The sequence below is a fragment of the Virgibacillus profundi genome (genome assembly GCF_002287375.1).
Classification (GTDB): domain Bacteria; phylum Bacillota; class Bacilli; order Bacillales; family Amphibacillaceae; genus Virgibacillus_K; species Virgibacillus_K profundi.
The window spans coordinates 115,344-205,772 of record NZ_NPOA01000008.1 but is presented as its reverse complement, the minus strand read 5'-3'; the positions used below and the strand labels follow the sequence as shown (position 1 = coordinate 205,772).

At 37.0% G+C, this 90,429-nt stretch carries 90 protein-coding genes and 1 pseudogene (1 of these 91 cut by a window edge); 64 read left to right on the top strand and 27 right to left on the bottom strand.

Translation table 11 applies throughout. The annotated features are described in order from the left end of the window. The first annotated feature begins 377 nt into the window (after window positions 1-377). The 3 genes and pseudogenes from CIL05_RS13170 to CIL05_RS22650 all read left to right on the top strand — a co-directional run. Window positions 378-1,136 carry a (S)-benzoin forming benzil reductase gene (locus CIL05_RS13170; protein WP_095656007.1) on the top strand — a complete coding sequence of 253 codons (759 nt, stop codon included), beginning with the start codon at window positions 378-380 and terminating at the stop codon, window positions 1,134-1,136. A gap of 429 nt (window positions 1,137-1,565) precedes the next feature. Next, window positions 1,566-3,044 carry an alkaline phosphatase family protein gene (locus CIL05_RS13165; protein WP_095656006.1) on the top strand — a complete coding sequence of 493 codons (1,479 nt, stop codon included), beginning with the start codon at window positions 1,566-1,568 and terminating at the stop codon, window positions 3,042-3,044. 170 nt (window positions 3,045-3,214) lie between these two features. Further along, window positions 3,215-3,301: pseudogene (locus CIL05_RS22650) on the top strand (YjcZ family sporulation protein); the annotation flags it as partial. Between the two features lie 99 nt (window positions 3,302-3,400). On the opposite strand, the gene CIL05_RS13155 reads toward CIL05_RS22650, so the two are convergent. Continuing rightward, window positions 3,401-5,038, bottom strand: a complete 1,638-nt coding sequence (locus CIL05_RS13155) for a putative ABC transporter permease subunit (RefSeq protein ID WP_095656004.1) — start codon at window positions 5,036-5,038, stop codon at window positions 3,401-3,403. Then, window positions 5,031-5,756 carry an ABC transporter ATP-binding protein gene (locus tag CIL05_RS13150; protein ID WP_095656003.1) on the bottom strand — a complete coding sequence of 242 codons (726 nt, stop codon included), beginning with the start codon at window positions 5,754-5,756 and terminating at the stop codon, window positions 5,031-5,033. The genes CIL05_RS13155 and CIL05_RS13150 overlap by 8 nt, the downstream gene beginning before the upstream one ends. 129 nt (window positions 5,757-5,885) lie before the next feature. Between CIL05_RS13150 and map the strand changes: the two genes are divergently transcribed. Both map and CIL05_RS13140 read left to right on the top strand, forming a co-directional pair. Continuing rightward, the gene (gene map / locus CIL05_RS13145; protein ID WP_095656002.1) at window positions 5,886-6,638 is read left to right on the top strand and encodes a type I methionyl aminopeptidase; all 753 of its coding nucleotides are present in this window, start codon (window positions 5,886-5,888) and stop codon (window positions 6,636-6,638) included. Between the two features lie 27 nt (window positions 6,639-6,665). After that, window positions 6,666-7,430 (top strand): cobalamin-binding protein, encoded by a 765-nt coding sequence (locus CIL05_RS13140; RefSeq protein ID WP_095656001.1) that lies wholly within the window; start codon window positions 6,666-6,668, stop codon window positions 7,428-7,430. 556 nt (window positions 7,431-7,986) lie between these two features. Here CIL05_RS13140 and nhaC read toward each other — a convergent pair. Then, window positions 7,987-9,357 (bottom strand): Na+/H+ antiporter NhaC, encoded by a 1,371-nt coding sequence (gene nhaC, locus CIL05_RS13135; RefSeq protein ID WP_095656000.1) that lies wholly within the window; start codon window positions 9,355-9,357, stop codon window positions 7,987-7,989. Between the two features lie 363 nt (window positions 9,358-9,720). Between nhaC and CIL05_RS13130 the strand changes: the two genes are divergently transcribed. Genes CIL05_RS13130 through CIL05_RS13120 form a run of 3 tightly spaced genes read left to right on the top strand, consistent with a single transcriptional unit; the run spans window position 9,721 to window position 11,311 of the window. Then, entirely contained in the window at window positions 9,721-10,452 is a 732-nt protein-coding gene (locus CIL05_RS13130) for an AzlC family ABC transporter permease (protein WP_095655999.1), read from the top strand. After that, window positions 10,449-10,742: an AzlD domain-containing protein gene (locus tag CIL05_RS13125; protein WP_095655998.1), complete on the top strand. Its 294-nt coding sequence runs from the start codon at window positions 10,449-10,451 to the stop codon at window positions 10,740-10,742. Before CIL05_RS13130 ends, CIL05_RS13125 begins: the two co-directional genes overlap by 4 nt. Before the next feature lie 38 nt (window positions 10,743-10,780). Continuing rightward, a complete protein-coding gene (locus tag CIL05_RS13120; RefSeq protein ID WP_095655997.1) occupies window positions 10,781-11,311 on the top strand; it encodes a GNAT family N-acetyltransferase in 531 nt (176 codons plus the stop codon). A 36-nt stretch (window positions 11,312-11,347) separates the two neighbouring features. Here CIL05_RS13120 and CIL05_RS13115 read toward each other — a convergent pair whose 3' ends face one another. Further along, window positions 11,348-12,214: a cation diffusion facilitator family transporter gene (locus tag CIL05_RS13115; protein ID WP_095655996.1), complete on the bottom strand. Its 867-nt coding sequence runs from the start codon at window positions 12,212-12,214 to the stop codon at window positions 11,348-11,350. 242 nt (window positions 12,215-12,456) lie between these two features. On the opposite strand from CIL05_RS13115, the gene CIL05_RS13110 reads away from it, so the two are divergent. From CIL05_RS13110 to CIL05_RS13100, 3 genes are all read left to right on the top strand, one after another. Then, window positions 12,457-12,690 (top strand): IDEAL domain-containing protein, encoded by a 234-nt coding sequence (locus CIL05_RS13110; protein WP_095655995.1) that lies wholly within the window; start codon window positions 12,457-12,459, stop codon window positions 12,688-12,690. 101 nt (window positions 12,691-12,791) lie between these two features. After that, window positions 12,792-14,255, top strand: coding sequence for a methyl-accepting chemotaxis protein (locus CIL05_RS13105; RefSeq protein WP_095655994.1), 1,464 nt, complete (start codon window positions 12,792-12,794; stop codon window positions 14,253-14,255). A gap of 91 nt (window positions 14,256-14,346) precedes the next feature. Then, window positions 14,347-15,651, top strand: a complete 1,305-nt coding sequence (locus tag CIL05_RS13100; protein ID WP_095655993.1) for an MFS transporter — start codon at window positions 14,347-14,349, stop codon at window positions 15,649-15,651. 243 nt (window positions 15,652-15,894) lie between these two features. Here CIL05_RS13100 and CIL05_RS13095 read toward each other — a convergent pair whose 3' ends face one another. Continuing rightward, a complete protein-coding gene (locus tag CIL05_RS13095) occupies window positions 15,895-16,809 on the bottom strand; it encodes a zinc dependent phospholipase C family protein (protein ID WP_095655992.1) in 915 nt (304 codons plus the stop codon). A 297-nt stretch (window positions 16,810-17,106) separates the two neighbouring features. On the opposite strand from CIL05_RS13095, the gene fumC reads away from it, so the two are divergent. Both fumC and CIL05_RS13085 read left to right on the top strand, forming a co-directional pair. Then, the gene (fumC, locus tag CIL05_RS13090; protein WP_095655991.1) at window positions 17,107-18,492 is read left to right on the top strand and encodes a class II fumarate hydratase; all 1,386 of its coding nucleotides are present in this window, start codon (window positions 17,107-17,109) and stop codon (window positions 18,490-18,492) included. Between the two features lie 147 nt (window positions 18,493-18,639). Next, the gene (locus tag CIL05_RS13085) at window positions 18,640-18,846 is read left to right on the top strand and encodes an alpha/beta-type small acid-soluble spore protein (protein WP_095655990.1); all 207 of its coding nucleotides are present in this window, start codon (window positions 18,640-18,642) and stop codon (window positions 18,844-18,846) included. A 307-nt stretch (window positions 18,847-19,153) separates the two neighbouring features. Here the strand turns inward: CIL05_RS13085 and CIL05_RS13080 are convergent, their stop codons facing one another. Further along, a complete protein-coding gene (locus CIL05_RS13080) occupies window positions 19,154-20,251 on the bottom strand; it encodes an ABC transporter ATP-binding protein (protein WP_095655989.1) in 1,098 nt (365 codons plus the stop codon). 88 nt (window positions 20,252-20,339) lie between these two features. Further along, window positions 20,340-21,239, bottom strand: coding sequence for a PucR family transcriptional regulator (locus CIL05_RS13075; RefSeq protein ID WP_095655988.1), 900 nt, complete (start codon window positions 21,237-21,239; stop codon window positions 20,340-20,342). 157 nt (window positions 21,240-21,396) lie between these two features. On the opposite strand from CIL05_RS13075, the gene CIL05_RS13070 reads away from it, so the two are divergent. Further along, a complete protein-coding gene (locus CIL05_RS13070) occupies window positions 21,397-21,756 on the top strand; it encodes a YlbF/YmcA family competence regulator (RefSeq protein ID WP_095655987.1) in 360 nt (119 codons plus the stop codon). A gap of 228 nt (window positions 21,757-21,984) precedes the next feature. Continuing rightward, on the top strand, window positions 21,985-22,755 hold the full coding sequence (locus CIL05_RS13065; RefSeq protein WP_095655986.1) for an enoyl-CoA hydratase: 771 nt from the start codon (window positions 21,985-21,987) through the stop codon (window positions 22,753-22,755). A 50-nt stretch (window positions 22,756-22,805) separates the two neighbouring features. Here CIL05_RS13065 and CIL05_RS13060 read toward each other — a convergent pair whose 3' ends face one another. Continuing rightward, window positions 22,806-22,991, bottom strand: a complete 186-nt coding sequence (locus tag CIL05_RS13060; protein ID WP_095655985.1) for a YhzD family protein — start codon at window positions 22,989-22,991, stop codon at window positions 22,806-22,808. Window positions 22,992-23,158: 167 nt separating this feature from the next. Between CIL05_RS13060 and CIL05_RS13055 the strand changes: the two genes are divergently transcribed. The 4 genes from CIL05_RS13055 to CIL05_RS13040 are packed head-to-tail and all read left to right on the top strand — an operon-like array spanning window position 23,159 to window position 25,887. Next, entirely contained in the window at window positions 23,159-23,368 is a 210-nt protein-coding gene (locus tag CIL05_RS13055; protein WP_095655984.1) for a helix-turn-helix transcriptional regulator, read from the top strand. Beyond that, on the top strand, window positions 23,361-23,687 hold the full coding sequence (locus tag CIL05_RS13050) for a DUF2178 domain-containing protein (protein WP_095655983.1): 327 nt from the start codon (window positions 23,361-23,363) through the stop codon (window positions 23,685-23,687). Before CIL05_RS13055 ends, CIL05_RS13050 begins: the two co-directional genes overlap by 8 nt. Before the next feature lie 57 nt (window positions 23,688-23,744). After that, window positions 23,745-24,644, top strand: a complete 900-nt coding sequence (locus CIL05_RS13045) for an ABC transporter ATP-binding protein (protein WP_095655982.1) — start codon at window positions 23,745-23,747, stop codon at window positions 24,642-24,644. Continuing rightward, a complete protein-coding gene (locus CIL05_RS13040; protein WP_095655981.1) occupies window positions 24,637-25,887 on the top strand; it encodes an ABC transporter permease in 1,251 nt (416 codons plus the stop codon). Before CIL05_RS13045 ends, CIL05_RS13040 begins: the two co-directional genes overlap by 8 nt. An 89-nt stretch (window positions 25,888-25,976) precedes the next feature. Here CIL05_RS13040 and CIL05_RS13035 read toward each other — a convergent pair whose 3' ends face one another. Beyond that, window positions 25,977-26,852, bottom strand: coding sequence for an LCP family glycopolymer transferase (locus CIL05_RS13035; RefSeq protein ID WP_095655980.1), 876 nt, complete (start codon window positions 26,850-26,852; stop codon window positions 25,977-25,979). Continuing rightward, complete coding sequence (locus CIL05_RS13030; protein WP_095655979.1) at window positions 26,845-27,369, bottom strand: sigma-70 family RNA polymerase sigma factor; 525 nt, start codon at window positions 27,367-27,369, stop codon at window positions 26,845-26,847. Before CIL05_RS13030 ends, CIL05_RS13035 begins: the two co-directional genes overlap by 8 nt. A 266-nt stretch (window positions 27,370-27,635) precedes the next feature. On the opposite strand from CIL05_RS13030, the gene CIL05_RS13025 reads away from it, so the two are divergent. The 5 genes from CIL05_RS13025 (at window position 27,636) to CIL05_RS13005 (ending at window position 33,750) form a co-directional block, all read left to right on the top strand. Next, window positions 27,636-28,865 (top strand): metallophosphoesterase family protein, encoded by a 1,230-nt coding sequence (locus CIL05_RS13025; RefSeq protein WP_095655978.1) that lies wholly within the window; start codon window positions 27,636-27,638, stop codon window positions 28,863-28,865. A 10-nt stretch (window positions 28,866-28,875) separates the two neighbouring features. Then, entirely contained in the window at window positions 28,876-31,848 is a 2,973-nt protein-coding gene (locus tag CIL05_RS13020) for an ATP-binding protein (protein WP_095655977.1), read from the top strand. A gap of 50 nt (window positions 31,849-31,898) precedes the next feature. Continuing rightward, a complete protein-coding gene (locus CIL05_RS13015; protein ID WP_240510190.1) occupies window positions 31,899-32,447 on the top strand; it encodes a GbsR/MarR family transcriptional regulator in 549 nt (182 codons plus the stop codon). Between the two features lie 88 nt (window positions 32,448-32,535). Then, a complete protein-coding gene (gene yhaM, locus CIL05_RS13010) occupies window positions 32,536-33,483 on the top strand; it encodes a 3'-5' exoribonuclease YhaM (protein ID WP_095655975.1) in 948 nt (315 codons plus the stop codon). A 72-nt stretch (window positions 33,484-33,555) separates the two neighbouring features. Then, complete coding sequence (locus tag CIL05_RS13005; protein WP_095655974.1) at window positions 33,556-33,750, top strand: sporulation YhaL family protein; 195 nt, start codon at window positions 33,556-33,558, stop codon at window positions 33,748-33,750. 93 nt (window positions 33,751-33,843) lie between these two features. Here CIL05_RS13005 and CIL05_RS13000 read toward each other — a convergent pair whose 3' ends face one another. Together CIL05_RS13000 and CIL05_RS12990 are read right to left on the bottom strand one after the other, a co-directional pair. Then, entirely contained in the window at window positions 33,844-34,731 is an 888-nt protein-coding gene (locus tag CIL05_RS13000; protein ID WP_095655973.1) for a peptidylprolyl isomerase, read from the bottom strand. A 904-nt stretch (window positions 34,732-35,635) separates the two neighbouring features. After that, window positions 35,636-36,181 carry a DUF3267 domain-containing protein gene (locus CIL05_RS12990; protein ID WP_095655971.1) on the bottom strand — a complete coding sequence of 182 codons (546 nt, stop codon included), beginning with the start codon at window positions 36,179-36,181 and terminating at the stop codon, window positions 35,636-35,638. A 131-nt stretch (window positions 36,182-36,312) separates the two neighbouring features. Here CIL05_RS12990 and CIL05_RS12985 point away from each other — a divergent pair, with 131 nt between their 5' ends. Next, window positions 36,313-36,669, top strand: coding sequence for a DUF1878 family protein (locus CIL05_RS12985; protein ID WP_240510189.1), 357 nt, complete (start codon window positions 36,313-36,315; stop codon window positions 36,667-36,669). Window positions 36,670-36,686: 17 nt separating this feature from the next. Here the strand turns inward: CIL05_RS12985 and CIL05_RS12980 are convergent, their stop codons facing one another. Continuing rightward, entirely contained in the window at window positions 36,687-37,172 is a 486-nt protein-coding gene (locus CIL05_RS12980; protein ID WP_095655970.1) for a GbsR/MarR family transcriptional regulator, read from the bottom strand. 359 nt (window positions 37,173-37,531) lie between these two features. Here CIL05_RS12980 and CIL05_RS12975 point away from each other — a divergent pair, with 359 nt between their 5' ends. The 3 genes from CIL05_RS12975 (at window position 37,532) to CIL05_RS12965 (ending at window position 40,619) form a co-directional block, all read left to right on the top strand. Then, the gene (locus CIL05_RS12975; RefSeq protein ID WP_095655969.1) at window positions 37,532-38,731 is read left to right on the top strand and encodes a quaternary amine ABC transporter ATP-binding protein; all 1,200 of its coding nucleotides are present in this window, start codon (window positions 37,532-37,534) and stop codon (window positions 38,729-38,731) included. Next, a complete protein-coding gene (locus CIL05_RS12970) occupies window positions 38,724-39,581 on the top strand; it encodes an ABC transporter permease (protein ID WP_095655968.1) in 858 nt (285 codons plus the stop codon). The genes CIL05_RS12975 and CIL05_RS12970 overlap by 8 nt, the downstream gene beginning before the upstream one ends. Window positions 39,582-39,704: 123 nt before the next feature. Further along, complete coding sequence (locus tag CIL05_RS12965) at window positions 39,705-40,619, top strand: glycine betaine ABC transporter substrate-binding protein (RefSeq protein WP_095655967.1); 915 nt, start codon at window positions 39,705-39,707, stop codon at window positions 40,617-40,619. Window positions 40,620-40,887: 268 nt separating this feature from the next. On the opposite strand, the gene CIL05_RS12960 is transcribed toward CIL05_RS12965, so the two are convergent. From CIL05_RS12960 to CIL05_RS12950, 3 genes are all read right to left on the bottom strand, one after another. Continuing rightward, window positions 40,888-41,247 carry a YtxH domain-containing protein gene (locus tag CIL05_RS12960; protein WP_095655966.1) on the bottom strand — a complete coding sequence of 120 codons (360 nt, stop codon included), beginning with the start codon at window positions 41,245-41,247 and terminating at the stop codon, window positions 40,888-40,890. A 284-nt stretch (window positions 41,248-41,531) separates the two neighbouring features. Further along, window positions 41,532-42,050: a tryptophan transporter gene (locus tag CIL05_RS12955; protein ID WP_095655965.1), complete on the bottom strand. Its 519-nt coding sequence runs from the start codon at window positions 42,048-42,050 to the stop codon at window positions 41,532-41,534. Window positions 42,051-42,178: 128 nt separating this feature from the next. Further along, entirely contained in the window at window positions 42,179-42,607 is a 429-nt protein-coding gene (locus CIL05_RS12950; RefSeq protein ID WP_095655964.1) for an HIT family protein, read from the bottom strand. 792 nt (window positions 42,608-43,399) lie between these two features. Between CIL05_RS12950 and CIL05_RS12945 the strand changes: the two genes are divergently transcribed. Both CIL05_RS12945 and CIL05_RS12940 read left to right on the top strand, forming a co-directional pair. Further along, window positions 43,400-44,146 (top strand): ABC transporter ATP-binding protein, encoded by a 747-nt coding sequence (locus CIL05_RS12945; RefSeq protein WP_095655963.1) that lies wholly within the window; start codon window positions 43,400-43,402, stop codon window positions 44,144-44,146. Beyond that, window positions 44,139-45,350, top strand: a complete 1,212-nt coding sequence (locus tag CIL05_RS12940; RefSeq protein WP_095655962.1) for an ABC transporter permease — start codon at window positions 44,139-44,141, stop codon at window positions 45,348-45,350. The genes CIL05_RS12945 and CIL05_RS12940 overlap by 8 nt, the downstream gene beginning before the upstream one ends. 65 nt (window positions 45,351-45,415) lie before the next feature. On the opposite strand, the gene CIL05_RS12935 is transcribed toward CIL05_RS12940, so the two are convergent. Both CIL05_RS12935 and CIL05_RS12925 read right to left on the bottom strand, forming a co-directional pair. Then, window positions 45,416-46,582, bottom strand: coding sequence for a M20 family metallopeptidase (locus CIL05_RS12935; protein WP_095655961.1), 1,167 nt, complete (start codon window positions 46,580-46,582; stop codon window positions 45,416-45,418). Between the two features lie 672 nt (window positions 46,583-47,254). Next, window positions 47,255-47,689 carry a ferritin-like domain-containing protein gene (locus CIL05_RS12925; protein WP_095655959.1) on the bottom strand — a complete coding sequence of 145 codons (435 nt, stop codon included), beginning with the start codon at window positions 47,687-47,689 and terminating at the stop codon, window positions 47,255-47,257. 107 nt (window positions 47,690-47,796) lie between these two features. Between CIL05_RS12925 and CIL05_RS12920 the strand changes: the two genes are divergently transcribed. The 7 genes from CIL05_RS12920 to CIL05_RS12890 all read left to right on the top strand — a co-directional run bounded on the left by CIL05_RS12920 (window position 47,797) and on the right by CIL05_RS12890 (window position 53,256). Beyond that, a complete protein-coding gene (locus tag CIL05_RS12920; RefSeq protein WP_240510188.1) occupies window positions 47,797-48,435 on the top strand; it encodes a phosphatase PAP2 family protein in 639 nt (212 codons plus the stop codon). Between the two features lie 89 nt (window positions 48,436-48,524). Further along, on the top strand, window positions 48,525-49,757 hold the full coding sequence (locus CIL05_RS12915) for an MFS transporter (protein WP_095655957.1): 1,233 nt from the start codon (window positions 48,525-48,527) through the stop codon (window positions 49,755-49,757). A 15-nt stretch (window positions 49,758-49,772) separates the two neighbouring features. Next, window positions 49,773-50,522 (top strand): cell wall-active antibiotics response protein LiaF, encoded by a 750-nt coding sequence (gene liaF / locus CIL05_RS12910; protein ID WP_095655956.1) that lies wholly within the window; start codon window positions 49,773-49,775, stop codon window positions 50,520-50,522. A 14-nt stretch (window positions 50,523-50,536) separates the two neighbouring features. Continuing rightward, complete coding sequence (locus CIL05_RS12905; protein WP_095655955.1) at window positions 50,537-51,574, top strand: sensor histidine kinase; 1,038 nt, start codon at window positions 50,537-50,539, stop codon at window positions 51,572-51,574. A 17-nt stretch (window positions 51,575-51,591) separates the two neighbouring features. Further along, window positions 51,592-52,221 (top strand): response regulator transcription factor, encoded by a 630-nt coding sequence (locus tag CIL05_RS12900; RefSeq protein WP_095655954.1) that lies wholly within the window; start codon window positions 51,592-51,594, stop codon window positions 52,219-52,221. A 120-nt stretch (window positions 52,222-52,341) separates the two neighbouring features. Then, a complete protein-coding gene (locus tag CIL05_RS12895) occupies window positions 52,342-52,773 on the top strand; it encodes a disulfide oxidoreductase (RefSeq protein WP_095655953.1) in 432 nt (143 codons plus the stop codon). 3 nt (window positions 52,774-52,776) lie between these two features. After that, a complete protein-coding gene (locus CIL05_RS12890) occupies window positions 52,777-53,256 on the top strand; it encodes a thioredoxin family protein (RefSeq protein WP_095655952.1) in 480 nt (159 codons plus the stop codon). A gap of 43 nt (window positions 53,257-53,299) precedes the next feature. On the opposite strand, the gene CIL05_RS12885 is transcribed toward CIL05_RS12890, so the two are convergent. Continuing rightward, complete coding sequence (locus tag CIL05_RS12885; protein ID WP_095655951.1) at window positions 53,300-53,797, bottom strand: antibiotic biosynthesis monooxygenase family protein; 498 nt, start codon at window positions 53,795-53,797, stop codon at window positions 53,300-53,302. Between the two features lie 793 nt (window positions 53,798-54,590). Between CIL05_RS12885 and CIL05_RS12880 the strand changes: the two genes are divergently transcribed. The 4 genes from CIL05_RS12880 (at window position 54,591) to hemY (ending at window position 60,313) form a co-directional block, all read left to right on the top strand. Beyond that, window positions 54,591-56,759 (top strand): transglycosylase domain-containing protein, encoded by a 2,169-nt coding sequence (locus CIL05_RS12880; RefSeq protein WP_095655950.1) that lies wholly within the window; start codon window positions 54,591-54,593, stop codon window positions 56,757-56,759. Window positions 56,760-56,879: 120 nt separating this feature from the next. Further along, entirely contained in the window at window positions 56,880-57,914 is a 1,035-nt protein-coding gene (gene hemE / locus CIL05_RS12875; protein ID WP_095655949.1) for a uroporphyrinogen decarboxylase, read from the top strand. Window positions 57,915-57,974: 60 nt separating this feature from the next. Continuing rightward, entirely contained in the window at window positions 57,975-58,910 is a 936-nt protein-coding gene (gene hemH, locus CIL05_RS12870; protein WP_095655948.1) for a ferrochelatase, read from the top strand. Continuing rightward, window positions 58,910-60,313: a protoporphyrinogen oxidase gene (hemY, locus tag CIL05_RS12865; RefSeq protein WP_095655947.1), complete on the top strand. Its 1,404-nt coding sequence runs from the start codon at window positions 58,910-58,912 to the stop codon at window positions 60,311-60,313. The genes hemH and hemY overlap by 1 nt, the downstream gene beginning before the upstream one ends. 224 nt (window positions 60,314-60,537) lie before the next feature. On the opposite strand, the gene pepF is transcribed toward hemY, so the two are convergent. Together pepF and yhfH are read right to left on the bottom strand one after the other, a co-directional pair. Further along, on the bottom strand, window positions 60,538-62,352 hold the full coding sequence (gene pepF / locus CIL05_RS12860; RefSeq protein WP_095655946.1) for an oligoendopeptidase F: 1,815 nt from the start codon (window positions 62,350-62,352) through the stop codon (window positions 60,538-60,540). Between the two features lie 266 nt (window positions 62,353-62,618). After that, a complete protein-coding gene (yhfH, locus tag CIL05_RS12855) occupies window positions 62,619-62,747 on the bottom strand; it encodes a protein YhfH (protein WP_095655945.1) in 129 nt (42 codons plus the stop codon). A gap of 99 nt (window positions 62,748-62,846) precedes the next feature. Here yhfH and CIL05_RS12850 point away from each other — a divergent pair, with 99 nt between their 5' ends. Both CIL05_RS12850 and lplA read left to right on the top strand, forming a co-directional pair. Then, entirely contained in the window at window positions 62,847-63,584 is a 738-nt protein-coding gene (locus CIL05_RS12850; RefSeq protein WP_095655944.1) for an MBL fold metallo-hydrolase, read from the top strand. Between the two features lie 74 nt (window positions 63,585-63,658). Beyond that, window positions 63,659-64,654, top strand: a complete 996-nt coding sequence (gene lplA, locus CIL05_RS12845) for a lipoate--protein ligase (RefSeq protein WP_095655943.1) — start codon at window positions 63,659-63,661, stop codon at window positions 64,652-64,654. A gap of 54 nt (window positions 64,655-64,708) precedes the next feature. Here the strand turns inward: lplA and CIL05_RS12840 are convergent, their stop codons facing one another. Next, a complete protein-coding gene (locus CIL05_RS12840; protein WP_095655942.1) occupies window positions 64,709-65,752 on the bottom strand; it encodes a YeiH family protein in 1,044 nt (347 codons plus the stop codon). A gap of 116 nt (window positions 65,753-65,868) precedes the next feature. Between CIL05_RS12840 and CIL05_RS12835 the strand changes: the two genes are divergently transcribed. The 4 genes from CIL05_RS12835 (at window position 65,869) to CIL05_RS12825 (ending at window position 69,954) form a co-directional block, all read left to right on the top strand. Next, entirely contained in the window at window positions 65,869-66,744 is an 876-nt protein-coding gene (locus CIL05_RS12835) for a LysR family transcriptional regulator (RefSeq protein ID WP_095655941.1), read from the top strand. A 154-nt stretch (window positions 66,745-66,898) separates the two neighbouring features. Continuing rightward, window positions 66,899-68,437, top strand: coding sequence for a fatty acid--CoA ligase family protein (locus CIL05_RS12830; protein ID WP_095655940.1), 1,539 nt, complete (start codon window positions 66,899-66,901; stop codon window positions 68,435-68,437). Between the two features lie 693 nt (window positions 68,438-69,130). Beyond that, window positions 69,131-69,277 (top strand): hypothetical protein, encoded by a 147-nt coding sequence (locus tag CIL05_RS22270; RefSeq protein WP_165769122.1) that lies wholly within the window; start codon window positions 69,131-69,133, stop codon window positions 69,275-69,277. A 110-nt stretch (window positions 69,278-69,387) separates the two neighbouring features. Then, entirely contained in the window at window positions 69,388-69,954 is a 567-nt protein-coding gene (locus CIL05_RS12825; protein ID WP_095655939.1) for a competence protein ComK, read from the top strand. Here the strand turns inward: CIL05_RS12825 and CIL05_RS12820 are convergent. Then, window positions 69,857-70,246, bottom strand: coding sequence for a YhjD family protein (locus CIL05_RS12820; protein WP_095655938.1), 390 nt, complete (start codon window positions 70,244-70,246; stop codon window positions 69,857-69,859). The two genes, CIL05_RS12825 and CIL05_RS12820, sit on opposite strands and share 98 nt — an antisense overlap. Before the next feature lie 218 nt (window positions 70,247-70,464). Here CIL05_RS12820 and CIL05_RS12815 point away from each other — a divergent pair, with 218 nt between their 5' ends. Together CIL05_RS12815 and lepB are read left to right on the top strand one after the other, a co-directional pair. Then, complete coding sequence (locus CIL05_RS12815) at window positions 70,465-71,112, top strand: TVP38/TMEM64 family protein (RefSeq protein ID WP_095655937.1); 648 nt, start codon at window positions 70,465-70,467, stop codon at window positions 71,110-71,112. Between the two features lie 59 nt (window positions 71,113-71,171). Continuing rightward, entirely contained in the window at window positions 71,172-71,723 is a 552-nt protein-coding gene (gene lepB / locus CIL05_RS12810; protein ID WP_095655936.1) for a signal peptidase I, read from the top strand. A 110-nt stretch (window positions 71,724-71,833) separates the two neighbouring features. Here lepB and CIL05_RS12805 read toward each other — a convergent pair whose 3' ends face one another. From CIL05_RS12805 to CIL05_RS12800, 3 genes are all read right to left on the bottom strand, one after another. Further along, entirely contained in the window at window positions 71,834-72,997 is a 1,164-nt protein-coding gene (locus CIL05_RS12805) for a site-specific integrase (protein WP_095655935.1), read from the bottom strand. Window positions 72,998-73,099: 102 nt separating this feature from the next. Next, window positions 73,100-73,273, bottom strand: a complete 174-nt coding sequence (locus CIL05_RS22265; RefSeq protein ID WP_165769121.1) for a hypothetical protein — start codon at window positions 73,271-73,273, stop codon at window positions 73,100-73,102. Between the two features lie 113 nt (window positions 73,274-73,386). Then, the gene (locus CIL05_RS12800; protein WP_095655934.1) at window positions 73,387-73,806 is read right to left on the bottom strand and encodes a helix-turn-helix domain-containing protein; all 420 of its coding nucleotides are present in this window, start codon (window positions 73,804-73,806) and stop codon (window positions 73,387-73,389) included. A 143-nt stretch (window positions 73,807-73,949) separates the two neighbouring features. Here CIL05_RS12800 and CIL05_RS12795 point away from each other — a divergent pair, with 143 nt between their 5' ends. The 14 genes from CIL05_RS12795 to CIL05_RS12730 all read left to right on the top strand — a co-directional run bounded on the left by CIL05_RS12795 (window position 73,950) and on the right by CIL05_RS12730 (window position 87,207). Further along, entirely contained in the window at window positions 73,950-74,159 is a 210-nt protein-coding gene (locus CIL05_RS12795; protein WP_240510187.1) for a helix-turn-helix domain-containing protein, read from the top strand. 32 nt (window positions 74,160-74,191) lie between these two features. After that, window positions 74,192-74,464, top strand: coding sequence for a hypothetical protein (locus tag CIL05_RS12790; protein ID WP_095655933.1), 273 nt, complete (start codon window positions 74,192-74,194; stop codon window positions 74,462-74,464). A gap of 58 nt (window positions 74,465-74,522) precedes the next feature. Continuing rightward, entirely contained in the window at window positions 74,523-74,765 is a 243-nt protein-coding gene (locus tag CIL05_RS12785) for a hypothetical protein (protein WP_095655932.1), read from the top strand. A 21-nt stretch (window positions 74,766-74,786) separates the two neighbouring features. Further along, on the top strand, window positions 74,787-75,080 hold the full coding sequence (locus tag CIL05_RS12780) for a hypothetical protein (protein ID WP_095655931.1): 294 nt from the start codon (window positions 74,787-74,789) through the stop codon (window positions 75,078-75,080). A gap of 3 nt (window positions 75,081-75,083) precedes the next feature. Further along, a complete protein-coding gene (locus CIL05_RS12775; protein WP_095655930.1) occupies window positions 75,084-75,596 on the top strand; it encodes a hypothetical protein in 513 nt (170 codons plus the stop codon). A 561-nt stretch (window positions 75,597-76,157) separates the two neighbouring features. Then, window positions 76,158-79,214 carry a DEAD/DEAH box helicase family protein gene (locus CIL05_RS12770; RefSeq protein ID WP_095655929.1) on the top strand — a complete coding sequence of 1,019 codons (3,057 nt, stop codon included), beginning with the start codon at window positions 76,158-76,160 and terminating at the stop codon, window positions 79,212-79,214. 169 nt (window positions 79,215-79,383) lie between these two features. Beyond that, the gene (locus tag CIL05_RS12765) at window positions 79,384-79,773 is read left to right on the top strand and encodes a hypothetical protein (RefSeq protein WP_095655928.1); all 390 of its coding nucleotides are present in this window, start codon (window positions 79,384-79,386) and stop codon (window positions 79,771-79,773) included. A 164-nt stretch (window positions 79,774-79,937) separates the two neighbouring features. Continuing rightward, the gene (locus CIL05_RS12760; RefSeq protein WP_095655927.1) at window positions 79,938-80,345 is read left to right on the top strand and encodes a phBC6A51 family helix-turn-helix protein; all 408 of its coding nucleotides are present in this window, start codon (window positions 79,938-79,940) and stop codon (window positions 80,343-80,345) included. A gap of 648 nt (window positions 80,346-80,993) precedes the next feature. Next, the gene (locus tag CIL05_RS12755; protein ID WP_095655926.1) at window positions 80,994-81,710 is read left to right on the top strand and encodes a hypothetical protein; all 717 of its coding nucleotides are present in this window, start codon (window positions 80,994-80,996) and stop codon (window positions 81,708-81,710) included. A gap of 24 nt (window positions 81,711-81,734) precedes the next feature. Then, a complete protein-coding gene (locus CIL05_RS12750; RefSeq protein WP_095655925.1) occupies window positions 81,735-82,646 on the top strand; it encodes a major capsid protein in 912 nt (303 codons plus the stop codon). Window positions 82,647-82,704: 58 nt separating this feature from the next. Next, on the top strand, window positions 82,705-83,001 hold the full coding sequence (locus tag CIL05_RS12745) for a hypothetical protein (RefSeq protein ID WP_095655924.1): 297 nt from the start codon (window positions 82,705-82,707) through the stop codon (window positions 82,999-83,001). Then, entirely contained in the window at window positions 83,001-85,871 is a 2,871-nt protein-coding gene (locus CIL05_RS12740) for a phage tail tape measure protein (protein ID WP_095655923.1), read from the top strand. Before CIL05_RS12745 ends, CIL05_RS12740 begins: the two co-directional genes overlap by 1 nt. Before the next feature lie 17 nt (window positions 85,872-85,888). Beyond that, on the top strand, window positions 85,889-86,632 hold the full coding sequence (locus CIL05_RS12735; protein ID WP_095655922.1) for a hypothetical protein: 744 nt from the start codon (window positions 85,889-85,891) through the stop codon (window positions 86,630-86,632). After that, window positions 86,632-87,207 (top strand): Ntn hydrolase family protein, encoded by a 576-nt coding sequence (locus CIL05_RS12730; RefSeq protein ID WP_095655921.1) that lies wholly within the window; start codon window positions 86,632-86,634, stop codon window positions 87,205-87,207. The genes CIL05_RS12735 and CIL05_RS12730 overlap by 1 nt, the downstream gene beginning before the upstream one ends. Before the next feature lie 260 nt (window positions 87,208-87,467). Here CIL05_RS12730 and CIL05_RS12725 read toward each other — a convergent pair whose 3' ends face one another. Then, on the bottom strand, window positions 87,468-87,752 hold the full coding sequence (locus CIL05_RS12725; RefSeq protein WP_095655920.1) for a hypothetical protein: 285 nt from the start codon (window positions 87,750-87,752) through the stop codon (window positions 87,468-87,470). A gap of 270 nt (window positions 87,753-88,022) precedes the next feature. Between CIL05_RS12725 and addB the strand changes: the two genes are divergently transcribed. Next, on the top strand, window positions 88,023-90,429 hold the 5' portion of the coding sequence (gene addB, locus CIL05_RS12720) for a helicase-exonuclease AddAB subunit AddB (RefSeq protein WP_095655919.1). The gene runs 1,088 nt beyond the window's last position; only the first 2,407 of its 3,495 coding nucleotides appear in the window; it begins with the start codon at window positions 88,023-88,025; the stop codon falls past the right edge of the window.

Sequence of the window (90,429 nt, the reverse complement as noted above, 5' to 3'; positions counted from 1 at the left end):
GAATTTTGACGCGAAAATTTTATTTGGTAGGGAGGGGCCCCTCCCTACCAAATAAAATTCAATATAAAAGCCAAATAAATAGTTGAAAACTTGTATTAGGAAATTACACAGAATTAAGGACTTGACTTCTCTATACGACCGTTTCCACCTGTTACGGCTTCGTTCGGGCTCATAAAAGCGGTCTATGTGACCGTTTCTACTTGTTTCAGCATCAATTGGGCATATAGAAGCGTTCTATACGACCATTTCTATCAAAAATTGTTTCCATCGGTCGTATAGGCAAGCTCTATTGGACAATGTCGCATTTTATATATTTTGTGACCTTTTAGAAAACAGCTTTTTATAATATAAAATATCAGGAATGGGAGGTTTCTTGGATGAAATTTGCAGTTATAACTGGAGTTTCACGTGGGTTGGGCCAATCTGTTGCTGAATTATTTTTAGAACAGGGCATTCATGTTATTGGTATTTCCAGGAGTAATTCAGAAACATTAAATAAAGTTGCTGAACAAAACAATGTAAGCTTTCAGCAATTCAGTTGTGATTTAAGTGATTTAAAAGCTATCGAGGAAACATTTAATCAAATAACCAACGAAATATTTAATCAGGAATTATCCGGCGTATATTTAGTCAATAATGCAGCAGTTCTGGAACCAATGGATCAGGCGATGAATATCAATGGTGAGGATTTGGCATATCATGTTCAAGTGAATACCATTGCACCAATGGTGTTGACGAACCTTTTTTTGAAAAAGGCAAGTGACTATCAAGTCCCACTTATCGCTGCAGCCGTTACTTCAGGTGCGGCTGAGCGACCTGTTTACGGCTGGAGTGCTTATTGCAGTACGAAAGCGTCTTTAAATATGTATACAGAAACAGTTGCATTGGAACAGGATCAATTAAATACGGAACATAAATTGATCGCCTTCAGTCCTGGCATTATGGATACAGCTATGCAGGAAAAGATCCGATCGAGCTCAGAAGAAGAATTTGCAGATGTAGAAACTTTTAAAGACTACAAGAAAAATAAATTACTAAAAGATACGGATGCTGTAGGTGGTGTCCTCGTTGATATTTTGACAGATGAAGCCAGTATCATAAATGGCAAAGTGTACAATGTAAAGGAATATTTGTAGCCCGTTTTAGGAAGCTATTCAACTTTCCAAACTTTTTCTTAAAGTATTGGCATAAAACGTTGATTTAAACATTAATAGAAGTCGTATTGAAGCGGCTTCTTTTTTTGCTCATTACAGCAAAGCATTTGTATTAGATATCAAAAAAACATTAAGATAATTTTCCCTTCGTTGTTTTATAAACCAGCCTCTTTTATCAATGAGTTTTTAATCATCTCCTGATTTTACAAGAAGAACTCTTTTTCCGTTAGGTTAGTCTTTTTTTGTTTATATGTGTTTTTTTCGCCGGCACTGGCAATTATTTCATGTTTGGATATAAAAGAGAAAAAGTGGTTAGAATATAAAAAGTTAAATATCAAAATATAAGTGGTGTTAATCAGGATGTTTTTTTGGTTTCTATAATAACGTGGATAGTAGTGAGGATGAATCAATATGAATCAAAACCCACAATTAAAACCAGTAATATTGCTGAACATCGATTCATTGATGCCTAAACCGCTGGAAGTAGCTGTCCAAACCGGACGTGCTCCTGCCTTACAATTTTTAATGGAAAACGGGACTTATATTTCCAATATGGTCAGTTCGTTTCCAACAATGTCAGTAACGATTGACAGCAGTCTTTTGACAGGTACATATGCAGACAAACACCATATCCCAGGACTAAATTGGTTCGATAATTCCCAAAAAGAGATTATTAACTATGGTACTGGCTTCCGTGAAACCTTTAGGTTAGGTATGAGGCGGTCCACCCATAACATGCTCTACAAACTGAATAATGAACACATGAGTAGTGAGGTTTCAACTATCTATGAGGATTTAGCTGCCAAGGGAATTCCTTCCGCTTCCATTAATTCCTTTGTTTACCGCGGAAATATACCGAATCGTTTACATGTTCCTCGGTTATTCAGCACATTGACCAAGTTTGAAAAAGGTGAGTGGACTACTAATGCTACTTCGATTTTCTCTTTAGGTGTATTTTCCAAACTAAGACCGCAGGCGTTTACACCACAAATAGCTGCTGGGAATTATAAATATACAGCCAGAGAGCTTAGACATTTAATCCGCAAGAAAAAACTTCCGGGGTTTACTTTTTGTATATTTCAGGATTTGGATGCCCGTATTCATTTCAGAGGACCAATGGATATAAAAGGAATTGCCAAAATTGATAAGGAAATTCAAAAAACATTAAATTTATATTCAAGTTGGGAAGAAGCGCTCAATCGAAATACTTGGCTAGTTATGGGAGATAATGGGCATGCCCCACAAGGATATAAGTACCGCAACGTTATTATCGATTTACGTAAAATACTGAAAAAATATCGTATTGCCCGACTTCAGCGACCCGTCCATAAAAAGGACCAGCTAGTATTTTGTGTAAATCAGCGTATGGCTTATGTTTACCTATTGGATAAAAATATTCCATTCTCCGATATAATCGAACGACTTCAGGGGGATCATCGTATCGATATCATTGCCTGGAAAGACAAGGACTTCATTCGAGTTGCGTCTGGTATGAGTAAAGGTTTATTAAGCTTTCGTCCAAGCGGAGAATTTATGGATGTGTATGAACAGACATGGGATATTGAAGGAGAGCGTAAACTTCTGGATTTGCACATGACCCATGATAAAAAGTTGTCCTATGGGGATTATCCAGATGCATTAGCCAGGCTTTATAGCGCATTACACTCTCATTCGGGTCGTTTTATTGTGGTTAATGCTAAACCAGGTTGTGAATTTAAAGCCCAGTCTACACCATTCCATCTTGGAGGTGCTGCACACGGTTCATTACACAAACAAGAAACACTTGTACCGTTGGTGATTGCAGGAACCACTGAGAAACCAATATTTCCACGTTTTATCGATATGAAAGAGTTAATACTTCGGTTAATTAATCAACAATATAGGAATTAACAATTGGCCAATGATAAAAGTACAAAACTATTGCAAGAAGATTACCTAAAAATTTTATGAAAAATACGCTGTTTTACTTTTTATAATCAGCCCAAACTAAACAACCGCCCTTCCCATTTTGTTTCCCTAAGCATAATTTATATTAATCTGTAAAACAGGGAGGGAAAGAAATGAGCAAAGGCGGCGGAGGATACGGCTCTGGATTTGCATTGTTAGTCGTATTATTTATTTTGCTAATTATTATCGGTACCGCATATACTGGTGGCGGTGGCTACGGCGGCGGTTACGGTGGTGGCTATGGCGGCGGATACTGCTAAGTGAAACCTGAAAATGCAGAGGGCATCCCCTCTGCATTTTTAAATATGCTGATGTTCATTTTGTTTGATCTTTTTACTTAACAATTTGCTCATGACAAAGGTAGCAATGACAATGACAATGAATAATACAAACGAACTTGTGTATAAACCTTGAATGGCATCAATGTTCCACAAAATCAGTACAAGTACTCCAAATATACCAACCTGAATTATTAGGGCGATGAGGCCAATAAATCTTGTTTTAAATACCTCCTGTTCATCTGTCCAGTTTAATTTGGGCTGTAGTAAGTCCAAATAAGTTCCCAAGATACTTGATAACCAGCTGGTGATTAATATAAGGATGAGCCAAATCAGAATCATATCCATTGGTAATTGAAATAGAAACACACAAATAGCTAATACCAACGCAATAACAATCAAATTAAGTGACCAGGCAGCTGCAATCTTACTGAAAAAAATCTGCTTTGGATCAAGTGGTAGAAATAAATTTGCCGGCCAGCTTTTTCCTTCCCGCGAAATGGAGGAAATGGATGCAGCATTGGATCCAACAAGGACTGAAGTTGCAATAAACAAAATAAGCATACTTTCTTTTTTAGAAAACATGTTCATGAACCCTGTTAAATCACCTGAATCAAGCATCAAAATAATAAGCAAAAATACCGGTCCAAATAAACTTTGAACGACACATTGCATAAAAAAAGTAGGTGTACGAAAAATAATCCGTAATTCTTTAAGCATATAAGACAGCCATACCGGACGTGCGGCAATTTGTTTTTTAATCTTTTTTTGCGATGATTTTCTTTTATTGCCTGCACCGATTCCTAATACACCTTTTAAATATAAAAGCTGACCAAGCCAAATGAACAGGAAAAAAGCAGCTGCACTAATTACAATCACAGCTAAAAGAAAAAGGAATCCCGAAAATGAAGAAGCTTCTGTTAGTCCCATCGTACTGAAAAAAGCTGGAGGATAATAGGAGGTTATCATCCGCAATAACCCATCCTTTTCCTGGACAAATACTGCAAGATTGTTAATTAAATCACCTGAATTTGTATTTAATCGCACCAAAACATTGATTAATATTATAAAAGCCAATGAAAAAATCCCTGCGATCACTTTTGAGCGATCTTTGTTTTTTGCAATGTTGACGAAACGCATCACAAGCATCAAAAGGATAGCTGCAATCGTAAAAGGGATGATGGGCAGTAACACAAACATGATAATTCCATAAAGGTAATATAGTATGTTTGCTCCACTGATAGCCCCGTAAAAAAAGAATGCAGGCAGAAAAACAGCACTTGCCGTTAAATATAAATATAAAAAGGGATTTGCAGCTTTCCCTAATAGCACTTGATAGGAATGAAGAGGGAACGGTATAAATGATTCAATATCCTCAGCAAAATAAAACGCACTTAATACAGTTATAAAACTAATTAAGAATAATAGCATATGAATACCAAGAAACAATAATCCCAGGATGAGTGAATCCTGCCCCAATGGCTGAAGAACATTATATAAAGCTTCAACAAGATTATTAATTATCCCAATGTAGAAAAATAGTAAAGGAACAAAGAATAGCCCTGCGATCACATAAAGCCAGATTTGTGAATTGCTTTTGCCTGCTTTGGAATATTGCATTTTAAGCATTGTTTTCATGACAACCCATGTTTTACTCATCACTTGTCAGCTCCAGGAATAATTCTTCAAGTGATTGATCAGATTGGAATTGCTCCCTTATTTCCTGCTTATTTCCATGGAAAATCAATTCACCTTTATTAATAATAGCAACCTCATCACAAAGCTGTTCGACAACCTCAAGACCGTGGCTTGAGAAGAAGACGGTATTTCCTTTATCTGCATGTTCACGCATCATTTCCTTTAACATATATGCCGATTTTGGATCAAGCCCTGTCAAAGGTTCATCCAATATCCAAATATCGGGATCATGGATTAATACACCCGTAACAATGATTTTTTGCCGCATACCATGTGAATAGGTTTGAATGTAATCATCAAGTGCATTATAAATATTAAATTGCTTTGTTAATGTTTCAATTCGCTCCTGCCTGATTTCTTTAGGAATTTCAAATATGTCACCAATAAAATTTAAATACTCAATTCCTTTTAGTCGTAAAAACATATCGGGCTGATCCGGTACATAACCGAAAATCTTCTTAGCTTCAAGGGCATTTTTTTCGATATTATAGCCATTTAAAGTAATAGAACCTTTATCAATTGGCAGAATACCTGTCATCATTTTAATCGTCGTTGACTTGCCAGCACCATTCGGTCCAAGAAAGCCAACAATTTTTCCATCTGGTATGGTTAAGTTTAATTCATTTATTGCTTTGTTTTTACCGGGAAAGTTTTTACTCACATTTTTAATTTCTATCACACGATACCCTCATTTCTATTTGCTTTTATGAATAATATATGTATGGTACACTTTATATTGAAAATTTATATGGTCTTATAAATAGTTTAACATATAGTTTAATGTATTTTAATGAGAGGAAGAAAATAGATGATAACAAGAAAAAGTAAACGTGAAATTGAAAAAATGCAAGCAGCAGGTGATTTGCTTGTACAATGTCATAAAGAAATTGCGAAGTTGATCAAGCCAGGAATTACAACATTGGAAATTGATACATTTGTTGAAAAATTTCTTGCTAAGCATGGAGCAACACCTGAGCAGAAAGGATATAACGGTTACCCCTATGCAATTTGTGCTTCGATTAATGATGAAATATGTCATGGTTTCCCACGCGATGAGAAGTTAAAGGACGGAGATATGGTCACAGTTGATATGGTTGTAAACCTAAATGGCGGGCTGGCAGATTCTGCCTGGACATATGCCGTTGGGAATATGGATGAGAAAGGCAAGCGTTTAATGGAAGTAACGAAAACAGCATTGGATAACGGGATCGAACAGGCACAGGCTGGAAATCGTATTGGTGATATTGGCCATGCAATTCAAACATATGCTGAAGGAGAAAATTTTTCAGTTGTTCGTGATTTTACCGGTCATGGTATTGGACCAACGATTCATGAAGAACCGCATATCCCGCATTTTGGACTACCAAATAAAGGACTTCGGTTAAAAGAGGGAATGGTTATTACAATTGAACCAATGATTAATGAAGGTAGCTGGAAAAGTAAAATGGATGAAAATAATTGGACTGCAAGAACGATTGATAAGGGACGTTCTGCCCAATATGAACATACGATTGTGATTACAAAAGAAGGACCATTGCTGATTACAGATCAGGATAAATAAGTGCTTGAATAATAGGGAGGAGACGTCATGCGAATCGTATCTATTTGTCCGAGCAATACAGAAATAATGGACTATTTGGGGAAAACAGATCTACTTGTTGGAGTGGATGACTTTTCAGATTGGCCGAGGTCTGTTCTGGATTTGCCTAAAGTAGGGCCTGATCTTTCCATTGATATGGATAAAGTCGCTACACTGAAGCCTGACCTCGTACTGGCTTCACTAAGCGTCCCTGGAATGGAAAAGAATATTGTAGCACTGGATGAAAGGAAACTCTCTTATATTATTCTAAACCCCAATTCTCTTGATGAAATTGCAGAAGATATTAAAAAAGTTGGAGCTGCATTGAAGTGTGAGGAGTTGGGTGAAAAGAAGGCTAATGCGTTTTATGCAGAGATTGAATACTTTCGTGAAAAAGCCTTTGTGCAAACAGATAAACCAACGTTGTATTGGGAATGGTGGCCAAAACCAGTATTCACTCCGGGTTCAGTTAATTGGTTAACTGAAATCAGTGAACTGGCAGGTGCTGAGAACGTTTTTGCAAATGAAAATATAGCAAGTGTTCAAACTGACTGGGATGATGTGAAAGCACGGAATCCGGATCACATTTGTATGGTATGGGTTGGTGTGAAAGAAGATAAAATGAACCCACAATTGGTAATAAAACGCCCAGGTTGGGATAAGATGAAAGCAATTCAGACTGGAAACATCCATGTGCTGGAAGAATCACTTTTTTGCCGACCATCCCCAAGGCTACTTGAAGGCTTGCGTAAGTTGGTTGAAACCATTTGGTGATATAACAGTGCTTTTTTATAAAAGATTGGGTCTGCAGTTAACACTCCCACCAACAGATTTTTTTCAACAAAGATTTAAAAGACTACGTAAAATCAAAGATAGTAGGTCTTATTACCGCTACGGAAACACATTTCGCTTTCCGCGGGCGGCTGGTGAGGCCTCCTACGCACTGCGGGGTCTCACCGATGCCTTTGCTCCCGCAGGAGTCTTCATGTGTTTCCTCCGCTAGAATTCTGGTTACTGCCGAAAAACTGCCTTAGTAATCAATATTCAAAACATCGAACCACCTCACTAGTTCGGGTGAACGAAGGGCGGTGACTCCTGCGGGAATAGCACGTGTCCGAAGACCCCGCAGAGTGGTTTTCTCGAGGAGTCTGAGGCCGTGCCCGCGGAAAGCATCCGCCCGGAGCGATCCCGAACGGTGATTCTAGAAAATACTTATAGCAAACAGTAATTACGTCTTTTTTTTACATTAAGTCCGAGGAGTAAAAAGCAATAAAACATACGAATAGAGTTAAAAAAACAAGAGGGTGTGCCTACAGACTGGCACATCCTCTTATTTTTTAGTTCCCAGTGATCTGCCGCCAAACATCATTGTAATTAGCGGACTTAATAAGCAAAAGAAAGCAAATGGTAAATAGGTTAAGACAGGCACACCAAGTACGTCTGCAATAAATACACCACATACACTCCATGGAACAAGTGGATTGATTACCGTACCAGCATCCTCCAATGTCCTGGAAAGTGCCTTCTTAGAAAGACCAGCCTTATTATAAATACCCTTGTACGTTTCACCTGTCAGCATAATGGAGAGATATTGTTCCCCGATTAATACATTCACACCTATGGCTGTAGCAGCTGTTGATATGATTATTGACCGAACTTTTTGCAGTTTTTCCTTAAAGGCATTTAACATACCCGGAATAATTCCAGTTACAAACAATAATCCGCCAAATCCCAAGGCTAAAATAACAAGCGAAATGGTAAATAGCATGCTACTTATACCACCCTTAGTCAACAGCTCATTTACAGGCTTGAAATCAGTAGTGGCTTTATAGCCGTCAAACCAAATTGACCAGATATCAGACCATTGAAGACTACCTTTCATGCTTGCAAGCAATGTTGCTGTTAAGCTACTGATCCCCAGTGCTACAAATGCCGGCACTTTAAAAATGGTACATATTATTAGAATGCCTAAAGGAATCCATGAGGTCCAATGAATTAATCCCGTTGTTTCCAGAGCTGTTTGATAATCATTTGCACCTTGAAGTGTAGTGACCTTATCCGGTGATAAAATCACATAAATAATAAAGGCGATGATGAATGCCGGAATTGTTGTTAAACTTATATGTTTAATATGTTCAAATAAGTCTACACCTACAACAGTGGATGCAAGGTTTGTAGTATCGGATAATGGTGACATCTTATCACCGAAAAATGCTCCTGAGACAACTGCACCGGCAGCAATTGCCAGAGATGCATCCATAGCACTGGCCATCCCTATAAATGCCACCCCCACTGTTGCTGTTGTTGTTAGGGAACTCCCAAGGGAGACACCGATAATAGCAGTTACTGCAAATACAATAGCATAAAACCATGTACCACCAATTAGTGAAAATCCAGTATCTATTAAAGCAGGAATCGTACCACTGATCATCCAGCTGCTTATTAATATACCAATAAGCATGAATAGGAAGACTGCCCCCATTCCGGTTTTTGCACCTTCAATCATTCCATCCTGTATATCTTTAAATGAAATCTTTTTGATTAATCCATAGGTGGTTAATAAAAAGATTCCCAGTAGAATGGGGATGTGAGGAACAGTTTCCAGCCCGATGATAAAATAGCTTATAAGTCCTACAATGATAAGAAAGAATAAAATGGATTCAGTTAGTGACGGATTGTGTTTAGGGGTAATTGGAAACATATAAAATCCTCCTTTTTTTTAGAAATTAAAAAAGCCTCATCCCTATATAGGGACGAAGCTTTTCTCCGCGTTACCACCCTGATTGTTGAAAAAAATCATTCAACCTCTCATGTAATATTCCACTTGTTCGAATGTGTAATTCAATTATATTCTGCCAGAGCTCACACCTTATACTCTGTCTCTTCTTGCTGCTAAAAAATAATCTACTATGCATTCCGGAATTGTTGTATATAATTTTAAGATATTATTGAATATACATGGTATGAACTATATCTGTCAATATTGTTTTCGAAATCTAATTCTTTCTAATTTTTTTAATTTCGGTTATAATGGGTTAATTATTGTTGCTATGGGGGTGCTATCATGGCGGTTGATACAGCTGAAAATAAAGGGCGTTCAGAGTCCATACATATGGTTCGAAAAGGTATTGCTACCGGTTTTCCCATAATGCTTGGTTATTTGCCAATCGCGATAACTTATGGAGTTTTAGCAAAACAATCCGGAATGACATTAACAGAGTTAACCTTAATGAGTGTGATGGTTTTTGCTGGAGCAAGTCAGTTTATGGGGGCAAATATGATTGCAGTAGGAGCAGGAGCAATCGAAATAATTATTGCAACCTTTGTATTGAATTTCCGCCATTTTGTCATGAGTTTATCATTCATGAATCGTCTTCGGAGTATTGGGCTTAACTGGAAAGCACCTTTATCATTAGGATTGACCGATGAAACCTTTGCAGTATCTGCATTACATCCAAAAGAGGCTAAAATGGAAAAAGGTGCATTATTTTATACCGCATTAATATTAACTGCTTATTTTTCATGGATTTTCGGTTCATTTCTTGGTGGAATTCTTGGAGAGGTTATTCCTGAAAGGCTGAGCCAAAGTATGGGAATTGCCTTATATGCCATGTTTATTGGCTTATTGGTACCTTCAGTAAAAAAAGAGCTTAAGGTCGGTTTAATTGCAATTATTGCTATGCTTATTAACACATTATGCATACAGCTTGGCATGAGCACAGGCTGGGCAATTGTTCTTGGGACAATTTTAGGTGGTGCCAGCGGAATTTACTTACTGAAGGAGGAGCGCAGATGATCTTTGCTATTATTATTGGTATGTCACTAGTTACGATGATTCCAAGGATTATTCCAGCATTTATTGTGGATAAACTGCAATTTCGTGATTGGGTAAATCGCTGGTTAAATGCGATCCCATACGCTGCCCTTGGTGCATTGATTTTCCCGGGTGTTTTAATGGTAAAACCTGATGAGCCCCATATAGGTTTACTTGGGGGAGTTGTTGCAATTATCTTAGCCTATATAGGATTAAATGTTATTTTAGTTGTAGTAGGCGCTATTGCTACCGTTTTTCTTTTATCAACATAAATCTAAAGAGAAATAGGGAACTACAAGGGGGTTGTACAATGTTTTCAATTCGAAAAGCTACATTTGAAGATGCAGAAACAATTGCCCATATTCATGTGACAAGCTGGAAAAGTACTTACAGCGATTTATTGGATGAACGGGATTTATCGAATATTACATATGAAAATCGAAAAGCACTTTGGGAAACTGTTCTGCGAATCCGGAAAAAAGATCAATGCACATTCGTAATTCATAACGAAGATAAGGTGGTCGGTTTCATTTCCGGCGGGCCAGAAAGAACCAAGCGTTTTCATTATGATAGTGAGATTCATACGATTTACCTACTTGATGAATATCAAAAAATGGGTTTAGGTGCAATTCTGTTAAAAGCATTTGCTGAAGAAATGAAATCTTTGGGGAAAAAGTCGATTTTAGTATGGATTTTAAAACAAAATCCCTCAAGTCGATTTTATGAACGATACTACGCAAAGCCTGTTGGGGAAGAAGCAATATCCATTGGAGAAGGAAGCTATAAGGAAACGGCATATGGCTGGGAAAGCATTGATGAGTTATTACGGTTAATGAACTAATGAAGAGAGTCTGCCACCTGAAGGCAGACTCTCTTCTTAATAATAAGGTTCAATATGAATTTGTGCGTGTGTTATATTATATTTTTTTTCCAGATGTTTTTCAATCCGCACCGTAATATCATGACTTTCCTGAACATTTAAATTTGGATCAACGAGAATGGTAATATCAATTAAAGCCAAATTTCCATGGATCCGCCCTTTAACGTCAACGACCTCTTTTACCCCAGGATCCTTTGTAATGCTTTCACGGATCTTTTTAATTTGTTCCTCATCAAATCCATCTGTCAATGTATGTGTCGAATCCTTAAATATCTCCCACGCTGTTTTACAGATGATAATTCCGACAATTAATCCCGCAAAGGGGTCTAACCAAAATAAACCAAATTGTGCACCAATGATTGCAATAAATGCGCCCATACTAACCAATGCATCCGAACGATTGTCCTGTGCGGCAGCATATAAAGCATTACTTTGGATTCTTTTTGCCAGTTTTACATTATACATATAAACGAAAAACATGACGATAGCTGCACCTAATGCTACCCAGGCAGTCAAAAGGTCAGGCTGGACAGATACCCCAGCTATTACTTTTTGAATTGTATCGATGATCACCTGGATACCAACAAACATCATGATAAATGCAGCAAATAAAGAAGCAATTGTTTCTGCCCGGTAATGACCATAGTGATGATCTTCATCAGGTGGCTTTCTGGATATTTTTAAGCCGATCAATACAGCAATTGAGGCGATCACATCTGTGGAGTTGTTTAATCCATCTGCATGTAGCGCAGCTGAATTTCCAGTATGGGCAATCGTAAGCTTTGTAATAGCGAGGATAATATATGCAAAAATACTTATCCAAGCCCCTTTTTCACCTTGTTTTAAGTTATCAGAATGATTCATGTATTGGCGCCTCCAGTATACATCTTAACAATAATACTTAAACAGTTTACCAAAGTAGTATGTGGTGGGTCTAGAGAAACATTCAGGTATTAGGTTATCTATATTGCATTGTGCTAAGTAAGTTTAGCGAGGCAAAAATATCCGCTCTCAATTAATAAAATTAATTTATTTTAAGCCTTAGGTGTTGCAATTATTCTAAAAATTTAGGATAATAGGATTAAAGGAACAAGGGGGCGTGTTCCATGAAAAAGGAAAAAATAATTTATCGATATTACCGATATGATGGTAAAGTTCTACAGGCAAAACGGGAAATCTCATTTGAATTGAAATTATCATCGAGATTGATCCTGGATGAACTGTTTTTTAATTGGAATAAAGAAAAACTGGAAAATGCAATAAACAATTCCATTGACTCAGGAGATAAAGAAGCATTTTTGGAATTAAGTGAAGCATATAAACAATTTGTTTGGGAGTAAATGATATAAGTAAAAGTGGCCTTGCCTTTGTTTGGTGAGGCCATTTTATTTAATATAATTCTGGGACTATATTCGTAGATACAGCCAATGGGGGAAAAATTATGGGAAGAAATCAAACGGTAATGGATAGGCAGAATCTAATTTTATTTAATATTTTATTATTTTCGGTATTTTTAGGCGTAGGTATTGAAATTATAGTAGGTGCACCAATTGAAAATTTATTGGCTCTTGGAGTAGGTGGAACAGTTAGTGTAGGATTAATCGGTATTTTCCATTATAAAAGAATTTACACCAAATTAATTCCTTACATAGCCATTATAGCTTTATCCAGTGTTGCCATTGTTATTATTTTGAGCTCTGATTATGTTACAAATATGTTGTTTGCATTTTATATCCTTGCTGTAGCAGCAATAGCATTGTCTGTGGCAGTTTTATTCACTGGTGGTGTATTGGGACTTTCCGTACTAACCTTTATCGTGATTGAAAAAGGTGAAATAATTGGTTTTGATTCAAGAGCCACAGCAATTACCCTTGTATTTTTTATTTTGGTTTTTGTCGTTTTAATGATCCAAGTAAGGGTGGCTCGAATGCTGTTAACTAATGTACAGGATGCTTTGACAGAAAGTGAATTGCTTTCTGCTGAACAGAATAAACTGACTGAAATTGTTCAAAGTGAAGCAGTCAACGTTCGATCACAAATGAACAGTATGGAACAGGACAGTCAGTTGAATTCACAGTCCATGGAAGAGATGAGGGAAGCATTTCAGGAAATTACGAAAGCAAGTCAATCACAAGCCGAAACAGCCAGTAATATTTCTACCAAAACAGATAATACGAATCAGTTATTGGACAAAATGATGATTTCCTTTACGAAAAGTACTAAGGACGGGGAGGAATTAAAGGTACTATCAATAAAAGGGCAACGATCCATGGAAGGTTTATCGGAAACAATGATTAAATTTCAACAATCTTTTGAACAGCTGATCATGATGATGGAAAACCTTCTTCAAAAAATGCATGAAAATAATGGATTTACAACTAAAATTGAGGATATTGCAGAACAGACAAACCTGCTGGCGTTAAATGCGAGTATTGAGGCTGCCAGGGCTGGTGACGCTGGAAAAGGATTTGCAGTTGTAGCTGGAGAGGTACGGAAATTAGCTGAAGTGTCACAGCAAACTGCAAAAGATATAAGAAAAAATCTTGAGGAAATTGAATATGAGGCAATGGATGCCCAAAAAGAAGTAAATGAGAATAAGCTAAGACTGCAAAAAAGTGCTGCAAGCACTCAGGAAGCGGAAGGGGACTTTTTGAAAATTTCCGACCAGTTAGCTAATTTCACTAGTTACCTAAGCTATTTGGGAAAACAGGCTAATGAAATACAAAGCTCCTCAGAAGATATAGATAGTTCTGTTGACTATCTGGCTTCAACAATTGAAGAAAGCACTGCCACAATAGAAGAGCTGGAAGCAATGGTCGATGAACAGGTAAATCGTATGTCTAATTTAGCTCTGGTAATTGAGAGAACAAATCAAGCAGCTGCCACGCTGGAAGAGGCAAAATAATAAGCGAACGTAATTTTTATGTAACTTTCCTAAAACCAAGTGCTATATATTTAAAAAGTCTGATAAGCTAACAGTAGTGAGGAGTGAATTCATGAAAAATAAGAAAAAAATCACGCGTAGCTGGATGCTATATGACTTTGGAAATTCAGCATTTGCCACAACGATCATGGCTGCAGTGCTTCCTGTTTTTTACTATGATGTTGCTGCAGTGGGACTCGATGAAAACCTAGCATCAAGTTATTGGGGGTATTCGCAGTCCATTGCTGTCTTAATCGTTGCAGTCTTGGCACCAATTTTAGGAGCAATAAGTGATTTTACGGCAGCGAAAAAGAAATTTCTCCGTTTTTTTGCATTTATGGGCATAATCGCCAGTATTTTATTGGCATTTGTTGGAGAAGGGGATTACATACTTGCATCAGCCCTATTTATTATCGGTTCCATAGGGTTCTCCGGTGGTAATATATTTTACGATGGCTTCTTGCCGGAAGTAGCCGATGAGGACGAGATTGATAAAGTATCCTCAGGAGGTTTTGCGTTCGGTTATATTGGTGGTGGTCTTTTATTGACTATCAATATACTGATGATTCTAAATCCTTCCTGGTTTGGTTTGCCTAATGCAACGGCAGCAAGTCAAGTGTCATTTGCTACAGTTGGGGTTTGGTGGTTTATTTTTTCATTGCCACTACTGAAAAATATTAAAGAAGAAAAGAAAGTCGCTGTTAAAAGAGATAAATCCTATATTACAATCGGTTTTTCAAGAGTAGGCAGTACATTTAAGGAAATTAAACAATATAAGCACTTATTAATATTCTTATTAGCTTTCTGGCTTTATAATGACGGGATATCAACAATTATCAGAATGGCAACCATTTATGGAAGAGAAGTAGGGATTGATGCAAATTCCCTTATTGTAGCGTTGTTAATCACACAATTTGTTGGAATTCCATGTACTTTTTTCTTTGGGTGGCTGGCTAAAAAAATTACCGCTAAAAGAGCATTATATATAACACTTTTTGCCTACCTGGGAATAGTTATTCTGGGATATTTCATGACAACTGCAGCCCATTTTTATTTACTGGCAATCTGTGTAGGGGTTGTTCAAGGTGGAGCACAATCACTTAGCAGGTCGATTTACGGCAGAATGGTTCCTGAAGGCAAACATGCAGAGTTTTTCGGATTTTACGGAATATCATCAAAATTTGCCGCAATTTTTGGTCCATTCCTATTTGCTTTTATCGGACAGATTACCGGCTCTAGCAGGTTAGGAATTTTATCACTAGTTTTCTTCTTTATCGCCGGAATTATTTTATTAAGATTTGTTAATATCGAAAAAGGTATGGAAGAAGCAAAGAGACAATCAAATGCTCAAGGAAAAGTTGAAGTAAAACCTAAATAATGAGGTGATGAAAAATTGCGGATAAATAATGTGCGAAAAATATTATACATGCTTGCAAGAGTCCTAGGGGATGTTAATGCCACAAAAAAGGGGAGAATTGGCAAACGAGTTGCCAGAAGAGCCGCAGGAAGAAGTACTGGAAAGCTTTTAAGGAAGCTTTTTAAATAAGGGCTAAAGAGGCTGCAAAAGGATCCTAAATAATAAATAAAAACGGTCAGCTACATATGTAGCTGACCGTTTCATTTATACAATTGCCTTACTATATCTATTTTCCAAATCCAATTCCAAAGGTTTACCTGTATCATAGGATATATTACCGATCAGTTCGATTAATCTTTGCTTAGAGTCCTCATTATCGTTCTGCCAGTAATTTTGAACCTCTGTTAAAATCTCAATACCTTCAGATCTACTTTTATTATAAAGCTCAACAAAGCTTTTATCACATGGTTCGTTCGTGGCAGAGTGATACCATGTCGTCTTCTTTAAGTTTAAATAATCAACATCGTCCTTGATGGGCTGATGGGAATATGATGAAATTAAGGATTTAAAGAACAAGTTTTTCCAACCATATGGATCAGATAATATTTTGAATGCAAGCTTCATATCCTTGTATGCTTTTTGAATATAATCAGGCGATTCCCTTTTAAGTTCCGGATAATGTTTACAAATCATTTCATGTAAAAGAGAAATAATATCTTTATTTAATGATTTTCCAACATCAATTTCTTTATAAACAGGTGCTCGCCATGTTTTTAAGTTATGGTACTTTTCCATCATAAGTGTGTCAATTAATATTTCCAGTTTTTGGTGGTTACTGCCTTTATATCCTGCACGATAATGAATATAGGGATGTGTGTTACGGTCCAATACATGATGGGTAATAAAGCCAATCACATAGGCTTGTACCAGGCCGCTTTTTTCCTTTGCAGCAGTTATTAAATCCACAAGAAAATTACCACAATGTTTTGTATGCAGAGCCATTCCTACGTTATGAACGGGTTCTTCCTTTATCCAGGGCCAAAAATTAAAATAAAAAAAGGGATCAGGCCCTTGAGCCCCAAGTTTCATCACTGTTTCATGCTGTGAAAATGGATATGGCTTTTTTACAGCATCGACAACATCTTCGCAAAAAAGAATATGAGTCCAAATATTCGGCATAGCGAAATCCTCCTTCTTATATGTTATCTAAGTTAAATTTTATCCAGAAGACTTCTGTTGTTATAAAAGTATATGTTATGAGTTTAGTGTGCTATTTGTCTTCCTAAAAATGGTTCAAATTTATTGTCTCCATGTATTATAGAGGATTTACTGTAAAAAGGGGTGAAAAAACAAGTACAATTTTGTGTCGTATGTTGATATTTCTTAGTTTTGTAACTTCATTATTTTAATATCCGTAAAATTTGGTACAATAGAAGAGGGTTTATATATGTATTTAGACATAGGGAGGAATTATAGATGGAATACCGTGTAGAAAAAGATACGATAGGGGAAATAAATGTACCTGTAGATAAATATTGGGGTGCTCAGACACAACGCAGCAAGCAGAATTTCCCCATTGGAAATGAGAAAATGCCAACTGAAATTATAAAAGCGTTTGCAATTCTAAAAAAGAGTGCAGCGAAAGCAAATAGCGATCTTGGCTTATTAGATGAAAAAAAAGCTGAAGCTATTTCCTATGCAGCTGATCAAATTTTAGCAGGAAAATTAGATGAACATTTTCCTTTAGTTGTTTGGCAAACAGGAAGTGGTACACAATCAAATATGAATGTTAACGAAGTAATGGCATTTGTTGGGAATAAATGGTTGCATGAACAAAATAGTGATGTAAAGCTTCATCCGAATGATGATGTAAATAAATCGCAAAGCTCCAATGATACATATCCAACTGCCATGCATATTGCTTCTGTTTTAAAGCTTGATGACGCTGTTCTTCCTGCAGTTCGTACATTAAAGGATACGTTTAAAGTGAAAATGGATGATTTTCAGGATATTGTTAAAATTGGTCGAACACACCTACAGGATGCTACACCATTAACACTTGGTCAGGAAGTTAGTGGATGGCATCGCATGCTGGAAAAGTCGGAAAAGATGATTAATGAAAGCCTGCAGTATTTAAAAGAACTTGCAATTGGCGGGACGGCAGTTGGGACAGGCTTGAATGCACATCCTGAGTTTTCTAACCGTGTTTGTGAAGCAATCAATGGATTTACAGGGAAAAACTTCATTTCTGCACCAAATAAATTTCATGCCCTGACAAGTCATGATGAGACAGTGTATGCACACGGTGCTCTAAAAGCATTGGCAGCAGATTTGATGAAAATAGCAAATGATGTTCGCTGGCTGGCGAGTGGTCCTCGTTGCGGTATTGGTGAAATTACGATTCCTGCTAATGAACCGGGAAGTTCAATTATGCCAGGGAAAGTAAATCCAACACAAAGTGAAGCAGTTACAATGGTTGCAGCACAAGTTATGGGTAATGATGCAGCAATTGGATTTTCTGCCAGTCAGGGTAATTTTGAATTAAATGTATTTAAACCAGTGATTGCCTATAACTTCTTGCAATCATGTCAAATACTTGCTGATAGCATTTTGTCATTTAATGAGCGCTGTGCTGTAGGCATTGAACCGAACCATGAGCAAATTGAGAAATATTTAAATGATTCTTTGATGCTTGTAACAGCATTAAATCCACATATAGGCTATGAAAATGCTGCTAAAATTGCAAAAAAGGCATTTAATGACAATTCTACATTAAAAGAAACAGCAGTCGAATTAGGTTTATTGACAGAAGAAGAATTTGATAAATATGTGGTTCCTAAGGAAATGACGCATCCTAAATAATAATTTTTTATGAAATCCCACTGTATTTTAGTAACAGGATTTTAGAGAGTTTATATTTTTGGCAGTACATCTACAATTTACCAATGGTTATTTGTTATAAGATTTCCTGTAATGCGGACAATAGGTATTACAGGAGGTGAAAAACACATGGCTAACAACAATAATTCAAACCCATTAGTTGTTCCTGGAGCACAACAAGCTCTTGATCAAATGAAATATGAAATTGCTCAGGAGTTTGGTGTTAATTTAGGAGCGGATTCAACTTCTCGTGCTAACGGATCTGTTGGTGGAGAGATCACAAAACGTCTAGTTGCAACAGCTCAACAACAATTTAGCGGACAACAACCACAATAAATATGGCTGGAGGGAAAGTCTTAAATGACTTTCCCTCTATTATTTTTGTGGATAATTGGAAATCCAATGCGGGGAGTCGAGCTTGAAAGTTGAGAGAGGACGGGCTGAAGTTGAGAGATGAAAGCAAAAGTTGAGAGAGGACGCCCAGAAGATGAGAGACATCAATGAAAAACAGACTTATCTCTCAACTTTAATTAAGTATCTCTCAAGTTTGATACATTATGTCCCAACTTTACTAATATATCTCTCAACTTTTACTAACAACTATCCAAATACAAAAAAGCCTCCCAAAAGGAAGGCTAATATTTTATCTTACACGCAATTCTGATTCTGGATCGAAGAAATGAGAATTGTTCATATCGAATGCCAAATCCACGTTTTCTCCACCTTTAATATCTGATCTTGAGTCAACTCGTGCTACAAAGTCCTGTTCTACAACTTTTGAATAAAGGTAGGATTCTGCTCCCATTAATTCTGCAACTTCAATTGAAGCTGTAATTTTGGTATCAGGACTTGCGCTGATGAAAGCTGGCTCATCATGAATGTCTTCCGGACGAATTCCAAGAATAATATCTTTGCCAACATAATTTTGATCACGCAGCATTTTCATTTTTCCCTCTGGAATTTTAACTTTTACATCATCCATCTCAAAATGGCTTTCAGAAAGTTTCCCTGTAAAGAAGTTCATTGAAGGAGAACCAATAAATCCACCAACAAAAATATTTTCAGGATTATCATAAACATCTTTCGGTGCACCAACTTGTTGAATAAGACCATCTTTCATAACTACAAGGCGTGTTGCCATCGTCATTGCTTCAGTCTGGTCATGTGTTACATAAATAGTAGTTGTTTGCAGACGCTGGTGCAGCTTTTGAATTTCTGCACGCATTTGCACACGTAATTTCGCATCCAGGTTGGATAAAGGCTCGTCCATCAAGAATACTTTTGCATCCCGGACAATGGCACGTCCTAAAGCTACACGCTGACGTTGCCCACCTGAAAGTGCTTTCGGCTTACGATCCAGGTACGCTTCCAAACCTAAAATATTCGCAGCATTATTAACCCTTTGTTCAATTTCATCTTTTTTAAATTTTCGAAGCTTCAAGCCAAATGCCATGTTATCGTATACATTCATATGTGGATACAATGCGTAGTTCTGGAAAACCATCGCAATGTCACGGTCTTTGGGTGCAACATCATTCATTTTTCTGTCATCAATATAAAGTTCACCATCTGAAATTTCCTCAAGACCCGCAATCATTCGTAATGTTGTTGATTTACCGCAACCGGATGGACCAACAAATACGATGAATTCCTTATCCTTAATGTCTAAATTGAAATCATCAACTGCGATAACCTTTTTGTCATACGATTTTTGAATTTGTTCTAAACGTAATTCAGCCATAATATTACCTCCATGTATGTAAGCGTTTTACTAATTTTATTGTATCGGAAGTTCGTCCATAAAAAAATGGCAAACATGCACAAAGATTTTATTCGTCTTTGTGCATGTTTGCCAATAGTGCAATATATACCGTCATAGCTTCATTGAACTGCCTTACATCAATGCCTGTTTTTTCATGGAATTTATCTAAACGATATTGCAGACTATTTCGATGCATATACAATTCTTTTGCTGTTACGGATATATTTAAATTACAGTGAAGAAATGTTTTAATTGTATACAATAATTCATCATCCGATACAAACTCTCTTAGAATTACATTTGAAATCTCATGACGGAATTCGGTGTTGGTTTGATCAACGAGAATATAAGGGATCGCATCAACATAGGTAACAACAGATTTATCTGAATAGAAAAATGCTTGTTTAGCAGTTTCAATTAATGATGTATAGTGCTGCTTTATTTTTACAGGGTTTTCTAAAAAAGGCCCGACGAAAAAATTTAATTTAACATACAGGTCACTCATTAATACGTCAATTATCTGTTCATAGGAAATAGCTTCCTCTGTTTGAGGTGTTTTTTCTTCAATAATCACACCCACATGTTCACTTATCCATAATATCGGAACAGACTTTGAAAACAATTCATGAACTGCTTCACTAAATGAAGCTGGGTCTATTTGGTTTTTTTTGATCGAAAAATAAACGAACCTGAATGTTATGTCTGATTCCAATTCTTTTTCACCGGCGATGATTTTCCCCCATCTATGCTCCTTTTCTGTAAGTGTAGGGAGACTCACATTACGGGGTGAAAGAAAAGCAGATAATAGCAATAGATCTTTATCTGTTAATTCATTTTTATCAATTCCGATAATTTCATTGTCATCTGATATAAACCATTGGTAATTATTGGTTAATTTATTATTTTTATGTTGATTTTCATCATAAACAATAATTGAGGAAAAAACTTTTTGTAGGTGTTTTAGCATAGTAAAACCTTCTTTCTCCAGGGCCTTTTTTCATTATAACAATGAATTATGTAATGAAAAACCAATTTCACGTATTATAGCATTTTTTGAAATGGTATACAGACTGGATTTCGTTTGTTATAGTATTTTTAGTAAAGAAATTTGAGGAGGTTGCATCTTGGCAAATATTTATGATAGTGCGTATGATTTGGAAAAAGCAATTCGTGGAAGTGAAGAATTTCAAAATTTAAAAGTTGCATATGAAGCAGTAATGAATGATGAGTCTGCTAAGCAAATGTTTGAAAATTTCCGTGATACACAAATGGAATTACAGGAAAAACAAATGCAAGGATTGGAAATTACTGAAGAGGAAGTTGAAAAAGCCCGTCAGGTAGTAGAGCTGGTTCAACAGCATCAGGACATTTCCAAGTTAATGGAAGAGGAACAAAGATTAAATCTGGTAATCAATGATGTAAGCCAAATTATTACCAAACCTCTTGAAGAACTTTATGGTGTTCCGGAAGAACCAACTGAATAAAAACACGTAATAAAAATTCCCGCAGCATTTATGCTGTGGTTTTTTTTATTTAAAATGGTTATTCATGGTGGGAATTTCTTTAAATAGGCAGATGTTTTTATTTTCGGGCTGATGTTCTTACTTTCGAGCTGATATCTCCGCTTCCCATCCTAATATTTTCATTTATTTGCAGGGTTTTTCTATTAAATATCGAAATTATATATAGAATGATAAAAGGAGACTTATTAAATGAAAACAGTATTACTTGAGAGTAGAAATAATATATCCTATATTTATTTAAATCGGGCAGAGCGTTATAATGCGTTAAATAAAGAGATGCTGGAAGAGTTGCTGCAGACACTGGAAACTGTTGAAAATAATGATGACAGAATTGTTATTTTAGCTGGAAAAGGAAATGCGTTCTGTGCAGGTGGGGATATTGGTATGATGACTGACTTCGCAGACAAAGCTTATTTTGATGAAGTAATGACAACAATTGGAAAAATCGCTGTAAAACTATATATGATGCCTAAAATCGTAATTTCAGCAATTCAGGGATCTGCGGCAGGTTTGGGATTAAGCATAGCATTAACAGCAGACTTTGTAATTGCTCAGAACGAATCAAAATTAGGAATGCTATTCATCGGGATAGGCCTAGCTCCGGATGGAGGGGGACACTTCTTTTTAAAAGAGCGGCTTGGTATAAATAAAGCAAAACAATTTACATGGGGCTTGAAACAAGTCCAAGGGCCAGAGGCAAAGAAGATGGGATTAGTCGATATTCTTACCGAAAAACAAGTAGTGGAACAAGGCACTGAACTAGCACAGCAACTTTTAGCCACTCCGCTGATAGCGATGCTAAAAACGAAGATGATGTACCATTCAAAACAAAAGGAAACATTGGAATATTATTTAGCAGAAGAACAGAAAACACAGTGGGAATTGAGGAATACAGAAGATCATCAGGAGGGAGTACGGGCATTTTTAGAAAAAAGAAAACCCGAATTTAAAGGGAAATAAATCTAAAGTAGAAAAGCGACTTCATCTAAAATTAAATGAAGTCGCTTTTATTATCTATGGAATAAAATTAGTTTTGCATCAGCTGTTACACAGCGATGGGTATGTTCACTGTAACCCTCATCCTCCAAACGGGCTTTACCAATTTCTTTTGCCTCATCATCATTGTTTGCAGTAAATGATTCGTCTAATAATTTTTCGCCAGTTTGAGCGAATACAGTTAATGCATAAGTTTTCATCATTGTTCCTCCTTAATTCCTAAACTTGCCTACAGTATATATTCTCGATAAGTGAAAAAAATCCTGCAAAATAACTAAAAAAGTTGCGTACAGTCCACTTGACATTCAGGTTGATGTAAAGTAGACTGTACGTAAAGTCAACTTAACTATGAAGTGTAGGAGATAATATGAAAACGTTAATTCGGGAAAAGCGAACAGCAATGAATATTACGCAGGAAGAATTATCGCATCGATTAAAAGTTTCAAGGCAGACAATTATTTCACTTGAGAAAGGTAAATATAAGCCTTCATTGATTCTGGCACATAAACTTTCTCAGGTTTTTGAATGTGCAATAGAAGAATTATTTATTTTTGAAGGAGATGAGAATATTGAGTGAAGGGTTTTTAGAAAACTGGGCTGGGTTATTGGGTCCAATAGCTGCAGGAATTGTCTTGATCATTACATTTTTAATTAATCGTCGTATTGGGAAAAAGAAGAATTTGTTTGATGAGCGTTATCAGCAGAAAACCAACAGATTCAAGGCAAGATCATGGGACGTGATGCAGGTTGTATACTTTATCGCCTGGTTTCCAGTAATTATTTTTGATGGAATATCATTCAGTTTTTTCCTGCTTACAGCTCTTTTTGTATTTCATAATTTAACTGCAATCATTACAAGTTTTTATATTTCAGCAAAAGAAGAAGATTATAATTAAAAAAATGAAACACTCATCTATTTTGAACGTATTACATGGAGGAGAGGGGAATGAAAATTGACATTACTTTTAAAAGACGTTACGAAACGATTTGGACAGCACACTGCTGTTGATCATCTTTCACTTGAAATACCGACACAGGAAATGTTCGGATTTTTAGGTGGAAATGGGGCAGGAAAAACTACAACATTCCGGATGATTCTCGGTCTGCTGGATGTTACAGAAGGCGAAATATCCTGGAATGGGGACACCATCAATTATGATAAGAGCCATTTAATTGGATATTTACCTGAAGAAAGAGGGCTGTATCCGAAGCTTACGGTGAAAGATCAAATTGTTTATTTGGGAAAATTGCGTGGGATGAAAAAAAGTGAAGCCTTAGTAGAGCTTGAAGCATGGCTTAAACGACTTAAAGTACCTGAATATATGAATAAAAAAGTAGAAGAACTTTCGAAAGGGAATCAGCAAAAAATCCAATTTATTTCAGCTGTTATTCATAAACCGGAATTATTAATTTTGGATGAGCCCTTTTCCGGACTTGACCCGATTAATGTTGAGTTGCTGAAAGAGGCTGTTGTGGACTTGAAAGAGCAGGGTACTTCCATCGTATTTTCCTCACATCAGATGGATCATGTAGAGGAATTATGTAAGCATTTATGCATATTACATAAAGGGAACCCAGTTGTTCAAGGCCCATTACGTGATATTAAACAATCCTTTGGGAAGAAAAATCTTGTTATCCATGCAGATTTTCCATTGGAATTTTTAAAAGAATACCCTGGTGTTATACGCTATAAAAAGGTTATGGAAGGCTGTGAGCTTCAGATTGAAAATGAAGCAGTTTCTCAGGATATATTTACAGCATTGCCAGGAAAAGGGTTTATTCGTAAATTTGATCTGGAAGAGCCATCATTAAATGATATCTTTATCGAGAAAGTAGGTGCCTCCTATGAATAAGTTTTGGATTATGCTGTCACATACCTACATGACACGTCTTAAAACAAAATCATTTCTCATTAGTACGATCATCACCCTGGTATTTATTGTTGGGCTTGCAAATTTCCAGACAATTATTGAAGCATTTGATGATGGTGAAGATAAAATTGCTGTTATTGATGAATCAAATGAGTTGTTTGAAACCTATAAGCAAAGTGTTGAAGGTGTAAATGAAGAGATGGAAATAGTCGCTTATGATGGAACAGAGGAAGAGGGAAAAGCAGCAGTTCAGGAAGAAGACTATAAGGCGCTTATTGTATTATCGACGAATGAAAGTCAATTGCCGGAAGCTTCCTATTATGCCAATACAATCTCAGACAGCAGCAATCAGCAGCTGCTATCACAGCAGTTGCAGCAATTAAAGGTAGCAATAGCAACACAGCAGGCAGGGGTTGATGAAGCGGCTCTGGCCGATATTTATGCACCGGTTACTTTCGAGACCACTGCCTTGGATGAGGCAGCGAAATCTCAGGAAGAACTCAGCCAGGCGAGAGGCATTGTTTATGTCATGCTTTTTCTATTGTATATGACTGTTATGATGTATGGTCAGATGATAGCCATGGAAATAGCAAATGAGAAATCATCACGGGTAATGGAAATATTAGTGTCCAGTGCCTCACCGGTTACACATATGTTTGCAAAGATTTTTGGTATCGCATTACTAGGATTAACTCAGGTCACTTTATTTGTTGGGGTTGGCTACTATTTCATTACAACAAAACAGGATGAGTTAACCGGTGGATTCTTTGAAATCTTTGGAATCCAAGACACATCACCATCCATTTATATTTTTGCAATCATCTTTTTCATCCTGGGATATTTACTATATGCAACACTTGCTGCAATGCTTGGATCACTTGTAAGCAGAGTGGAAGACGCACAGCAGATGATTATGCCGATGATATTCTTAATACTTATTGCCTTTTTCATCGCAATGTTTGGTATTGGAATGCCGGACTCAACACTAGTTGTGGTAAGCTCCTATATTCCATTTTTCACACCAATGGTAATGTTCCTGCGTGTCGGAATGCTTGATGTTCCCATTTGGGAGATTGCGTTATCCATTGGTATCATGATCGCAACAATTATTCTTTTGGCCATTATTGGTGCAAGAGTATATAAAGGCGGCGTTCTGATGTATGGACGTTCAAGCTCCTTTAAGGATTTGAAAAAAGCAATGGCATTATCGAAAAAGGATAAATAGTATTATGTAAAAAAACGCTTGGGTCAGATCCAAGCGTTTTTTATTTACCCATAATGTTGTATATCTGCAATTTGTGGAGATTCATCTTACTATTCTCCATTCAAATGCTGCTTTAAAGTAGTTGAGGTCTTTTCTAATAGGTTTTGATTAACCTTCCAGTAATAGATACCGTTAATTGTTTCTGTTACCCCTTTTTCCATATCAATCACCTGAATGGATTCCGAGTTATTGTTCTTCATTTGATTCAACATATCACTTGGAATATTAGTATCACTTTCTTCTAGTAGTTTTTTAATTTGTGAAAAAGATAAACGTTCTTTTATAAAGTCTCCAATTTCGTTTATTGTATAACGATTATCCCTAGCTTCATCTTTACTAATTCCTAATTCTGTGTATATATCTTCTTCCGGAATTACTGAATAATAATCAATAGAAATATCAAAAAGATTTGATACTGTTGTCACTACTGGTTCAGGGGTTGAATTTAAAGCAGATGCATGTGTCAACTTATCCTCACGAATCCCTTCTCCGTCTGAATTAAATATTTTAACAAGCGTATCACGAGGAATCGGTACTAATTTCATACTGTTGTCACCACTGTTATAAGTCAATAAAATATTAATCGTGCTTCTGTTATTAATATCATAAGATTCTTCACCTAATAGTAAGGCTGAAAAAGATATACCTTCTTGTTGAGATGCTTGTTGTTTATCTGGATTATCCTGACTTATTTCACTGCCTGAATATAGGTTCGGTAAAAGTAAGCCAACTGCTAGAATTAACACCATTACAGTACCTAATATGGGAGCAACATAACGTTTGCCAATAAGGAAAAAAGTATTGTTTTGTTTTTTATTATTATTTTCTTGAATTTTTTTAAAGGTTTCTGTCCTGTCCTCTTTAGTAAAAGTTAAATCATCATCATCTAAAAACGAAGAATTTTGCTTATTAAACTTGTTATCCATAAATATCAGCCTCCTCAAGTAATATTTTCAGTCTTTGTTTTGCTCTCCTAAGCCTTGTTTTAACCGTATTTAGATTCAGATCTGTAACTTCTGCAATTTCAATGATCGTTAAGGACTTGTAATAATATAAATAAATAACTTCTCTGTAATTTTTGGGCAAGGAAAATATAATATCTTTCATTTCTTTAGATTCTGATTCATTTATTACTTTATCTTCTGTTAAAGGTAAAATGGATTTAACAGTACTAGCCAAAACATCTTTAGTCTGCACTTTCCTGTAATGCCAACTTTTTAAATAATCCTTGCACTGATTGATTGTAATTCTGTATAGCCACGTTTTTATCGTAGAATCATAGCGGAATTTATCTAAGTTTTCATAGCATTTGATAAAGGTGTTCTGAACCATATCTTTAGCAGTTTCTTTGTCCTTGACGTAATTGAATGCAAGTCTAACTAAATCACTTCCATGTTCTATCATAATTTCTTCTAATATATCTTCTTTCCTTTCTTTGTCCATAACTCCCCCTCTTTTCCAATTTGTTATTGTGATTTGCCAGTTTGACGATAGTCTAACTAAAATAGTTTCAAGTTTCTTTCGTATTATTTTTAACTCATAACTGCCAGATGTTTAAACCAACTGCTAAGTAAAAAAATAAGCATTATATACAAGATAACGGAACATCGGAAATAATGCTCAATTTCTATGTATTCTATTTTAAAAATCTATAGAACGTGCATTCTGTAAGTCTGTTTGCTAAAATAGGGTTGAGTGGGGTGATAGATATGGAAAATCAAATTTCATTTATTCATGCAGCTGATTTGCATTTGGATAGTCCATTTAAAGGATTGGCAAATCTTCCGGAACATATTTTTCAGGATATCCGTGAAAGTACATTCACTGCTCTTGACCGGCTGGTAAAAACAGCGATAGCCAAAAAAGTGGACTTTGTACTTATTTCAGGGGATTTATTTGATAATGAAAAGCAAAGTTTAAAGGCGCAGATTCGTTTACGTCACGCATTTGAATCATTAAAAGAATATCATATTAATGTTTATTTATCCTATGGGAATCACGATTATATTAAAGGAAATATCCACCCGGTTACCTATCCGGATAATGTATTTATTTTTCCTGACGAAAAGATAAGCCAATTTACATACATAACAGATGAAAAACAAATGGCGGCTATCTATGGTTTCAGTTATGAAAATCGGGCTGTTTTAGCAAATAAAGCTCTGGAATATCAAATTACAGAACATCATATTCCTTTTCATATTGCATTATTGCATGGGAGTATTGCGAGCAATACACAGCATGATGTATATGCACCGTTTCAACTTAGTGATTTAGTCAACAGAAATTTTGATTACTGGGCATTGGGACATATACATCAACGTGAAATTTTAAAAGAAGATCCGCCGGTTGTATATCCTGGAAATATTCAGGGGCGTAATCGAAAAGAAATTGGTGAAAAAGGCTGTTACCATGTCATATTATCGGAAATAAATACAGAAATGACCTTTATTCCACTTCAGGCAATCCAGTTTCAAACAATAACAATTGATGTATCGGCATGTTTGGAGGTACATCAAATTGAATTAAAAATAGAAGCAGTGTTAAAGGGGCAACAGTCGCAAATACAACCACAGTTAATTCAATTAACACTTGTAAGTGATAGCCCAACCTTAAAACAGTGGGATCGGGAAAGTTATTTGGAAGATATTATTGAACTGGTGAATGAATCCTTCATTCATCATGAAAATTGGAGCTATATATTTAAATATACGATACAGATGAAAAATTCCAGTCTCGATCAAAGCATATACAAAGGCGAACATTTTATCGGGGAGCTGGCACAGCATTTTGAACAAGCGTCAATCCAACCTTTTATTAAAGAATTATACCATCAAAAGCAGGTACGAAAATATATTGATCCACTGACTAAGGAAGAAGAACAGACAATTAAACAGGAAGCACAGCAAATGTTGCTAGCTGAGCTTTTAAAGGACTAGAGGTGATTATATGAAGCTCATACATGCAAGAATCCATGGCTTCGGAAAATGGGTGGATGATGAGATTGATTTATCAGGAGAGCGCGCCATATGTATTTACGGTGAAAACGAATCAGGGAAATCAACCTTACAGAAATTCATTTTATTTATGTTATTTGGACTGCCGCCAAAGCAGCGCAGTTTCTATCGTCCAAAAACAAGCGGAAAAATGGGTGGGAGGCTTCGTATTTATGATCCATCCGTAGGCAATTATACAATAGAGCGGTTTGATGAGGTACGAAATGGTGCAGCAATCTGCTATGGTCCAGGCGGACATGAATACGGTGAAGACTGGCTGAAGGAACGTTTAAAAGGGATGACAGATAAAACATATCAGGCAATTTTTTCTTTTTCAGCCTCTGATTTAAATTCGCTAAAGGATATGAAAGAGGATGATCTGGGAGAAGTGCTTCTGGGAATCGGTTTAACAGGATCAACTAATATTTATGCAATCGAGAAAAGACTGGATACCAGGATCGGCGAATTATTTAAACCATATGGAAAAAAACCTGCAATTAATCAACAGTTGCAAACCTTAAATGAATTATTTACATCATTACATAATTTTAAGGCAGACGAAGCAACTTACCGGAAAAAACAAGCAGAGAAAATTAGTTTAACAAAAGAAATCACTGAGCTAAAAGGAGAACTTCAGCAGGAAAAGGAAATTTTATTTTCAATAGAAAGACAGCAGCAGGCATTACCGATTATTCATGACTATCATGATTACACAAGTCAATTGGCCAAGTACCCTTCTGAAATCACTTTCCCTGAAAATGGCATAGACCGAATGGAAAAACTGAAAGATCAGCTTCTGCCCCTGGAAAGTGAGTTTTCTGTTCTGACGGATAATCAGGAAAAATATATGGAAAGAAAAGCAAACATCCAAACAGAAACAGATGATATATCCATTTATCATAAGACTGAAGAAATTACATTAAAAAAACAACACTATGAAGAAAGACAAAATGAATTGGAAAAAGTCCAAAGAACAGCGGATAAACTGGAAGCACAAATAAAATCAGAAATAAATCAGCTGAATATCGGTATAATGGCAGAGGAATTAAATAGAATATCCTTTCCTTTTCATCTTGAAAAAACGTGGAATCAGATAAAAGGAAATAATGATCAATTGGAATTGGAAAAGGATCAATTAGAGCAGGAGCAAAATCAGTTAAAGCAACAACGGAATTATTTATTAAATCAGATGGACCAATTGACGGATGGTTTATTAACTGATGAGCACAGAAGTAAACTGGAGGAAAGGATTAATGAACATAAAGAATATGACCTGTTAAGCAAATTACAATCAGAGTCACATCATAAACAAAAGGAATGGGAAAAAAACAAGGCAACAAAGATAAAAACGTCCACATTTACATTAGTTGGAAGTATTATTCTTGCTTTACTTGTTGGAACTATTTCAGTTGTTTCAGAAATAACCTGGATGCTCAGCTTAACGGCAATTTTATTAGCTATAGGAATAGGGCAGTGGATTTGGAGCAAAAGATCGGTAGCGGAAATGGAAACATTACTAACTCGTGAAAGCTTCATGCCTTCTGACGTTAGTCAACAAACCCCTGTTGAAAGAGAAGAAGCTGAAAGATTACTGGCATTACATCATAGGCGTTCAAATGAATTAGCCTCACTTGAAGAACAATCGAAATCAATTGATATTCAATTAATTAAATGGAAAGAGAAGCAAAAAGTACTGATAGATAAAGAAAGTCGTCTTCAAACACTAATAGAAGAACAACAGGAAATCTATCCTTTTCTGAGACAGATGGCTATTTTTTATTGGCCGGAACTCTTTCACAGTATGAAGCATCTTCTGCGTTTAGTTCAGGAGCAGAGAGAGAATCAGCAAATATATGAACAATTAAAAGAGCAGCAGGAGATATTCCATGTTGATGTAAACAGGTTTTTTCAAGAAAGAAGTTGGGAATTAGGTAATAAACAGTTGGAAATTCAGCTAAAAGAAATAGAAGATTATCAGGAAAACTATAAAAATAAGCTTGGACAATTAGACCAATATAAACATATACTTGCAGAAAACAGTGAACAACAGCAGGAAATAAAACAAAAAATGAAGACATATGAAATTGAACTTGCAGCATTACTTAAGCATGCGGATGTGGATACAGAGGATGAATTTTATAGGAAAGCAAATCAATTAACGACAAAATTGGAAGTAGAGGAAGCAAGGAAAAAAGTTTATCGTCAGCTCATGGCAATTTTCCCACCGGATATTTGGCAACAATTAGTTGATGATCAACCTGATGAAAGTACGCTTGAAATGAAACACCAGCAATCGCTGGGGAAGATTGAAACAATCGAAAAAGATATAGAACAAATAAGGCAAACCCATGCAGATCTCCATGCAGACCTCCTGAAGATGGAGTCATCAGAATCCCATTCGAGGACGATTCACCAATTTGAGATGGAGCAAGAGCAGCTGAATAAGCTTGCTAAAGATTGGGCTGTTCTAAAAACTGCGAAGGAAATGCTCGTAGAAACAAAGCGTAATTATAGAGAAAAATATTTATCCAAAGTTATTGAAAAGACCTCCTATTATTTTAGGGAATTAACTGGCAGTGCATATCAAGCAGTGTATGCACCTACTGAAAATAAACCTTTTCAGGTGGAAACAGAGGATAATTTACGATACACTGTTAATGAATTATCACAAGGGACAATGGATCAATTATATATTTCATTACGTTTTGCGATAAGTGAAATTATGAGTGAAAAATATCGATTGCCCTTTATCATTGATGATGGTTTTGTACACTTTGATGCTATTCGTACCAATCAAATGATGGGTATCGTTGAAGAAATCGCTAAAAAACAGCAGGTAATTTTATTTACTTGTAAAAAAGAAGTTGCAGAAGCTTCAAAAAATGTTGAAATCATCCATTTGCGAAGTTCCATTCGCATTAATTGATAAATAATGATAAACTATTTTCAGATTAAATGCAGTTGGAGGGACATCCATTGCCAGAAGAAAATGTATCAAAAGACTGGGAAAGTTACGATCGAACCATTGAAAAGTTTATACAGGTTATTGCAAAAAACATGAATTTATATGGTATTACATCCTCTGTGGGTCGTTTATATGGTGTATTGTATTTTTCGGATGATCCGATGACACTGGATGATATGCGGGACGCCTTGGAAATGAGTAAGACAAGTATGTCAACAGGTGTCAGAGCGCTATCTGACATGAAAATGGTTGAGTCAACATTTAAAAGAGGGATTCGCAAAGATTTGTATGAGTCAGAGGAAGACTGGTATAAATCCTTCACTTCATTATTTGGAAACCGTTGGCGACAGCAGACGGAAACGAATATTGAAGAAGCTGAGGAAACATTGGAAAAACTGGAAGCATTGCAGCAAAGCACCACAGATGAGGAACTGAAAACTAAGATTAATACAGATTTGGAACGTCTTTATTATGCAAAAAATTATTATGTATGGTTAATGAAATTCATCAGAGTTATGGAATCAGGGGAAATTTTTAATTATATTCCAAAAAACAAATAACAACAAGAGATTGACAGTAAAATATGGCTTGGATTTAAAGGCATGTTGTAGTCAGTCTCTTTTTTATTTTAGGTAGGGGGAGAAAATCATGAACAAAGGTATAGGTTATGCCAACGTAGGTGATGCAATTGATAGTTTCATGCTAATTAAAGATGCTGCTAAAGGTGTTGCCAGTAATGGAAAACCATTTTTAACATTAATTCTGCGTGATGCTACAGGAGAAATTGAAGCAAAGCTGTGGGATGCTTCAAAAGAAGATGAAACAGTATTCATCCCGGAACAAATTATTAAGCTGGCAGGTGAAGTGAATCAATTTCGAGGAAAATCGCAATTAAAAATACTTTCCGTTCGCCCGGCACAACCAACAGATGGCGTGCACATAACTGATTTTGTTGAAAAAGCTCCTGTTGAAAAGGAAGTTTTAACAGAAAAGCTGACAGAAGTTATTTTTGAAATGAAAAATCCTACACTTCAAAGAATTGTTAGGGCCTTTATTAAAAAATACCAGGAGGCACTATTAACATATCCTGCTGCCACAAGAAATCATCATGAATATGTTTCGGGATTGGCACATCATATTGTAAGCATGCTGCAGATAGCGAGGGAATTACATAAATTGTATCCTGAGCTTAATAAAGATTTATTGTACGCAGGCATCATTCTGCATGACCTTGGAAAGATAAGGGAATTGTCTGGTGTAATTACAACTTCGTATACGATAGAAGGTAAGCTGCTTGGTCATATACCAATGATGGTTGAAGAAATAGGTCTCATGGCAAAAGAACTGCAAATCGAAGGGGAAGAAGTATTGATATTGCAGCATTTAATATTAAGTCATCATGGAAAGGCGGAATGGGGAAGTCCGAAACCGCCGTTAGTCAGGGAAGCTGAATTATTACATTTGATAGATTTAATCGATGCAAAAATGAATATGCTGAACCGTGCGCTTGATAAAGTGAAGCCTGGTGAATTTACGGAGCGGTTATTTGCAATGGATAATCGTGCATTTTATAAGCCACTATTTGAAGAAAATTAAGCTTTAGTTATTTTTTAAACCCCTTGTACATATATATATGATAGAGATGATGGGACAAGGGAGGCTAAAAAAATGATAGCTGGAGTGCCTTGGTGGGTTTTCGTATTGATACTTTTTATCTTCCTAAGTGGTTACATGGCATTTAGAGCAATGCAGGCGGAAAGAAGGCTGGAGCAGCAGTTTATTGAACGGGAAGGCAGGGTATATATGGATCGAATAGAGGCTGATCGAGAACTGAAAGAGGGTAGTAAGGAGCGCATGTCATAATAGGTTAAACCACGTGGTTTGGTTGATACAATTAAATTCTCTTAAAAAAAGAGGCTGATGCATACAATGTATGTTTCAGCCTCTTTTAGTATTTTATCCTTGTGCTTCAGTTTCTTCTTTTTCTTCCTGTTCAAACATATTTTCCAAACCGTCAACATTTACATCAATGTCTGCATCTTTTATAAGCCCGTCCATTTTTTCCTGAACTTTTGCAACATCCATTCTTTCATTCAATAATTCACGGCGGATATCATCTTTTACTTCTTCATAGTCAGTAGGTTCTTCTACCTGGCGCTTATCATTCAATTTGATGATATGAAAGCCGAATTGTGATTGTACTGGGTCACTTACTTCATCCGGTTTCATACTGAAAGCAACTTCCTCAAATTCAGGTACCATTTTTCCTTTTTGGAAATAACCAAGATCTCCACCTTGTTCAGCTGATTCATCAGTGGAATATTCTTTTGCCAACTCTGCAAAATCTCCACCTTCATCCAATTTATTTTTAACTTCATTTGCTGTTTCTTCATCTTCCACTAAAATATGCTGTGCTTTGATTTCAGTATTGTTTTCTTCATGTCTTTCTTTAATATCTTCTTCTGGAATTTCGATATCCTCTGCAATTGCAGCTTCCTGGAGAAGACTTAAATGAACGATATTCCGATATGTTTCCTCATCTCCCAGACCTTGAGATTGCAGAGCCTGTTCAAATTGGTCACCTAATTGATCCTTCGTTTTTTGTACTTCAGCATCAACCTGCTCTTCAGTTACTTCATATTTGTCTGATAATACTTCTTTTGTTACTAATTCTTGAAGAACTGCCTCACCATGTCTATCTACTAACGTCTGATAAAATTCATCTTTTGAAATGTCTCCTGCTTTTGTTTCAACTACCGCTTCCGAATCGGCATCATCCGAGCTGCATGCAGCTAAACCAAGGACACTGGCTGTAAGCGTTACAGCAATTGCGAATTTTTTCATTTATGAACACTCCTAATCTGATGTAGCTTATATTTCACATTGATAAATATAACACATAATAGTAGTAAAAAAACAGTCAAATGTATAATTAAACCATTGCGTTTAATACTCGAAGATATGAGCACACCAATAGTATAACAATAATGATATTTATTACCCGGAAAAATTTATTCTGTTTTAATGCTTCCATCTCCATTTTTAAACAGAATTTATGTGTCATAAAGTTAAAAATCAATAAAATAACAAATGCGTAAACAATAAAGAATATATTCAAACCAACACCCTCCTTAGGTAAGGATCTCACAGTATTGATAATAAAATGTGATACTAATTACTGTATCAAAAGATTAGGACTCTGAACAGTGTTGTTTTAAAAAAATAAGGCTTTTTTAAAAAAGAGTGGGACTAGAACTGCTCATCCCACCGAAAATTTGTTGTTTTTTTCACAAAAGAATGAAAGGCGACGTATGCGCTTGGTTGTTTTCCGCTGCGGACCGTTGCGGACCTTAGGGCACGGCTTCAGCTTCCTCGAGAAACCCACTCTGCGGGGTCTTCAGACACGTGCTTTTCCCGCAGGAGTCAACGGTCCTCCGCTCCAAACAACCGCCAAAATGTGCAAGTACTATTTGTTTAAATTAACCAACAACTTTTTAAAAAGTCGATAATGCACTATCCCAGCGGAGGAAACACATGTAGACTCCAGCGGGAGGCTCACCAGCCACTCGCGGAAAGCGTAATGTGTTTCCGGAGCGCTGAATTAGCACCCATCTTCTAAAGACAGGGAAGAAAAGAAATCACACTAAAGTTACGTAGTACTTTACACCCTACGCGAAAATTAAATAACAATAAAACTTACAAAAGTAACCCAAAATAAAAGGATCTGGTTTTCCAGATCCTGATTATGCTATCCGCGAGCTTTCAGTAATATATCAATTCCATTATTTCTATTTTCAATAAAAGCTTTTTTAGGAGCTTTGATAATATGAATAGCATATAAAAAATCAATAAAAGAAATTCCAATATGAATGGATGTAAATAGTAATAGATAGAAATAAAAGTCTGCATATATATAGCTTGCTGCAATGCCTGGTATTGTGATTAAAAAGGTTGGGGCAAGCGCAACAATTAGAGAAACTTTTTTTGTTAGATGATTTTTCGTATAATAGTTAAAAACAGGTAAAAATTTAATTTTTGTCTGATAAAATACTTTTACTCGTTTATTCATGATGATTAGTGGTAAAATATGCATGAAAGAATGAAATGAAGGTAACAGCAATAAGGCTATCATCAATGGTAAAAAACCTGCTTCATTTACATTATTTGATTGTTGTGCAATAGAAATCGGTACATAGAGAAAAATAAATGCCAACAGACCGATCAAGAATGATACAAGCTTGATTCGATTATGCCCAAATTCCTTATTAAAATTGATTGATTTCCAGCAATTCATTTTGATCCCTCCAGGTACTATTTCTTGTGCTTCTTTAGAGCACCTCAAGAATAATAGTACGTTTAGGGAGAAAAATCAATAGTTTTCTAATAAAGATTATTTAACTTACTTACTAATGGAGGGGAATTGGATTGAAAGCTATAAATAATAACGATATTTCATCCTTTCACATACAATTACTTTCCAAAATTATGGATATGGAACAGTATCCGCTAATTAAGCTCATAATAGAAAATAACATTACTAAAGAAGAATACAATGAATTATTAAATATGCTGGAAATGCTGAATGAAAGCTATGAATCGCAAAAAGAAGAGGGTTTTATGGACTTCACCTCATTACTAATACATTTTGCAGGAATGTTGAATGAAAAGTTGAATCCTAATCAGATGATTTGTGCATTAAAAAAAGAAGGATACTATCCCTCTTTGATGGATGAATTTGCGAAAGTAATTAAACGTGACAGAGAAGATTCAAAACGAAGATGATAAAATATAGAGCTTAATTAATCTTGTTTCATATCTCTGAATAATGCTTCCATATCACTATGGAATTTTACGATATTTTTTAAACGATCTTCCAGGATCTTTTGATTTTCCGATGGTTTTTCTTTAGCCTGCTGTTTGATCAATTCGTCAATTTCCGTTAATGATTCTTTTTGTAGATTTGTACTTTCTATCCATTTATTAATATACCAATTCATAAAGGATTTAAATAATTGATTATTTGCTTGATATAAATCCTTTCTTACCCCTTTTTTCCACACTTTTGTTACGAGGTTAACGTCAGATAATGTTCGTACACTTGTACTCATGGATGTTTTACTCTTACCTAAAGCTTCACTCATCTCATCTAATGTCAAAGGTTTCTCTGATAAGTATAAATAAGCGAATAAACGCGATTCCAATGGACTTAAGTTAAACATTTCCAGTGTTTTAGAGAATTCGATAATTATTTTATTGGTTAGTTTCTCATTTTCTGCTTCGTGCATAAAATCCTCCTACCCCTTTATTATATCAAGGTTACACCAAAAATGTTTATTTTAAAAATAGGCAGTTTGACAGTATTTCAAAGTAAATGGAAGGAAATCAAAGTTAAATGTTTATTTAGTGTGTACAGTATAAACTGTATGTAAAATATAAACAAAATCAGCGAGATTTAATGTTTGAATTGTTCGTTCTAAAAGTTTATAGTATTAAAGTAGATGAATGCTGTGCGGATGAAATAATTGATTTATACTGCTTTAACAGATTCATGTATAACTGTACGTAATTAATCTGATTATAAAGTAGTAAGACTAAAATCATAATTCATTAGAATGGTTATAATTGAAAAAAAGAGGTGGAAGATGTGCCGGTAATTGAGGCTAAAAATTTATCAAAGGTATTTGGAAAAAACCCAAAACATGCTTTGAAGCTGTTAGATAAAGGGTTGTCCAAAGAAGCAATATTAAAAGAAGCTGGTAATACAGTTGGGGTTAATCGAGCTTCATTTTCAGTTGAAGCAGGAGAGATATTTGTCATTATGGGCTTATCCGGTAGTGGTAAGTCTACATTGGTGCGATTGATTAATAGATTAATTGAACCAACAGAAGGCAGCATTCTCATTGATGGAGAAGATCTTGCAAGGATGGATAAAAAGTCCTTGCGCAGGGTTCGAAGAGAAAAAATGAGTATGGTATTTCAGAAGTTTGCTTTATTTCCGCTTCGCACTATTTTAGAAAATGCAGAGTTTGGTTTGGAAGTTCAAAATGCACCAAAAGAAGAACGCAGGAAAAAAGCTGAAAAAGCTCTGGAAATGGTTGGGCTGGCGGGATATATTCATCAAAAACCAGGTCAGTTATCCGGTGGGATGCAGCAACGTGTTGGGCTTGCACGTGCATTAGCTAACGACCCGGAAGTTCTGTTAATGGATGAGGCATTCTCAGCATTAGATCCGCTTATCCGAAAAGAGATGCAGGATGAGCTTATTGATTTGCAATCGTCTATGAGAAAAACAATTATTTTCATTACACATGATTTGGACGAAGCATTGCGTCTTGGTGACCGGATTGCACTGATGAAAGATGGATCCATTGTGCAAATTGGAACACCGGAGGAAATCTTGGTAAATCCGGCAAATGATTATGTTGAGAGATTTGTGGAAGATGTTGACAGATCCAAGGTACTGACTGCACAGCATATTATGAAACGCCCTGAAACTGTTAATATTGAAAAACACGGTCCAAGGGTTGCGCTTGAACGGATGCGTGAGGAAGGTCTGTCGAGCATGTATGTTGTTGACAGCAAACGGAATTTAAAAGGATATATTACCGCAGACGATGCTTCTGCAGCGAGAAAAAATGAAATTGGAAATTTGGAAGAAATATTAAAAAATGATATTCCAAGAGTAGATAAAGAGACCTCTATGCATGAGATTTTCAATATTATTCATGACTCACCGATTCCGGTTGCAGTTATAGAGGATGGCAAGTTGCTTGGTATCATTGTACGTGGTTCTGTAATTGCAGCACTTGCAGGAGACGCGGAGGTGAATATAGAAAATGCTTAATAGTATGTTAGAATTTGTACCGCGAATACCAATTGCTGAAGGAACAGAATGGGTTACTGAATGGTTGAAAGAGAAATTTTCTGTTCTATTTGACCCAATTAAAGAACATCTTGGAAATTTCATGGAATTTATGTCTGAAGATGTACTGATGTTAATCCCTCCTATTATTTTTATCATTGCAGTTGCATTAATTGCATTTTTTATCAGTGGTAAGAAATTAGGTTTGGCTGCATTTTCAATAGTAGGTCTTTGGCTGATATACAATCAGGGCTATTGGGATCATCTGATGAATACAGTTACGTTAGTAATTATTGCGAGTTTACTATCTGTAATTATCGGCGTTCCTTTTGGGATATTAATGGCTAAAAGTAAAATTGCTGAGGCAATCATTACACCAATCCTCGATTTTATGCAGACAATGCCGGCATTTGTTTATTTAATTCCTGCCGTTGCATTCTTCGGTATTGGTATGGTACCAGGTGTATTTGCATCACTCATATTCGCAACACCGCCTACGGTTCGTTTTACGAATCTGGGTATTCGACAGGTTTCCAAGGAATTAGTTGAAGCCTCAGACGCATTTGGTAGTACAGGAGCACAAAAATTATTTAAAGTGCAGCTTCCAATGGCTAAAGCTACTATTATGGCTGGAATTAACCAAACAGTAATGCTTTCATTATCAATGGTAGTTATTGCATCCATGATTGGTGCGCCGGGACTTGGAAGAGAGGTTCTATCCTCACTACAGCGTTCAAATGTGGGAACAGGTTTCGTTGCAGGTGTAGGAATTGTAATATTAGCGATTATTATTGATCGTTTTACACAGAATATGAATAAGAAGAAGGCTTAATTAATTTGTTGGTACCTTTTCAAAATGAAAAGTTTTCCATATAGTGATGTTCGAAGGGGAAGTAAAAACAGACCTTTTGAATATCCACAATATAAAATTTAGAAAAAGGGGAGATTTTTAGTTATGTTAGAACTTAACTGGAAACGTCTGGGACTTGTAGCTGGACTTTCATTATCATTATTTGCAGCGGGTTGTGGATCAGATGATGAATCATCTTCTGATACCGGATCAGATGGTTCAGATGATGAAGCAACAACTGAAGAAGCAAAAGAAATTGAATTGGCATATGTAGAGTGGGATTCTGAAATTGCATCTACTAATGTAATTGGTAAGGTTTTAGAAGATCAAGGATTTGATGTTGAATTAACACCACTTGATAATGCTGTAATGTGGGAAGCAGTGGCTAGCGGTGAAGCAGATGGTATGGTAGCTGCATGGTTACCTGCGACGCATGGTTCCCAGTTTGAAGAATATGGCGATCAAATGGTTGATTTAGGTGAGAATCTAGCAGGTGCTAAAATTGGATTAGTAGTTCCATCTTATATGGATGTTAATTCAATTGCCGATTTGACTGATGAAGCTGATCAAACAATTACAGGTATTGAACCAGGTGCAGGTGTTGTAGCAGCATCTGAGCAGTCGGTTGAAGATTATGATAATATGGAAGGCTGGGAAGTACAAACATCTTCCAGTGGTGCGATGGCAACAGCATTGGGTGAAGCATATGACAATGAAGAACCAATCATTGTTACAGGCTGGACGCCACACTGGAAATTTGCTGAATATGACCTGAAGTATCTTGAAGATCCAGAAGGTTCATTTGGTGAAGAAGAAATCATCTCTACAATGGTTCGTGAAGGTTTAGAAGAAGATATGCCAAAAGCATATAAAATTTTAGACCAGTTCCACTGGACAACAGAAGATATGGAAACTGTTATGCTTGAAGTTTATAATGGTACATCACCAGAAGAAGCTGCAGCTGCATGGGTAGAAGATAATGCTGATAAAGTAGCTGAATGGACAGAAGGCGTAGAATAATTTATTAAATAAAAAACCGGACTATCGAATAGATAGCCCGGTTTTTTTGATGGAGTAATGATGTTGAATACTCTGTTCAGCTGAGGCGGGGCGTTTCGCTAATACAAGTTCGTTTTACGCTGATAGAATACGTGGAACCGCTGATACAAGTCCGTTTTACGCTGATACAGCGCATGAACCCGCTGGTATACAGCTCAAACAACAATAAAATCACCATTTAAGCTTCATATTAAAAAAGCCTTCTCTTAAACAAGAGAAGGCTTTAAAATTAATGTTTTTTTACTTTATCTTCGAGGTCTTTCAAACTGGATTCTATCTGCTCCAAATATTGATGGATATTCTCCTGATGGGGTTCGACTGTTTCTTTCCATTCTTCTACTGATTTTTTCATTTCCTGTGTAAGCTCTTTAATTAATGCGGCACCTTCTTTGGAGGTTTCTGTTATTTGTTGCTTTAGACGCAAACCATCCTGTTTCAGGTTAGCAATCATCTCTTTCCACTCCATGCCCTGATCTTTAACACGGCCCCGTAAATCCCTGCCGGATGCTGGAGTACTAAGTAAGGTTGCTGCAGCGCTCACAGCACCACCCACCATAATTCCAAGTAACAATGATTTTCCTTTTGACATAAATAATACGCTCCTTTCAAGCCCTTATTATATCATTTTCTCTATTTGAACGGCTATCAAACCTGTTTCAAACAATAATATGTATATTTTTTTACACTGATTGAAAAATATAAGCTTTTTAGGAAATCAGTGCGCATAATTAATACGTTGAAACATTTTATTTCACAGACGAAAAGTAACTTTAGTTCAATCTAGCCTTTTCCATTAAATCGGGGGATAAGCTAGGTTTTTTTAAAAAAATCCTCTGACAAGCTTGTGCCAGAGGATTTTGGAATCACTTTTTATTAAGCAGTAATGGGACGGGATCTTTTTAAAATCCGCTGAACGATCGGATAGACAACTACCATGATTACAGTATTTAATACTGCTGCAGGCAGTACTGCCAATGCGAACATGGAAATAAATGCACCTTCCATTAACCCGATAATAAATAATGCAACACTTAAAAAGATTGAACCACTGATGATTGTTCCAATAAATGTAAGTACTGGAACACTTATGGAATCTTTCACTTTGTTGCCGATTGTTAGAAACAGTGCAAGAAATACTAATGCTGTAATTGGTTTATCAATCAGGTTTGCAATTTGTCCCCCAGGAGCAGATGTCGTTAATGCTGAAATCACACCTGTTACAATGGCCAGAAGTGCTACATACTTTACTTTAGGAAATAAAAGTATACCTAAAAACATCATGGACAACAGCATATCAGGCTTAACTCCAAAAATTACCGGTGGAACAACAGCATGCAATACAGCACCAATCCCTACTAATAGTGACAAAATAACCAAAATTCTTGTATTCATTTGTAACTCTCCTCTTCTCAGCTAAACTATTTTTTCCCAACTGTACACTCGTTGTCAGCTGCGGAAACTTAAAGTTATTATAACAAACTTCCGGCTAAATAAAAAGTACTAATTTTCAGATTCCCGATTTATTTAATCGTTTCATTAATTTCTTTAGCGATGTGCTGTAAATCATCTGGTGTATAATCATTATTATGATCTGTCCAATTGGTTGAAAAACCATCCCCAGCACCATATCTCGGTATAATATGGATATGTAAATGAAATACAGATTGGTCTGCCGGTGCTTCGTTATTATTCAGTAGGTTCATGCCAATTGGCTTGTACGTATCCTTAATAGCGCTAGCAATGACTGGAACACGTGCAAATAATTCCTTTGCAATTTCCGGTGGTGTTTCGTAAATGTTTTTTGTGTGTTCTTTAGGGATGACGATGGTATGCCCTTTTGTGACCTGACTAATATCCAGAAATGCATAGACCTTGTCATCTTCAAATACCTTTGCAGACGGAATTTCTCCATCTATAATTTTACAAAAAATACAATCTTCATGACTCATTAATATCACTCCTCTGTCATTCATTTTATAAAGGAATCGGGCTAAATGTAAAGCATTCAGGGTTCGAAGCTGTTTTAGGCATAAAATAAAAAGCAGGCGTAGCCCGGATGGACTAGCCTGCTCCTAAGAAGAGCGAGGATGACGATAAGCTTCTAATGTGGGGACTTTGAATCAATTTGTCAAATAGTATTTAGCTACCCGACTCCTTGATTTTACAAAAACCTTTTTGTCAGCACCTCAAGTAAAATTGAGATGGATTCAGGCAAAAGGGTTTTATCATTAGATTACCGTTCACTAACACCTCATTTTGTGTTTTTTATACAAATTCATATTAGAATATCGATCACTAACACCTCATTTTGTGCGTAATACACGAAACTCCAGTAGTTACTCGATCACTAACACCTCATTTGTTATACACGAAATTACCCTGTAGTGGTACAACCTCGCCTCTTCAATAACTAGTTTGTGCGGGAAAGAAACTTTTATACATCAATTTTATAAAAACTTTTGATTGGTAAACAAAAGACTGCTCGCAGAAAAGTTGAGAAAAAATACTGGAAAGTTGAGAGGACACCGGAGAAAGTTGAGAGAAAATCCAGATAATATCAGTTATTTCTCAACATCGCAAGGACGCCTCTCAACAAATTACGCTTATCTCTCAACTATGATTCAGCAAAAGGGTAGTAAGCTTGATAAAAAATATACATTCTCTGCAATACACACTTTACTTTGGCATACGTTTAAATAAATGGTAAAATTTTAGATAAGTAATATTTAGGAGGAAACAATGTGGGTTCATTATTACATATAGATAATCTTCACGGAGGTTATACACATAAAAATGTATTGCATGGTATTTCGTTTGATGTTTATCCAAAAGAAATAGTGGGACTGATTGGTCTTAATGGAGCGGGGAAGAGTACAACGATTAAACATATTATTGGTTTAATGCATGCGAAAAAGGGATCAGTAGCTGTAAATGGAAAGACGTTTCAGGAAAATCCTGAGTCCTATCGAAACCAAATGGCATACATCCCGGAAATGCCCATTCTATACGATGAATTAACATTGTATGAACATTTGCGTTTAACTGCAATGGCATATGATATTCCCGAGGATGTTTTTGAAAAAAGACTGCAGCCATTGTTGAAGGAATTTCGTATGGAGAAAAAGCTTAAATGGTTTCCCGTGCATTTTTCAAAAGGGATGCGACAAAAAGTTATGATTATGTGTGCCTTTTTAATAGAGCCACCATTATATATCGTTGACGAGCCATTCGTTGGATTGGATCCTTTGGGAATTCAATCGTATTTACAATTAATGGATGAAATGAAAAATAACGGCTCGGGTGTATTAATGTCGACACATATTTTGGCAACGGCGGAGCGGTATTGTGATCGATTCGTTATATTACATGATGGGCTAATTCGGGCGATTGGAACACTAAATGAACTCCGTGAAAGCTTTCATATGCCTGAAGCAACATTGGATGATCTGTATGTGCGATTAACAAAGGAAGAAGATAGCCATGTTTAATTCACATGAATTTTTTAAAAAACGTTTTTCTGCTCATTTAAAGGAGACAGGCCGTTATTTAAAATATATTTTCAATGGGCATACTGCAATTGCAATGCTATTTTTCATATCTGCTTTAGCCTATTATTACCAGCAATGGCTAATAGAAATACCCGAAAACTTCCCCACATCCTTCATTATAGGGGCTGGATTTGGTTTATTAGTAAGCTACAGTCCGATCAGAACATTATTAAAAGAACCAGATCTGGTTTTTTTGATTGCTGCCGAAAACAAAATGAGTGCTTATTTTCGTAATGCGCTTATTTATAGTTTTGTCATCCAACTTTATTTAATATTGCTTGTTTCTGCAGCGTTTGGGCCTTTATATTTTGCAACATTCCCTGATCGTGCAGGAAATGTTTATTTGCTTACGATAGCTGTTGTATTTATTTTTAAAATATGGAACCTTGTTACAAATTGGTGGATGCTCAAAGTCAGGGAGCCTGGTGTCAGACGTGTAGATCTCGGTGTACGCACATTATTAAATATGGCTGTATTTTATTTTTTAATCAATGGAGATATGGTATATGCAGGAATTACAACAGCATTATTCATCATTATATTCTTATATGATTATAACGTGTCCAGGAAACAGGCGGGGATCGTTTGGGATGTATTGGTAGAAAAAGATCGGAACAGAATGCAGACATTTTACCGGATTGCGAATATGTTTGCAGATGTTCCACATTTAAAAAATCCAATTAAAAAACGTGGATGGCTTGTCTCATTGGTGAGTAAGCTGCCATTTACCAGGAAGCACACCTTTGATTATTTATACCGGATTACATTTGTACGAAGTGGCGACTATCTTGGAATGTATGTCCGTTTAATTATAATAGGGGGGTTAGCAATTTATTTCATCCCTAATTTATGGATGAAAATCATATTTGCTATTCTGTTTTTATATTTAAGCTGCTTCCAAATGATGACACTGTACCAGCATCATCGAACGATTATGTGGCTGGATCTATATCCGGTTGAGTCAAGCATACGGCAAAAAGCTGTGGTGAAATTATTATTTCAATTAACGTTCCTCCAAGCTGTTTTATTTTCACTTTTATTTTTGGTGATGCAGGCATATTTAGGATTCGTTATTGCCCTGGCGGCAGGTATAGCATTTAATTACCTGTTTATTAATGGCTATGTAAAACGTAAGTTAGTATGAAGAAACCCTTCAGGCAACTTTTTGCTTGAAGGGTTTACTTATTAGAGAATGTTTACAAATCATTATTAATCCTGATATGCGAAATATGCTTCGATTAATGTCTTTGCTGCAATAGGTAGTGCACGTTCATCGATATCGAACATTGGATGATGGTGTGGATAGGGATTACCTTCTTTTTCTGCTCCTGTGAAGAAATAGGCTCCCGGTTTTTTCAATGTATAATAAGCAAAATCTTCCCCACCCATAACCGGAATAACTTCTTCATGTTTATGAATTTCTTTTACATTTTTACTTGCTTCAAGAACAAGCTCTGCTTCTTTTTCATGATTCACTAGAGGTGGATATCCTTTAGTGTAGTTAAACGTATAGGATGCATCATTTGAGATACAAATTCCTTTTATAATTCTTTCCATTTCCATGATCACCTTTTCCTGAATATCCGGATTAAGGTATCGTACAGTGCCGGTTAGCTTTGCTTTATCTGCGATGATGTTAAAGGAATTACCTGCTTCAAACATACCGACAGTAACAACAGCTGTTTCCAGTGGATCAAGTCTTCTGCTGACAATATGCTGAAGCTGGGAAATTACTTCAGAGCCAATAACGATGGCATCTTTTGTTTCATGTGGATAAGCACCATGGCCGCCTTGTCCCTGAATTGTAATTTCAAAGCGGTCAGCACCTGCCATAAAGACATTTTTAGAGGTTTGCAGAACTCCTACCGGCGTTGTTGCCCATAGATGTGTTCCAAAAACAGCATCAACATGATCGATTGCTCCGGATTCAACAATTGGTTTAGCACCCCCAGGGGAGTATTCCTCTGCATGTTGGTGCAGAAATTCAATAGTTCCAGGTAACTCTTCCTGATATTCTTTCATTACCTTTGCAAGAGTGAGCAGTGTGGCTGTATGCCCGTCATGACCACATGCATGCATCACACCATCCACTTTTGATTTATACGGAACTTTCTTTTCATCCTGAATAGGCAATGCATCAAAATCAGCTCGGAGTGCAACTGTTTTTCCGGGTTTTCCACCTGTAAGAGTTGCAATTACACCATTGCCTCCAACCTTTGTTTTATATGGGATTCCTAACGTTTCATAAAAATCAGCGATGTATTTTGCAGTTTTGTATTCCTTGAAGGAAACCTCGGGATATTGATGCAAGTATCTGCGGATTTCAACCATTTCAGGATACAAGGAATCAATTGATTTATGTATGTTTTTTAGCAAAGAAAAGACCTCCCAGATGTTTTCTAACAATTATAACACTTCAAAGGTGAAGGTGGGGGCTCTAACTGAAAATGGTTAAATGTTTTTGCCGGAATTAAAGTATATTTGATCATGTTTAGGTTAATCCAGAATTTACAATAGATTGTATTATGCCTTAGTGGTTAGAAAAGACGACGTAAAATCAATGGTGATAATTTCACCGACCGCTCCGGAAATACACTTCGCTTTCCGCGGGCGGCTGGTGAGCCTCCTCGTGCTACGCACTGTGGGGTCTCACCAAGGCCTTTCCTCCCGCAGGAGTCTTCGCGTATTTCCTTCGCTAGGATTGTGTTTTCAACTTTAAAAATTGATTTACTTTTTGAAATGAACCAAACATTTGCTATCCATTTATGTGGCGGTTGTTTGGAGCGGAGGACCGTTGATTCCTGCGGTAAAAGCACGTGTCTGAAGACCCCACAGTGATTTTCCGCGAGGAGGCTGAAGCCGTGCCCTAAGGTCCGAAACGGTCTGCAGCGGAAAACATCCCTGTGCATACGTCGTCTTATATATTGTAGCAAAAGCAACAATGTTTTTTGTAGAACGGAAATAGGGTAACGGCCGAACCATTCTTTTTTAAAAAAGGGCGTATAATAAAACTAGAGCACCTGATCAGGTGCTCTAGGAACATATGGACTATGATAATCTTGGATCTGCCAAGAGTCGTTCTACTTCTTCTTTATGATGAGTTTCGTCTGTGATTAAATCTTCCAATTTTACAACAAGCTCTGTATAGCCTAGTTCTTCAGCCTGTTTTTTGCGTTTTTCATATCTTTCAACCGTAGCTGTTTCTGATTTCAGTGTTTCCTCGAGCAAATCTTTCACATCGGATGGTTGTGGTACTTCAGCAGCCTTAGTTGTAGGAGTACCGCCTAGTGACTTGATTTTTTCGGATAAATATAATGCGTGTCCCAGTTCATCCGTAATTTCTGCCTCGAAAAATGGCTTCAATGCTGAACGATATAGACCTGAAACAACAGACGCACTATACGTGTATTGGATTGCTGCACCGTATTCGTGTGATAAATCTTCATTAAGTCCATCAATTAAATTTTGTAAATCTTTATCCATATTAATTATCCCTGCCTTTTAATAATTTAAGTATAGTAATACATTACCCCCTACAGTTTTTTTAAAACCAAAATTAAGGTATTATGAACAGAAGGAGGTTGTTAGGCTTGAAAAAACAGTATTATATTATTCTTTTTTTACTTGCACTTGTTTTATTTATGATAGGAACATGGATTGTGAAAATTGTAAGCGGGGGAGTCCCTTTTGTCGATCAGTGGACACGTGACCTTGTTGAAAAGTTAGATGATACATACATATATACTGGATTCCGTTGGGTGACAAATTTGGGATCTGAACCTTTTATGGTGCCTTTCACAGTAATTGCAGCGCTTATATTGTGGTGGATGTTTCGGAGCTGGCTTCCCGCTTTAATTTTTGCTGGGGGAACTTTGGGGAGCCATTTGCTTAATAAGCTGATTAAGGCACTGGTGGATAGAGAGCGGCCAAGTATTTTAGTTTCCGCAAATGCGGAAGGACACAGCTTTCCTTCTGGACATGCAATGATTTCAATGGTTTGTTATGGCTTATTAGCTTATTTTATTGCCAAAAAGTTAACCTCTACTAAATCAAAATTATTGGTTCAATTTCTCCTTGCACTTCTGATTTTCCTAATTGGCATTAGCCGTTATGTTATCAATGTGCATTATTTAACAGATGTAGTCGCAGGATTTATTATCGGCTTTCTTTGTTTAGTTGGTTTGATTTATCTGTATGAATGGTTGCATAAACGAAGGACTCAGTCTTAGGGCGGAGAGAAAAGCAATCTGAAGATGGTTACCTCACTCTCGAATAAAAAGTAAACTAAATGTAAGTTATTCTGAGAGGAGCGGTTAACATGAATACAGCTGCAAATAATCAATCACAGGTGAAAATACCTGTTTTTAAAAATCGCAATTTTTTATTACTATTTATTGGTGCTTTATTTTCTTCACCAGGATATTTTGTTTATCTTATTGGGGCTGAGTGGCTGATGCTGTCATTAAGTGATAATCGATTTTATTTTGGAATGTTGTTCTTCGCAGCATCTATTCCCAGGTTATTGCTGCTTACAGTTGGGGGAATCGTCGCTGACCGCTTCAATAAACGAACTATTTTATTCTTATCTGATTTGACGCGTGCCTTTCTGATTTTGGCATTACTTTTCTTTTTAGTAAATGATTTGGTAACTGTTTGGCATTTAATAGTACTTGCCGCATTGTTTGGTATCTCGGATGCATTCAGTTACCCTGTAATTAACTCACTGACACCGATAATCCTTGAAGAAGATCAGCTGCAGCGAGGTAATTCACTCATTCAAATGACCGGTCAGATAAGTCCGATTTTAGGACCGGCATTAGGTGGTACATTGATTGCGGTTCTTGGATTTGAGGGTGTATTTACTGTAGCATTGCTGATGCTGCTAATTGCTTCTATTACTGTGTTGTTTATACGCATTAAGAAAGAAGAATCAGAACAGGTAAAAAAATCAGCCTGGTCAGATTTAAAAGAGGGTTTCATTTATGCGAGAAAAAATGAACTGGTTGTTTCAGTCGTTATAATGGCTTTTTTCTTAAACTTTTTCTTCTCGGGACCATTAGCGATTGGTTTGCCAATTCTGGTGAAGGATGTTTTCCATGGTGATGCCATAAGTCTGGCAACTGTTCAAATGGCAATGGGGATAGGGGCACTGCTTGGAGCGATCGTTTTAGCATCCATCACATTAAAGAAACCAGGCATTGCAATGGTTGGCGGATTGATTGGGCTGGGGATTCTTTATACTTCCGTTGGGTTTACCGCACATTTATATCTGACAGCAGGACTTGTTGCATTAATGGCATTTATGATGCAGTTAGTAAACATCCCTTTAATAACAATGCTTCAGAAGACGACAGAAAAGAAAATGCTTGGACGAATGATGAGCTTTCTAATGACTGTTTCTACCGGACTGGTACCTGTATCCTTTGTTGCTACATCTCTATTAATAGCTGCAGGTGTAAGCATGCAGACGATTATTATTGTATGTGGGGGCATTATTACATTAATAGCTTTATATAATTTGAAAAATAAAAAGATACTTACTTTTAAATAGAAGAGGGTGAACTAGATGAGTCGTATGCTTCGTTATTTTCTGGCTGTTTTCTTAATAGGATTTGGCGTTATGCTGGTATTCGCCAATCTTGGCATGGTTGATTTTGATTTTAATACATTATGGCATTATATATATCCTGTATTTTTCGTTGTAATAGGTTTTAAATGGCTGATAGACTTTTTCAGGAAAAAAGGAAGTGGCTGGTTCAGGGGTTCTTTCTTCCTTTTGCTTGGAACATTGCTGCTTTTAGACCGTTTTGAAATAATTACATTTTATTTTAGAGATGTATTGAAATTATGGCCATTATTAATTATTTATATTGGTTTCTTATTGATAGGCGGTAGAGGAAAAACAATAATCATTCATAGAGGAAAAAAAGACTATACGGGAAAATACTATGATAAGGGAAATCTCACAGTAGGAACCCAGGAATTTAATCAGCCAAACTGGAAAGTGGAAAAGATGAATTTAAACACGTTGGCTGGTGACTATTACTTTGATTTTTCCAAAGCTTTTATCCCGGAAAAGGAAATACCTATCCGGGTGAGCTTATTGGCTGGAAATGTGCATATGTTGATCCCGGAAAATGTGGAGTTTCGGATTGATGCAAAGGTAAAAGCAGGTGAGGTTAATGTTCTAGGTCAAAAAACAGATGGCGTTAACAGATCACTTTATTTTGAAACAGAAAACTATCATGGAGCTGTCCGGAAGCTGGACTTTACCGTAAAAATTAAAGCCGGGCATATTCGTGTGGACAGGGTATAGGGGAGGGAATACAGATGAAAAAAAGATTTTCAAGCATCCGCTATGTTTTTATTCATTCCCATCTTTCCGGATTATTTATAACAACGCTAACATTGCTATCGCTCTTACTATCCGTATATGTATTGGCGGAACCGGATTGGCTTACTGCTTCAGGTGTTTTTCTGTTCATCGCATTGTATTTGTTTTTAGGACTTATTATATCTTTTTACACTGGTTTTACATCCAGTGGAAATATGAAATCACGGCTGGATTCCATTTCTGTTCTAATCACCCAATTTGCAAACGGAAATTATAATTCTAGTGTTCACTTTGAAGAAGAAGATGAGATTACTAGAATTGGCAATGAGTTGAATGAATTGGGGAAAAAACTGTTGGATCAGGTGAAATCCCTACAGCGTATGGCAGATGAAAAAGCAGAGTTTGCAAAGTCAGCACATAAATCTGCAGTTATTGAGGAACGCCAGCGATTGGCACGTGACTTACATGATGCAGTTAGCCAGCAGCTGTTTGCATTAACGATGATGTCTGAAGCAGCAGTGAAGCAACTGGACAAAAAACCGGATTTGGCAAAAGTGCAAATGGAAGAGGTAGCAGCTTCTGCATTACAGGCACAAACCGAAATGCGGGCATTATTATTACATTTGCGGCCGGTGCATTTATCGGGTGAACCACTTACAAAAGGGATTCATAATTTAGTAAATGAGTTAAGACAGAAAAGTCAGCTCAGCTTTAAGGTTGAGATGGATGAAGAGCTAACTCTGTCCGAAACAACGGAAGAGCATGTTTTTCGGATTGTCCAGGAGTCCCTGTCAAATATCCTGCGCCACGCAAATGCTCAGGAAGTGAATTTAAATATTTTCCAGCGATCCAAGGAATTATTCATTCATATCCGTGATGATGGAAAAGGCTTTGATATAACGAATAATAGCGATAAAAAAACATCCTATGGCTTAAAGACAATGAGGGAACGAAGTGAAGAGCTTGGAGGCACATTCACAATCCGTTCAAATATAGAGGAAGGTACATATATTGATATACGTATTCCATGTTAGCAGGGGGAGGAAGTCAAATGATTCGTGTAATTGTGGTAGATGATCATGAAGTGGTAAGAAAGGGAATTATTGCGTATTTGCAGACAGATGACGAAATTGATGTAATTGGTCAGGCATCCAGTGGAAACGAAGGGGCAGAGCTGATTATTAAGGAAAAGCCGGATGTTGTGCTGATGGATTTAATGATGGAAAATGGAAACGGCATTGAGGCAACAAAGCAGGTAATGGAAAAGTATCCTTCCTGCAAAATCATTATTTTGACGAGCTTTTATGATGATGAACAGATTTTTCCTGCAATTGAAGCAGGTGCGTTCAGCTATATTTTAAAAACCTCTTCTGCTGATGAAATTGTTAGTGCGATTAAGAAAGCGGCAAAAGGGGAAAATGTTATTGAACCTAAAGTGGCTGGTAAAATGATGTCCAGCTTTCGTACAGAAGGGAAAAAGCTTCACGAAGACCTGACAGAACGGGAACTCGAGGTATTACTATGTATCGGTAATGGGATGACTAACTTGGAAATCAGCGAAAAGCTTTATATAGGTATTAAAACAGTCAAAACACATGTGAGTAATATATTATCAAAGCTGGAGGTACACGACCGCACCCAAGCGGCTGTATATGTACATCGAAATCAATTAATGAAGTAAGGTTGCCCAAAAAAGTCATTATATTGTCACAGCAAACTTACTTTTTGTAAGCAATACTATTGTATTATATTGTTGAAATTTATATAATACAATAGTATTTAATTAAGAAAGGATGCTTATATGGGAAAGTTAACCAAGAAGGCAGAAAATCTGTTAATGTTAATTTGGGCTCAGAGCTTTATTGCTTTGGCAGGCAGTCTATTTTATTCTGAAGTAATGGGCTATGTACCGTGTGAGCTTTGTTGGTATCAACGCATTTTAATGTACCCACTCGTAATTATTTATGGAATGGCAGCAATTAAAAAAGAAATCTCGATTGCATTACCTGGATTGATTTTAAGTGGAATCGGCATGGTTGTTTCTACATATCACTACCTGGTTCAAAAATTACCGGCCCTTCAAGAAGCTGGTGGATCCTGTGGATTGGTACCATGCAATTTCCAATATGTGAATTATTTTGGTTTCATTACCATTCCATTTTTGGCGGGGACTGCATTTATAATTATCTTTGTTCTGCATCTAATGCTACTTAAAGAATCTAGGAGGAAATAATTTATGAAAAAGAAGATGTTAATCTTTATCGGTGTAATTGTCGTACTTTTTGCAGCGCTATTTTTTGTGACGAACTATCAAAATAATAAGGCTCTGGAAGATAATGATAATCCATATGGCACGAAAGATCTGGATCAGGCTACAATAGATCAGTTGGATAATCCGGATTATGGAAATCAAATCATGCCTGATGAATTAACTGAATCCCTTGATAGTGGGGAAGCTAAGACAGTTTATTTCTATAGCCCGGTATGTGTGTATTGTCAGAATACGACCCCATACCTTGTACCTTTAGCTGAGGGAAATGATATTGATATGAAAAAGTTTAATCTGTTGGAGTTTGGAAATGAAGGAAATGCATATGCCATTGAATCTACTCCGACATTAGTTCATTTTGAAGATGGTGAAGAGGTTGCACGTATTGTTGGACAGCGCAGTGAAGAGGAATTTCAGGCGTTTTTCGATGAATATGTTCTGAATTAATTTATAAAAGCTAACTGGCGAAAAAACCAGTTAGCTTTTATTTTTAATCATCTTTATTAAGCATATGGTATTCCGTTATAAATGGTTTGTCTGCAGCGTATGCAGGGGGTTTTGTTGTCTGGCCTTTATGTGACTTTTTAAATTGATCCGAGTTTTTCCAGTTTTCAAAGTCTGCCACAGAAGCCCACTGTGTAAAGACCACATACGTATTTCCTTTAAGAGGCTTCAATAATCGAAAAGCCTGAAATCCTGGCATCATATCTACTTCATTTTGTCTTTGTTTAAAGCGATCTTCAAATGGAACTCTTCCGTCTCCTGTCACGGGAATATTATTCATGATAACATAGCCCACTTCTTGAATCGTTCCCTTTCGTATGATTATCTCATAGGCTCTTCCTGACGAAAAAACATTTTTCTCATCATTTTCATAATAAGCCAGTGCTCCCGAATTACTAGTCATTAGATGAAAATTTATATCTGTATATTTTTCATCCAGTTTTTCCAGAAAATCTACCGTTCCATTTGTCATGTATGCTTTCATCATTTACTCCCCTTTCTGCTCTTAATTTCATATTACCCTAAATCAGGCATGAATAGTCAATGAAACTATTATTAAGTATTACTATTAGTTCAGGTTATTTTGCGAATTTTGGGAATGTACTCCGTTCACCCCACCAAAATACTGGGACTGCGCACTGCTCGCCCCATCGAAACCATTTGTTGCTTTATAATTTCGTATTGGATATAAAAGACGACGTAATTACTGTTTGCTAAGTATTTTCTATAATCGCCGTTCGGGATCGCGCCGGGCGGATGCTTTCCGCGGGCACGGCCTTAGCCTCCTCGAGAAAACCACTCTGCGGGGTCTTCGGACACGTGCTATTCCCGCAGGACAAGGAAAGCTTCGACAGCATCTGCATCGCACGCAGAAAATAGATCTGTATTTTCAAGGAGTCACCGCCCTTCGCTCACCCGAACTGGTGAGGTGGTTCGACGCATTGAATAAATGCAGTACATCGGCAGAACCGGAATACCAGCGGAAGAAATACACGGAGACTCCAGCGGGAGGAAAGGCATAGGTGAGACCCCACAGTGCGTAGCACGAGGAGGCTCACCAGCCGCCCGCGGAAAGCGAAGTGTATTTTCTGAAGCGGTGAAATAGCGCTCATCTTCTAAAGGGTGGGAGGAAATTACACTAAAGTTAAGTCGTCTTTTATATCTTTAGTGACAAAACATCTTTCAGAAAACACCCTTAATTAGCAACAAGTATTCTTACTTTTAGAATGTAAAAATCTGTCGTATAATGTAAGAGGTTAATGTGTAGAGGTGAACAAATGCGCAAAAAGAATAAGGAAGGTACGAAGCAGAAAAAGTCCCTTGCCAAAAGAATAAAAATACTTTTATTTATTATTGGATTAACTGTAATTTTTGGACTTATAGGTTATGCTGGTATTTTATTTGGGGGAAAGCTGGTTGTAGATGAAGAAAAACTGATTTTGGATCTAACAACTACAATTGAAACAAGTGACGGGGAAGTTATCGGAAAACTGTATAATGAAAACAGGTCGTTTGTTGATATTGAACAAGTACCCAAACACGTTAAAAATGCATTTATTGCTGTGGAGGATGTGCGGTTTTATGAGCATGCAGGAATTGATTTCAGATCTGTGATGCGTGCTGTTTACCGGGATATTATTGCAATGAGTAAAGTAGAGGGTGCAAGTACGATTACACAGCAATTGGCAAAGAATCTCTTTTTATATAATGATAAAACATGGACACGTAAAGCAAAAGAAGCAATGGCAGCTATTTATATGGAAAGAACAATGCCGAAAGATAGAATACTGGAATTATACGTAAATGAAATATACTATGGGGCTGGAATATATGGAATTGAAACAGCTTCGAATTATTTCTTCTCCAAGTCGGTTGGTGAATTAACAATTGCCGAAGGTGCGCTGCTTGCTGGTCTGGCTAAGGCACCGAATGGTTATTCGCCAATTAATCATCCTGAAAAGGCATTAAACAGAAGGGATACTGTACTTCAGTCAATGGAAAATGCTGGTATGCTTTCCACGGAGAAACGTGTTCAGGAGCAGGGAAAAACATTGGGACTCAATTTAAACAAACGAGAACCAAATCCATGGGCGGACAGCTATATCGATTTGGTGATGAAGGAAGCTGCAGACAAACATCAATTATCAATCAATGAATTAAAGCGTGGCGGCTACCGAATTGTTGTAAATATGGATGAAAGTGCTCAGAAGATAGCTTACAATCAATTTCAAAATGATGCTTATTTTTCCGGCAATACAGATGGCGCAGAAGGTGCTTTTGTCATGATGGATCAGAAATCCGGCAAAATTGTTTCTGCAATTGGCGGAAGGAATTATCAATTAGGTAATCTAAATCGGGTAACTGTCAGCCGTCAGCCTGGTTCAACAATGAAACCAATAGCCGTGTATGGGCCTGCAATGATGCAGGATGAAAAATATACGCCATACTCCCTTATACCGGATCAGGCAATGGATGGGTATTCCGTTGCGAATGTTAATAATGAATATGACGGTTCGGTCTCCATCTATAATGCAATAAAAAACTCTAAAAATGCTCCAGCGGTATGGTTGCTTGATCAAATTGGGATAAACTATGCAAAGGATTATCTGAGTAAAATGGATATCCATATTGAGGATGATGGGTTAGCACTTGCGCTGGGCGGATTGACAAATGGTTTGACACCACTGCAAATGATGGAAAGTTTTCGATCATTTGTACATTCAGGAGAGTTTATTGAATCATACGCAATTGATCGATTGTATGACAGGGATAGTGAAATAATTTTTGAGTCCAGTCCTGAAACAATGGATGTATTTAGTCCCCAAGTAGCCTGGAATATGACCGAAATTTTAATGGATACTGTAGAAAGTGGTACAGCATCCCCAGGTGACTATCCAAAAGCTCTGGCAGGAAAAACAGGATCGACCCAGCACCCTTATGCAGAAGGGCAAGTGAAGGATGCTTGGTTTGTAGGCTATACACCACAATATGTTACTGCATTATGGATGGGCTACGATATTTCTGATAAAGATCATTATCTGACAGCAGGTAGCGAATATCCAACAAGGCTGACCAAAGCTATATTAACTGAAATGGATAAACAGGAATCACTTACGGAAAGCTTTACGAAACCGCATCATGTAAAATCACTTCCGAAGCCAATTAATTTGCCAAAAATAACAGATTTAAAAGCGAATTATTTATTTGGCGGTATTTCCCTTGTTAAAGGAAAACTTTCCTGGAAAGGTTCTGAGGATAATCGGATAGTATATCGCATCTATCGTGAAGAAGACGGGATTGATAAACGGGTAGGGGAAGTGGAAGGGAAGACAGAATTTGTAATTGATCATGCTTTATTTCAGTCAAATCGTTATTATATAGTTCCATATGACCCTTTAAGCCGAATAGAAGGGGAAAGATCGAATACAGTCGAACTGTCATGGTAATTTAGACAAATTCATGACAATAACCTGGCATTACTATACTTTAATCAGATAAATAGATATAGTAAATAAGGATGTTATAAGAGGTATATGTATTATAAGTAAGTAAAAAGGGTGAATGATATGTCCAAGAAAATAAATGACACTATTATTAGAGCTTATAATGGTGAAAAAACGAATTATACACCAGCCTGGTATATGAGACAAGCAGGGAGATCACAGGAAGAATACCGTGAATTAAAGAAAAAATATTCTTTATTTGAAATCACACATCAGCCTGAACTATGTGCATATGTTACACGATTACCTGTAGAACATTATAATGTAGATGCAGCAATTCTTTATAAAGACATTATGTCACCACTTCCTGCACTGGGTGTGGACGTGGAAATTAAATCAGGAATTGGTCCGGTTATTCACAATCCGATTAAAAATATTCAGGATGTGGAAAAACTGGGAACGATTAATCCGACAGCAGATGTTCCTTATGTTTTGGACACGATCCGAATTTTAACAGAAGAACAGCTTGAGGTTCCTTTAATCGGCTTCAGTGGGGCTCCGTTTACACTGGCAAGCTATATGATTGAAGGTGGCCCATCGAAAAATTACAGTAAAACAAAAGCATTTATGTACCGTGATTCTGAAGTGTGGTTTCTACTGATGGACAAGCTTGCGGATATGACTATAACTTATGTGGAAGCACAAATCGAAGCAGGAGCAAAGGTAATTCAGATCTTTGATTCCTGGGTCGGGGCATTAAATGCTGCAGACTACCGTGTGTTTATTAAACCGATTATGACAAGAATCTTTTCAGAGTTAAGGAAGCATAATGTGCCATTAATCTATTTCGGAGTAGGCGCAAGACATCTGCTGCTGGAATGGAATGACCTGCCTGTTGATGTTATTGGTTTGGACTGGCGTACCAGTATTAGCGAGGCCCGTCAGATGGGTGTAACAAAGGTACTGCAGGGTAATTTGGATCCAAGCCTGTTATTGACTGAATGGGAAACAATTGAAAATCGGGCAAAAGGTATTTTGGATGAAGGTATGAAAGACACTAGGCATGTATTTAACTTAGGTCATGGTGTCACGCCAGATATTAAACCAGCAACATTGAAAAAGCTGACTGAGTTTGTTCATACGTATTCCAAGCGTTAAACATTTAGACTAAACAACAATCTTTACTAAAAGAGCCAATTTTTAAAAGAGGTGCTTATCATGGGAAAAAGAAAAATGGGATTACTTATAATGGCATATGGAACTCCGTATCAGGAGGAAGATATTGAACGCTATTATACACATATTCGTCATGGCAGAAAACCGGCAGAGGATGCATTGCAGGATTTAAAAGACCGTTATAAAGCAATTGGTGGTATTTCGCCATTAGCAAAAATTACAGAACAGCAGGCACATGCAATTGAGGCTAATTTAAATGCTGATCAGGATGAAATTGAATTTAAAGCATATATTGGCTTAAAGCATATTGAGCCATTTATTGAAGATGCGGTGGAAGAAATGGCTAAGGACGGCATTGAAGAAGCAGTGTCACTTGTACTGGCTCCACATTATTCCACATTCAGTGTGAAATCCTATAATGCAAGAGCAAACGAACAGGCAGCAAAGCACGGTATTAAAATTGACTCTGTTGAAAGCTGGTATGATGCACCAGGCTTTATAACTTACTGGGCAGACAAAATCGGCGCTGTTTTCTTTGAAATGACCCCGGAAGAACGCAGGGAAGCGGTACTGATCGTTTCAGCACATAGTTTACCGGAAAAAATATTGCAAGATGGCGACCCATATCCGGATCAACTTAAAGAAACCGCTAAGCTTATTGTGGAAGAGGCTGGCATTAAAAATTATGAAATTGGCTGGCAAAGTGAAGGAAATACCCCGGATCCGTGGCTTGGACCTGATGTTCAGGATTTAACACGTGAATTATACGAACAAAAAGGATATCGTTCCTTCGTATATGCACCTGTTGGATTTATCGCAGATCACTTAGAGGTTTTATATGACAATGATTATGAGTGTAAAGTTGTCTGTGACGAAGTGGGAGCAAATTATTATCGTCCGGAAATGCCTAACGTAAATCCGCAATTTATTAACACATTAGCTGATGTTGTATTAAAAAAAGTAAAGAGTGAAGTGTAATGAGCAACACTAAAAAAATTGTAATTGTAGGCGGCGGGATAACTGGGTTATCCGCTGCTTACTATTTACAAAAAGAAATAAAAGAGAACAATCTGCCATACGAGGTAAAACTGGTTGAAGCAGGAGATCGTTTAGGTGGAAAAATCAAAACAGTGAAGCGTGACGGTTTTACCATTGAGCGCGGGCCGGATTCGTTTCTAGCACGAAAGCAGCCTGCAGTTAAGCTTGTAGAAGAATTAGGTATGAGTGATGAGCTCGTTCGAAATGGAACTGGTCAATCCTATATTTTAGTGAATAATAAATTACATAAAATGCCTAGTGGTGCTTTCATGGGAATTCCGACACAAGTAAGGCCATTTTTGTTTTCAAGGATTTTTTCTCTGAAAGGGAAACTTCGTGCAGGGTTTGATTTTGCTTTGCCAAAGGGGAAGGAAGTAAGTGACCAATCCCTTGGAGGGTTTTTCCGCCATCGTTTCGGAAATGAACTGGTGGAAAATTTGATAGAGCCATTACTATCCGGCATTTATGCAGGGGATATTGATGATATGAGTCTGATGGCAACATTCCCTAATTTTTATCAGCTTGAGCAGGAACATCGCAGTTTGGTAAAAGGACTGCAAAAAACAATACCCAAGCGGAAGAAATCAACAGGGAAGAAACCAGGAATGTTCTTTTCGCTTAAAGACGGTTTGGAAAGCTTAGTTGATAAAATTGAGCAGAAATTAGATGATGGGACAGTTGAATTGAATGCTGCTGTAGATCATGTAGAGAAAAAGGAACATGGTTATCATTTACTGCTAAGTAATGGTGAAGTGGCAAAAGCCGATGCAATTATAATGGCTGCCCCTCATTACAGTTTACCGAAAGTGTTCAGTCAATATGATTTCTTTAAAACTTTCAAAGATATACCGGCAACATCTGTGGCAAATGTTGCGATGGCCTTTGATAAATCTGCAATCAAAAGGGATATAGACGGAACAGGGTTTGTTGTGTCCCGAAATAGTGATTTCCGAATTACAGCATGTACCTGGACACATAAAAAGTGGCCTGCAACAACGCCGGATGGTAAAGTACTGATCCGCTGTTATGTAGGCAGACCAAGTGATCAATCCGTCGTTGATCTTTCTGATGAAGAAATTAAGCAAATTGTATTAAAGGATTTAAATAAGACAATGAATATAACTGCAGAGCCTGAATTCAGTGTGATTACACGCTGGAAAAATGCGATGCCTCAATATACGGTTGGACATAAAGAACGGATTGCAACAGTTCGTCATGAGGCAAGTGAGCATATACCAGGTGTGTTTTTAACAGGAAGCTCTTATGAAGGTATTGGTGTACCGGATTGTATTGATCAGGGTGAAAAAGCTGTTGCAGATGTTTTGGAATTTTTAAGAGGTTAGATGATATGCTGGTTCCAGGCTTAATTGATTGCTTGGGACCAGTTTTTTATTGCGCTTTTACCGGCGAGGCTGAAGTTCACAGTGAAAAGGCAGAAGTTCACAATGAAATGGTTAGAAGTTCACAGTGAGATGGTCAGAAGTTTACAACAAAATGGCAGAAGTTCACATATTTAATAAGAAAAACATGCCCGGTCTCATAAAGACCCGGGCATTACCAATATATACTATTCGTAACTCTTCTCCAATTCATCGACAAGTGAGCCGACAAATGCTACTGCTTCTTTAATGGCATCTGTTTTTGACATATCCACACCTGCTTGTTTGATAAGATCAAGTGGTTTCTTGCTGCCGCCTGCTCGCAGCACGTCCAACCAACGATCAACAGCGGGTTTTCCTTCAGTTTGGATTTTTTGTGCAACCGCAGTGGATACAGTTAAGCCAGCAGAATACGTATATGGATATAATCCCATATAATAATGCGGCTGTCGCATCCAGGTTAGGCCGGCCCCTTCATCAAATGCTACTGTATCACCCCAGAAATTCTCCAATGCTTCTCTTTTTTGCGCTGATAAAACATTGGCTGTCAATGGTGTTCCTTCTTCCGCAAGTGCATATACACGACGCTGGAACTCTCCCTCTAATAGATGTGTTACAAAGTTATGATAGTAGGTTCCCAGTAATTGTGTAATCACCCAGCGCTTCATTCGTTTGTCATCTGTTTTTTCAAGTAAATGATTGGCTAACAACAATTCATTTATCGTTGATGGTGCTTCAACGAAATAGGTGGAAGGGCGCGTATTTACAAGGGATTGATTTTTCCCGGCAAGGTAAAAATGTCCCGCATGACCTAATTCATGTGCCAATACAAAAGCGCCACGCATTGTATCAGTCCATGTTAATAAAATGTAAGGATGAACACCATAAGGGCTTGAACAGAAAGCACCGGTAGCTTTCCCTGTATTATCTGCTAAATCGACCCAGCGGTCATTCAAACTTTTTTTCATGATTTCACTATATTCAGGACCCATGACTTCCAATGCTTCCAGAATAGTAGATGATGCTTCTTCATAAGTTGTGCTCGGATTAAATTCAGGATCAAGTGGTGCTTTTAAATCACTGTAATGCAGTTCATCAAGTTCCAGTTTTTCCTTCATTAGCTTTGCATAACGTCTCATATGTGGTGCTAATTCTTCCTGGATAACATCTAACTGATTATGATACATCTCTTTTGTTACTTGTTGAGATGTAAGCAGCATATCTGTAACAGACTCATAGGAGCGCAAGTTCGCCATTGTCACCTGTTTTGTCACTTCTGTTGCATATGTTGCAGCATACGTATTTTTATATTGATTCAATGTTTTAATAAAAGAATCATAAGCCTTTCGACGTGTATTTTTATCAGCTGCCAGTTCATAACGATCTTCATATAATGCTGCTGACATTGGTAATTCACTGCCATCTTCACCTGTAATCGAATCAAATTCCATGTCAGAGGACTTGCTGCGCCCGTAAATCATATATGGTGCACCGTGCACCTCACTAAGTGCAGCTAACGTTTCCTCTATTTCCGGTGTTAATGTATGAGGTTTTTTCTCCAATGTATCCTCAAGCATCTTTTGATAGGTTTGCAATTTGGGTTCTTCTTTCAAAAATTGATCAATGGTTTCTTTAGAAAGTGTTAATAATTCTGATTCAATAAAAGAAAGTTTGGTACCGATCCCGGCTAATGCTGAGGATACTCTTGCCGAGTCGCGTTGATTGTTAGGATCAATACCGTCAGCACTTGCACGCAAACTGGCATATGTAGCAACACGGATCACCCTTTGCTGATAGTTCTCCAGTGTGGAAAGACAATGTAACAGGTTCTCAGCACTTGTTTCCAGTGAACCTTTATATTTGGTTACCTCAGAAATATCTGATTGAATTGCTGCTAATTCTTCTTCCCAGGCTGCCTGAGATGCGAATAGATCACTTAAATCCCATGTTTGTTCCAAAGGTACGTCAGAACGGTTCCATCTTTTGGTTCCAGTTGTAGTCATTATTTATTCCCCTTTTCCAAAACTATTTCGGTACTCTAATTAATTATAATATAAAAGCAAATGGAATGATACGATTTTTCAGATTTTCAAATAGGGGATGTCAAAAAAATTTTGCTTCTAATTTAGCAACTTTTAAGCAATAACTATAAATATGCAAAAAAAACACAGCTACAAATAATAGCTGTGAGTGGATTGGAAGTATAGTGTTGTAGTACAGTGAAAATAGGTGAAACATATCCGGCAACTGGTTATTTCAGTACGGATTCTTACCTCGCAGGATGATCACATTCGTCACATAAATTACCATAGCAATCAGCTTTCTCAAGCATATCATGGCCACAATGGCTGCATTTTTTCTTTGGTAAATTTCTAAAAAACTCAATGACATTAATCAAAGTGATTCCTCCTCATAAGTTAATTAAATTCATTGTATTATAACAGTATGCTATTTGTCAATGCTGTGTTACAACAAATTATGAAAAAGGGTGATTTTTTTGAAAATAACAGTAATTGGATTCTGGGGTGGTTATCCTGCCCCAAATGGTGCTACATCTGCTTATTTAGTTGAAAAAGATGATTTTTCTTTATTAATTGATGTGGGGAGTGGGGCATTATCAAAATTACAAAATTATAAATCAGTTTCCGAACTTGATGCAGTAATTTTATCCCATTACCACCATGATCATGTGGCAGATATTGGTGTATTGCAGTATGCCAGGCTTGTTCAATTTTATGTAGATGGCAAAGACAAAGTCCTGCCGATTTACGGGCATCGTGAAGATCAATCCGGGTTCAAATCATTAACACATCAATTCACGAAAGGTATCGCCTATGATCCGACAAAGAGCCTTAAGATTGGTCCATTCTCCATTACTTTTCTAAAAACAAAGCATCCGGTTCCATGCTACGGGATGCGGATTACAGATGGTGAGAATGTAATGGTATATACTGCTGATACAAGCTATCAGGAAGAATGGATTGATTTTGCTAAACATGCTGATTTATTAATATCGGATTGCAATTTCTATGCAGAACAGAATGGATCCGGGGCTGGGCACATGACAAGTACAGAAGGTGCAACAATTGCTGAGCGAGCAAATGTGAAGGAATTAATTCTCAGCCATTTACCGCAATATGGTGACAACCTACAATTAGTGCATGAAGCAAAAGAATACTATAAAGGCTATGTTCAGTTGGCGAAGGAGGGAATGATCTGGGCAGCTAAATCGTAAGGTATATGTTTTGATTGCTTCGGTTAATTGGATTAAAATAATAGATGGAAGCAAATTAAGAGAGGAGTTTTTTGATGAAGTTTATCGATAATCAGGGAATTACAGACCCACAAATCAACCTTGCAATTGAAGAGTATATATTGGAAAACTTTGGTGAAAAAGATACATATTTATTATTTTATGTCAATAAACCATCTATCATTATTGGCAGAAACCAAAATACCATTGAAGAAATAAATACAGAGTATGTGGATAAAAATGGAATAAAGGTTGTTCGTCGCCTATCCGGTGGTGGTGCGGTTTATCATGATGAACAGAATCTGAATTTCAGCTTCATTACAAAAGATGATGGAAACAGCTTCCAAAATTTTGCTAAATTTACCGAACCAATGGTGCAGGCATTAAACAAATTAGGTGTGCCTGCCGAGATGCAAGGAAGAAATGACCTTGCAGTCAAAGGACGTAAAATATCCGGTAATGCGATGTTTTCAACCAAAGGGCGTATGTTTAGCCATGGAACATTAATGCTTGATTCTGAAATTGAAAATGTTGTATCAGCTTTGAAAGTAAGCAAGGAAAAAATAGAATCAAAAGGAATTAAATCAATTCGCAGCCGTGTTGCAAACATATCCGAATTTTTGGAAGAGAAAATTACTATGGATGAATTTAAGGAGATTATTTTACGACATGTATTTGATGTAGAAGATATAAATGATATTCCACGATATGAGTTAACAGAAGAAGACTGGAAAAACATTCATAAAATTTCTGAAAAACGTTACCAGCAATGGGAATGGAACTTTGGAAAATCACCTGCATTTAATATTAAGGAATCCCATAAATTCCCTGCCGGTCTTGTAGATGTCCGGTTGGATGTTAAAAAAGGGATCATTGAAAACTGTAAAATTTACGGTGACTTCTTTGGAATCGGAAGTGTACAGGTTATTGAGGAAAAATTGGCAGGAGTACGTCATGAGCGAAAAGCCATTGAAGATGCTCTTGCAGATGTAGATGTTCCTCACTACTTAGGAAAAATCTCCAAAGAGGACTTTATAAATCTGATCTATTAAGATTTAATAGATCTATTGAAGAGGCTCACCTTCGGGGGAGCCTCTTTATAAATTTTAGACAATAAAATAAGCTAAAATGGAGAGTGCAATCGACGTAATTACCATGGCAATTAACGGTTTCATTGCTTTTGTACGTAAATCTTTCAGGCTGACACTAAGGCCAAGACCTACCATTGCAGCAGTTAGTAGCCAGGTAGATAATGTATAAACCCCGTTCATAAATTCATCTGACACAGGTATTACACTTCCAAAAACATAAGTACCTAAAATACTAAAGATAATAAACCCAATTAAAAACCAGGGAAATGCAATTTTAGTATCAGGTTTACTTGATCCATTCTTTTTAAGTTTAATCACATAGATTAGGATAAAGCATAATGGAATAAGCAGGAATACACGCCCGAGTTTAGCAAGCAAAGCCATTGCCAGTGCATCTTCTCCGGCAGGAGCGGCTGCTAGTGCGACATGGGCAAGCTCATGCAAACTAATACCTGACCATATGCCATAATCTATATTTGATATTGGTAGAATAGGGCGTATTATCGTATAAATTATCGAAAATATCGTTCCCATCAAAGCAATAATTCCAACACTTATCGCTGTGTCTTCATCTTTAGATTTTACAATTGGTGCAACTGCAGCTATGGCAGCAGCACCACATACTCCTGTTCCTACACCCAATAATAAAGAAATCGTTGTATTAGCTTTAAAAACTTTTGCGAGCCAAATCATGAGTAGAATGGCAAAAATGATGACAACTGCATCACGAATAAGTAATCCCAGCCCATCATTAAGCACAATATTAATATTTAATCTCAGACCATATAATATGATTGCTACTCGGAGTAGTTTTTTTGATGAAAATGTAATGCCACTCTTTAAATTTTTAGGATACCCAAAAATCTGGCGATAAATAATTGCGATTATAATAGCACAGGCTAATTGACCGACATAGGCAAATCCTGGCAGGAGAGCTAATAAGTAACCTGATAGTGCAATTAAAAATGTAAATACAACCCCGCCTATCCAAGTCCATTTCGTGTTTGAATTGGGATTCTTCCGAGGCTTTTCCTGATTTTGTTTGTTTTCAGTAGTCATAAATTGTTTTAACCTCCTATATCCAGCATAATCTACTCTTTGATATAATTAAAATAAGTAATTATAATACTTATAATAAGTAAAACGATATAATGAAATGATTGGATGGGTTTAGAATGGATCAGCATTTACAGGTATTTGTAACCGTAGCAGAAAGACAAAGCTTTTCACGGGCTGCAGAAGAATTGCATATGACGCAGCCTGCAGTTAGTCAATATATTCGTATTTTTGAGGAAAATATCGGTACAAGGTTATTGGATCGAACAAATAAATATGTTCGCTTAAACAAAGCCGGGGAAATCGTTTATCATCATGCAAAGGAAATTACCGGACTGTATACAAAGATGCAGAATTTAGTGGATGACCTGTCAAACAAAGCTAGTGGTCCCCTAAACATAGGTGCCAGTTATACGTTTGGAGAGTATGTATTGCCACATATTATTGCACGTTTGCAGAAAACCTATCCTGCTATTCAACCAACAATAACAATCGGAAATACTGCTAAGATTGCTGGTTTGGTTGCAAGTCATCAAATGGATATCGGTATAGTGGAGGGGAATTTTAAAGATAAGCAATTGTTGATCGAAGAATTTGCCGAGGATTATATGGTAATTGTGGCTTCTCCTAAACATCAATTCGCAAAGCAGAATGGATTTATAAAAATAAGTGAGCTGGGGCAGGAATTGTGGATCGTTCGTGAGCAAGGATCGGGAACTCGGGAAGCTTCTGAAAAAATGTTTGAGAAAATAGGAATCCAACCTGAAAAAAGAATGAATTTCAGCAGTACACAATCGATTAAAGAAGCGGTGGAAGCCGGGCTTGGAATAAGTTTATTATCACAATGGACAATCCAAAAGGAATTAAAAAATGGTGATTTAAACGTATTAGAAGTAAAAGGTCTCCCGTTTATTCGGCAATTTTCGATTATAACGAAATCTCCATTTCAAACAAAAGCTTTGGAAGTATTTATCGAATTGCTGCATGAGGAATAACAAGACTATCCTCTTGAAGAATATTCTTGTATGACAAAAAGTATTAATAAATGTCAGCGTTTTCACTTGAATTTAAATGATCTGTATTCTATAATTAGTATAAATTTTATAATAATTATGAATGATTATTCATTCATTACTTGGGGGACTAATTATGAATTTAAGTGATCAATTATCAATTACTGCTAAAAAATATCCAACAAAAACTGCTTATATTTTTCAAGGTGAAGAAACGAGCTATATGGAATTAGAGGGAGCGGTAATAAAATTTGCTTCAAGATTGGAACAGCTGGGCTACAAAAAAGGTGATCATATTGCTTTAATAGTTGGAAACAGCCCATATTATGTAATCGGCTTGTATGGTGCTCTAAGGATGGGGCTTGTCGTTATCCCAATTAATCCATTGTATACAGCACATGAAATGACATATATTTTGAAGAATGGGGATGTAAAAGCTGTAATTACAATGGATATATTGCTAGAAAAGTTTACTGCCATTGCGGACAAACTGCCAAAAGTTAATCATTACATATCCTGCGATTCAGGGGCTGATCTAAAGCTCGATCAAAATTTACTTTCTTCTAAATTGAAATCGTTTACACAATTAATTCAGGAAGGAAGTCTTGACTATGATGCTCCAGAGCTCAAGGATGAGGACCTAGCCATTATTTTATATACTTCCGGAACAACTGGAAAACCAAAGGGTGCCATGTTAACGCATAAAAATTTATTCTCCAATGCGAAGGATGTTGCTGATTATTTAACAATAAATGGAGAAGATCGTGTAATAGCAGCATTGCCAATGTTCCACGTGTTTTGTTTAACAGTAGCTTTAAATGCACCATTATTGAATGGGGGAACGGTTTTAATCATGCCAAAATTTTCTCCGCAGGAAGTATTTCGAATGACGAAAAAGTACAATATTACGGTATTTGCTGGTGTACCAACAATGTATAATTATTTATTACAAAGCGCACAAGAAAATAAGGAAGACTTTGCCGGGATTCGTTTATGTATTTCTGGTGGGGCGTCAATGCCTGTTGCCTTATTGAAGGAATTTGAAAAAGCATTCGAAGTACAAATATCAGAAGGCTATGGTTTATCAGAAGCATCACCTGTGACATGCTTCAACCCATTAGATCGCCCTAGAAAACCGGGTTCTATTGGGAGAAATATCATCAATGTTGAAAATAAAGTAGTTGATGAGTTTGGTATAGAAGTTGAGACAGGTGAAGTTGGTGAATTGATTGTTCAAGGACGAAATGTGATGCAGGGCTATTATAAAATGCCTGAAGAGACAGCAGTAGCCTTAAAAGATGGATGGCTTTATACGGGTGATATGGCCAGGATGGATGATGAGGGGTATTTCTACATTGTAGACCGTAAGAAAGATCTGATTCTTGTCGGGGGATACAATGTTTATCCAAGGGAAGTGGAAGAGGTCTTATATTCACATCCAAACGTTACCGAAGTAGCTGTTGTTGGAGTTCCTGATCCGGAAACAGGTGAAGCGGTAATGAGCTATGTTGTTGTTGATGATTCATCTGCAACAAAAGAAGAATTGATTGGATTCTGCAAAGAGCAATTAGTAAAATATAAAATCCCTTCTAAAATTGAGTTTTTAGACGAATTACCAAAAAATACGACAGGAAAAATTCTGAGAAGAAGTCTTCGTGAAAAAGTTGTGAATTAAGTATGATTTTTGTGAATTTTGTTTCTATTCGATAGAAATTGCGACACAGTGAAAATTCATTTGCAAACGCTGGTTGAGAGCAGGAATTCGCTACAGAAACACATTTCGCGGACCTTAGGGCGGCTGGTGAGCCTCCTCGTGCTACTCGTCTTTAGGGGTCTCACCTATGTCTTTCCTCCCGCAGGAGTCTTCAATGTGTTTCCTCCGCTGGTATTCCGGTTACTATCGATGAACGAATTAATAAACAATAAACAAAACATCAAACCACCCCACCAGTTCGGGTGAGTGAAGGGCGGTGACTCCTTGAAAATACAGATCTATTTTCTGCGTGCGATGTAACGCTGCCGAAGCTTTCCTTGTCCTGCGGGAATAGCACGTGTCTGAAGACCCCGCAGAGTGGTTTTCTCGAGGAGACTGAAGCCGTGCCCTAAGGATGCGCATCCGCCCGGAGCGATCCCGGACGGCAGCAATAGCACATGTTATTGGAATCAATCTCGATTTACTTCGCATTTTATAAATTTTGTGACAAAAAACAATTCTTTTGATGAGAGCAGTGCGTAGTCCTAATCTTTTTAATAACAGTTTAAATTAGAAAAACACCTTGAAGCTATTTGGCTGCAAGGTGTTTTTCACTGCAAAGTATAAATCTTGTCACATCGAGGCAAACTAAATAGAAAAAGGGATTGTTGTGTAATGAAAAATAATAATAATAAAACACCAGAGCTGGATACATTTACTTTATTAAACCCTGATTTTCATATCATGGAAGAGCAGTATCCACAGGAATTTAAAAATGCGAAGCTTGAAAAAACGGATAAATCCTCGGAAAATGTAGAATAAGTAAAAGTTTTATCGGAAAATTTTGTTTTTGTCTATCTTTTTAACCAGAAATTTGATAGATTATAATGTAAGCCGCTTTCTTTTCATTTAACATTGAAAGGAAGATGAAAATGTTAAGTGAATATTACATCCCATCGTATGAAATTACCCCAATGACATTGGCCATTGTAGCCAAACAGGACAGATTAGGCACGCTTACTACTTTTATATTTGAAGAAGAGGAGGAATACGTTGTTGATCGTTCCCCAAGTAAGATCATAGATTATGCCTGTAAATTTTTTGGAGCGAGTCTAAAAGGCAGACAGGATGGAACCAGGGATATTTGTGGGATTACACATAAAGCCCCGATTTCCATCGACCCTACCAGTGGAATGTATTTCTTTCCTACCACCTCACCGACAAATTCAAAATGCTCATGGATTGCTCATTCCCATATTGATAAAGTGAACAGGGCCGCAAATCATTGTGCACAAGTAGTCTTCAAAAATGGCAGAAAAGTTATCCTTGATGTTTCCTATGGCTCTGTGCTAAACCAGGTCCAGCGAACAGCACAGTTCCGCTATCTGCTTGATAATCGGATTAAGTTTTTGCAACAGCATAAGGCTGAAGTGGTGGCTGAGCCTGCTTCAAAAGCTCCTGCAGAATCGTTTCAACCTTATTCCGAATGGCAGGATTGAAGTAATTCCGCTTTTCTTCCCGCCCCTGGCATAGGAATAGATAAGATGAAAAGGAATCATTTTTATTTAATGTAACAACACTTATTTTCTTATTCTCCATTGTTTTTCGCAAATGTCTGCGTTCCTTTACTCCTTCAGCTGCCATTTTTTCCAAAAGCTCAATATATAGATCTTTAATTTTAAAGGGGCCTGTTTTGACAAACTGAATGTCCTGATTTATTACCACGATTGCCATGGAAAGAAAGAGAAAGCGTGAAGCAACCTGCAATTCTTCATCACTGAGATAACGCATGATAAATCCTCCTTCATTAACGGAACGTTCGTTCTCGTATTTATATTATATGACAAAACTATAAAAAATAACAACATAAAACAAAATAATTTCAAAAAATGAAAAGAAAGTGGCAAACTAATTGATAAGACTATGCAGATTTCATAGTTTACATTAAAATAAATATAGAGAGACTAATATTAATGTTTTTTACAAGTGAATGAGGAGAATTTAGCTAAATGTATTTATTTAACATCAAGTTATCTGATTGGAGAATCATGCTTGAAAACGACAAACTAGACGATTATATTATGCAACTGTTAAGTGATTATGAAAGTCTGGGACCAGTTCCGGGAATTCTGTTGCCATTTATTGAAGCATTCCTGCCTTTTTTGCCATTGGTTGTTTTTGTTTTTGCAAATGCAGCAGCATACGGGCTATTGGAAGGGTTCCTATTGTCCTGGGCTGGATCAAGCATTGGGGCTGTACTCGTTTTTCTTATTATTCGTAAACTGGGGGATAAACGAATATTCAAAGCAATCCGTCGTAATAAACAAGTAAAGAAAGTAACCGCGTGGCTGGAAAGACATGGGTTTGGTCCCTTATTCCTCTTAATGTGTTTCCCGTTTTCACCATCTGCAGTTATTAATGTAGTTGCAGGTTTATCGAAAATTAGCAAACAACAGTTTATACTTGCTGTATTATTAGGAAAATCGGTTATGATATTTTCAATTGCATATGTCGGGTCAAGTATATTGGAATTCGCAAAAAATCCAACAAAGACAATTGTGGTAGGAATTTGTATTGTCTTATTTTGGATGATTGGTAAATATTTGGAAAAGAGAATAGAAAAAAGAGCATTGCGAAAAGACATTGAAAAGGATTAAAAGCCTTCTAATCAGGGTATGATAAAGATAGAGAACAAAACCCTGGAGGAAGATTCAGTATGAAGAAATTAAATTATCGCAGAATTATCCCAGTGATCTTTTTTGCGATAGTAATAGCATTGATTTTTCGGTCTGTATTATTTGCAAGTTATGTAGTGGATGGTGAATCAATGCAGCCAACACTATACGATGGAAATTTGTTAATGGTAAATAAGGTTATTTATAATTTGGAAGACGTGGATCGCTTTGATGTCATCGTATTTCACGCAAATAAGCAGGATGATTATGTGAAGCGGGTCATTGGATTACCTGGTGATGAAATCAAATATAGAGATGATCAATTATATATAAATGGAGAATATGTAGAGGAAGCTTTTCTTGATCCATATATTCAAGCAAGTGATAGGAAACCATTCACAAATAATTTTACATTAACAGAAGTGACGGGAGAGAAAAAGGTGCCGAAAAACAAGTTGTTTGTGATGGGTGATAACCGCTCAGACAGTCTTGACAGCAGGTCCTTTGGTTTCATATCAACAAATCAGCTTGTAGGAAAAGTAGGAATTAAATATTGGCCATTATCCAAGGCAAGTGTAACTCTTGGCAAATAACTACATTAGGGCTTTTATCTCTGGTAAAACCTTGTAGTAGCGAAAAGCCTTGTAGCAATGGGGTTTGAAGGGAGTATTTTAAAAACCCTCCCCAAAACCCTTAGCAAATCCTACTTAATTCCCCCAGCGATTCTTAAACTTTCACCAAATGCAGTTACAGATTCTTCTTCTAATTCCTTGAAAGAATGACTGTAAATCTCTAAAATCATATTAGGAGTATTACCTAAGCGGTCAGCGATAACTTTTACTGGTATTCGCTGGCCTATTAATATTGTTGCATGTGTATGTCTTAATCCATGCGGTGTGATCTTCTTTAATTTAGTTTTTTTGAGAATCACTTTAAAACTATAATTTATAGCATTTTCAGTTACTGGTTCACCTGATCGAGACGATATAAAAATGTAGTCATCATCTTTTAAATGCTTCCCAAAAGAAAGCAAAGTTTTTTTACACCACTTCTTATAAACCTCTAATTGTTTTACCAATGCATCATCAATTATGATTTTTCGATAACTTCTTTTTGTTTTTGGAGATCGTACCCCTTTTTTATCCCTGGTACGCTCAACAGTTAATGTATTGCCTTCAAAGCCTATATTATCCCAGGTTAGACCTAAAGCTTCCCCCCTACGTAACCCCGTATATGCTAGGGTGAGGATTAAACTGTAGTTCGTTAGGGTTACTGATGACTTTGCAGCGTTTAAAAATATATTTAATTCTTCAGCTGTTAAAAAGTTATCCGCTTGATCTTCCTGTTCAATGACAATCTTGTTGAATCTGTTTCGTGGGATAATCTCATCGTCAACTGCTGCATTAATGGCAATTTGAAATAATTTATGGAACATATGAACCGAGCTAGGTTTATACTTCTTTTTTAACAATTCATTGATATACACTCTTTTGTAAGTGGTCTTATCAAGATCTGATAATTTATATTTCCCCAGCAATGGCTTCATTTGATATTTAATTGCGCCTTTTCTTTGCATTTGAGAAGATACCTTCCAGTCGCCTTTATGAATTTCGTACCATATATCAAGCCATTCAGATATAGTTAAATTAGCATTAGAGACTTGTTTGACATTTCCATTAAGGATGTTTGTCTTTACCTCTAAAAGCGCCCTATACGCTTCATTTTCCTTCTCAAATCCTTGTTTATATTTTTCCTTACGTTTACCTAAACTGTCATAGTATTTATGCCTGAACAACCACATTTTTGCGTTTTTTGCATTGTAGTAATAGAACAGTTCTGGATCCTTCTTTGTTTTATACAATTTCATAGTTATTTGTCCCTTTCGTTGCGTGGACAGACGCTGTTAGGGGTTTAACTATGTTTCTTTGTATTTTTGTTCGGCAGCACCTCCTTAAAGTTATTCCTGGATTTATTTCAAAGCTTTTCGTATTTCTTCATGTAAGGGAGTGATCGGTGTTCTTTTTTCTCCCCACTTTCTAAGTAGTTCTAATGATTTTTCCGGATTGGTGTATGACAGTTCGGCTAATTTAACTGGTATCTCTTCTCGTTTTTGGAGAATTTCCATATCAATTGGTAATGTCATTAATAGATCTCCTTACTAAGTTATTCCTCGCACGTACGTGCGTATTGTTACCACATGGCAACAACTATCATCAAGAGCACTCTATGTTATCCCTCACACGCACGCGCCAATTGTTAGCCCAATACAGTTTCGATAATCGTAAGTAGTTTTTCCTTTTCTTCTTTCGTAAGTAGCTTGTCCTTGTAATGAAGGTGGTTATCTATTGAAAGCAATTCGTGCAGATCAAAATAATCTTTATTTAATTCAAAGTCCTTGTATGCTGCAAGGAGGTTTTCTTTTGATTTTAAAAGGTCACTGATTTCTTTGTCAGTTTCTGTTTTTATTAGGTTTATCCCTGCAAGATACGCTAAATATAAAAAGTCAACTTCTAATATGTTTGCTATTTGTGCGATAGTTTCTACAGAAGGCTTATTTTTACCCAACTCCCACATGCGGACTGTACTTTCAGCTACATTTAATCTTTCAGCAAGTTGTTTTTGTGTAATTCTTTTTGATTTACGTGTACGTTTAATCTCTATTCCTAGATCGCTCATTCCTCCACCTACTCTTTATGCTTTACCTATATTAAAACATTAGATGAGAGGATATACAATAAAAATCCGCACTATAAGTGCTTGACATCATTATAAATGCTGTTGTGTGATATAGTCAATCCCATTGATAAGGAGGTGAGGGGGTGAACGTGTTATCAAAGCAGCAGCCTTTAAGAGATTTACGAAAATCAAAAGGATTTACTCAGTATGAAATGGCGCAATCTATAGGCGTTTCATTGTCTATGTATGAGAAGGTGGAAAGAGGTTACGTTAAAGCGACTAGGAATTTTATTGATAAAACAAAAAGTAAATATCCTTATATTAACGTTAACTATATTTTTTTTAATAATTAACAGCATTTATAATGCTGCGGGGAGGATTAAAAATGTTAGCTAACATAAATGTTGATGTTGACCAGGAGCAGGTAAGGGCTTATATCAATGAAAAGCTGGATAAAATGCTCAATGAAACATTGCTTTACTGGGATATAAACGAAATGGCCAAACGTACTACAATGTCGAAAAGCTTCCTCGAGAATGAAATACTTCATGATTCACGGATGAAGTTGCTTGAAAGACGTAAATCAAAAGGCAAAAGAATATGGCCCTTTGAAGCCAGTGCAAAAGTGATTCAAGAAATTACGGATGAGTGGGAATAAAAATAAATTATGCGTGGACAGATGCTTGTAAAAGAAACCGATAAGGGAGAGGTTAATAATGAAAAACTTTAGAATCCAAGAAAGATCACCAGTAGAAAATACAGTTTGGTATTTGGAAGTACAGCCACATTATGAAAATGCAGAAGATGGAAAAGATAAAACAGATGCAGTTTACTTTGAAATGGGGCAATGGGGAGAACATGGTCATGAACTAGATGCTGGAATTACATGTCATGTTGAAGATGCAAAAGCCTTTGCCAATTCTATATTGAAAGCGTGTAAGGAAATAGAAGGCGAATAATAAAAATAGGGGGTTACTACAATGCAAAGAAAACTAAATGAAATTAATAATCAGGCATATGAAGTTTCGGGTGGTTTAAATACGATTGACGGACAGATGATTTTCTTTGGCGATCTAATAGAAGATATGCACGCGCACCCTGAAGAAATGGGAAAGCGAGTGCAAGAGGGAGATGTTCAAAAACAGTTATATGCTATCTACACCTTGCTTCATAATGAACTGCTTGATATTAAAAAGTGCCAAGAAGAGATTAGTAAGATTTCAAGTGAAAACTTAGAAGAGGTAGCAATGAATATTGAATATAGGGGAGAGTAAAATATGTACAAAAATTTAATTCACGAAATGGCAGTAAAAAAATTTGTAACAGAAGACTTTGCAGGGAGACTTGGGATCCCAGCTTCAGAGGTTAGTAATAAAATCAAACGGTCTGGAAGTGAATTTACTTTCGGTGAAGCACTTAAAATACAAAAAACCTTTTTCCCTAAATCTGATGTTAAGTATCTTTTTCATATAGATACTGCACCAGAAAAAACAGTACGAACTATGGTTCATGATTTAGATGGATCTCTAGGGAGTATTGATTTAAAAGTTGAGGCGTTAAACGATATTAAAAAAGAAATGCAGTTTTTAAGAGAGGACATGGATGCCGCTTCAGTAGACATGGAATTCGGGGATTTTCACAGGAAAATACGAATGTTAGATGATTTGATCCATTACGCAGTTACCGGGCTTACTGCGCATTACAAAACAACGGATAAGATAGCAACTAGCTTATTTTCGAAGATTGTAAAAGAAGGTGTTAGTAATGAAAAAGAAACTGACAAATCCTAGTGTTTTCTTTCCAGTATTTTTTGCAGCAACAATTGCATTTACGTGTTTTTGTTTAATAAATTCATGAAAAAGGAGATATTCGTATGACAAAACAGAAGAAGAAAGAGCAGCTGTTCAAAGAAATGTTAATTGAACTACTGAAAGAGAAAAAGGCGTAAGGAGAACCACCCAGTAATCCTTACGCCTCATAGACTGTAAATAAATTATAACACAAAATAGGGCGTTTTAGAATTGTTCGTCCACAAATAAAAACAACGGGAACCAGCAGCTATACGGGTGCTGGGTGTGAGAATCAGACTTCTTGCTAAGGTTATGCTCTGAACATAAGAGTCAGAATCGGCCTCCCCATTTTATTCAGGAATCACTGATTATCATAGGGAGGCCATATTTATGTACTTTACTGGTTTAAGGGAAGGGAAGGCAGCTTATGTTTACGACAAATAAAAAAGAAAAATCGCCTTCCCTCACCCCAGGAAGACGAAAACAATTAGAACATTTCAATGAATTTGATACCTCTATTATAACACATTATAGGGGTAATGATAAGCGTTGTGATGCCCTATGACAACAGCTTTATTGGCGAAACACGTTGTATTGGTAGATGGGGGACGAGCTCCAGGGCAATTTGAAAGAACTCCTTCAGGTGTATCAGTAAATGATTTTAAATTAAACCTCGTAAAATCAACCCTCAGTATAAGGGAGATAGTAGAAAAGTTTAGCCAGGGTCACAATATAATTTTATCGGATATAGACATAATTAGTAACGGACCAAATGCTAAAGATAAAGATATAAAGTTTGTTTCCTCAGATATTTTTGCAATTGATATTGATGATAAGAAGTATGAAACGGATCCGGTTAAGGTATTTGAAGCGCAAAAAGGAAAAGCTGTGGGGATGTTCTACACATTTAATCATGGGATAACCGGAAATCGGTACAGACTGCTTTACCAGCTGGATCAACGAGTTACTAATCAAAAAGAGCTGCAGGGAATCATAAATTGTGTAATGGCAGATTTAAGGCAGCAAGGAATTGCCGGGGTAGATAGCCAAGCTAAAAACGTACATATGCCTGTCCGTGGTGGCCACTGGGGAAAACATAAGTACTTTGTTCATGGTAGCCCTATAAAACTGAATACTCAAGAACTATTAATCAAGGTACGTGAAAAAATAAAGCAGCGTGAAGCAGCCTTAAAGGAAAGATATAAGGAAGTTGAGAACCAAGTTTTGCCACCTTTTGAAGTTCTAAAAGAAGCAGCTGAAACAATTGGACACTTGCCCTCAGGGGCAGGAGTTACGGAAGAATGGTTACGACTTACCTACGGGCTTAAATATGCTGCAGATATCGGACAGTTAACAGATGATGAAGGCTTTGACCTATTTAATATTATCTCAGGTGGAGAACAGCCTTATAACTACTGGGACAGAATGAGCGCAAATGGAGAAGCAACGATAGCCTCATTTATCGAGTACGCAAAGAAGAAAGGCTTTAAATTCAAACATGCATATACAAATGAACAACCTATAGATCCAGTCTATGAACATGAAACGATAAATATTACTGATTTTGTAAGTAAGAATGACGCAAAGCAACTACTTGATCGTAACGAAAAGCTTTTAGTTGATAGTCCTACTGGAAGCGGGAAGACAACAGCCTTTATTAATGCGATGAAAGAACTAGCAGCTGAAGACGTTAGTGAGTCGAATTTCTTTATTTTAGCAGTTCCTACAATTGCCCTGGTAGATCAGTTAGCGAAAAAACATAATCTGCTCCCTGTTAAAAGTGGAGATCGTACCATGTTTAAATCAAAAGGCACACTTCATAATTACACAGAAAAAGGAAATCGAGTCGTTGTTTCCACTTATGACATGACAAGTAGGATAGTGAAATTTTTAAGAAATGAATATAATCATTTTCGATTTTCTATAACAGTAGACGAGATACACAAGTTTGTTACGGATTACAACAAAGGCTACCGTTATTTAGCTGTAAGAAGCCTAGAGGGTGTAAGTAAGGAGTTTGAAGTAGTTTCCTATATCGGGCTATCAGGAACGCCTGACGAGGTATACAAAAATCAGTTTGATAAGGTTATAGAATTTAAGAAGAACAATCAAGCTTCACCAGCAAAGAGTTTCCGAGTTTTTACTTACAAAGACCGAAAAAACGAAATGCCCTATTTGATCCAGCTGATAAAAGCCTATGTTTTGTTAGCAGATGCAAGGCTGCTTGTGTTTATTCAATCTAAAAAAGCAATAAAAGAGATCGAGTCAGTCTTAAATAAAAATAAGATCAAGGCAGTAAGTCTAACCTCAGACAATAAAGATAAAGGGATGTACAAGCAGCTGGTAGAACAAGAGACTGTAAACGAGGATGTACAGGTAATATTGTCTACCACTGTTATTGCAGATGGAATTAATATCCTGAATGATAGCCCAAACTGGGGAGTCATAACAGTAGCTACAAATACATCAGATTTATTTAATATCAGTACCATAAGACAAATGAGTAATAGATTTAGAAGGCCATACCTGTTTCATGGAATTTATACCCAGGAGTCAAAGTCTGAGGAAAAAGCAAAAAAGAGTTATTTCCTTGAAGGTGCTTTTTCCTACAGATTAAAGAGATCCGAAGAGCTTGTTAAAGAAACAAAAGAATTTATCTCAGAAAGTCCAGAGAAGTTCCTAGAGGGGATTATTGAAAAAGAGAGGGGAGTCTTTCTTAAAGAGGAAACAGACCTGCAGATTGATTATACACACGTCAGACACAAGACAGTGAGAGATAGAGAGAGTTACTACCGTTTATATAGAAAAGCGTTTATGAAGGCTGTATCTGACGTTTTAGGGCTTCCTATATCTTTAGAGTTTGATATTGATAAAAATATTGATACAGGGTTTCTTGCAGCAATTGATTTTTCAACTACGCAGCAGGAAACACAGGAAGCGATTGAAGAAACAAAGCTGTCTGACCAGGAGAAGAAGGAAGGTATTAAGGATAAATTTACAGATGAAGTATATGAAGCTTATGAACTTGGAAAGTCGATCATAATTGAACAGTTTGAAAATGAAGTACTACCAATGCACGCAGCGTGTATAAAGGGGCTTTACGAAATTCTAGGGTACAGATCCTGCAAAATAGCTGTAATGAACGTAAATAGAAAAGCAGATACACATAGTTTGAAAAACGATATACGCTACATGATGGATTATGCCTATATGTATATTTACGGATTGAAAACAAAGACCTGGAAGATATTATCCAGCTTACTTAATATATCAGAGTTCATTTCGAATGATGACTATAAAGAAGAAGTTGAAAAAATCGCTAAAAAACACAGAGTTAGTGTGAAGGAAGTGAAAAGCGTTGAGCGAATGGTGAATATCGAAACACGTAAAAGCAATGGGGTGAGACAAAAAAGGACGGGCGTTAAAACAATTTACGGATTAGCGGAAAAACATGAACTGGAATGGAAGGAAATAATACATGCTATGGAAAATTTAATCGAGAAAGAAGCATTTCGAGGGAAGCAAAAAGAAAGAATGAGGGAGGTCATTAAACAGGTGAAAAAAGAACAGCAGCGACAAGAAATTATAAGTATGGGATGGACTTTAGAAAATCAATAAACAGGGACGTTTAATCCCTAGTAGATTGGTAGTTACTACTAATAGACTTAGGGGGATTAAACGTCCCTGTAAAACCTTATAGTATCAAGGCTTTAAGCTACCTATATTACAAGTATTAAGTTTGATAGATTTTACTTACAATTTAACTACTTTTTAGGACGTGACTAACATGAGTAAACGAATTTATGTAGAAGATTATGTATCAAGAATTGGTGTACGTAACATGCTTAAGTATTATCATAAACATCAGGGGCAAGATTATAGATGGGAAGAAAAAGTAACAAAATCCCCTAGAAGTAAGGATGGAATATCTGGGGGCCAAATGAATAAAATTATGATTGACCAGGCACTCGAGCAAATGCCTAAAATGGAAAGGGCATGTTGCCGGGGCAGATGGATCCTAAAGGTACCGCGTTATAAGATACTCGATATGTTAAAGCTATCTTCTTCTCAGTATTACGCTTACTGTGATTCTGCAGTCGAACATATATATACGCATATTAACGGTGAAAAGATTGGTACAAAATCATTACTGGAAACGATACTAAAAGAGGATTAAAATAAATGCTAAAAGTACCTACGAAAACTTGACAAAAGCCCGCAACAACAGTATTCTTAGTATAAGATGGGTAGTTTGTACCCAAGGCAATGTAAGTGCCAACTCTAGGTAAAGTGTATATCGCACTTTGCCTTTTTTATTTAATAAAGGTAGGTGATTGATTTGTGGCTATGAAATGGTTAGGTACTGAACACTATATCGCTATTAATTATTTAGCACTTCCTGATAAGGGCGGGTTATCTTATGGGGAAATAGCTAAAAAAGCAGGCGTAACAAGAAAGTCATTGTATTCATGGAGACAAGATCCTCTATTTCAAACTGAAGTTAATCGGAGAATGAGGCGTACTACGTTGCATAGATTACCTGAGATGATGGAGGCAATGGTACAGTCTGCAGTGGAAGGCCATAATGCTGAAGCTCTTAAACTATTACTGCAGCTGAATGACCTGTTACCTACACCAGGGCTAAGTATAGAAGAGAAGCTTATGGCTAACAGTGATAGCCAGTCCCTTACAAATATAGGGGACGCACATGCCCGTATAAATGACTATAAAAACAAGGGTATAAGTTAGTAAAACAATGTAACAACGCTACACTGTACTAAGGTTAAAACACCCACTGCAACCTTCTGGTGGACGTGCGCCTATATCTTTCAGGCTTATAGGCTCGTATGACGTTATACTATGCTGCCTGTCTTATGCACTGTTTATGCAGGAAGCGCTGGTTTCGCACCTCGTCAAAAGCCTATCAAATCAACGTTTCATTTTTTATACATTTAAGTCTGTGATTGAGGTCTCTAGAAACATTGTTAAATCAACGTTTGAAAGACAGGTTCCGATTATATTGATTATGTAAACTTAACACTTTAATGAATAAATATACACGACATGCGAGGGGCGAAAGGCGAGGTTCGAGGTAGGGGGTAGTGTAGGGGAGCGCCCCATTCCCCTACTGGAAACTGCTGCCTCTGAAACCCAAATATCAAAATAAGGCTTGAAAATCGAATAAAAAACACGAATTTCGTAAGTCATTTTATGCCCGAGTGTCAAGTGGGTGTGACATGGCTTTTTTGTCGTAAAAGTAACAATAAAAAATTTTATATTTATTCTACAAAATAGACCTGAGAAATGGTCTGTTTTTTATGAGAAAAAATGTCTCAAAACTATAAAATTTTAAAGAAATTTTGCTTTTTAAAAAATATGAGAAAAGAGGAAAAAACTATGAAAAACAAATTTAAAGAATTGGATTTATTTACGGATCAGTCGTCAAAAATCGTAAAGCAATTAGCAAAGCTGAAAAAAGCGAAACGAGATGCGGAATTCGAACTGGATCGGGTGGTAAAAGAATCAGAAGCATTGATTATTACAGAAGCAGTTACAGGGGATGCAATTGATAAAGTAGAATTAAATAGGCTTACTAAAGAAAAAGACAAATTACAACAGGAAATAAAGCAGCTGGATTTGAGAATATCTGTAACAGAAAGCAAAAAGCCTGGCTTACTAAAAAAACATATGGAAGATTTAGAAAAGGGATATAAACGAGAAATGGACGTCTTACGTAAAGAGGTAGAGAAAAAACTTGATGGGATTACACCTTTCGTTGCTGAGTATCTGAAATACTTATATGAATTAGGTAAGTTGAACAGGGAAGCAGATCATATCCATAATAGATTCTTGGGTGCAGCTGGTGAGGTTACTGATAAGTATGAAAAAATGTACCGATTTGGTTACGAGTGGTTAGATCTTGATTATGAACTATTTGGCTATGAACATACTGGCTCACGTAAACGAGGTATCACTAAAAGCGATCAGTTAACAGCAGTTAAAAACGGTAATCTTCCAGGATCAATTGCTTTATACAATTTAACAGGGGAAGTTGAACCGGATCAAGGCAATGCAGCAAAGAAGTATAACGAAGCAACAAAAAATAAAAAATAAAATTAGAAAAAGGGGAAATGAAAAATGAGTTTAACATTACCAGAAGCAGCTAAATTAGCAACAGACACATTACAACGAGGAGTAATTGAAACATATGCACGAAACAGTGCTGTGCTCGAAATGCTACCGTTTATGAATATTGAGGGAAATGCCTATGCGTATAATCAAGAAGAAACACTTCCAGGGGTAGGTTTCCGTGGAGTAAACGAAGCATACGAAGAAAGTACAGGGGTAATTAATCAATTGTCTGAAAGCCTAATTATTATGGGTGGAGATCTTGATACAGACAGATTCCTAGTACAAACAAACGGAAATCAGGTCAGAGCAGCGCAGGACGCTATGAAAATAAAATCAGCAGCATTATCCTATACTGACCACTTCTTTAATGGGGATGTTGATGTAACTCCTTTAGGTTTTGACGGTTTAAAAAAACGCCTGGTAGATGATCAGGTAATTCAAGTGGGAGCAAATGGTATGAACCTAACACTGCCTATGCTTGATGCATTAATTGACCAGGTGGAAGGTGGCCCGGATGTTATTTACCTAAATAAGGAATTAAGACGAGATTTAAAATACCTTATTCAAAATGATGATGGGTACACTGAAAATGATTACGATGCATTCGGAAGAAAAGTTTTCCGTTATGGCGGTGTTCCAATCAAAATTATCGAAACAAATGAGAAAAATGAGGACATAATAGGCTTTAATGAAACTCTTGGGACGAATAACGAAGTTGCTTCTATTTACGCTATTAAATTTGGAGCTGAACAATACGTATCAGGACTACAGAATGGTGGGTTAAGTGTAAAGGATTTAGGTGAATTGCAAAAGAAACCTTCACTTAGAACTCGTGTGGAATGGTTTACAGGACTAGGAGTTTTTCACCCGAAAGCTGCCGCAAGATTAAAAGGTATTACTCGAAGAAATTATAAATAACAGATAAAAGGCTGCCTTCAAATGGTGGCCTTTTTTAATTTAAGGAGGTAGTTAAAAAATGAGCGTGAATGAAAAAACTCGAGAAGAAATCATGGAAGAAATAACACAACAGGAAATAGACGATAAGGCTTTTATTACTGGAACAATGGCAGCTATCGCTGAAATGTTCGTTGAAGGTATACTACCAGATAAGGAAAATTACAAAAAACTAGATAAAGCCATAAAACTCATGGATGAATACGGAATGACGAATGAAGAACTAGGAATCTACATTGAGCATATGGATCCAGCTATCACGAATAAGGTTAAACAGCTTGCTAGGTTAGTGTTTCGAAACAAGGGTGTGAAAGTATAATGGCAGATGTCGGGGAAATTAGGGCTAAATTAACGCTCAAAAATGATGAATTCAAACGAAAGATGGACGAATCCCGAAAACAGATGGAGAAAACCGGCTTCTCGGCAAAACAAATGGGTGAAGATTTCGACGCTGTGCAAAAAGGATCTGCAGTTATGGGAGCTGCTATTGTAGCTGGACTAGGCGCGAGTGTGAAAGTTTCAGCTGACTTTGAATCAAGTATGAAACGTGTACAAGCAGTTAGTAATGCGTCAGAGGAGGATATGAAAAGACTTGAGGCCGCCGCACGTGAGGCCGGTTCGACAACTGTGTTTTCGGCCTCAGAAAGTGCGGCAGCTTTACAGTATATGGCTATGGCAGGCTTTGATGTAGAACAACAAATAACTGCCCTTCCTGCAATTTTAAACACAGCTGCAGCTGCACAAATTGACCTTGGAACCAGTTCAGATATTGTTACAAATATCATGTCAGGGTTTGGTATTGCTGCAGAAGATGTTGAGGGTGCAGTAGATGTACTCGTAAAAACATCAAATACAGCGAATACAGATATACCAAAACTCGGAGAAGCAATGAAGATTATAGGCCCGGTCGCTTCAAGTTTAGGTTTATCACTGGAAAGCACTTCTGCGGCGATTGGGGAGCTCGGAAACGTCGGAATAAGCTCAAGTTCTGCGGGTACGGCACTCAGAGCTATGTTACTTAGCCTGGCAAATCCAACAGGACAAACAACAAAAGCCATGGAAGAATTAAATATTGAAATAAACGACTCAGAAGGAAATATGAAACCATTACCTGAATTAATGGGGCATGTTTCTGACAAAATGGACGGTATGACAGATGCACAGAAGACACAGGCTGCGGCTCAGTTGGTGGGGACTGAAGCTACATCAGGTTTCCTTGCTTTACTCAATGTTGGGGAGGAAGGTCTTCAGGATTATACTACAGAATTAGAAAACTCTGCAGGAACAGCTGAACGAGTAGCAGATATACAAAACGATTCATTGATTGGATCCTTTAAAGAATTCCAATCTGTAGTCGAAGAAGCCGGAATTAAATTAGGGAATGAGTTTCTCCCATTGTTTACTGATATTGTAGAAAAAGGTACAGACGTAGTAAAGGCAATCTCTGAAGTGGACGCATCTACATTGAAAGCAGGGGTAACGTTTGTTGGAACAGCTTCAGGAATAGCACTAGCAGCTTCTACGATTGGAAAACTAGTTCTTTCCTTTCGTGGGTTAATGCTTGCACTAGGCCCTGCGGGATGGGCCATTGTGGGCGTTTCTGCTTTAACTGGACTTGTAGCAGGGCTTAACGTAAAAATGGCTGCAAACAGAGAAGTAAACCTTGAAAACGCTGACGCTTTAATGGATCAAGCGGATTCCCTGGAAGCAAACGTAGAGCGATTTGAAGAACTGGAAACAAAGAGCAGATTAACAAAAGATGAATTTGGAAAACTGCTGGATATTCAAAAAAGACTGGAAAATGAAACGGATCCAGAAAAGATAAAGGATTTGGAGAAAGCATATGAAGAGTTAGCTGGTAAGAGCGGTCTAAGTAAAAAAGAAATCAATGAACTAATTGAAGCGAATGACAATATTATTGAACAAGCCCCTCAAGTGGAAAAGACATTTTCAGAAAAAGGAAACGCTATTGTTGACTCTACTGATGCAGTTCACGACTATATAAATGCTTTACATGATATGGCTTTAATTGAACTGGAAGCAGAGCGAGTTATTGCGCTCGAAAATGAAGCAAAGGCACGTCAAGACATAGCAGACGCTCAAAAAGACTTAGCACGACTAGAGGATGAAATAAACTTTGCGATTGAGAATAGAAGCTTAACTACTGAAGAAATTGACGCTCGGGTTAAAGAAATTAACAATAAATTTAGTGAAGGTATTCTCACTTCAGAGGAACAGTGGGATCTGGACAGGGAAAGAGCAACTTTACTGTCTATACAGCGTGGTACTATTTCAGATACGCTTGATGATCTACGTAATCAAGTTGAAGAAGCCCGTAATAAAAAGGAATTGGGTGAAGAAGAATTAGAACAACTTAATATCGTAAATGAACGAATTGCCGAAGTGTTACTAAAACAGGGAGGATTAACCTATGAAAAAGGACAGGGCCTTGAAATTATAAAGGAAGAAGCAGAGCGACTTGTAGAAGAGAAAAGGCAGCTCGAGGAAAACTACGGTGCTGCACACAAAAATACAGAAGAGTATCGACAGGCGAAACAGGCAATTGAAGATAAGATAGAAAGCTTGGGCGGTGTCTACAGCGAAATTGAAGATATTACTGGTAATACGGAAGTATTTAACAGTGAACTAGGTAGAGAAATTGAGAAATTATTTTCAGTACATGGTTATGATTTAGGTGATGCTCGTGATTTGAATAGGGAACTTGCTAGGTCTGTTCATAAACAAATTTCATTAAGTTACAATCGGACAGGTGCGGGGGCTGTAAGAAATCATGGTCTTTTACGACATCAAGGTGGACTTGTAGGCGTAGAATCCCTGCAAGATAAAATGCCTAAGCTGCATAATGGCGGCCTTGCTTCACAGCTAGAAAATATGCCTATGCATAATGAAATAGACGTAAGACTCTTAAGAAATGAAATGGTATTAACTGAAGGACAGCAAGCTAACTTAATGCGGATGATTGATATGGGACAAAGTAGCTCAAACAATAGTAACCTTGATAAAAATGATCGAGTAGCTGCATTATTATCCGAACTGATTAGTATTACAAGAGAAGGAAGCCATACAGAAATAAGTATGGATGGGCGGTTAGTTGGCGCGCTAGTAGAACCCCATGTATCTGAAAAACAGGCACGAAATTTGCATCGGGCTATGAGGATGCCGAGATAAAGAAAGGAAGTTTATAAATGGGAGCAACATTGTTAACTATTGAAGAAGAATTGGCTATTAAGAAAAGGATGCGAAAGTTTCGTGGGTATTCCAAAGCTACTGCAGGTGGGGGGTCAATTGTAAAATCTACAGGCGGTGGTGGTGGAACTGTAAAAAGTACAAGTAGCGGTGGAGCTTCTACCCAAACATCAAGCAGCGGTGGGGGTACCAGTAAATCAACGGAAAGTGGGGGTAGCACGACAGTCACAAGTACAACGAAGATATTCCCTAAAGAAGTGCTTCAAATATCTTCTGGACCTTCCAGTGATTCTCAGTCAGAACATACCCACCTTGTCAACATATCGGGTGACGGAAGGTTTGATCATGCGCATAGTGTTAGTGTCCCAGCACATAGCCATTCGTTTAATGTGCCTAATCATGTGCACTCTGTCTCTATACCAGCACATACACACGACATTGATCTCCCAAACCATACGCATGAAATTGAACTACCTAATCACGTGCACGAAATAATTCATGGGATCTTTTTATTAGAAGACAAACCAACGGATGTAGAAATCAGAGTAGACGGGAATTTAGTTAATTTCTCAGGGACAAATGGCGATAGGATTAATTTGATTGATTACATTGAAAAAGATTCGAATGGAAAAATCACCAGAGGAAAACATGAAGTAACATTGCTACCAAATGAAAGAGGACGAATTGAAGCACAGTTAATAACACGTTTATTTATTAGATCACATATAGGAGGTAATTATTGATGTCACTGGTTATGTCAGTAGTAATGAATCACGTAGCGGTAATCAGTGGTGACCTGCGGGCGGTCAATGCGAATAATACCTGCCAGAAAATGGGTGGTGTTAAAAAGATATATAAGCATAACAAAAAGGTAGTATATGGACTAACAGGTGACTTGTCCGAAATGGTAATCTTAGAGGAACACATAAATCAATCTGCAAACGCTCATGCTAATGCACAGGGTATAGCGAAGTTAATACGTAAGTTTTTACAAAGTAGGTTACTGTTCAAACCAGCCTTACAATTACGAGCGCATATAGTAGGTGTAGGTGAGAATGGTAAGATAAGTATGATTGAGTTGATGCATGACGATAAGTTTGCGCCGCACGTAACGATACCAGGGGAACAACAGGCAAACTGGTCGGTTATGTATTCAAATGAGCCTGCGGAACCTATATTGGCAGAACAATTTCAGAATTTATCAGAATACACAGTACAGAGCCTAACTGACATGTTGCAGTCCGTAAACGTAAGTGTAGCAAAAGTTGACGACTTTGTAAGCACTGAGTGTGAAACCCTAACAGTATTAAAAACATAAATGTTACGCTAAACAGGAAACACAAAATCCTGCAGGGGATCCACTCAATACAATAAAGTACAAGTTACCAGGTGAATTTCTAACCAGGTAATAGAATTGGAAATGCATTAGGAAACGCTTCAAGAACAAAAGAAACCCTCACTATTCGAGGGTTTCTTAATGTGTTTGTATGCTAAATACGCAAAACGCTTGTACAAGGCTTGAAATGCGTTTTAGAAGTATGCTTGTTTTTGGCGTACTTTACATAAACTTTTAACTTTTTATAAAGAATCGAATCCTTTTTGATAAGCTTCAATCGTTTCAGCTGCATGTTTTATACTTGGGGTAACCCGAGCATAGGATCCAATTAATTTACCTTTGTTTTTTAAAATATTTTCATAACTCATCGGCACAACCTTTGTTCCTAGTTTACTTGGTTTACTAAATTCATAATTAACTGCTATACCATCCTCATGAAGCAGCTTGATCTTTCCATTATCGTGGAATAAATAAATATCCTCATCTACAATTAAAATATATCCTTGCAATTCGTTTGTCTTTGTCATTTTGCATTTCTCCTTTTTGTAATTGATTTTAAGCAGCGTCTTGTCCACGATTTTAATTTAAAAAGTCCCCCCAATACCCCCCGACAAATAGTGAGGTTTAAATACATTATTCTACAAAGCAGTGAAAATCCATAAAATGCCTTAACCCTTGATACAATGCTATTTACAGGGTATTAAATAATGCTAATTAATATACATTTAGCTTATCTCTGGTAAAATAAAGAGATAAAAGCTTTATTTTTTTGCAAAGACATGAATGGAGGTTGGACAATGGGGCTCCGGTTTTTATTGGGAAGAGCAGGAACAGGGAAAAGTGGCAGATCACTTGATGAAATAAAAGAAAAATTGGTAGAAAACCCACTGGGTCCGCCGATATTTTATATTGTTCCGGACCAAATGACGTTTCAGCAGGAACATGCATTATTTAGTGATGAAGATATAAATGGGAGTATTCGGGGCCAGGTCGTTAGTTTTTCACGTCTTGCCTGGCGTGTGCTGCAAGAGACAGGTGGAAGCACGAGACAATTTATTAGTTCGGTTGGAATTCAGATGATGCTTCGAAAAATAATTGATGAAAAACATGGAGAATGGCGTGTTTTTCAAAAAGCAATGGAGAAGCAGGGATTTCTGAACCAGTTGGAGGGGATGATTACAGAGTTTAAACGGTATCAGATCACTCCGGAAGTACTCCAGATGCAAATAGATCAAATAAATGACTATGTACATAAAGAACCTGGCGAAGAGGCATTGGCTGCGAAGTTGGATGATCTGTTTTATGTTTATGAAAAACTAATCCATGCTTTACAGGATAAGTATATTGATAGTGAAGATCAACTACAGTTGCTGGCAAATAAAATTAATGAATCCACATTGCTTGATGATGCGGAAATTTACTTTGATGGTTTCCATCGGTTTACCCCACAGGAACTTGTTGTAGTGGAAGCATTGATGAAGAAATGCAAATGTGTAACCATCACATTAACAGTCGATAATCCTGATGACAATGTTTCGGAGCTGGATCTATTCCATCAAACGATTGAAACCTATCATACTCTAAAGCAAATTGCTTATGAAAACCAAATAGCTATAAATGAAACAGTGGTTTTAGATCCCGCTAATGGAAGATTTAAAGATCGATCTTATTTTGCACACTTGGAACAAAACTTTGATGTGAGGCCAGCTTCAAATTACGAGGGTGAGGTACCGATACAAATTGCCGAGGCCGTTCATCCACGTGCGGAAGTGGAAGGTGCGGCACAGGAAATTATCCGTCTCGTCCGGGAAGAGGATTACCGGTATCAGGATATGGCTGTTTTTATCAGGCAGACAGAGACCTATCATGATCTGATTGATACAATTTTCAATGATTATGATATTCCTGTATTTATTGATGAAAAACGGACAATGCTCAACCATTCATTGATCGAGTTTATTCGTTCTGTTCTGGATATTGTAGAAGGAAACTGGCGCTATGATGCTATTTTCCGTGTGTTAAAAACAGGGTTTATTCCTGAATCAGATCCTGAATTTCCCTTAACCAATGATGCAATTGATGAATTGGAAAATTATGTACTTGAATACGGAGTTCGTTCAAGAAAACGGTGGACGTCCGATCAGGAATGGATATTTCAGCGATTCCGGGGTTTTGACAAGGCAACCCAAACTGATTTTGAGAGAGAAACACAAAAGCGAATTAATCGCTATAGAAAACAGGTAGTGCGGGCATTACAATCTTTTGATGAGCAGATAAGAGATGCTGCTACTGTCCGGGAACTATGTGAAATCACATATATGCTGCTGGAAAATATAGGTGTACCAAAAAGTCTGGAACAAACGCGGGAAGTGTATGATGAGCTTGGAGAAATAGAAAAAGGTCGGGAGCAGGAACAGGTATGGAATGCGGTAATCCAGTTATTTGATGAAATGGTGGAAATGGCCGGGGATGATAAAATGACCCTGACAACATTTCGTTCCGCCCTTGACGCTGGTTTCGAGACATTAAAATTTGCCCATGTGCCACCAAGTATGGATCACGTCATTGTTGGTACGATTGATCGTTCAAGAATCAGTGGAATTAAAAGTGCTTTTCTGCTTGGAGTTAATGAAGGGGTCTGGCCAATGAAGCCACCTGCAGAAGGTATGATTAATGAACAGGAAAGAGAATTATTGGCAGGTCATGGCCTCCAGTTAGCAGAAAGCAGCAAAAGGCAGCTGCTTGATGACTGGTTTTATATGTATATCGCTTTTACTGCGGCAAAGGATCGTCTCTGGATAAGCTATCCATTAAGTGATGAAGAGGGAAAGGCGAAGATGCCATCACAGATGATTAAACGAATAGAAGATTTATTCCCGGTTTGCTGTGATCACATTTTATTGCAGGATCCGGATGAACTGGTGGAGGCTGATCGTTTCATTACAACACCTGTAAAAACAAGATCGGCTTTAACCGCACAGCTGGCAAGGAATCGAAAAGGATATCCCATTAAACCTGTCTGGTGGCATGTGTTAAATTGGTATATGGAAAATCAGCCGAAATATAGTACAACCTATACGATTTTGCAAAGTTTGTATTACCAAAATAATCCAATCGATCTGTCGCAGGAAACGGTTGAAAAACTGTATCCAAAACAAGTGAAAGCAAGTGTCTCCAGACTCGAGTCCTATTATCGATGCTCCT

Bases quoted from the DNA above. Each gene is read 5' to 3' on its own strand.
- CIL05_RS12785 (WP_095655932.1), top strand. From the start codon at position 74,523: ATGAAAAACTTTAGAATCCAAGAAAGATCACCAGTAGAAAATACAGTT.
- CIL05_RS12765 (WP_095655928.1), top strand. From the start codon at position 79,384: ATGAGTAAACGAATTTATGTAGAAGATTATGTATCAAGAATTGGTGTA.
- CIL05_RS13165 (WP_095656006.1), top strand. From the start codon at position 1,566: ATGAATCAAAACCCACAATTAAAACCAGTAATATTGCTGAACATCGAT.
- CIL05_RS12800 (WP_095655934.1), bottom strand. From the start codon at position 73,806: ATGAGCGATCTAGGAATAGAGATTAAACGTACACGTAAATCAAAAAGA.
- CIL05_RS13055 (WP_095655984.1), top strand. From the start codon at position 23,159: ATGAAAACGTTAATTCGGGAAAAGCGAACAGCAATGAATATTACGCAG.
- CIL05_RS12820 (WP_095655938.1), bottom strand. From the start codon at position 70,246: ATGCGTTATCTCAGTGATGAAGAATTGCAGGTTGCTTCACGCTTTCTC.
- CIL05_RS13005 (WP_095655974.1), top strand. From the start codon at position 33,556: ATGATAGCTGGAGTGCCTTGGTGGGTTTTCGTATTGATACTTTTTATC.
- CIL05_RS13085 (WP_095655990.1), top strand. From the start codon at position 18,640: ATGGCTAACAACAATAATTCAAACCCATTAGTTGTTCCTGGAGCACAA.
- lplA (WP_095655943.1), top strand. From the start codon at position 63,659: ATGAAGTTTATCGATAATCAGGGAATTACAGACCCACAAATCAACCTT.
- CIL05_RS12790 (WP_095655933.1), top strand. From the start codon at position 74,192: ATGTTAGCTAACATAAATGTTGATGTTGACCAGGAGCAGGTAAGGGCT.
- CIL05_RS13115 (WP_095655996.1), bottom strand. From the start codon at position 12,214: ATGAATCATTCTGATAACTTAAAACAAGGTGAAAAAGGGGCTTGGATA.
- yhaM (WP_095655975.1), top strand. From the start codon at position 32,536: ATGAACAAAGGTATAGGTTATGCCAACGTAGGTGATGCAATTGATAGT.
- CIL05_RS12895 (WP_095655953.1), top strand. From the start codon at position 52,342: ATGGGAAAGTTAACCAAGAAGGCAGAAAATCTGTTAATGTTAATTTGG.
- CIL05_RS12835 (WP_095655941.1), top strand. From the start codon at position 65,869: ATGGATCAGCATTTACAGGTATTTGTAACCGTAGCAGAAAGACAAAGC.
- CIL05_RS12815 (WP_095655937.1), top strand. From the start codon at position 70,465: ATGTATTTATTTAACATCAAGTTATCTGATTGGAGAATCATGCTTGAA.
- CIL05_RS22270 (WP_165769122.1), top strand. From the start codon at position 69,131: ATGAAAAATAATAATAATAAAACACCAGAGCTGGATACATTTACTTTA.
- hemY (WP_095655947.1), top strand. From the start codon at position 58,910: ATGAGCAACACTAAAAAAATTGTAATTGTAGGCGGCGGGATAACTGGG.
- CIL05_RS12880 (WP_095655950.1), top strand. From the start codon at position 54,591: ATGCGCAAAAAGAATAAGGAAGGTACGAAGCAGAAAAAGTCCCTTGCC.
- CIL05_RS12955 (WP_095655965.1), bottom strand. From the start codon at position 42,050: ATGAATACAAGAATTTTGGTTATTTTGTCACTATTAGTAGGGATTGGT.
- CIL05_RS13170 (WP_095656007.1), top strand. From the start codon at position 378: ATGAAATTTGCAGTTATAACTGGAGTTTCACGTGGGTTGGGCCAATCT.
- CIL05_RS12745 (WP_095655924.1), top strand. From the start codon at position 82,705: ATGAGCGTGAATGAAAAAACTCGAGAAGAAATCATGGAAGAAATAACA.
- CIL05_RS12730 (WP_095655921.1), top strand. From the start codon at position 86,632: ATGTCACTGGTTATGTCAGTAGTAATGAATCACGTAGCGGTAATCAGT.
- CIL05_RS13105 (WP_095655994.1), top strand. From the start codon at position 12,792: ATGGGAAGAAATCAAACGGTAATGGATAGGCAGAATCTAATTTTATTT.
- nhaC (WP_095656000.1), bottom strand. From the start codon at position 9,357: ATGTTTCCAATTACCCCTAAACACAATCCGTCACTAACTGAATCCATT.
- CIL05_RS13025 (WP_095655978.1), top strand. From the start codon at position 27,636: ATGGAAAATCAAATTTCATTTATTCATGCAGCTGATTTGCATTTGGAT.
- hemH (WP_095655948.1), top strand. From the start codon at position 57,975: ATGGGAAAAAGAAAAATGGGATTACTTATAATGGCATATGGAACTCCG.
- CIL05_RS13125 (WP_095655998.1), top strand. From the start codon at position 10,449: ATGATCTTTGCTATTATTATTGGTATGTCACTAGTTACGATGATTCCA.
- CIL05_RS12750 (WP_095655925.1), top strand. From the start codon at position 81,735: ATGAGTTTAACATTACCAGAAGCAGCTAAATTAGCAACAGACACATTA.
- CIL05_RS13100 (WP_095655993.1), top strand. From the start codon at position 14,347: ATGAAAAATAAGAAAAAAATCACGCGTAGCTGGATGCTATATGACTTT.
- CIL05_RS12905 (WP_095655955.1), top strand. From the start codon at position 50,537: ATGAAAAAAAGATTTTCAAGCATCCGCTATGTTTTTATTCATTCCCAT.
- CIL05_RS13030 (WP_095655979.1), bottom strand. From the start codon at position 27,369: ATGGACAAAGAAAGGAAAGAAGATATATTAGAAGAAATTATGATAGAA.
- CIL05_RS13130 (WP_095655999.1), top strand. From the start codon at position 9,721: ATGGCGGTTGATACAGCTGAAAATAAAGGGCGTTCAGAGTCCATACAT.
- map (WP_095656002.1), top strand. From the start codon at position 5,886: ATGATAACAAGAAAAAGTAAACGTGAAATTGAAAAAATGCAAGCAGCA.
- CIL05_RS12735 (WP_095655922.1), top strand. From the start codon at position 85,889: ATGGGAGCAACATTGTTAACTATTGAAGAAGAATTGGCTATTAAGAAA.
- CIL05_RS12980 (WP_095655970.1), bottom strand. From the start codon at position 37,172: ATGCACGAAGCAGAAAATGAGAAACTAACCAATAAAATAATTATCGAA.
- CIL05_RS12780 (WP_095655931.1), top strand. From the start codon at position 74,787: ATGCAAAGAAAACTAAATGAAATTAATAATCAGGCATATGAAGTTTCG.
- CIL05_RS13155 (WP_095656004.1), bottom strand. From the start codon at position 5,038: ATGAGTAAAACATGGGTTGTCATGAAAACAATGCTTAAAATGCAATAT.
- CIL05_RS13020 (WP_095655977.1), top strand. From the start codon at position 28,876: ATGAAGCTCATACATGCAAGAATCCATGGCTTCGGAAAATGGGTGGAT.
- CIL05_RS12840 (WP_095655942.1), bottom strand. From the start codon at position 65,752: ATGACTACTGAAAACAAACAAAATCAGGAAAAGCCTCGGAAGAATCCC.
- CIL05_RS13040 (WP_095655981.1), top strand. From the start codon at position 24,637: ATGAATAAGTTTTGGATTATGCTGTCACATACCTACATGACACGTCTT.
- CIL05_RS13120 (WP_095655997.1), top strand. From the start codon at position 10,781: ATGTTTTCAATTCGAAAAGCTACATTTGAAGATGCAGAAACAATTGCC.
- fumC (WP_095655991.1), top strand. From the start codon at position 17,107: ATGGAATACCGTGTAGAAAAAGATACGATAGGGGAAATAAATGTACCT.
- CIL05_RS13035 (WP_095655980.1), bottom strand. From the start codon at position 26,852: ATGGATAACAAGTTTAATAAGCAAAATTCTTCGTTTTTAGATGATGAT.
- CIL05_RS12915 (WP_095655957.1), top strand. From the start codon at position 48,525: ATGAATACAGCTGCAAATAATCAATCACAGGTGAAAATACCTGTTTTT.
- CIL05_RS13075 (WP_095655988.1), bottom strand. From the start codon at position 21,239: ATGCTAAAACACCTACAAAAAGTTTTTTCCTCAATTATTGTTTATGAT.
- CIL05_RS12805 (WP_095655935.1), bottom strand. From the start codon at position 72,997: ATGAAATTGTATAAAACAAAGAAGGATCCAGAACTGTTCTATTACTAC.
- CIL05_RS12990 (WP_095655971.1), bottom strand. From the start codon at position 36,181: ATGAATTGCTGGAAATCAATCAATTTTAATAAGGAATTTGGGCATAAT.
- CIL05_RS13140 (WP_095656001.1), top strand. From the start codon at position 6,666: ATGCGAATCGTATCTATTTGTCCGAGCAATACAGAAATAATGGACTAT.
- CIL05_RS13110 (WP_095655995.1), top strand. From the start codon at position 12,457: ATGAAAAAGGAAAAAATAATTTATCGATATTACCGATATGATGGTAAA.
- CIL05_RS12950 (WP_095655964.1), bottom strand. From the start codon at position 42,607: ATGAGTCATGAAGATTGTATTTTTTGTAAAATTATAGATGGAGAAATT.
- CIL05_RS22265 (WP_165769121.1), bottom strand. From the start codon at position 73,273: ATGACATTACCAATTGATATGGAAATTCTCCAAAAACGAGAAGAGATA.
- CIL05_RS12775 (WP_095655930.1), top strand. From the start codon at position 75,084: ATGTACAAAAATTTAATTCACGAAATGGCAGTAAAAAAATTTGTAACA.
- hemE (WP_095655949.1), top strand. From the start codon at position 56,880: ATGTCCAAGAAAATAAATGACACTATTATTAGAGCTTATAATGGTGAA.
- CIL05_RS12755 (WP_095655926.1), top strand. From the start codon at position 80,994: ATGAAAAACAAATTTAAAGAATTGGATTTATTTACGGATCAGTCGTCA.
- CIL05_RS13080 (WP_095655989.1), bottom strand. From the start codon at position 20,251: ATGGCTGAATTACGTTTAGAACAAATTCAAAAATCGTATGACAAAAAG.
- CIL05_RS12965 (WP_095655967.1), top strand. From the start codon at position 39,705: ATGTTAGAACTTAACTGGAAACGTCTGGGACTTGTAGCTGGACTTTCA.
- CIL05_RS12925 (WP_095655959.1), bottom strand. From the start codon at position 47,689: ATGGATAAAGATTTACAAAATTTAATTGATGGACTTAATGAAGATTTA.
- CIL05_RS12900 (WP_095655954.1), top strand. From the start codon at position 51,592: ATGATTCGTGTAATTGTGGTAGATGATCATGAAGTGGTAAGAAAGGGA.
- CIL05_RS12770 (WP_095655929.1), top strand. From the start codon at position 76,158: ATGACAACAGCTTTATTGGCGAAACACGTTGTATTGGTAGATGGGGGA.
- CIL05_RS12940 (WP_095655962.1), top strand. From the start codon at position 44,139: ATGTTTAATTCACATGAATTTTTTAAAAAACGTTTTTCTGCTCATTTA.
- CIL05_RS13000 (WP_095655973.1), bottom strand. From the start codon at position 34,731: ATGAAAAAATTCGCAATTGCTGTAACGCTTACAGCCAGTGTCCTTGGT.
- CIL05_RS12830 (WP_095655940.1), top strand. From the start codon at position 66,899: ATGAATTTAAGTGATCAATTATCAATTACTGCTAAAAAATATCCAACA.
- CIL05_RS12890 (WP_095655952.1), top strand. From the start codon at position 52,777: ATGAAAAAGAAGATGTTAATCTTTATCGGTGTAATTGTCGTACTTTTT.
- CIL05_RS13065 (WP_095655986.1), top strand. From the start codon at position 21,985: ATGAAAACAGTATTACTTGAGAGTAGAAATAATATATCCTATATTTAT.
- CIL05_RS12970 (WP_095655968.1), top strand. From the start codon at position 38,724: ATGCTTAATAGTATGTTAGAATTTGTACCGCGAATACCAATTGCTGAA.
- liaF (WP_095655956.1), top strand. From the start codon at position 49,773: ATGAGTCGTATGCTTCGTTATTTTCTGGCTGTTTTCTTAATAGGATTT.
- CIL05_RS12825 (WP_095655939.1), top strand. From the start codon at position 69,388: ATGTTAAGTGAATATTACATCCCATCGTATGAAATTACCCCAATGACA.
- pepF (WP_095655946.1), bottom strand. From the start codon at position 62,352: ATGACTACAACTGGAACCAAAAGATGGAACCGTTCTGACGTACCTTTG.
- CIL05_RS13060 (WP_095655985.1), bottom strand. From the start codon at position 22,991: ATGAAAACTTATGCATTAACTGTATTCGCTCAAACTGGCGAAAAATTA.
- CIL05_RS12960 (WP_095655966.1), bottom strand. From the start codon at position 41,247: ATGTCAAAAGGAAAATCATTGTTACTTGGAATTATGGTGGGTGGTGCT.
- CIL05_RS12885 (WP_095655951.1), bottom strand. From the start codon at position 53,797: ATGAAAGCATACATGACAAATGGAACGGTAGATTTTCTGGAAAAACTG.
- lepB (WP_095655936.1), top strand. From the start codon at position 71,172: ATGAAGAAATTAAATTATCGCAGAATTATCCCAGTGATCTTTTTTGCG.
- CIL05_RS12725 (WP_095655920.1), bottom strand. From the start codon at position 87,752: ATGACAAAGACAAACGAATTGCAAGGATATATTTTAATTGTAGATGAG.
- CIL05_RS13095 (WP_095655992.1), bottom strand. From the start codon at position 16,809: ATGCCGAATATTTGGACTCATATTCTTTTTTGCGAAGATGTTGTCGAT.
- CIL05_RS12740 (WP_095655923.1), top strand. From the start codon at position 83,001: ATGGCAGATGTCGGGGAAATTAGGGCTAAATTAACGCTCAAAAATGAT.